The organism is Pseudomonas sp. FSL W5-0203 (genome assembly GCF_001896155.1).
GTDB lineage: Bacteria > Pseudomonadota > Gammaproteobacteria > Pseudomonadales > Pseudomonadaceae > Aquipseudomonas > Aquipseudomonas paracarnis.
The window spans coordinates 115,344-196,689 of record NZ_MPOR01000006.1; the positions used below are offsets into that span (position 1 = coordinate 115,344).

Genomic DNA, 81,346 nt, shown 5'->3' on the forward strand with positions numbered 1-81,346 from the left:
ATGTCGATACGGACATGATCGCCATTGACCCATCCAGTTTTCGCACGTTGATAGAAGACCTGGCAGAGCTCTATGAACATCCAGAGGCCGCTCTGCCACACACGCCATCGTTCTTCGACTGGTATGACAAAGCGCGCACCGATAGCGCACTTAAAACGGCCCGCGACCGGGACCGTCGCTGGTGGCGCGAGCGTCTGCCTGATATCGCGCCGGCGCCGACGTTACCTTTTCTTGAAACCCCGCCTGACCAGCCGCACAGCGATCGACTCAGCACATGGCTGGGTCCAGAAGAGCGCCAGGCGTTACAGCGTCTCGCCCGCGAACGCAGAATAACGCTGTCTACCTTGATGATGGGGGTGTTTGCAGCGGCCCTCGGCGCCCAAACGGGAGACAAGCGATTTCGCCTCAATGTCCCTACGTTCTGGCGACCTGCGCTGGTGGGCGAGGTTGAGCGGATCGTCGGCGATTTTGCCAACATGCTGATTCTGGATATCGATCTGGAGGCGGCCCGGAGCCTGGCCGAGCTGTGCAGGCAACTGGCAGGCAATATGGTGGATTTGCTCGAGCATTGCGCTTATCCCGGGGTGAACCTGATGCGCGACCTGTCGCGTCATCATGGCGCTGCGCAACTGGCCCCTGTTGTGTTTACCGCCGGGCTGGATCTGTCTGGCGCAGACCTTCTTTCTGAGCGGGTGCGGCGAGTGTTGGGCCCCATGAGCTGGGTGGTTTCCCAAGGGCCTCAGGTTGCGCTAGACGCGCAGGTTGTCTGCGCCGACGGCGGCATCTTGATCAATTGGGATATCCGTCTGGATGCGTTACCACCCGCCTGGGTGTCGGAGTTTTTCGACCGTTTCGTGCTGATGGTGCGCGAGGTGGCCGCTTGCTCCGCTGTTCTGGACCAGCCACTCTCCCAGCCAGCGGTTGTCGCAAAACCACTGACCGCTTTACAGCAGGCTTATTTGCTTGGGCGCAGCGCGCAGATGCCGCTGGGTGGTGTGGCCATGCAAGAGTTTCGCGAGTACCGCGGCGCTATGGATCCGGCACTGCTGCGGAGCCGGCTGGTCGAGATGGTCCAGCGCCACGAAAGCCTGAGAGTACGCATCGACGCGCAGAAACTCGTGCAGTTCGTCAGCGATGAGGTGCAGTTGAACCTGGACGAAGTCGACCTTACGACCTTATCGCCAGAAGAGGCGCTCAACTACGTCGAGGCGCGCCGCGAGGCGTATGCGCATGCGTTGTTCGAGCTGGACCGTTCGCCCTGGAACGTCACGATCTTCAAGCTTCCGGAGGGCCAGTTGAGCGTCTTCGTACGCCTCGACGCCTTGATTCTCGATGGGCGCTCAATCGCCACCCTCATGGTCGAGCTGTTCGACGGCACAACTGGCGAGGAGTCGTTCCCGCAGACGGCATCCGAGCCAGAGGATTTGGACAGTAAGCGCAAGGCAGATTCCGTTTATTGGAAAGCCAAGCTTGCTGCGGTCAGCGGGGCACCGCGGCTGCCGTGGATCACTGCGCTGGATCGGGTGGGCGCTTCACGCTACGAGCGACAGAGCCTGCTGATCCCCAAGCCTACGTTCGGCGCCTATTGCAAGTTGGGCGCGCGGCAGCGGCTGTTTAAAAACACCACGCTAATGGCACTGGTGCTGGAAGTGCTCTCGCACTGGCTCGATGAGGGTGGTTTGTGTGTTGCGGTGCCTGTTGCCCCGCAAACGGTCGGTGCCTTTGCGAATCGCTCAAGCTTTATCGCGATCAATTGGAGCGCCGAGCCAGATGGTTTTGCCGAACGCGCTGCCAAGCTGCAAGTAGATGTGCTGGAAGGGTTGCAGCACCTGAGCTTTTCAGGGGTGGACCTTGCTCGTTTGCTGTTCGAGTCCCATGGTCCCGGCCCGGTGCTTCCGGTGGTGATCACCAACGGGTTTTCCTGGCCAGTCTCGGCGCAGGGCAGCCCGATGAGCCTGCACGGCGGTCTGACCCAGACGCCACAGGTGGCGATGGATATTCGCTTCTCGGCCAATGCCGACGGCGAATTGGTGTTCGATATCGACTATGCACGCGCAGTGCTGGAGCCGGAGCTTGTCAGCGCCGTTTTGAACGCAATCGAAAAAGCGGTCGACCAAGCCACCACAAGCGGGGTTTTGGCCGTTGATGCCAAGGCGATAATCGAAAAAGGCCACTACCGTTTCAATAGTCGGGTCACTGAAGCGTGCCGCGAAGGGTTTCTCGACAGGATCGCGACCAACATCTTTGATCGGAGCAATACCAAAACTGCTCTTATCAGTGGTGATCGGCTAATCAGCTATGCCGAACTCGGCCACAGCGTGTGCTGCATCATCGGGGCATTGAAAGCGCGCGGATTATCACGTGGGCAAGTCGTCGCCATCTGCCTGCCTCGCAGCCCGGAACATACGATGGTGACGTTGGCGTGTGCTCTGACAGGCGTAATCTGGGTTCCCATCGACGTTTCAGCGCCGGCCGAGCGGTTGCGTTACCTGCTGGAAAACTGTCAGCCCGATCTTGTGGTGATTGCCCAGCATGAGTCTGTCGGCTCAGTCACGGCTACACCGGCGGAACTCTTGGCTGTGCAGACCCAGGCGATGCCCGTGCTGGATGACCTGTCGTTAAGCGACGCCCCGGCCTATTACCTTTATACCTCGGGCACCACTGGTAAACCCAAATGCGTGGCTCTGAACAACCGAGCCACCGCCAATGTCGTCGGCAGCACCCTTGAACGTTGGGCTGTCACCGAGCGCGATGTGTTCATGTCCGTGACTCCACTTCACCATGACATGTCGGTGTTTGACGTTTTCGGATGCCTGACGGCAGGGGCAACACTGGTGCTTACCGGGGGGGGCGAGGAAAAGGACGCCGTACGCTGGAACCAGTTGATCGCCCAACATCAGGTGACGTTGTGGTGCTCTGTGCCCGCTATTTTGGAAATGCTCCTTTCATGCCGCACCAGCCATGATTTGAAGAGCCTGCGTTTGATTGCTCAGGGCGGTGATTACATCAAGCCGGCCGTGATCGCCGAGTTGCGTGAACTGCTGCCGTCATCTCGGTTGATTTCCCTGGGGGGGCCGACGGAGACCACCATCTGGAGTATCTGGCATGAAATTACGGACGATGACCGTGCGCTGATTCCTTATGGAAAGCCCTTGCCCGGAAATAGCTACTTCGTCCTAGACCCACGAGGCGAGCATTGCCCGGCGGGCGTAGTTGGCCGACTTCACACCGCCGGCGTCAATCTCGCGCTGGGGTACCTCGAAAACGGCGAGTTGGCTCAAAGCGAGTTCGTGACCGTCACTGATGAACATGGCCAAGCCGTTCGGGCGTTCCGGACCGGTGACTGCGGGCGTTACCGCCGCGACGGTACCTTGATCTTCGACAGTCGGGTAAATGGCTACGTGAAAGTTCGCGGTGTGCGGGTATCGCTTCCGGATATCGAGATAGCGCTGATCAATCATCCGTCGCTCAGGCACGTGTTGGTCGTGGATTACGGCGAGCAGCGCCAAGGCGAGGTCTGCATTGGCGCTTTGTATGTCTGTCAGCAGGGCGGCGAAGAGCCGACCACCACCGAACTCCGCAACTTCGCCCGTCAGCACCTGCCGCACTCCCATGTGCCCACGCGTTTGCTCAGGGTGGACGCGTTGCCGCTGTCGCAGAACGGCAAGCCTGATCGTCAACGGGCCCGCAGCCTGCTTACGGCTTCGGTAAATGACGCAAGTGAGCCCGCTGCGATGAGGCGCTCGACCCCACGCAACAAGGTATTGGATATCTACTTGAGCGTACTGGGGCGACCGCTGGCGGATGGGGCGAATGCCAGCGTGGACTTTATTAGCCTTGGGCTACGGCCCCAGCATTTGAAGGCGATTTCGGCGCGGGTCCAAGAGGATTTCTCGGTGCGCCTTTCGCCAGGGCAGCTCCTGCGCTGTCGCAATGCACAAGACGTTGAACGCCTGCTCATGGCTGAGGGTTCCTGAGCGTGTAACGGATGTTGATATAAGCGCGGTGGCGCGCCTGCGCGCACGTCAACTGCAATAACCAAACAGTTGGGCCTAGGGAGATGGATTGGATGATGGATGTACAAAGTGTTGATATTACCGGCGTTGGCATTGGCCCCTTTAATCTGGGTTTGGCCGCGTTACTGTCCAAGCATCCTGGCGTGACCGGTGTATTCCTTGACCGGAAAGCGGAATTTCGCTGGCATGAAGGGCTTTTGTTACCAGGCACAACGCTTCAGGTTCCGTTTCTGGCCGACCTGGTGACGATGGCGGATCCCACCCATCAGCTCAGTTATCTGAACTACCTGCATCAGCACGATCGCCTGTACCCGTTCTACTATTACGAAAACTTTCAGGTGCCTCGCCGTGAATACGATCACTACTGCCGCTGGGCGTCGCAGCAGCTGCCAGCCTGCCATTTCGGCGAGGAGATCTGTGATGTGACGTATGACGCCAACGCTGGCCAGTTTCTGGTAGAGAGCCAATCAGTGTCAGGCTTCAAGCGCTATTATCACAGTCGGGACCTGGCGATTGGTGTCGGTACGGCGCCTGTATTGCCCCAGTGGGCACAGGTCAAGAGCACCGCGCCGGTGATGCACTCGGCGGAGTTCGGCAAGCGTCAGCAACAGTTGTCGAAATGCCAGCGGGTCACGGTCATTGGCTCCGGCCAAAGTGCGGCCGAATGTGTGTTGGCCTTGTTCAGCGAGTTGACACCCGAGCGGATTGCAGCAGGGGCGTCGATTCGCTGGATCACACGCTCAGCGGGTTTTCATCCCATGGAGTATTCGAAACTGGGGCAGGAGTGTTTTACGCCGTCCTACATGGAGTACTTCCACAGCATTCCGAGGGAGCGACGCCGTGCCATCGTTGCAGGGCAAGGGCTGCTGTACAAAGGCATTAGCTTCTCGACCATCGCTGATATCTACGACCTGATCTATGAACGCTCGATTGGCGGCAGTGATCCGGGCCTGACGTTGCTATCCAATTGCGAGGTGCAGGCCGTGGAAGAGATTGATGGCATGCTGAAAATCGCTTACCGGCACCGTGAATTGAACCAGACCGGCACTCTTGAAGCTGATGCCATTGTGGCGGCGACAGGCTACGGGCATACATGGCCGCAGTGGTTTGAAAGGCTCAAGGGCGTGGTGCTTGAAACCGATGAGTATGGTGACTGTATCGTCCAGGACGATTTCACCGCACGCCGCTGCGATGCAGGCACGGGCCGTGTCTTCGTGCAGAATGCGGAGATCTTCCAGCATGGTGTTGGTTCGCCGGACTTGGGGATTGCGGCGATTCGCAATGCAACGATTATCAACCAGTTGCTTGGCCAGCCTTACTACCGCTTGCCCAAACGGTCATCGTTCCAGCGCTACGGGATGCATGAAGCGTAGAGCCGAGGGTTGAGGGTCTTGGTAGCATTACCAAGACCCTGATCAGGTTATAGGTGGATTTGGTTAAGGGCGGTGCGGGCTGCGTCGGGCGTCGTAAACAGCGCGAACACCTGATCTATGGTCGTGCTCAGGCGCGCCATCTGTGCTGCGCTGTAGCGGTCCGAACGGTAAGTAATGACCAGGCGCAGTGAGCGTTTGCCGTCGATCGTGTTCTCCATGATTTCGAACTGAATACCGAACATCGATTGGTTCTTGTCCGGGTCAATCTGCCGGTAGCGGATCGTCCCGGCGTCCGGTGTGCTCAGGGTGCCATTCAAGGCGTTGTTGGCGTGTATTTGAATGTACACGTCGAACAGCAGGCCGTCTGCGGGCGTCATGCCGAGGGCCTGTTGGATCTGCTCCATCGGAATATCGGCATAAGCCATGGAATCATTGATCAGGCGAGTGGTGTTTTCAATCAGTGCGCCAACGGCCTGCTGGGGATCGAACTGCACCCGATGCGCCACCATCGTGGTGAAGTAACCGACCGTTTCATAAAACCCTGGGTCGGTGCGGCCGGAGGCGGACGTGCCGATCACAAGGTCTTTCAAATTACCGACCTTATGCAGGGATAACGCAATCGCCGTATAGACCACACCGAACAGCGAAGCGTTATTCCGTCTGGCGAAGGCATACAGGTTATCGGTGAGCGCCTGGTCGGGTTTGATTTCGAACCATTGCGCGTTCGTCGACACTTCGCTGGCCGGCACGCTGGCCTGATAGTCAGGGGAGGGCAGTGCCAGGCCCTGGGTTGCGCCGCGCAACATGTTCGTCCAGTAGTCGAGATGCTGTTGATTGATGCCAGTGGCCTGTTGTCGTAGGGCGAACTCATGGAATGACGGTGCAGGCGCTGACCAGGTGGGTGCTTTGTCTGCTGCACGGGCGAGGTAGGCCTGAGCCAGTTCCTCCATCATCACGTTGAGTGACCATTCATCAATGGCCATGTGGTGGATCAGCAATGACAGGGTTTGGCGTTGGCGTTGCGGGTCGTAAATGAAACGAACCCGTAGGGGTAGCTCGCGGGTCAGGTCGAACTGATAGGTGGCTTCGCTTTTGAGCGTTGCACCCCGGCTTTCCTGGCTTGGCCAGAACCACTTGTATTCGGACAGCTGCTCGAACGGCACGATCTGCTGGTACGCCTCAGAGCCCTCGAAGTGGAAGGTTGAACGCAGGCTGGCGTGACGCTTGAGCAGGTCACGGAAAGCTTGCTCGAACAGTGCTTCATCCACCTGGTCGAGGAAGTCCAGGGCAAAGGGCAGGTTGAAAATTGTCCCGAACTCAAAGGCTGCGTAAGCCCGCCCAAGGGAGGCTTGGGCCAGCGCGAAAGGTGCCCTCTGTACGTCTTGCTGGCGGTCCATGGCAACAGCAGTTGCATCGTTTTGCTCGATGATATGGGCGTGTGCAGCCAAGGCGGCGGCCGACGGCGCGCTGAAAAAATCATTGAACTGGACTTCAATGCCATGGCCGCTCAGCAGCTTGCCAATGATGCGTGTGGCCAGTAGCGAATGACCGCCGAAATCAAAGAAATCATCAGTGAGTTGCATGTCAGGCTCTACCAGGGCCGCTCGAAACTCATCAAGAATAATCGACGCAACGTCGTCGTTGGCCGCAGGCTGGGCGGTGGGCGCACTGATGGGTGACGATAGCGCTTCACCATTCGCCAAGCCGTGCAACCAAGGCGTATTGCTGGCCGAGTGGCCTATATAGGCGCTCAATACCTGGTGATACAAATGGTCTTCCTGGCAACTCTGGTCGAGGACCTGATGGAGTATGAAGCCAAGGATAGTGTCTTGCCCGGTTTGGATAATCAACGCCTTGAATGGCGGCTGGCTTTGCGCGTCCCAGGGTGCCATTTGCTGCGCGCGCAAATGCTCGGTGGCCTCTACGTCCGAGTGTAGATGCATGAGTTCAAAGCAGGACTGCCAGTCAGCGGCGTGCACTTTGTGCACTTCGCCATCGTCGTTGAACAGGTAGCGCGCATTCAGATCGGGGAGTGTTTCGATAACGCTCCTGATCGCTGACGTGAGTCGTGAAAGGTCAATGTCGGCGTCGAATCGCCAGGCGCTGAAGTGCTTGAGCACGCGTTCGGGGTATTGCTGCTGCAAGAGCCAGAAATGCTCTTCGTTATCAGTGACAGACAGTTTCGGTAACGAGTCTGGATTGAGTTCCATCATGGAAATTTCCCGCCTTATCAAACTGAACAGTAAGAAGTAGAGAGGGCACCGCAGTGCCGACAGGCCGATCCTCGGTCTGCTGCAACGCTCAGAAATCCAGGCGCAAGAGAAGGTGCAAGCAACTCACATTTGCAGGGGGTCAATGAACGCCGTATGATGTTAAATAATAATCATACCTATTCGCATTAGTCAAAAGCTGATCGCGAATTGACCGTCTCAGGAGAGGTGTTGTGAACAACGGAGCGTTCGCGTCCACGCAGCAATTTGAAAAGCTCTATGTCGACCATCACGGTTGGCTATGCAGCCTGTTGCGCCGCAAGTTGGGCAGCTCGGTCGATGCCGCTGATCTCGCTCACGATGTCTATCTCAATCTCATCAAGAAAGGCCGGGTTCCTTCCACCGAGGATTCTCGCGCCCACCTGACCCAAATCGCCAAAGGCATGGTGATCGATCTTTATCGCCGACGTCATCTTGAGGCCCGCCATCTGGAGGCGCTCAAGTTGCAGGCCGAACTGTTGGTCCCGTCAGAGGAGCGACGTGCCCTCGTGAGTGAAGCGCTGGCTCAGATCGATGACGCATTGCGCCGCAAGCCAGCCAAAACCCGCCAAGCGCTGCTGCTGTGCAAGTTGCATGGTATGGGCCACCGCGACATTGCCTGCGAGTTGAAAGTGTCGGTGTCTTCCGTCGAGAAGTACATCGCGTCTGGCCTGCGAGCCTGCTACCCATTCGTGCCCGGGCTGGTGCCTGGCACCGCCTCATCGATTAATGAACGTCTCGATTGAGGATTTTGCGTTGCCGTTCGGAATACAAAGTACGCAGCGCATACCACTCAAACCTAAAGGAAGCCAGGTGGCCTTCAGGCTACCTGCAGTGGTTATTCAGGAGAACTCATGAGTGCTACAGATGAACCCGGCGTTGCCGGCACGGTATCTCAGATACTCAGACCCATACGTGGGCAACTAATAGTCGCGGCGGTATTGGCCGCCATCGGTACCATGCTGACGCTGGTGCCCCTGGCCGGTATCGCCCATATCGCACAGCTTGCAATGGCCCAAGATGAGGTGGCGACAGCCTGGAGCCAGATGCAGGATCAAGTCTGGCGGGTTGTCATCATCAGTCTGGCCTGCCTGTTTCTCGGGATGACCTTGATTTCGCTGGGCGAAATGGCTGCGCACCTGGCCGACAACCGCATCACTGGCCATTTGCGCCGGGCGATTACCCGCCGTCTGGCCAAGGTGCCATTGGGATGGTTTACCAGTCGGGCTTCCGGCGAGGTCAAGCAAGCGATGCAAGACGACATTGGCACGTTGCACAGCCTGACCGCGCACTTCTTTACCACCTTGGGTCGTACCATCGGCGCAATTCTTGTTTCGGTTCTCTACCTATTCGTCATGGACTGGCGCATGGCGATTGTTTCGCTGTTGCCGTTCCCGCTGTTCTTCCTGTTTTTCTCCAGGGCCACGAAGGCCAGTGGGGCGAACATGCAGTCATTTGGCGCCGGCATGGCACGCATCAATAATGCTGTGGTTGAGTTCGTCAATGGCATTCCTGTGGTCAAGGCTTTCGGGGTCGAGGGCAAGGCCCATGGCAGCTACCGCAAGGCGGTTGATGGCTTCGCTGAGGCCTTTACCGACTTCACCCGCCCGCTGGTCAGCGCGATGGCCAACGCTCACGCGATGATTGCCCCGGTGGCGGTGCTCGGCGTAGTGCTGACGTTTGGGACGCTTTGGGTGAGCCTGGGCTGGATCACACCGGTAGACGTGTTGCCCTTTGCCTTGGTGGCGCCGGGAATCTGTGCGCCGCTGTTGCTGCTGAGCTACGTTACTCATGACTTGAACAATGCTACGGGCGCAGCGCAGCGCGTTCATACGCTGTTGCAAACGCCCGTGCTGGAAACCTTGGCAGCTGCCGCGCCAGCGTTGCCGGAAAATGCCGAAATACGTATCGAGCAGCTCGGCTACAGCTACGACGGCCAGACCCCGGTGCTCAAGGACGTCAACTTCATTCTCAAGCCGGGCACGGTGACCGCGATTGTCGGTGCTTCGGGCTCCGGCAAGTCGACCCTGGCCCGTCTGTTGCTGCGCTTCTTCGACCCGAGTGAAGGGCGCATCACCTTGGGCGGCGTCGACCTCAGGCACATCGAGAGCGCGCAGTTGTACCGGCGCATCGGTTTTGTGTTGCAGGAGGTACGCCTTATCCATGCCAGCCTGCGCGACAACATCGCCCTGGGCCGCCCCTCGGCCAGTCAGCAGGAAATCGAAGACGCAGCCCGCACTGCCAATATCCATGAGCGCATCTGCGCCTTGCCGCGAGGTTACGACTCGGTGATCGGGGAGGATGTACAGCTTTCCGGCGGCGAGTTGCAGCGCGTGAGTATTGCCCGCGCCATATTGTTGGACCCACCACTGCTGGTGCTCGACGAAGCCACGGCGGCGGCCGATGCCGAGAACGAGGTGAAGCTTCAACAAGCACTGTCGCGCTTCGCCCGGGGCCGAACCTTGATGGTGATCGCGCACCGCCTCGATACGGTGATGCATGCTGACCAAATCATCCTGATCGACAACGGCACGATCTGCGAGCAGGGACGCCACCACGAACTGCTCGCCCGCAACGGCCGCTACGCTCGAATGTGGGCGCTGGGCGGCTACGAACAGGCCAAGGAACAGGCGGTATCGTCATGCTGAAAACCTTTAATCAACTGCTGGGCGAAGATGCCCGCGTATTGCGCCGCTACCTTTGGATGACGCTCGTCTACGGCCTGCTCTGCGGGCTGACGATTGTCACTCTGGTACCGGTGCTCACTCGTCTGCTGAACGGTGATGTGCGCTCAGCAGGGCAATGGCTGACTGCGCTCGTGATCGGGGTGCTGGTTTGCTGGGCCTTGCGACGGACGGTGGAGAAGGCGGGTATCCGCGTCGGTATCGCTGTTCTGCAGCGCGGTCGTCATCGGCTCGGCGACCATGTGGCGCGTTTGCCGGTCGGTTGGTTCAGCGCACAAAATACCGCACGACTGAGCCATTTGGCCTCCCAGGGCATGATGGAATTGGCTCAGCTTCCGGCCCACGTTTTCACGCCGCTGATCACAGGGGTGGTCACACCGGTTGTAATCGTTGCCGCGTTGTTCAACTTACATTGGCAAATGGGATTGATCGCGCTACTGGCTTTACCCCTCTTGTTGGGTATCTTTGCGCTGACCGCTCATCTGGGGCAGCGCGCCGACCAACGCTTTCAGCACAGCGCCGCGCAGACCAGCCAGCGCATGGTCGAGTTTGCCCAGGCACAATCGGTGCTCCGCGCCTTTAATGGCGAGGACGGCGGCACCCAGTTTCTCGAGCAGGCCATCGGGCGCCAGCAGCAGTCTGCAAAGCGGCTGATCCACGTCTCGGCGATGTCGGTGGTGTTCAATGCCTGGGCGGTGCAGGCCGGCTTCGCCGTCTTGCTGGTGGCTGCCACGCTATGGCTGGGTGATCAGTTGAGCGCAAGCCTGGCACCGTCTTCGGTCATAGCCGTGATCGTGTCGTTGCTGTTGGTCAGCCGCTTTATCGACCCGCTTCTGGAGGTCGCAGGTTATAGCGAAGTGCTACGTGGCGCGCGCGGTCAGCTTGATGCCGTGCGCGAAATCTTCGAGGTCGACCCTTTGCCGGAGCCGCAGGCCCCGCAAGCGCCGGTCGATGGATCGGTCGTATTGGAAAACGTGAGCTTTTGCTATGCCGAGGATCAGGCCGATGTGTTGCGCGATGTCAGCCTGCGTATCGAGCCCGGCAGCATGACGGCGCTGGTCGGTGCTTCTGGCTCGGGCAAGACCACCCTGGTGCGGCTGATTGCGCGCTTTTTCGATGTGACGCAAGGCCGCGTGATGGTGGGCGGTGTAGATGTTCGGCAGATGTCCAGTGGGCAGCTGGCCGGTCAGATCAGCCAGATCTTTCAGGATGCTTACCTGTTCCAGGGCAGCATCGCCGACAACATTCGCATCGGTAAACCCGATGCCACTGATGCCCAAGTGATGCAAGCAGCAACACAGGCTGGCGTCCTGGAGATCATCGAACGCTTGCCCCAAGGCCTGGACACGCCAGTAGGCGAGGGCGGTGCACGCCTGTCCGGGGGAGAGCGACAGCGAATCTCCATCGCCCGTGCGCTGATCAAAGAGGCGCCGATTTTGTTGGTCGATGAGGCCACCGCCGCTCTCGACGCCGAGAACCAAGCGGCGATCGCGCAAGCGTTGGCGCGTTTACGCGGCACGCGCACGCTGATTGTCATCGCGCACCAGCTGTCGACAGTGGTCATGGCCGACCAGATTCTAGTGCTCGATCACGGCCAGATCAGCGAGCAGGGCTCCCATGCGCAGTTGAATGCCAAGCCAGGGCTCTACGCGCACTTTCTCGCCCAACGCCAAGCCGCGAAAGGCTGGCGGATTGCTGGAGAATCAGACGGTGAGGGCGGTTCTTGAGCCGTTTAATCTTACTCTGCGTGTTTGCCGTGCTTTGTTGCCTTTCGTTGATGGTGGGGGTCAAAGAGGTTTCCTGGACGGCACTGTTCACGTTATCCGATGACGCTTGGCTGACACTGACTGCCAGCCGCCTTCCGCGCCTGGCCGCCCTGATTCTCACGGGGGTGGGGCTGGCCGTGTGCGGCGTGATTCTGCAGCAGATCGTGCGCAACCGCTTCGTCGAACCGGCAACTTCCGGCGGGCTGGATGCAGCAAAGCTGGGCATTCTGATTTCATTGACGGTGGCCCCCGCTGCCGGTGCGGCCGGCCGTATGCTGTTTGCCTTGGCGTTTTGCTTTGCGGCGAGCCTGCTTTATGTCGCGATCATCCGCCGCATCAAGTTCAAGAACACCGTGATGGTTCCGGTCATCGGCCTGATGTACGGCAGCGTATTGAGCGCCATCGCCGAGTTCTACGCCTATCGTCACAATATCTTGCAGAGCATGCAGGGCTGGATGCTCGGAGACTTCTCGAAGATCGTCCAGGGCAATTACGAGATCATCTACCTGATCTTGCCGATAGTCGTGCTCACTTATCTGTTCGCGCACCGCTTTACTGTACTCGGCATGGGCGAGGGCATGGCCGGCAGCTTGGGCCTGAACTACACGGCAAATGCGGCGTTGGGGTTGATGCTGGTGGCGGTCACCGTTTCCGCCACGGTCATTACCGTAGGGGCCATTCCCTTTGTCGGGCTGGTTATTCCCAACCTGGTGGCGTTGCACTACGGCGAGAACCTGGAGCGAACATTGCCCATCGTCGCGTTGTGCGGCGCGTCGCTGTTGCTGGCGTGCGACATTCTCGGCCGCTTGTTGATCTATCCCTTCGAAGTGCCCATCGGTCTCACCGCGGGAAGCGTAGGCGGTATGTTGTTCCTGGTGTTGCTGATCAGGAAATACGCATGAGGCGTGTGGCTACCCGCTATGGTCTATGGGCACTGGTGCTGGTCCTGGCGATAGCGTTCCTGTTGTTGGGCTCAGGCTTTGACTTCGAGTACGTCATTCCCAAGCGAATGACCCGTTTGGCCGCGATGGTTATTGCCGGAGTATGCGTTGCTTATTCTTCGGTGATTTTCCAGACCCTTGCCGGCAACCGAATACTGACGCCGGCGATCATGGGGTATGAGGCAATCTACCTGTTGTTCCAGGCCTTGCTGATCCTGGTGCTGGGTACCCAGAGCCTGGTGCTGTTGGGGCGTAACGGTAACGTATTGTTGTCGATCCTGTTGATGCTCGCTTATTCAGGGCTCATTCACCGTTGGCTGTTCCATGACGGACGCAACAACGTGTACCTGCTGCTCCTGCTTGGGCTGGTACTGAGCATGGTGATGGGCACCTTTACCCAGTTTATCCAACTGAAGATCAGCCCTGGTGAGTTCTCGATCTTCCAGGGTTTCAACTACGCCTCCTTTAATAAGGCGCAACCCACGCAAGTGATCTATTCGGGGCTGCTGGTGGCGGCGGCGTGCTTTATCGCGCAAAGAAGCCTGCCGGTGCTCGATGTGTTGTCGCTGGGGCGTGACCAGGCGATTTCCCTGGGTGTCGATTTTCAACGCAGCGTGCGCCTGCAACTTGCGCTGATCGCGATTCTGGTGGCTGTCTCAACCAGTCTTGTCGGGCCGACGGCTTTCATGGGCGTGTTTGTGGCAAACATCACCTATGCGCTTGCCCGCACCGCCCGGCACCGGATTACATTGCCCATGAGTTGCGCCATTGCCATTGGCATTTTCATCGTCGCCCAGTACGTGGTCGAGCAGATGTTCAACTACAACACCTCCGTCAGCATTCTCATCAACCTGGTGTGCGGCGGGTATTTCCTCGCGCTGATGATTCGAACCCGAGGCGCTTCATGATTTCCCTTCGTCACGTCTATAAGACCTACAGCACCAAGCACGTCCTGAGTGACGTCAGCGTTCAGTTCCCGCCAGGGCAGGTGACTTCGCTGATTGGGCCCAACGGGGCAGGCAAGACTACCTTGCTGATGTTGATCGCACGTCTGCTGGCGCCGACCCGCGGCGAACTGCTGATTGGCGGGCGTAGCATTGCGGATGTGCCCATCCGCGAATATGCCAGGCGTGTCGCCACCTTACGCCAGACACCCGATTTCAACCTGCGGCTGACCGTTGAAGAATTGGTGGCTTTCGGGCGTTTCCCTTATAGCCGAGGGGCGCTCACCGTCCAGGATCGCCAGGTCATTGACGAAGCCATCGAGTTTCTGTCGTTGCAACCATTACGCCTTTCTTACATCGACGAGCTGAGCGGCGGGCAGCGGCAAATGGCGTTCCTGGCAATGACCATTGCCCAGCAAACCGATTACCTGCTGTTGGACGAGCCGCTCAATAACCTGGACATGAAGCATGCCGTACAAATCATGCGTGCGCTGCGCCGCTTATGTGACGAACAAGGTCGCACCGTGATTCTGGTGGTGCATGACATCAACTTTGCGGCCAACTACTCCGATCATATCGTGGCCATGAAAAACGGCGCGGTGCACTTGCGTGGCCCGGTAGCGGAGGTTGTCACCGAGGCGCACCTGCGCGATCTCTTTGATTTGGATTTCGAGATTCTGCAGAGCGAGCAGGGGTTCGTCTGCAACTACTTCAACCCATCATTATCAAGGGAGCAGATATGAGTATTGGTAAGGCAAAAACAATCCGTGGGGCACTGCTGGCGGTCGCGGTGGCGGCCGGCCTGCAGGGCTGTGACAAACCCTCGGCACAGGCGTCCGCGCCAGTCGCTGCGCATACGCACTACGAGCCGATCAAGATCGAGCATCCACTGGGTAGCACGATGATCACCCAGCTCCCCCAACGTGTGGTGGCGTTCGATATGAGTGAACTCGATACACTCGACCAGCTGGACGCGCCGGTGGTGGGTATCGCCAAGGACTATGTCGCGAGTTTCCTTATCCAGTACCGTGACAATCCGAACATCATGGACGTGGGGTCGACCATCCAACCCAACCTTGAGCGGTTGCATGCCCTCAAGCCCGACCTGATCCTGATCTCGCCGCTGCAGGCGCAAAGTTACCCAGAACTGAGCCAGATCGCACCGACGCTCTATGACGATGTGGACCTGACCAACCAACACGGCAATCTCTTCGCCACCGCCAAGGATCACCTCATGACCCTGGGGCGCATTCTAGGCAAAGAAGCGTTGGCTCGTCAGAAGGTTGCGCAAATGGACGCCAAGGTTGAACAGACTCGGCGCGTCACCGATGGGCGCCCGGAGAAAGCGCTGATCGTTTTGCATAACAACGGCGCATTCACCTCCTATGGCGTGAAGTCGCGCTACGGTTTCATCTTCGACACCCTGGGCGTAAAACCCGCCAGCACCGACATCGAGGCTGGCTTACATGGCCAGCCCATCTCCAATGAATTCATCCAGCAGGCCGATCCCGACATTCTCTACGTGATCGACCGTACCGCAGTGATGGAACGGCGGCCCGCGCTGGACATGAAGAGCCTGGATAACCCGCTGCTGCGCAAGACCAAGGCCTGGACCAACGGACGTGTGATCTTTGTCGACGCCCAGACCTGGTACCTGTGTACCGTCAGTGCAACGTGCCTCGGTCGCATGGCCGACGAGGTGGTTCAAGGCTACAAGGGCTGACCCGCTGTGCTTGGGGGCGCAAGGGCGGGTGCCGTGCAGGCACTCGCCTTTATTTTCAAAAAAACACAAATGCTAATGATTGTTATTGAGGGTTTTGCCTTCTGGTTCGGAAAGCCTAGTGAGCACATACACATTCTCCGAATCAAAAGGAATTCAGCATGTCGGAACGCTGTCGCCAACATCGCGCTACCCCTGATTCACCGCAGGCTGCGCAACGCTTTACTTTAAGTCATATGTTCACGGCTGTGCAGATGGCGCTGGTACTGGGGCTGACGGCGGCGCCCACCGCCGCGAGCGCTGCCCCGCAAGCAGGCACAAGCAGCGCCAGCCTGGAGTTGTCGGAAACGGTGGTGGAGGGCGTCATGGACCCCGCTACAGGTCTGCCGCCGGTTTATGCTGGCGGGCAGGTTGCCTCCGGCAGCCGCGTTGGGCTGTTGGGCAACAAGGATTTCATGGAGACGCCTTTCAATACCATCAGCTATACCGATGAATACATACAGAACCGTCAGGCGCAGGATATCGGCTCGGTGATCGGTGCGACCGACCCCTCGGTGTACGTGCCCACCAAACGAAGCAACTTTGAAACCTTTTTCATCCGCGGCTTCTACAGCAACGCCGATGACATCACCTTTAACGGCCTAGTCGGCATGGCGCCGAATATGCGCGGCTCTACCGAATTGGCGGAGCGCATCGAAGTGCTCAAGGGCCCTTCGGCGCTGCTCAACGGCATGCCGCCAAGCGGCAGTGTAGGTGGCAGCATCAATCTGGTACCCAAGCGCGCCGGCGACGAACCGTTGGCACGCTTGACCACCACTTATGAGTCCCGGGGCCTAGGGGGTGTGCACGCGGACCTGGGGCAACGTTTTGGTGATCAGAAGCAGTTTGGTGTGCGCTTCAACGGCGTTTACCGTGACGGCGATACCCCCGTGGATAATCAGCAACACAAAATGGCACTGTCTTCCCTCGGGCTGGATTGGCGTGGCGAGCGGGCTCGGATATCGCTCGATTTCTACAAACAGCGTGAACGCATTGATGGTCTCAACTACTTCGGGATCAACACAATTGCCCCCAACGTCACCCACTTGCCAAGCCCCAAGAAGGGCGATTATGCGTTGGCACCCAAGTGGGCCTACACCATCAACAACACCACTACCACGATGGTGCGGGGCGAATACGACCTGACGGATTCGCTTACTGCCTACGCGGCGTGGGGGCAGCGCGATGGTGGTTACAACGCGATGATCAACTCAAGCACCCTGGTGAACAATGTGGGTGGCATCAGCTCTTCGGCCATTCGTTCGATTCGCAGTGGCACCCAGCAATCGGGTGAGGTCGGGTTGAAGGGCAAATTCCAGACGGGCCCCGTGGATCATGCCTGGACCATCGCCGCGACCCGTTTTACCTCCGACAACAGTTTCAAGGACGCGAGAGCCGCCATCCCCGGCACCACAAATTACGACAACCTCGACTTTGGCAACGCGCCGACCTTCCCGGGCTATGGTGCAACCACCTCGCAAACCAGGGCCAACCTGGGCAGCTATGCGATTGCCGATACGCTGTCCTTCGCCGAAGGCCGTGTGCAATGGACCGTAGGCGCCCGTCGTCAGCGCGTGCAAAACACCACCGACGCTTTCGGCCCCAGGGCTTCGAAAACCAGCTATGACGAAAGCCGTGTCTCGCCCGCCACCGCACTTCTGGTCAAGGTGACGGATGAGGTGTCGCTCTATGCCAACTACATCGAGGGCCTCAGCCAAGGCGCGTCGGCCCCTGACTCGGCAGAGAACGCAGGTGCGGTCATGCAGCCGTACCAGACCAAGCAATACGAACTGGGGACCAAGGTAGACCTGGGCTCTTTCGCCCATACCGTCAGCCTGTTCCAGATTGAGAAGCCCAGTGCCTTTACCGATCCGCTCACCAATGTCTTCGGCGTCTACGGCGAGCAACAAAACCGTGGCGTGGAATGGTCGTTCTTTGGCGAGTTGCAACCAAGATTGCGCCTGATGGGCGGTGCGACCTATACCCAGGCAGAAATGACCAAGGTGGTCACCGGTGGTGTCAAAGACAAGCAAGTGACAGGCGTGCCCAAGGTGATTGCCAAGCTAGGCACGGAGTATGACCTCCTCGACGTCCCTGGGTTGACCCTGACCGGCAACATCAACCACACGGGCAAACAATACGCGACCAACGATCATCGGGTGTCGCTGGACTCGTACACCACCTACGATGTGGGGGCTCGCTATGCCTTCAAGGTCGAGACCAAGCCTGTGACCTTGCGCGCCACCGTGCAGAACGTCACCAATAAGGCGTACTGGCTTGGTTCGTGGAACGGGGGGGATGGCAGCGGCCTTTCTGGCGGCTTGGGCGCGCCGCGCACGGTATTGCTCTCGGGTACGGTAGATTTCTGAGGGTTTGCAAGTCCAAAAGCACTGGACCCTGGCGAGGAATGCCAAGCCAGCGTTCATACAGGCTGAGCGCTTCCTCGCTGGCAGAGTTCGGAAACACGAAAGTCTGCAAACATACGGAAACCGACGAAACGCCATAAACGAAAAAACCCGCCAAACGGCGGGTTTTCAAGGGTTCCACAAACAGTGCTGACCGTCAGTGGAACAGGAGATGGTGCCCGAACCCGGAATCGAACCGGGACGCCCTTACGAGCGGGGGATTTTAAGTCCCATGCGTCTACCAGTTTCGCCATTCGGGCGGTAGCGCGGTGTAACAGGGTTGGGAATATATAGATCCAGCCGCTTCAGCGCAACCTCCAAGCCGGTTTTCCCGCATAAAGATGCGCAGGAAAAAGCGTGGCAGATCAGTGATCTACAGGGCCTTTGTGTCAAGTCCCGATGAACGCAAGCCACCCAGGAACAAGCCCCATAAATGACAGTCATAGCGATAGGCCATTTCGGCATTTTCGCAGGGAGTCGTTTGATGCTCAGTATCCGTAAGCAGGCTTGGATCATGGCCGCAGGTGTCGCGGGGTTGTTGGGCACTGGCGCGTTCAGCTCGGCGCAGGCGGGGAGTGCGGTGCAGTGGGGCGAATTTAGTGCGTCGTCTTCAGACAAGTTGACGGCCGGCTCGATGGACGTGGGCGGTGCCTATGTGTTGAAGCCGTCGGGTGTTTCCGTGGGGGATGTCGAGGCGCTGCAAGCTGGGCAAAAACAGAGTCAAAGCGAACTGCAAAGCTTGAAAAGCAAAGTGGAGGGCCAGGAGCGGGCGTTTGATGAGTTCAAGCGCAAGGACGGCTCGAGTGCCAGTAGCAGTGACAGCCAGCTGTCGAGTCTTAAGCGTACGGTGGATGAGCAGAAGAGCACGATAGAGCGGCAGAAAAGCGAGATCGACGGTCTCAAGCGCAGCCTGGATGATTTGAAGCGCAGCGTGGAGATCTTGAGCAGCAAGATGAAGTGACAGCACTGATGCTTTGGGCAATATAGGGCAACTGTGGGAGCTGGCTTGCCTGCGATAGCGATGTGTCAGTCACAGGTATTGAACCTGTTACACCGCCATCGCAGGCAAGCCAGCTCCCACATTGACCGTGTCGGCCTTCAGTCAATCAGCGCCAGCAAGTCGGTGACCCCTACGTCCACACCCGCCTGGCTCAGCAGTGTCGTCACCTGGCCGCGGTGATGAGTCTGGTGGTTGAAAAAGTGCACCAGCAAACCGAAGAAGGGTTTCTCGGCGGCCACGCCGCGCATGTTGTGATAGCGCAGGCGTTGGTCGAGGTGGGGCTCGTGCAGGCTGTGGGCCCAATCGATGATGAGTTGATCCAGCCAGGCGCGATGGGCCGCTAGTTCGGCAAGGCTGGCGAAGGCCAGTTGCGTGAGGTCGCCGGGCGTGGCAACCCCGTTCAGCGGCGCCAAGGCCGCAAAGTTGGCCGGGTGTTCGGCGAAGCGCTTGAGCCAGACGGTGTCACCCAGCATCAGGTGGTTCAAGGTGCCGAAGATCGAACCGAAAAACGCTTGGCGGTCCAGGGTCAACTGCGCGTGCGTCAGGGCGGCGGCGGCGTCGTAGACCTTGCGGTTCATCCATTGGTTATAGGTGGCCATCAGCGCAATGTGCTCGATGCGGTTCACCGCGGTTCTCCCTTCTTGGCGTGATCGCGCCATCATAAAGCTTGCCCGCCCGACGGTCATGGTGTTCCATCAGGGGAGGACTATGTTTGATCAAGCCACTATTGCGCCCCGGGAGGGCGACACCATGAATACCAGCGATCTACTGGAACAACTGTTGCGTGCAGGGCAGCAAGGCGGCGGAGCTGCGGGCGGCGGCCTGGGCGGGTTGCTTGGAGGGTTGTTGAAGGGCGCCGGCACCGGCAATGCGTCTGCGGCGGGCGGCGGTTTGGGTGGTTTATTAGGTGGCCTGGGTGGCTTGTTGGGCGGCGCGCCGGCAGGTGGGGCCACCCAAACGCGTAGCGGCGGTGGGATGAACTACGCGGCGCTGGCGTCCCTGGGCATGGCGGCGTTCCAAGCGTACCAAGCGTGGCAACGCCAGCAGGCTTCGGCCCCGCAGCAAGCTATCCAGACCGTTGACCAGCTTGAAGGGCCTGAAGCCGAAGCCCATAGCCACGGCGTACTGCGTGCGTTGATCGCGGCGGCCAAGGCCGATGGCAAAATCGATGCGCAAGAGCAGCAAATGATTTCTGCCGAGATTGGCCGTCACACCGACGACCCACAATTACAGCAGTGGCTCGACGCCGAAGTCGCCAAGCCCCTGGATGCCGCCGATTTTGCCGAGTATGCCAATGACCCGGCACTCGCTGCGGAGATTTACCTGGCCAGCGTGATGCTGGTCAATGATCAGCAGGACGCCGAGCGCAATTACCTCGACGACCTGGCCGGTCAGTTGCACATCGATCCGCAATTGCAGGTGCATCTGGAGCAGCAGGCCAACGCCTAGAACCTCAGCGTCGCCCCAGTGGTCAGCCACTGGGCGCGATCGCCAATCAGGCTGCGCCCGACCAGCAGGTCCACGTCGACACATTCGCCAATGTGCAAGCGCGGCCCAGCCTGCCAGGCCTGTTCGCCGCCTTCCTGGCCATAACGCTCGCCAATCAGCGTGAGCTTCTCTGCCAACTGATATCCGAACCCCGTGCCCCAAGTCAGGCGATGCTGTTGATCACCGTCGTTGTAGGCGTGGCTCCAGCCGGCGTTAAGGTTCAGGCGCAAGGGTGCCAGGGGTTGCCATGTGAGTGGGATGTTCAGATCTGCGCCGTCGAACCCGTGATGGCGATCCAGCGCGACATGCGCCCCGACCGCAATCGCCAGTTCCAAGCCCAACTCTTGTCGTGACAGCACCTGCACCTTGGCTTGCGGGCTGATCTGCGTCTCGCCTTTGCCTGCATCCACGGCCCGTGACAACGCGGCGCCCCATTGCACGGCAGGCATAGCGCTGAACGTGCACGCGGGCGACAAGCTGCTGTTGTGGGTGCTGCCCGCGTGCCGATGGGCGCTGTACCATGCGTCGACGTTGCATTCCCCCGGCGCGTTGATCGCACCGTCATCAACCACATAAGCGCCGCCTGCGGCTTGGGCTTTTGAAATCAACGCGACGACAAAGACCAGGCCCAGGGTCATGCCGATAAAGATCAAGTTGCGCTGCAATGCACGGCGCTTTGCTGGCGGCAGTAACAGCAGGGTGTGACGAGAGTGGCGCGCGCGATATTTGGTAAATCCGTCGCGGCGTGCCGGCGTGTATTTTTTGTGCATGATGCACCTCGCTTGAATTCAGCTTTCTACGGTCAGCACCGAAATGCCGCTGGCTTTGGCCTGGCAAACCAGCTCCGAGGTATCGTCACCACCCGGCAGGGCAATGATCAGGTCGGGGCGGCTGTCGGCCAGCATGAAGTGGTTGCGCTGGCGTTCCGCCTGTTTGCCATGGCGCTGCCAATTGGGTGGATAACGCACCACGTCGATACCGATTTCCCGCGCCCATTCCTCGATCTCACTGCCCAGGAACTGGTTGCCGCCGTGAATCAGTACCTGCACCGGGCGCAGGCGGTGGTAAGCGTCCAGCACATGGCGGGACTTTTTGGTGTCGGCGTAATGACGACCTGCACAGATCAACACGCGCATGAGCAAATCCTTGTATGCACGCAGGCGACCAGGCAGCCGCCTGCGTTTTAACGGCGAGGAGGGTCAGTACCACTGCTTGAAGCGGCGGATGTAGATGGTCTTCATCAGTTGGGCGACGCAGCAGTAAGCCAGCAAGGTGCCCACCAGCCATGGGAAGTACGCCAGCGGCAGCGGTTGCAGGCCCACCAGGGTGCCCAGCGGTGAGAACGGTACGTAGATGCCCAGGGCGATCACGATGCAGGTCATCATCAACACCGGCCAGGCGGCCGTGCTCTGGAAGAACGGGATTTTGCGGGTGCGCAGCATATGCACCACCAGGGTTTGCGAAAGCAGCCCCTCGATAAACCAGCCGGACTGGAACAGGGTCTGCATTTCCACGCTGTTGGCCGAGAACACGTACCACATCAGCGCAAAGGTGGTGATGTCGAAGATCGACGAGGTCGGTCCGATCCAGATCATGAAGCGGCCGATGTTTTTCGCATCCCACTTGCGTGGCTTGGCCAGGTATTCCTTGTCCATCTTGTCCCACGGCAGGGCCAGTTGGGAGATGTCATACATCAGGTTCTGCAGCAGCAGATGGATCGCCAGCATCGGCATGAACGGGATGAACGCACTGGCCACCAGCACCGAGAACACGTTGCCGAAGTTGGAGCTGGCGGTCATGTTCAGGTACTTCATGATATTGCCGAAGGTTTCGCGGCCCTTGAGCACGCCTTCTTCCAGCACCATCAGGCTCTTTTCCAGCAGGATGATGTCGGCCGATTCCTTGGCGATGTCGGTACCGCTGTCCACCGAAATACCCACATCGGCATCCCGCAGCGCCGGTGCATCGTTGATGCCGTCGCCGAGGAAGCCGACGGTGTGCCCGTTAGCTTGCAGGGCCTTGAGCACGCGGGATTTTTGCAGCGGCGTGAGCTTGGCGAATACCGTGCGCTCTTCTACGCGGCGCAGCAGGGTGGCGTCGTCCATGGCTTCGATTTCCACGCCCAGCAGCGGCTGGCCGGGTTCCAGGCCAACCTGGCGGCAGATCTTGCTGGTGACCACGGCGTTGTCGCCGGTCAACACCTTGATTGCCACGCCAATCTGTTGCAGTGCCGCAATGGCCGGGCCTGCGGTTTCCTTCGGTGGGTCCAAGAAGGTCAGAAAGCCTTGGATCACCAGGTTGCGTTCGTCGCTGGTGGTGTACTGCTGGCGTGCCAGCGCTTTAGGAATATTGCGGGTCGCTACCACCAGCACGCGGAAACCGTCTTCGTTGTAGTCATTGGCGAGCGCGAGCAGGGCGTCACGACGGCCGTCATCCAGAGGCAAGGCTTCGCCGGCCTCCATGACATGGGTAGAAATGCTCAGCATCTCTTCCACCGCGCCCTTGCACACCAGCAACTGGTCATCGGCGGCATCCTTGACCACGATCGACAGGCGACGACGGACAAAGTCGAACGGCAATTCATCGACCTTGCTGTAGGCAAACGGCACCTGGAACTTGGGGTTTTGTTCCGAGAACTGCACCACTGCCTGGTCCATCAGGTTTTTCATGCCGCTCTGATGAAAGCTGTTGAGCCAGGCCAGGGACAGCACGGCGTCATCGCGCTGGCCGAAGGCATTGACGTGATGTTCGAGGATGATCTTGTCCTGGGTGAGGGTGCCGGTCTTGTCGGTGCACAGCACGTCCATCGAACCGAAGTTCTGGATCGCATTGAGGCGCTTGACCACTACTTTGCGCTTGGCCATGGCCGTGGCGCCCTTGGCCAGGTTGGCGCTGACGATCATCGGCAGCATTTCCGGGGTAAGGCCGACGGCGACCGCCAGGGCAAACAGGAAGGCATCACCCCAATCGCCCTTGGAGAAGCCATTGAGGAGGAACACGATGGGCACCATCACCAGCATGAAGCGGATCAGCAGCCAACTGACACTGTTCACGCCCCGGTCGAAGGCGGTTTGCACCCGCGAGCCGACAATCGCCTTGGCCAGGGAGCCAAAGTAGGTGCGCGGCCCCGTTGCCACCACCACTGCTTTAGCGCGGCCGCTGACCACGTTGGTGCCCATGAAGCAGATGTTCGGCAAGTCCAGCAAGTTGCCCTGGTCGGCGGCCAGGGTAGAGGCGGATTTTTGCGTGACATCGCCCAGGGTGTCGTACTTCTCCACCGGCAGGGCTTCGCCGGTCAGCACGGCCTGGCTGATAAACAGGTCGCGGGACTCGATCAGGCGGATATCGGCGGGGATCATGTCGCCGGCGGACAATTGCACGATATCGCCGGCCACCAGGTCACGCATCGGCACTTCGCGCAAGGTGGGCTGAGCACCAACCTGCTCGCGGCGCAGTACGGTGGCGGTGGTGCGTACCATGGCCTTGAGGGCCTCGGCGGATTTGGCCGAACGGTGTTCCTGCCAGAAACGCAGCAGGCTGCTGAGCAACACCATGGTCATGATGATGACGACCTTGGTCGGGTCGGCTTCTTCGCCTTCCTGCATCGGCAGCCAGCAGTCAGTCACAAAGCTGATGCCACCCAGGGTCAGCAGCACGTAGATGAACGGGTTGTTCAGAGCCTGCAGGAACTGGACGATAGCGTGTGGCGGCTTGTCGTGGGCGACTTCGTTATAGCCTTCTCGTTGCAGACGCGCCGAAGCGTCCAGTTCGGTCAGGCCGTCCTGGGTGGCCCGTACATTGGCGAGGGTGGCCGCCAGGCCATTTTGGGCTTCACGGGCGGCACGCATCGACAGCTTGGTGTCGGCAGCGGTGCCTTTTTTTTTGTTCAGAGGCGTGTTTTTTACGGCGCTCATTGTCTGTACTCCTGTCGCCAATTCTCGACAAAACATACCCGGTACTTACCTGAATACAGGCGAGCGAAAGCATGCCGAGCCGCAAACTTTGCGATCGGTTTAAATAAGGTGTTCACATAACTTCTGAAGGGCCCGCTAACAGCGCGTTAGTTAACGAGCGTGCAGCGGGCTACTACTGGATTTGTTCATAAAGAACTCCAGGGTCATCAATAAGAAAGTTGCTGTTTCCAGCTAGCTCAGGCGGCGCGAGTGCTCAGGTAAAGACCGAGCATCAGGCGCGCTTGCGCCAGGCGGGAAACCTTGGGTCTCTGCGGGTCTTGAGGGTCAGCATGATCCCAATGCTGCACCAGGTGGCCGCTTTCAGGGCAGATGCGCCAGTGCGCCAGCGGCGGTGCCGGGCGCACTTGAGGGGAGGGTGTGACAAAGGTCGAGCGGGTTGGCGAAAAGCCCGCCGGCGCTCGGCACAGCTTGGCGCGCAGGGCGGCGACCAGTGTGCGTGTATCAGGCAAAACAAGGAGTTGGAAGGTCATAACACACCTCGGGACCGGACGGGCGACCGGTGAGGCAGTTACGATGGAGCATCAAGCTCTAGCGCAGCTTACCGGACCTGGAACGCGAGTCCTGTCATATTCTGGGTTTGGCGCCCGATGCCCGCAGAGGCGGTGCTCGGACAGCGACTAGATACTGTGTCCATTGGCTTCTTTTGTGAGGTTTAAAAAAGGCCCCAGTTGCGGGCACGGGCAATCTACTCAGGGCGTCACAGAATGTCAACGCATGATTAATTAAATTAGCCCGTGTTCAGAGTTTGTTCAGACAAGAGGCATGCAAGTTATTGGCTGGATAACTTTATATACCGTGCGCGGCGAGTATCGCCAGATAAATCAATACTAAACCGCACGCCGCATAACTCACGCGTTGCCAGCTAGGTGATGCGTTCTTGCGTAGCAGGTTCACCAAGGCGGCGGTAAGAAAACACGAGAGTACCGACGCCAGCATGAAGCCGGCAAAAAACATCAGGGTCTGCCCGTGACTGGGGGTGGTGCCGACAATCCCCGACAGTGCGCTGCCCAAGGCGCCCCAGTAGACGATGTTTTTCGGATTAGCCAAGGAAATCGCCGCGCCCACCGCCAACGCATTTTTGCCTGAGCTGGCAGGGGCGTTGTCGGTTGCGGGTAACTGCCAGGCATCAATCAGGCTGCGGATGCCGAGCCAGGCCAGGTAGAGCGCACAGACGATTGTAAGTGGAACCCGCACTGCATCATGCTGAATCAGCAGTGCGATACCGGTGAGGCCAATCACGGCCCAGACGGCGTCGCCCACCAGTGAGCCGAACTGCACCAGCAACGCCGGCGTGAAGCCATGGAGCAAGCCGCGGCGCAGAGTCTCTGCCAGCACGGCGCCGGGAGAAAGGCAAAATACAAAACCGAATACCAGCGCATAGACAAAGATCGACAGCATGCTCAGTTCCTTTCGAGAAAGTGCCAGAGCATACGTCAGTCCGAGAGAGGGATACCACGTCCTCTGTAGGAACGTTCGCGATGGCGGTATGTCAGCCACTCAATCTTCAACTGAGCCACCGCCATCGCAGGCAAGCCAGCTCCCACATTGGTTATGTACTGCCCACAGAATCAACGCCCGGCGCAGATCTCCTGTGGGAGCGGGCTTGCTCGCGAAGGCGGTGTGTCAGCCACTGAATCTTTTACTGAACCAACGCTTTCGCAGGCAAGCCAGCTCCCACATTGGTTATGTACTGCCCACAGAATCAGCGCCTGTCACAGGACCCTGTAGGAGTGAGCAAGCTCGCTCCTAAAAAGGCTGCGGTGTTGAGGCAATGCGGTCGACTGCAGCCTTCAATTCATCTGGCGATAAACTCGCAAAGGGGAGCGCAAAAAACGCTTCGCAGCGTGCGGCGATGATGTTGAGGGTGGCCTTGAATGCAGCCTCTACTTGCGCCTCATCACCCTGCATCTCGGAGGGGTCTTCCAAGCCCCAATGGGCCTTCACCGCCGGGCCAAAATACACCGGGCACGCTTCACCGGCTGCTTTATCGCACACGGTGATGACCACATCCGGCGGGCAGCCTTGAAAGGCGTCATTGCCCTTGCTGTACAAACCTTCGATGCTGATGCCCGCCGCCTGCAGCGTGCTCAGGCTACGGGGCAACACCTGGCCCTTGGGAAAACTGCCCGAGCTGACCGCCTCGAAACCCTCTGGCGCCAAGTGATTGAACATCGCTTCGGACAAGATGCTGCGGCAACTGTTGGCGGTACACATGAACAGGACTTTCATGGCGCGTTCCTTTAGAAACTCAAGCGCAAGGCGAGGGCGGCCAGGGTGATCAGCAGCACGGGCAAGGTCAGCACGATCCCGACCTTGAAGTAGTAACCCCAGGTGATAGTGATGCCTTTGCGCGCCAGGATATGCAGCCACAGCAAAGTGGCCAAACTGCCTATGGGGGTGATTTTCGGGCCCAGGTCGCTGCCAATCACGTTGGCGTAGATCATCGCGTCCTTGACCACGCCCACAGCATGGCTGGACTCGATGGACAATGCGCCAATCAGTACCGTCGGCAGGTTATTCATCGCCGATGAGAGCAGCGCCGTCAGCAACCCGGTGCCCATGGCCGCGCCCCACACACCATAGGTGGCGAAGGTGTCGAGCCAGGTGGCCAGATAGTCGGTCAGGCCGGCGTTACGCAGGCCGTACACCACCAGGTACATGCCCAAGGAAAAAATCACGATCTGCCAAGGCGCTTCCTTGAGGACTTTGCGCGTGGAAATCTTATGGCCCTTGGCGGCAATCACCAGCAGCAGCACGGCGCAGACGGCGGAAATCGCACTGATGGGAATACCCAGAGGCTCCAAGGCGAAACAGCCGATGAGCAGAATACCCAGTACCCACCAACCGGCGCGGAACGTCGCAGGGTCATGGATGGCACTGTTGGGGTCTTCCAGGTCAGCCGGGTCGTAGGTTTGAGGAATGTCCCGGCGAAAAAACCACAGCAGCACTGCCAGGGTCGCGGCCACGCTGACCAGGTTCACCGGCACCATCACGGCAGCATATTCGTTGAAGCCGATCTTGAAATAGTCCGCCGAAACGATATTCACCAGGTTCGACACCACCAATGGCAGGCTCGCCGTATCGGCGATAAACCCGGCGCCCATGACGAAGGCCAGGGTCGCCGCCGGGGAAAAACGCAAGGCCAACAGCATCGACATCACGATAGGCGTCAGGATCAACGCCGCACCGTCATTGGCAAACAGTGCCGATACCAGCGCACCCAGCAGCACCATATAAGCAAACAACCGCCGGCCGCGGCCACGGCCCCAGCGCGCCACATGCAGGGCCGTCCAGGCGAAGAAGCCGGCTTCGTCCAGCAACAGGCTGATGATGATCAGCGCGACAAAAGTACCGGTGGCGTTCCAGATGATGTGCCACACCACTGGGATGTCCGCCAGGCTGATCACCCCACAGGCCAGCGCCAGGATCGCGCCCAGTGTGGCACTCCAGCCGACGCCCAGACCCTTGGGTTGCCAGATGACCAGCACGATGGTGACGAGGAAAATCGCAATTGCGACAAGCATGAATAAAAGCTCCGATGGCTCAGCAGCAGGTGCTGGCCCGTTGTGGTCTGTCGCCCATTGCGTTCAGACGCAGTGCGTCTATACGTATTTCTCTATGTCCCGGTCAAATCTTGTTTCAATTGATATGGATCAAAGGCCTTTGAAACCGCCACAACTGTTTGAAATTAAAATGAAACACAAATGTCCTAACGTGCCTGCCCATTGCTGATGAAGGAAGACCCCGCGTGACCCGAGCCACCCGCAACCTGCGCAAGACCCTGGATTCCGTCGCGGAAAATAACGAAACCGCGGCCTTTGACCTGATGCGCGCCGTGGAAAAACTCGGCGATGAAGTGCTGCGCCAGCGCCTGCTCAATACCATCCACCGGCTGAACCAGGATGCGTATGAATTGCGCGAAGCGCGGGATTCGGTGGAGCAGGTATCAGTCAAGCTCGCCTGAGCAAGATCGTTCAAGACAAGCCTTCGTTCGTGCTGGCATGCTTGTCGACTGTCTGTCGATGAGCCGTTTTCCATGCCCACTGCATTGCCTCATTACGCCTTCACCCGCGGCGCCATCGCCGTTATTCCCTTATCCCTGGCCTGTGCGCCCTGGGGGTTGCTGGCCGGCTCCATGGCCATCGACGCGCAATTTACCCCGCTGCAAGCCCAAGGCTTGTCTGCCATTGTGTTTGCCGGTGCCGCACAACTGGTGGCCATCGGCATGGTCAAGAGCGGTGCCAGCCTGATTTCCATCGTGCTGACCACCTTGCTACTGACCTCCCAGCACCTGCTCTATGGCATGCATATGCGTCCTACGTTGTCTTCGCTCAACACCCGTTGGCGCATGAGCCTGGGTTTTTTGTTGACCGATGAATTCTTTGCCCTGGTCAACCACTATGACCGCCAGACCTTCAATCGCTGGTACGCCCTGGGCGTCGGCCTGACGTTTTACCTGATCTGGAACCTCTTCACCCTTGCCGGCATTGTGCTGGGCAAGAGCATTCCCGGCCTTGATCAATTGGGGCTGGAGTTTTCGATTGCCGCCACCTTTATCGCCTTGATCACCCCCGTGGTGCGCGACGTGCCCACGGTGGTATGCGTTGCCGTGGCACTGCTGAGCTCGGTCTGGTTGAGTTATCTGCACTGGGAGTCGGCGGTGGTGGTCTCGGGTGTGTTGGGGATGAGCGCGGGGTTTGCTTGTAAACGGCTGGGAGTGGGGCAACGATGATTTACCTGATGATTGTGGCCATGGGCCTGGTGGTGTTCTTCAACCGTTACCTGTTTATCGAGCCACGCTTGCCGGTACGGCTCAATCGCGGCGCGCGTGAATTTTTGGGCTTCGCCGTGCCGGGCATGCTCACGGCGATCTGCGGGCCGATTATTTTTCTGGCTGACCATCGGCTTAACCTGAGCCCGAGCAACCCTTACCTGCTGGCCGGCATCTGCGCCGTGGCGTTGATGTATTGGACGCGCAGCGTATTGACCACCGTGCTATTGAGCATGGCGCTGTTCTATCTGTTCCGTTGGTGGTTTTGATACCCAGGCAAAAAAAAGCCCGCGGGGTAGCGGGCAGAAGGGAGACTTCCAAAAAATGAGCCTGGCCACTATAGGCGGCGTGTTTGCCTTTCACAGTGAAACAAAGTTCATGGGCGCGTCAGTTGGCTTTCGCACAGTGGTAGAGTCACGGTTTTTCCAAGGAAGCAATGGCATGCACAAAGTGGTAATAGGCGCATTGATACTGGCGGCACTGGCCGGTTGTGCAGGTTCCAAGATGAAAGAGGCGCGCGCAGGCAGCCCCTACAAGACCCTGGCATCGGACAAGGCCACTCTGGTGGTTGCCCAATGCATCCAGTTCGGTTGGCAGGATGAAAGCGTGTTCGGCATCGATGCCGGCGGCTTCAAGGAAGCGACCGAGGCGGGTGGTTTTACGGTGTACACCACCGGTGGCGATTACTTTGTCGATGTACTCAGCACCGGCGCGGGTTCTACGGTCAACTACTACGCCGCTCAGGACACGATGCCAGCCAAACGTCGCCTGGCAGCACTGGCCACTTGTCTGTAAGTCGGTTGCCTTAGTCATATTCCGAAACGCCTGGCGGGACAGCCGCCGGGCATTGGCTTATGATTCACTCGCTCGTTCGACGTGATGGCTCTTTACCGGTACACGGATGTCGAGGCTTAAACGTCGAACGAGCTCCTCCACCCCACCTCAACGGGGCATGAAACCCAAGTGCCAGCGTCGCGGAATCAACAGTGTCGCCACCCCCAAGGCCCCAGCCAACGCACCACTGACCCACAATGCGCGCAGGCCCATCTGCTGTTCCAGCAGTGCACCGATCACAGCGCCAATGAACATCCCGCCCCACGGAATCAATTGCACGCGCCAGCCATTGCGGCGCTCGCCCAATAACCAACGGCCCAGCCCGCGACCAAAGCGTGACAGCGCTCCGGTGACGTAGGTCAGCCCCACCGGTAACCCGTTCACCTCCTCGACGGCCGCGTTGAGCATGCCCATGGCAATGATCGCTGCGAGCAACGCGGGCAAGGTGTCGGTCGATGGCCACAACGCCGCAGCACAGAGCAAGGCGCCGATGCACAGCAATAAGGGCAACGCATGGCGCTTGCTGAAACGGCTGACCAGCACGCCCAAGGCATTACCGACCACGAAGGTGGCGACCAGGAGCACCAGCCGCCCGGTGAGCCCCAGGTCGCCCGCACTGATGGCCACCGCCAGGCGCGTGGTGTTACCGCTCATGAACGAGACGAAATCGCCGCTGGCCATAAAACCGATGGCATCGGTCATACCCGCCACCACCGACAGACAAGCCACCAGCATCAAGCCCACCCGCCCGCGCCAGCGCTGTCGATGGGCGAGCGTGGCATTGGTGTAAGGCTTGCGAGACGAAGGCAGCATGGGGCCGGTTTCCTCGGGGAGATTATCCGGCCATTACCGTAGGACGCTTTGCCTGTCTGCGCAATGACCTCAGACACGCTCAAGTTGCCAGCCGGTGGCGTGCCATGTCAGATGGTGAGTCGGCTCGATCGCCTGCAAGAATGCCTCATCGTGTGATACGGCCAGCAGCGCGCCGGCAAACCCCTTCAATGCCTGCTCAAACGCCAGCACCGACTCCAGGTCCAGGTGATTGGTGGGTTCATCCAATAACAGTAATTGCGCCGGTGTCTCACGCCACAAGGCTACGGCCATCGCGGCTTTCAAGCGCTCGCCGCCGCTGAGTTGCCCTGCCGGCTGCGTAACCCGCAGCGCGTCCAACTGCAACAACGCCAGACGTGTGCGCAGTTCGGCTTCGGCCAGGGGCGTGTCGAGCAGGTTGAGTTGCTCGACAAGGCTGCGACGGTCGTCCAGCAGCGCCAGGTGCTGATCGATGTACGCGCTGGGCACCGCTACGCTGCACTCGCCACTGACCGCCTGCCAGTGGCCGGCTAGCACTTTGAGCAAGGTCGATTTGCCGCAACCGTTCGGCCCACGTACGGCAACGCGAGCCGGGCCTGTCAGGTTGGCCGTCAGGTAGCTGGCGGGTGCCAAGGGATCAAGCCAGGGCAATTGCGCCTGCTCCAGCACCAGTACCTGGCGGCCATTCGGGACGGTCGAGCCTGATAATGCGAGCAGTGTGGGCGTCTCATCCACCACGCGCTCGTACGCCTGGCGTACCTGGGCGTCGAGTTGGTTTTTGCACGCATGATGGGCGCTGCGCACGCTGCTGACGACCTCCGTTGCTGCGCTTTTCCAGCGCGCCTTGGTAAAACGGTCGACGTTGGCGGTCTCGGCCTGTTTACGTGCGCGTGCGGCGTGGCGCTGCAGGTCGTCGTGATCTTTTTGCACGCGCCGACGCTCGCGGCTGCGGGCCAGACGCGCCTGTTCCCACGCAGCAATCGCGGCCTGCTGGTGAGTGTCGCGTTGCTGGCGATAGGCATCGTAGTTGCCGCCATACACTTGAATGCCCAGGGGCGACAGCTCGATGATGCGGCCCATGGCATTGAGCAACTGTCGATCATGGCTGACCACCACCAGGCCACCGCGCCAATCGCGCAACACACGCAACAGCCAGTCGCGCCCGTCAGCATCAAGATGGTTGCTGGGCTCATCCAGAATCAGCAACTGCGGCGCCGCCAACAACGCCCCGATCAGCGCGACCCTGGCAAGTTGGCCGCCGCTGAGTTGATCGGCCGGGGTACTGCCACTGAGAGTCTGCAAACCCGCTGCATCCAGTGCCTGACGCAGGCGCTCTGCGAGGTCCCAGCGATCGTCGATCAGTTCCAGGTCACCGAGGCGTGCATCGCCCTGGCCCATTCGCTCAAGGGCAGCCAAGGCCGCGGCAGTTGCGGTGATATCGGCGATGGTTTGCCCTGGTTGAGCCGTGATGGCCTGGGGCACATAGGCAACGTGGGCCGGTTTTTTCAACGTGCCGGAGGAGGGCAGCAGCACGCCGGCCATCAACTTGGCCAGGATACTTTTGCCCCGTCCATTGCGCCCGACGATACCGGTAGGCGTTTGATCAATGGACAGGTTCACGTCGGCCAGCAAGGTTTCGCCATTGGCGAACTGGAAAGACAGGTGTTGCAGGGAAACAAGTGCGGGCAGCCGTTTGACGTCAGTCATCAGCACCTCCAAAAAAATGTCGAACAGGCCAACAAGCGCGCCAGGCGGCTCGTTGCAGATACATTTTGGAAGGCTTAGTTGTTCACGTCGGCGGTCATCCCGTGAGTCAGAAGGGAGGCAGAGCCTAACCCACCTAAACTTTGTGCGGCAAGTCTTCGGCCAGTTTTTCCAGGAACATTGCCAGCGCGACTTCTTCGGCTTTCAGGCCTTTGCGCACTCGCGGCTTGGGCAGCTTCGACAATTCACCGAGGCTGAAATGCTCAAGCACCGCCGGGTGGATATAGCACTTGCGACACACCGCCGGCGTATTGCCCAACTGCCGGGCGACATCCTTGACCATCGCCACCACATGCCGCTTAGCGTCGGATTCGGGCTGCCACGCCAACTCGCGCAACACCGCCAGCGCCATTGCTGTGCCGGCCCAGGTGCGGTAGTCCTTGGCGGTAAAGTCTTCGCCGGTCAGGCGGTGCAGGTAGTCGTTGACGTCCTGGGAGCTGACGGTATGCCGCTCACCGTCTTCGTCCAGGTACTGGAACAGGTTTTGCCCTGGCAATTCCATGCAACGCTTGACCACCCGGGCCAGGCGCCGATCCTTGACGCTGACTTGGTGCTCCACGCCACTCTTGCCACGAAACTGGAACTGGATCTCGCTGCCCTTGATGTCCACATGGCGGTTGCGCAGGGTGGTCAGGCCGTAGGATTTGTTTTCGCGGGCATATTGGGTATTGCCGACGCGGATCAGCGTGGCGTCCAGCAACATCACCACCGTGGCCAACACCTTTTCGCGGGTAAACCCCGGCTCGGCGATTTGTGCTTCGAGCTGTTTGCGCAATCTGGGCAAAGCGGCGCCAAAAGCCTGTAAGCGCGAGTACTTGTCGCTGTCGCGCACCTCGCGCCAGCGTGGGTGGTAACGGTACTGCTTACGGCCACGGGCGTCGCGGCCGGTGGCTTGCAGGTGGCCGCGAGGGTCGGCGCAGATCCACACATCGGTGTAGGCGGGTGGCACCGCCAAGGCGTTCAGGCGTTTGATTTCGTCCGCGTCGGTAATGCGCTCGCCTTTGGCGTTCAGATACTGGAACTTGCCTCGCACTTTTTTACGGCGGATGCCGGGCTGGGTGTCATCCACATAGTGCAGGTCGCGAGGCAGGTCGGCGGGTAACGAAGAGTCAGGCATGGGGCGGGTTCCTTGGCAACAAATCAGGCCGGTATGTCTGATTGACCGCAGCGCCCTGCGGTCGTGCCAAATGCTTAAGCCAGTACGGCCACCGCCTTGATTTGCGCCCACAACGTCTGGCCCGGATGCAGTTGCAATTGGTCGCGGGAGAAGCGCGTGATGCGCGCCAGTAACGGCGTGCCGCCGGCGTCCAGGCGCACCAGCACATGGGCGCTGTTGTCCGCGCCGATAGTCTGGGTGACGGTCACCGGCAAGCGGTTGAGGATGCTGCTGTGTTCTTGGGCCTGCAGGCTCAGGCTTACATCCCGCGCCTGGACCTTGACCCGCAGCGGGTTGCCCACCACCAGCGGGACATGGGCCACGCGCATCTGCAACGGGCAATCGGGCAACTGCAGAGTGAGCAACTGATAGTGCGCGTCGTAGGCAACGACGCTGCCGGCGATCACCACGCCGGCATCGTCGCCCAGCGCCAAGGGCAGGTCGAGGCGCGCCAGGGTCTCGCCGATCGGGCCACTGGCCAGGGCCTTGCCGTCGCTGAGCAGGACGATATGGTCGGCCAGTCGCGCCACTTCGTCCTGGGCATGGCTGACGTAGAGCACCGGGATATCCAGCTCGTCGTGCAGGCGTTCCAGGTAAGGCAATATCTCGCTTTTGCGCTGGCTGTCCAGGGCCGCCAGCGGTTCATCCATCAACAACAACTTGGGGCTGGTGAGCAAGGCGCGGGCGATGCCGACGCGCTGGCGCTCGCCGCCGGACAGGTGTTGCGGATGACGCTCAAGCAAGTGCCCGATACCCAACAGTTCGGTGGCCTGGGCCATGTCCACGCGCCGTTGCGGGCGTGGGATACGTTTGAGGCCGAACTCCAGATTGGCGAGCACCGACAGGTGAGGAAACAGGCTCGCCTCTTGGAACACATAGCCCAGGGCGCGTTTATGCGGCGGCACAAACAGCCCTTTGCGGCTGTCTTGCCACACCTCGTCGTTGATTTGCACAAAACCGTGTTCGGCGCGTTCCAGACCGGCGATGCAGCGCAGGCAGGTGGTCTTGCCTGAACCGGAATGTCCGTACAGCGCGCTCACGCCACGGCCGGGCAATTGCAGGTCCACATCCAGTGCGAAGGCGGAGTATTTCAGGTGCAGGCGTATATCCATCATCGCGATCAACTCCAGCCCATCTTGGTTTTACGGCTGGAATAGAGCACCAGCAACACGAGGAAGGCGAATACCACCATGGCCCCAGCCAGCCAATGGGCCTGGGCATATTCCATGGCTTCGACGTGGTCGTAGATTTGCACCGAGACGACACGGGTCTTGTCCGGGATATTGCCGCCGATCATCAGCACCACGCCGAACTCACCAACGGTATGGGCGAAGCCCAGAATCGAGGCGGTGATAAACCCAGGGCGTGCCAGCGGCAGGATCACCGTGAAAAACGTGTCCCACGGGTTGGCGCGCAAGGTCGCGGCCACTTCCAGCGCGCGCGTGCCGATGGCAGAAAACGCATTCTGCAACGGCTGCACCACGAAGGGCATGGAGTAGATCACCGAGCCAATCACCAGCCCGGCGAAACTGAAGGTGAGGGTGCCCAGGCCCAGCCACTGCGTGAATTGGCCGACGTACCCATTGGGCCCCATGGCCAACAGCAAGTAAAAGCCGATGACCGTTGGCGGCAACACCAACGGCAGTGCGACCACTGCGCCGATGGGGCCGCGCCACTTGGAACGGGTGCGCGACAGCCACAGGGCGATCGGTGTGCCGATGATCAACAGGATCAGGGTGGTCAGCGAGGCCAGTTTGAGGGTCAACCAGATCGCAGAAACATCAGCACTTGTCAGGGGCATTTACAGCTCGTAACCGTAGGATTTGATAACGGCAGCCGCTTTCGGGCCTTTGAGGTAGTCCACCAGGGCCTTGGCGGCGGCGCTGTCCTTGCCCTTGTTGAGGATTACGGCGTCCTGTTTGATCGGGTCATGCAGGGAGGCCGGAACAATCCACGCCGAACCGCCGGTGACTTTGCCGTCTTTGTAGATTTGCGACAAGGCCACAAAACCCAGCTCGGCGTTGCCGGTAGACACAAACTGATAAGCCTGGGTGATGTTCTGGCCCTCGACGAGCTTGTCCTTGACCTTGTCAGTCAAGCCTTCCCTGGCCAGTACCTGGGTGGCGGCCAGGCCGTAGGGCGCTGTTTTGGGGTTGGCGATGGACAAGTGCTTGAACTGGTTTTTCTTCAGCACATCACCGTTGGCATCCACATAGCCTTCTTTGGCCGACCACAGCGCCAGGGTGCCGACCGCGTAGGTGAAGCGTGAACCCTTGACGGTAGCGCCTTCGCTTTCGAGTTTTTGCGCGGTGGTGTCATCGGCGCTGAGGAACACTTCAAACGGCGCGCCATTCTTGATCTGGGTGTAGAACTGCCCGGTGGCACCGTAGGCCGCGACCAGTTTATGGCCGGTGTCTTTCTCGAAGTCGGCGGCAATCGCCTGTATCGGGGCAGTGAAGTTGGCGGCCACGGCCACCTGCACTTCGTCGGCATGGGCCGTACCCAAGGCAAAGGCGGCAAGCAGGGGGGCCAGGCGCGAAACGCGGGTCATCATGAAGCAACTCCTTGAAGGTGTACGGCAGGTTGTAGGTAAAAAGGCTTACCGCTATGTATGGGAATATATAGCGGTAGGCTATTGCCGGTACAGCACCAAGTTGTTGCGCAGGTCAGTGGCGGGTGAATCTGGCTATCGCGTGCTCGGCCAATTCGCGGGTCAGGTCATAGGTGGACAGGTCTTTGCCCAGCCTCAGGGCCTGGCCCGCCCACAGGTTGCTGAAACCGGCTTCATCCTTGGCCTTGAGTGGCATTAATGCGCCTCCCGCTTTGGGGAACGCCGGCGCCGCTGGGTTGATTGCGCCGAGTTCACGCATCACCCGGTTGACGATGCCCCGCGCCGGGCGGCCGGTGAACAGGTTGGTCAGCGCGGTTTCGCTGGCCTGGGCATGGCGCAGCGCATGGTGATGGGCGGCGCTTACAGTGGCTTCGGGCGTGAACAGGTACGCCGTGCCGATCTGCACCGCCGAAGCGCCGAGGGCAAAGGCCGCAACGATGCCGCGTGCATCGGCGATTCCGCCCGCAGCAATCACCGGCACGCTGACCGCGTCGACGATCTGTGGCAGCAGCGCCATCAAGCCGATCTGGCTATTGAGGTCATCGCTGAGAAACAGGCCACGGTGCCCACCCGCTTCGATGCCCATGGCGATGATCGCGTCGCAGCCGTGCTGTTCCAGCCACACGGCTTCCTCGACGGTGGTGGCCGATGACAGCACCTTGGCACCGGTGGCTTTTACCCGGTCCAGCAAAGACTTCTCTGGCAGGCCAAAATGAAAGCTCACCACTTCTGGCCGAAACGCTTCCACCACCTGGCAGGCTGCGTCATTGAACGGCGCACGGTTGGACACCGGGGTTGGCGCATCAAAGTCGGCGCCCAGCTCATGGTAGTAAGGTTGCAGCAAGGCCTTCCAAGCCTGATCCCGCGCTTCATCGGCATCGGACGGTTGATGGCAGAAGAAGTTGACGTTCAGCGGCGCATGATTGGCCTGGCGAATGAGGGCCAAGGCCTCGCGCAGTTGCTCCAGGCTCAGCGCCGCCGCAGGCATGGAGCCCAGGGCACCGGCTTGCTGAGCGGCGATGACCATGGCGGTGGTCGTCGCGCCAGCCATCGGCGCCTGGATGATCGGCACCTCAATGCCCAACAGGTCAAGAATGCGGGTGTCTGGCCAGGTGCTCATGGGTTGCTTCTCCAGCGTTAGTAGGGCTTTTCGCTGTTTTAGCAGGGCAATCAGCACCCGGCCAGTCTGTTTTATTCACTGGACGGGAGCGGCGTTTTGTGGGGCTGGGTTTCGCGCTCAAGTAACTGGCGCTTGCGCTCTACGCCCCAGCGGTAGCCCGACAGCTCGCCATTGCTGCGCACCACGCGATGACAGGGAATCGCCACCGCCAGGTGGTTGGCACCACACGCCTGGGCCACGGCGCGAAAGGAGGAGGGTGCGCCGATACGCTCGGCAATCTGCGCATAGCTGGCGGTGCTGCCCGCAGGGATTTCGCGCAACGCCTGCCACACCCGCTCCTGAAAGGCCGTGCCGCGCAGGTCCAAGGGCAAATCCAGGCCCACGGCAGGGGCCTCGACAAAGCCAACGACCTGGGCCACCAGTTGTTCGAACCCCTGATCCGCGCCGATCAACTCAGCCTTGGGAAACTGGTCTTGCAGGTCGCGCACCAGTTTGTCCGGATCATCACCCAATAAAATCGCACACACGCCACGTTGGCTTTGCGCCACCAGAATCGCCCCCAGCGAGCACTGGCCAACGGCAAAGCGGATGGTGTTATTGGCGCCGCCGCCTTTGTAATCTCGCGGTTTCATGCCGAGCACTTGGTCGGCGGCTTCATAAAAGCGGCTATTGGAATTAAAGCCCGCGTCGTACAGGGTGTCTGTCACCGAATGCTGGCCCTTGAGGCCGTCGCGCACTCTGCGCGAACGCAGGGCGCTGGCGTAACCCTTGGGGGTCAACCCGGTGTTGGCTTTGAATACGCGGTGGAAGTGAAACGGACTCAGCCCGGCGGATCGGGCGAGCGCGTCCAGGCTAGGCGGGGTTTCGGCTTGTTCGATTTGCCGGCAGGCTTCGGCCACTAACTGCCCATGGTGTGCAGCCAACTGCGTCTGGTCGCCGGCAGCGCGTTTACTGGGACGATAACCGGCGGCTTCGGCCTGCGCCGGCGTGTCGAAAAATTCGACATTCTCCGGGCGCGGCAAACGCGAAGCGCTGCTGGGGCGGCAATACACGCCGGTGGTTTTCACGCCGTAGACAAACAAGGCGTCAGCCTTGGCATCACGGGCAATAATGGCAGCCCAGCGCGGATCGTGTTCGTTGTTCATGGCCTGCACTCTTGACGGTTCAGGAGCAGATTAAGCCTGCCGCTCGTCATCGACACTCCGAAGCTTGCGGTCAAATTAGCCCGCGGTGCGAAAGGTCAGGTTGATGCGCTGCGGGCCCATGATCGAATGCAGGCCGTCTTTGATCGGCATCACGCCATGAAAGCGCAGGCGATCAACGCCGCCCCACACGACCACATCACCATGAAACAGCGAGACCTTTTGGGTGTTGTCGCTGCGCGCATGCCCACCGAACAGGAAAATCGCCGGCAGCCCCAGGGACACCGAGACCACGGGCGCGCTGTAGTTGCGCTCGTTCTTGTCCTGGTGCAGGGACATCTTCGCCCCCGGTACGTAACGGTTGATCAGGCAGGCATCGGGTAGAAAACCGCTGAAACCGGCCTCGATTGCCGCTGTCACGGCCAGTTGGCGCAACGTCTCGGGCATGGCGGGCCAGGGCTGCTGGTTGCGCGGGTCGAATGGGCTGTAGCGATAGCCACGGGCGTCGGTGGTCCAGCCCAGCTCGCCGCAACTGCTCAGCGCCGCCGACATGGTAAAGCCGCCGGGGGTGACCATCTGCCGAAACGGTGATTGAGCCAGGACACGCCGCAGTTCAGGCAATAACCGCTCGATCCAGGGCAAGGCATAGCCCCTCAGTACATACGACTCTTCGCCAATTTGCTCGCGCCCGGCAGGCTGTTGCAGGGCCTCATCGGCAAACAAATCGGCGGTAGGGCCTGGCATGGCTTACAGCGCCTTGCTCACGTTGATGTCGGTGATTTCGTCGCTGGCATCATGAATTTTTGCCAAGGCTTGCTTGGCTTCTTCGACGCTGTTGTTTTGCAACTGGGCAAATTCAAAGCGGCGTTCGCCGTTGAGCTTGTACTTGATGACGTATTTGGTTGTGGTGGTCACAGCTTTTTTCCTGTCAGGTGTTCGGGTCAGCTCAGCTTGCTGCTGGTACGACGAACGATACGAATCTTGTGGGACAACGCAGGCTTGCGGGTCACGCTGATGGCGCGACGGGTCACCACATCCAGGGTGATGTTCCAGAAGCCGGTGCTGGGCGCGGTGATCTTGGCCGGGAATTTATCAAATGCGCCGCCGTGGTAGGTATGGCGGCCGCCATTTTTGAAGCTGCGAAAGTTCGCATCGCTCATCAGGCGAATATTGCAGGTCTGCGAGCATTCGATGACGACAATGTCTCCCTCGTTGAGGTGCTCACGCTGGTGGATGAATTTCATGGGGTGTCTCCAGAAGGGCTTTTTCTGAAAAATCAGAACGATACGTAGGTTAAGATGGAGTTTATCAGCCCCAGCGCGTTTATTATCGGGCCGTCGTCGACGACTTCGACAATTTAAAACAGTTATTTACCGAGTTATCACAGATAAATCCTACGTTGGTGGGAGAAAATTACCATCCCCGCTGTCGTAGGGTCTTTATCGGAGGTTTTTGTATGAAGTGGAGTGTGTTGGTGCTGGCCTTGGCAATAGGTGGGTGTGCTTCGGTTGCAGATATCAAGCAGACCCCGCCAACATTGGTGGTCATCTCAGGGAAGAAGCCGCAGGAATATGCGGCGTGCGTGGTGCGCAAATTGGAGGCGACCCGTCGGCCGCCGCAGATCGAGCCCCATAAAGACGGCATTCAGGTGATCGTGCCGCAGAAGTTCTCGGCAGACCCGTCGGCGATCTTTGAAATTGAAGACCGCTCCAGCGGTAGCAGCATCAAGCTTTATGAAAGCATGTCCAATGTGCCCATCCGCCCGGGCGACGTGAAGAAGGCAGGGGAAGAGTGCATTTCCGGTTGAGCCACAGGCCTACCCCTCAAACCCGATAAAAAAAGCCATCACCCTGCAGGGACGGCCTGCATCCGTTAAACTGTCGGGCATTCACTACAAAGATGCCGCTCAAACCCTGGGTTTGAGCGGCATTTGTTTTTCTGGAAAGCCCGTTATGAAACGAGAACACGTCAAAGCCCGCCATGCCGAAGGGCAGATCTCGGCCACCCATGTCATCCAGAACCCCGCCGATCTGGGCGAGTGGATCGTGTTTTTCAAGAAGAGCGGCGGGCGCAGCTACTTCCTGGTGGACGAACAGGATGAGGTCGAGTCATTTGCTCGTCTGGATGACCTGATCGAAACCCTGCGTGGCCTGGGGGTCAAATTCGCTGAAGTGCACCTGTAGCAGCGTTACTTGCAGACCACCACCACGCTACGGCCTTTGAAGTTGCCCACGTCCTGGCCCAGGGTCTTGTCGCTTTCCTTGAGTGCCGGCGTGCCATTGGTGCCAACGATGCGGTAACCGGTGCCGGCGCAGGATGCGTCCGCTTTCTCGTAGCAACTGGCCCATGAATTGGCCTCGCCCGAGCAGTCGATGGTCAAGCCTTGTTCACCATTTTTCAGCACGGTGTCGGAAGCGGTGGTGCAGCCGGCGAGTGCCAGTACCGCGGTCAGTGCCAGGATTTTTTTCATAGAGGTTCGTCATCGAGGGTATTGGAAGGGCGCGCTGACACTGTCGTGGCGTTGTTGAAGGTTATAGCGAACTGCCATCTAGGTACAGACAAACAAAAAAGCCCCGCTTAACGGGGCTTTAAAAGCGGTGCAACGAGGCTTACTTGGTTTTCGGCCGCTTGCTCGATGCATGGCCTGCCTCATCTACAAACACTTCGGCGACGGCGATCGCCATGCTTTCGGTCTCGAATACGCCGGCAACGCTGTCACCGTGAAAATTGATCAAGTGCCAGCCGTCCGCTCGCTTCGTGATCAGGTAGCCGTTTACACCTTTGGGTTCTGACATCTGTTGGCAATCTCGTGGTCTTGGTTCAAGGCGCCCATGATAGCGCCAAATGCCGGGGCGGGGCGCAAGTTGTTGCGGGTCAGTGCCAGGGGCGCCAAAGCGTGCTAAAACCAATGCAGCCCTTCTAAACAAGGGGCCAAGTCGGATTCTGGCCGACCGTTGGTGATGCGCTATGCAGCATCAGCGGAACTTACGCCGACATTTTTTCTCTATGATGACATTGCAACGCCAGCAGGACCCCATTGTAAGGTGACTGCGGCCTGATTAGACTGCGCCGAATTCCGTACGCACAGCCCTTTGTAAGGACTCATATGATCAAGAAATGCTTGTTCCCAGCAGCCGGTTACGGCACTCGCTTCTTGCCAGCGACCAAAGCCATGCCCAAAGAAATGCTGCCAGTGGTGAACAAGCCACTGATTCAGTACGGTGTGGAAGAGGCACTGGATGCCGGTTTGAACGAGATCTCCATCGTCACGGGTCGTGGTAAGCGCGCGCTGGAAGACCACTTCGACATCAGCTATGAGCTGGAAAACCAGATCAAGGGCACCGACAAGGAAAAATACCTGGTCGGTATCCGTAAACTGCTCGACGAGTGCTCGTTCTCCTACACCCGTCAGACCCAGATGAAAGGCCTCGGCCACGCCATCCTTACCGGCCGCCCGCTGATCGGTGATGAACCCTTCGCCGTGGTCCTGGCGGACGACCTGTGCGTCAACCTGGAAGGCGACGGTGTGCTGACCCAGATGGTCAAGCTCTACCAGAAATACCGTTGCACCATCGTTGCGGTAATGGAAGTCAACCCAACCGAAACCAATAAGTACGGTGTTATCGCCGGCGACGATATTGGCGATGGCCTGATCCGCGTACGCGACATGGTCGAGAAACCAGCACCGGAAGACGCGCCATCGAACCTGGCGATTATCGGTCGTTACATCCTCACGCCGGACATCTTCAAGCTGATCGAAGAAACCGAGCCAGGCAAGGGCGGCGAGATCCAGATCACCGACGCTCTGCTCAAGCAAGCCAAAGACGGCTGCGTGATTGCCTACAAGTTCAAGGGCCAGCGTTTCGACTGCGGCGGCGCTGAGGGCTACATCGAAGCGACCAACTTCTGCTACGAGCATTTCTACAAGACGGGCAAGGCTTACTGATTCACGCTTGCCGGTACGTTTTAAGCGAAAGCCACCTTCGGATGGCTTTTTCGTTTTTCAGCCCCATGTAAGTCGGTATGCTGGTGTCCTGCCGAGGAGAGTGAAATGGCCTACGATTTTGACCTGTATGTAATTGGCGCCGGTTCCGGCGGTGTTCGCGCGGCGCGTTTTGCCGCAGGCTTTGGCGCCAAGGTGGCGGTGGCCGAGAGCCGCTACCTGGGTGGCACCTGTGTGAACGTCGGCTGCGTGCCAAAGAAGCTGTTGGTGTACGGCGCGCATTTTGCCGAAGACTTTGAACAGGCCAGCGGCTTTGGCTGGTCCCTGGGTGAGGCGAACTTTGATTGGGCGACCCTGATCGCCAACAAGGATCGTGAGATCAACCGCCTCAACGGTATCTATCGCAACCTGTTGGTCAACAGCGGCGTGACCCTGCATGAAGGGCATGCACGCCTGGTCGATGCCCATCAGGTGGAGATCAACGGTGAGCGCTTCACTGCCAAGCACATCCTGATTGCCACCGGCGGCTGGCCGCAGATCCCTGAGATTCCAGGGCGCGAGCACGCCATTGGCTCCAATGAGGCATTCTTTCTTAAAGAGCTGCCCAAGCGCGTGCTGGTAGTGGGTGGTGGTTATATCGCCGTTGAGTTCGCCGGCATCTTCCACGGCTTGGGCGCCCAAACGTCATTGCTGTATCGCGGCGATCTGTTCTTGCGCGGCTTTGACGGTTCGGTGCGCAAACACCTGCAAGAAGAGCTGACCAAGCGCGGCCTGGACTTGCAGTTCAATGCCGACATCGAGCGCATCGACAAGCAGGCCGACGGCAGCCTCAAGGCCACTTTGAAGGATGGCCGCGTGCTGGAAGCCGATTGCGTGTTCTACGCCACTGGCCGCCGTCCGATGCTGGATAACCTGGGCCTGGAAAATACCGGGGTCAAACTGGACGAGCGCGGTTTCGTCGCGGTGGATGATCTCTACCAGACCGCCGAGCCGTCGATCCTGGCGATTGGCGATGTGATTGGTCGTGTGCAACTGACGCCGGTGGCCCTGGCTGAAGGCATGGCCGTGGCGCGGCGGTTGTTCAAGCCCGAGCAATACCGCCCGGTGGATTACGCCAATATCGCGACGGCGGTGTTCAGCCTGCCGAATATCGGCACAGTCGGCCTGACTGAAGAGGATGCACGCCAAAATGGCCACAACGTGCAGATCTTTGAAAGCCGGTTCCGGCCGATGAAGCTGACCCTGACCGATTGCCAGGAAAAGACCTTGATGAAGTTGGTGGTCGACGCCGACACCGACAAAGTGTTGGGTTGCCACATGGTCGGCCCGGATGCGGGTGAGATCGTGCAAGGGCTGGCGATCGCGCTCAAGGCGGGCGCGACCAAGCAGCATTTCGATGAAACCATCGGCGTGCATCCTACGGCGGCGGAAGAATTCGTCACCATGCGCACGCCTGTGGCGCCCTGATCAGCTTGGCTCTGCTGCCTCTGGCACCGTTGCAACGACGGTCGCCAGGCGCAGGGCTTCGATGCTTGCCTGGGCCTTGATCAGGTCCAGCTCAAGCGCCTTGTTGTGCTGCTGATATTCAAGCAGTGACGCTTGGCGCGATTGGCTGTCCAGCACGGCAACCCGTAGGCGCTCCTGGAGCAGGGTGCGCTCGCTGTCGATCTGGCTGAGCTGTTCCTTGAGTTTCAACTGTAGCGCCTGGTCCTGGCGAGCGTGCTCCTGCAGCGTATTCAATTCCTTGGTTGTCACTCGCTGCTCACTCAGCAGGCGCTCGTTGTCGCGATGCAGTTGCGTGATTTCGTCCTGGCGCACCAGAGCGCTTTGCTGGGCCTGACGCAATTCGGCCTGTACCTGTTGCAACTGGCCCTCATGGCGACGCTGTTCCTGTTCACGCTGCTCCTTGATGGCAGTGCGGTAATGCTCAAGCGCATCGCGGGCGTGCAGGTGCTTTTCTTCCAGTGAGCGAATCTGCTCGTCTTTGTCGTTGAGCCTTAGCTCGTAGTCGCTGCACGCCTGGCTCAGCCCGGCGTTACGGGTTTGCTCGGCCTGCAGGCTGGTGCTGGCGGTTTGCAGCGCCGCGCTTTCTTCAGCGAGGGCAGCGGCCTGGATATCAAATTGCTGTTTGAGCTGGGTGTGCGCTTCTTCCAGGGTTTCTAACTGGGCGAGCAGGGCGGCTTTTTGTTGCTCGAATTGCGCCAGGGCCAGGTCGATCGGCTCTTGGGCCTTCTCTTTCAGGCGTTGGGACAGGCGTGCGACCAGTTCACCAAGCTCATCGTCGATCGGCGCTTGGGTGATGGTCTGGCGCGTCTCACTTTCGTCCAGCTCTTTCAAATAGCGATGAATGGTGGTTTTCGAGCCGGTATTACCCATTTCGATACGCACCGCATCGATGCTGGGGTTTTCGCCACGGGCGAGGATCGCCAGGCGTGCCGTTTGCACTACTGCTTTGTTTATGCCGCCGCGAGCCATGGGGTCTCCGTCGATTTAGTACTGTGGTACATGGTATGTATATACATACTATAACATGATTAAAAACTCGTTGAAATTCATGATTTAACAGATGGGATATTAGCGTATTATCCCGTGTCATAAGCATTTTCATCAGCCATTCACCCGTCAGCGGTACGAAAAGACGCCTATGAGCGACCTGGACCGATATCTCAACGCTGCCACCCGCGACAACACGCGCCGCAGCTACCGCGCGGCCATCGAGCATTTCGAAGTCAGTTGGGGAGGGTTCCTGCCGGCCACCAGCGACAGCGTGGCGCGCTACCTCGTGGCGCATGCCGGGGTGTTGGCAGTCAACACCTTGAAACTGCGGCTCTCGGCCTTGGCGCAATGGCATACCAGCCAAGGGTTTGCCGACCCGACGAAGGCGCCGGTGGTACGCAAGGTGCTCAAGGGCATCCGCGCCGTGCACCCGGCGCGGGAGCGGCAGGCCGAGCCTCTGCAGCTCACGCAGTTGGAGCAAGTAATCGCCGCCCTGGACATTGAAGCTAAACAGGCCAGCGAGCATCACGACCCGCCGCGCTTGCTACGGGCCAAGCGCGACGCTGCGCTGATTCTGCTGGGCTTCTGGCGCGGCTTTCGCAGTGATGAGCTGTGCCGATTAAGCATCGAGCACGTGCAGGCCGTGCCAGGCGCAGGCATTAGCCTGTACTTGCCACGCAGCAAAAGTGACCGTGACAACCTCGGCAAAACCTACCAGACCCCAGCGTTGCTCCGGCTGTGCCCGGTGCAGGCTTATAGCGAGTGGCTCAGCGCCTCGGCTTTGGTGCGCGGCCCGGTGTTTCGCGGCATCGACCGCTGGGGCAACCTGGGTGAGGAGGGCTTGCATCCCAACAGTGTGATCCCGTTATTGCGCCAGGCCCTTGAGCGCGCAGGCATCCCCGCCGATCAATACACCAGCCACTCCCTGCGTCGGGGCTTTGCCACTTGGGCGCATCGCAGTGGTTGGGATTTGAAGTCCCTGATGAGTTACGTCGGCTGGAACGACATGAAATCTGCGATGCGCTATGTTGAAGCGACGCCGTTTCTGGGCATGACCCTGGCAACCCAACCGCTGATTTGAGATTTTTTCTATTAATAGCGTCACCTGATAGAGAAACCCAATCGTCAGCATCAGGTTTGCCAATGAGCCATCGACCGAGAGAGCCGGTAGGATTCAACTCATCAACTTCTTAACCCCTGACGGAGAGTCAACGATGCCTATCATCAACAGCCAAGTAAAACCGTTTAAAGCCACCGCTTTCAAAAACGGCAGCTTCGTCGATGTGACCGACGCTGACCTGAAAGGCAAGTGGTCGGTTGTCTTCTTCTACCCAGCCGACTTCACCTTCGTTTGCCCAACCGAACTGGAAGACCTGGCTGACAACTATGCCGAATTCCAGAAGCTGGGCGTCGAAATCTACAGCGTTTCTACCGACACCCACTTTGCCCACGCTGCCTGGCACAACACGTCGCCAGCCATCGGCAAAATCCAGTACACCATGATTGGCGACCCAACCCTGACCATCTCCCGTAACTTCGACGTGCTGATCGAAGAGGCTGGCCTGGCAGACCGCGGCACCTTCGTGATCAACCCGGAAGGTCAGATCAAGATCGTTGAGCTGAACGACGGCGGTGTAGGTCGTGACGCTTCCGAGCTGCTGCGCAAGATCAAGGCCGCTCAGTACGTCGCTGCCCACCCGGGTGAAGTCTGCCCAGCCAAATGGAAAGAAGGCGAGGCCACTCTGGCGCCGTCTCTGGACCTGGTCGGCAAGATCTAAGTCTGTGAACGCGTATCAAGGGCGGGTATCCGCACTTAAGTAAGCTGCATCCGCCCTCAAAACGCCCGGGCGAGAGTCGCTCGGGCGTTTTTTTGTCTGCAATAAACCGAATGAACAGGAAATCGCCCGTATGTTGGACGCCAATCTTAAAGCTCAGTTGAAGTCATACCTGGAACGGGTCACCCAGCCGATCGAGATCATCGCCTCCCTCGACGACGGTGCGAAATCCCAGGAAATGCTTGCTCTTTTGCAGGACGTAACCAGCCTCTCAACGCTGATTACCCTGAACACCGATGGCAATGATGCGCGCAAGCCATCGTTCTCCATCAACCGCCCGGGTGCTGAGATCAGCTTGCGTTTCGCCGGCATCCCTATGGGCCATGAATTCACTTCGTTGGTGCTGGCCCTGTTGCAAGTGGGTGGCCACCCGTCGAAAGCCAGTGTCGAAGTAATTGAACAGATCCGCGCTCTCAAAGGCGAGTTCAGCTTCGAGACGTACTTCTCGCTGTCGTGCCAGAACTGCCCGGACGTGGTCCAGGCGCTGAATCTGATGGCCGTGCTGAACCCGAACATCCGCCACGTTGCGATTGATGGCGCGCTGTTCCAGGCTGAAGTCGATGAGCGCCAGATCATGGCGGTCCCGAGTGTCTACTTGAACGGAGTCAACTTTGGCCAGGGCCGCATGGGCCTCGAAGAAATCCTCGCCAAGCTCGACACCAGCGGTATCGAGAAAGCCGCGGAAAAAATCAGCGCCAAGGACGCCTTCGACGTCCTGGTGGTTGGCGGTGGCCCCGCCGGGTCCTCGGCTGCCATTTACGCGGCACGTAAAGGTATTCGTACCGGTGTGGCGGCTGAACGCTTTGGTGGCCAGGTACTGGACACCATGTCCATCGAGAATTTTATCTCGGTACAGGAAACCGAAGGGCCGAAACTGGCTAGTGCGCTGGAAGCCCATGTGCGTCAGTACGATGTGGACATCATGAACCTGCAACGCGCTAGCAGCCTGGTACCGGCGAAAAATGCCGGGGAGCTGCACGAAATTCGCTTCGAAAGCGGTGCGACCCTCAAGTCCAAGACCGTGATCCTGGCCACAGGCGCCCGCTGGAGAGAGATGGGTGTGCCCGGTGAGCAGGAATACAAAGCCCGCGGCGTGTGCTTCTGCCCGCACTGCGATGGCCCGCTGTTCAAAGGCAAGCGTGTGGCGGTGATCGGCGGCGGTAACTCCGGCGTGGAAGCGGCCATTGACCTGGCCGGTATCGTCAGCCATGTCACCTTGCTTGAGTTCGACAGCAAGCTGCGCGCCGACGCCGTGTTGCAACGCAAGCTCTACAGCCTGCCGAACGTGGATGTGATTACCAGTGCATTGACCAGTGAGGTCAAAGGCGATGGCCAGAAAGTCACCGGCCTTGCCTACAAGGACCGCGACAGCGGTGAGTTCAAGACCATCGACCTGGAAGGCATCTTCGTGCAGATTGGCTTGCTGCCCAACACCGACTGGCTCAAAGGCACGGTAGAGCTGTCGCCGCGCGGCGAGATCATTGTCGATGCCCGTGGCGAGACTTCACTGCCTGGCGTGTTCGCCGCCGGTGACGTAACCACCGTGCCGTACAAGCAGATCGTGATTGCAGTAGGCGAGGGCGCCAAGGCTTCGTTGAGCGCGTTCGATCACTTGATCCGCACCTCTGCTCCGGCGTAATCCTGGGCTGAAAATGAAAAACCCCATGAGCGATCATGGGGTTTTTCTCGTTCCCACGCCCGGCGCGGGATTCTCGTTCCCACGCTCCGCGGGGGAATGCATCCGGTGACGCTCCGCGTCACGCAGTGCTTATTACATCGGCGCCGGCTGGATGATCTCAACCCAATAGGCATCCGGGTCCTTGATGAACGCGAGGCTCTTCATGCGGCCATCCGTCAGGCGTTTCTGGAAATCACAGCCCAAGGCTTCGAAACGTTCGCACGCCGCCACAATGTCCGGCACCGAGATGCAGATATGGCCAAAGCCGCGTGGGTCGGTGTTGCCGTTGTGGTAGGCAAAGTCGGCATCGTTTTCGGTGCCGTGGTTGTGGGTCAGTTCGAGGATGCCCGGAATCGATTTCATCCATTGGGTACGCTCGGCGGCGTCGGCCGGGATCTGGGCCTTGTCCACCAGGGCCAGGAAGTACAGGCTGAATTCGGCTTCCGGGAAGTCACGTTTCTCGACCAGGGAGAAACCCAGGATGCGCGTGTAGAAGTCCAGCGACTTGGTGATGTCCTTGACCCGCAACATGGTGTGGTTGAACACGAAGTTTGCCGTAGCGTTGTCGGGTTGGGCAGTGACGCCCGGGAAGGTGTTCAATTCGTGCAGGCTCATGGGCCCTCCAGAAAAAATGTGAGATGAGCGGTCCATTGGCTTGCGGCCTGCCTCCATGCAGGCGGGCCATGATACGCAAGGCGCACCGGCTGCGCCAAATGAAAAAGCGCGCTAAACCCTTGCGGTCACCGCGCGCCGGGCCGCACACTTTGCGGCTGGAACCTTGGGTGTTTTTTGCAATGATCGAGTTTCGTAGGCCGCTGTTGAGTGCTGTGTGCGTGTTGTTGGGCAGCCCGTTTGTGCTGGCAGCTGACCCGCAGGTCCATTGGCCCAGCGGTTGGCAGGTCGAAGAAGTCGTGCCTGACGACGAACTCCCTGCCAAACCCCAAGCAGTGTCCCGGCAGCGAGCGATCAAGAATGATGAAAATGGCGCCACGTTGATGGTGATGGAGTTGACCGGGACGCCGATTGAAACCGGCCATAAAGTTAATCTTCCCGGCGTGTTGCTGGAGATGCGCAAGTCGATCCAGAAAGACTTTGCCCGTGGCGGTTATCAAAGCGTGTGCAGCAAAATGCACCCCACGACATTGAGTCGGCTTGACGCGCTGGAAACTACCTGTGTGATTACCGAGAACGGTCGACACGTATTGTCGCAAACATTAGTCGGTGCGCTGGATGTCGATAAGGCCTATGTATTTTCATACGCGGGCCAAGCGCAAGCGTACGAGGCGAGCAAGGAGGAAATCAGTTCGGTGCGTAACAGTCTGAAACTTTGACCCGCTCAAGCTGAGCGAATGTGAACAATGTGAACGCTAAGTTAAATTCGATTCCGAACCGCTAGAGCAAAAAAAGCCCCGCGTATGCGGGGCTTTTTTTTAGTACATGTTTCAGCCGCGAAGCCAGGAATCTACAGTGGCAGCGCCGTACTGTTCTTTCCAGGCTTTAAGGCCGCGGTGGTTGCCACCTTTGGTCTCGATCAGCTCGCCGGTATGCGGGTTGTGGTAAACCTTGACCACCCGTGCGCGGCGCTGTTTTGGCGCGGCGGCGGCCGGTGCGCCGCCTTTGCGTGGCGCTGGGTCGAGGATAGCGATCACGTCGCGCAGGCTTTTGTCGTATTTGCCCATCAGCGTCTTGAGCTTTTCTTCGAATTCGATTTCTTTCTTCAAGCCAGCGTCATTCTTCAAAGATTCCAGCTGTGCAAGCTGCTCTTGAAGGGCTTTTTCTGCTGCGCGAAATTCGGCGAGTCTGGACAAAATCTGTACTCCAATAATGTAGTTGCGGATATCAACTGCAGACAAAGCTATAAGCCAAGAACGTTAAGCCACGTCAACGAAAAAGACCCTTCTGCGAGTTCTGCACAGGCAGAAAAAATTGTAGTAGTTAATTCATTCCGAGTAAATCATGTCTTTTAAAGAAAGACCAATCTTTCATCGTAGACCGCGCAAGGCTATTCAACGATCCCCAAGGATTTAATGAATTCATCGCAGGGTAATGGTCGGCCAAACAGGTAACCCTGTAGGAAATCCACGCCTTGGGCCACGAGGTATTCACACTGTTGGGCTGTTTCTACACCTTCGGCAACAATGCCTAGATCCAGCTTGACCGACAACTCTATGATGCTGTCGAGAATATGCCGCGACAGCGCATCTGCACCGATCATGGCGACAAAGCTTTGATCGATCTTCAAGTAGTCGACATTGAAATTGCGCAAATAGCCCAAGCTGGAGTGGCCGGTGCCGAAGTCATCAATGGCGATCATGACGCCCAGTTGATGCAGGGCCTCGAACAGCCGGCGGGTGGTCTCGGTGGGTTCGATCAGCTCCCGCTCAGTCAGCTCCAGCACCAGGGTGACCTGGCCGGGTGGGAACGCGGCCAGAAATTCCTGGCAGTCCTGCACCAGCGCCATGTCCTGGCAATGGCGTGCAGTGATGTTCACGCCGATATGAAAGCCGGGGCTGAAACGTGCGGCATGGGGCGCCAGTTGCGCGGCGGTCTGGCGCAGCAGGGCGCGGGTCATCGGCACGATCAGGCCAGAGTCTTCGGCCAGGGGAATAAACAGGTCCGGGCGCACCAGGCCTTCTTTGGGATGCCTCCAGCGCATCAGCACCTCACAGCCGGCCCATTGGCGTGTGTCACCCCGTACCACCGGTTGGAAATACGGGATGAACTCATTGGCGCCCAAGGCGCGTTGTAACTCGTGGGTTGGCGCGGACGAGCGTTTTTGCAGCCAGTGAGCGAGCAGCCCCGCCAATATGCCGAAAAACACCACCAGGCTGAACAGCGCCGGATACCGCGCCTGCATGTAGCGCCAGACTTCACCCTCGGGCATCCCGGCTTCGACACTGTAGCGATAGCGCTCGGAAGCTAGGCGTTGTGGGGCCACGGCAAATACCGGCAACGCGCCTTGATGCACCTTGCCGTCGGCCCCCAGCCAGTTCGGGCCGACTTGCAATACCAAGTACGCGTAACGGCTGATCAAGCGCAAGGCGTTGGTGAGGTGGTAACCGTCAACCGAGGCAAACGCGCCTTGATCGCCTTCCACCAGGCGGTACACCAGCAGGGCGGTATCGGGTGTAACGGGGTTACCTTTCATCAACCACAGGCGCCCATCCACATAGTCGTCCGGGTTGACGGGCGATTGGTAGCGACCGCCAAACAACGAGCTGCAATAGATGTTTTTCTGCCAGGACAGCGTCGTGGCCCGCACAAACGGCCGGCGCGTGACTTGTTCACGTAGCGCCAACTTGGCGCTGCTGTCACAAGGTTTACCGGCCAGCGGCAGCAAAGCCTGGGCAGCGATGGCGGTATTGTCGAGCATCAGGTCAAACTGGCGGACCGCTTCTTGAGCGGTTTGCGCCGTGCTTTGCTCAAGGGTGCGCTCGGCTTGCCAGTACAGAATCACAACCCCCAGCAATATGGGCAACACGCCGCTGGTTGCACTGATGAAATAGCGTGCGGCTCGGCTTCGTGGGCCTTTGACAGTCAGGGGCATAGGGGCAGTCAGTCGCGAGAAAAAGAGTGAGATAAGCCGATGATAGATGGCATTACGCAGGCCTGCTCACTTGTTTCAAGCGGGTTGACCTCGCCGTTCGGTCAGTGGTGGCGGGGATCAGGCACCGCCCCCGCCCGAACCCGCAAAGTCCGTTGAAGTACAGAGTGTGGAGGGTGTCGCCGACGCTGCGTTTCACTACATTGGGTGACTATGTAGGGTGCGACGCATGAGAGGACGCTGCGCATAGCCAGGTCACTAAGTGAGCGAGGGGTACAACCCTTGCGCCAGCTCGATGAATGCCAGGGTAGCCGGGGAGGACTGTCGTCGATCCAGCACCGCCAGTCCGATCCGGCGTGGGACCTGCGGCGCCAATGGCAACGCCACATAACGCCAGTCGCTATGTTCCGGCAAGGAGGCCTGCGCAACCACACTCAAACCATCGCCCCGACTGACCGCCTCCAACGTACTGAGCAACTGCGCACAGCGGTACCGGACTTTGGGCTGCAATCGGGCTTGACTGAACAAGCGCATCACCAGCTCCGACGAGCCGGCTTCAGTCAGAATAAAGGGTTCATCGCAGAGCGCTTGCAGGGGCACGGCCTCAAGGGCGGCCAACCGGTGCCCGGCCGGTAGCAGCGCCACCAGTTGATCTTCCAGCAACGCGACCGTATCGAAGCGTTCCTGCTCCAGCACCACAAAACCGATATCCACCCGGCGCTCATCCAGCCACTGAATGACCTGGCGATCAGGCCCTTCATCCACATGCACTTCAATACCCGGATAAACCTGGCGAAAGCGCCTGAGGATAGGCGGCAACAACCGAACCGACGCCGTCGGCCCGAACGAGCCGATACGCAGCGTGCCACGCTTCATGCCGCGTGCATCCGCCGCTTCCTGCTGCAAGGTGTTGGCCAGCCCCAGCATGGCCCGGGCGCGTCCCAGCAATTGTGCGCCGATTTCGCTCAGTTCCACCGCCGTCTGATGGCGCCGAAACAACTCCACCCCCAGTTCCTGCTCCAAGGCCTTGATCGCGTGGGACACCGCCGACTGGCTGATACCCAGGCGATGCGCCGCACTGGTAAAACCTTGCAGTTCGGCCACCAGAGAAAAGATTTCCAGTTGGGTCAGGGTCATGAGTAAAGGCTCATTTTACGATGAGGAGTGATTAGCCAAAGAATACGCCCATTCGTCCCTCACCTGAGCACCGCCTTATGCGTCACGTCGCCGATGGCCTCACTTATCTGAAGCTTGCCGCTGTCACCATGATCTGGGGCGGCACCTTTGTCGCAGGGCGCTACCTGGCTGATCAGGTCCACCCGCTGCTGGCCGCCACTCTGCGTTTCACCTTGGCCAGCGCAGCATTGCTGCTGTTCATGGCCGCTTCGCGCACGGCCCTGGTGCGCCCCAGCACGCGCCAATGGGGCCAATTGGCGGTGTTGGGGTTCTTTGGGATTTTCTTTTACAACCTGTGCTTCTTTTATGGGCTGCAGTACACCAATGCGTCACGCGCCTCGTTGATTGTCGCGTTGAACCCGGCGGTGATCGGCCTGGCGTCCTGGTGGTTGTTCAAGGAGCGCCTGGGCCGCATCAAATGTATCGGTATCGCGTTGTGCCTGGCAGGCGCGGCGACCGTCATCATCAGTCGCAATCCCCAGGCATTGCAGGGCGCGACCATGGCCTGGGCCGGTGACCTGCTGATCCTCGGTTGCGTGGCGGGGTGGGGCGTTTACACGCTGTTCTCCCGTGGGCTCAATCAGAGCCTGGGGCCGTTGCAGACCGTGACCTGGTCGGTGCTGCTGGGCACGCTGATGCTAAGCGTTACGGCGCTGGTTTCACCCAGCGTGACCATGGCAGGGCTGCACGCTATTGATCTGCCGCAACTGCTCAGCCTGATGTACCTGGGCGTGATGGGGTCGGCGCTGGCGTATATCGGCTATTACGATGGCATTCGTCGCATAGGCGCCACACGGTCCGGGGTGTTCATCGCGCTCAACCCATTGACGGCGGTCATTTGCGGCGCGGTGCTGCTGGACGAACCGCTGACGATGGCGATGTTGGTGGGGGGGGCGGTCATCCTGCTGGGCATCTACCTGTGTAACAAACCCCTTGCGCAGGGCAGGGTAATGGGGATTTGATAAGACTACGGACAAACCCGGTTACGCTGTGTAGAATCAGTTTACGCATACAAGAATATGGACTTGCGCTCACGCAAGCCTCGGCCGTCAGAGACTGATGACACCATGAAGCTACTTGGCTCGCCCCTCATCTTTGGTGACTTCCTCGCCCGCAGCGTGCGAGGCCTTTCTTGTGCGCCACCCTCCAGCCTCATCCTTGCTCGCAACTAAACAATTGCTACCTACAAGAATGATGAGGCACCGAACATGACCGACCAACATGCAAACCCAATGGGCCTGATGGGCTTTGAATTCATCGAATTCGCCTCGCCGACCCCGGGCACACTGGAGCCGATCTTCGAGATCATGGGCTTCACCAAAGTGGCCACCCACCGTTCCAAGAACGTGCACCTGTATCGCCAGGGCGAGATCAACCTGATCCTCAACAACGAACCCGACAGCCTCGCTTCCTACTTCGCGGCCGAGCACGGCCCGTCGGTATGCGGCATGGCGTTCCGGGTCAAGGACTCGCAGCAGGCTTACAAGCGCGCCCTGGAACTGGGTGCCCAGCCGATCCACATCGACACCGGCCCGATGGAATTGAACCTGCCGGCGATCAAAGGCATTGGCGGTTCGCCGTTGTACCTGATCGACCGTTTCGGCGAAGGCAACTCGATCTACGACATCGACTTCGTCTACCTTGAAGGCGTTGACCGCCATCCGGTAGGCGCTGGCCTGAAGGTCATCGACCACCTGACCCACAACGTCTATCGCGGGCGCATGATCTATTGGGCCAATTTCTACGAGAAGCTGTTCAACTTCCGTGAAGCGCGTTATTTCGATATCAAGGGCGAGTACACCGGCCTGACCTCCAAGGCCATGAGCGCGCCGGACGGCCAGATCCGGATCCCGTTGAACGAAGAGTCGTCCAAGGGCGCCGGGCAGATCGAAGAGTTCCTGATGCAGTTCAATGGCGAGGGGATCCAGCACGTAGCGTTCCTCACCGACGACCTGATCAAGACCTGGGACGCGCTGAAGAAGATCGGCATGCGCTTTATGACCGCGCCGCCAGACACTTACTACGAAATGCTCGAAGGTCGCCTGCCGAACCATGGCGAGCCAGTGGATCAATTGCAATCGCGCGGCATCCTGCTGGACGGCTCGTCGGTTGCCGGTGACAAGCGCCTGCTGCTGCAGATCTTCTCGGAAACCCTGATGGGCCCGGTGTTCTTCGAATTCATCCAGCGTAAAGGCGACGATGGGTTTGGAGAGGGCAACTTCAAGGCGCTGTTCGAGTCGATCGAGCGCGACCAGGTGCGTCGTGGTGTGCTGACCGCCGATTGATCGACAGGCTAAAGCAAAACAGCCCGGTTTTTACCGGGCTGTTTTGTGCCTGATGCAGCGTGTTGCAAATGGCCTGTGGTTTATTGGGAACAGACGCTTCTTGAAATATCACTCAGAGGGTAGGGCGCAGACAATTTCTGCGTGTCCAATATCAAGAGGCCCTCTTATGAATGTGAATTCTCCTCCCCTTCAACGCCCGATTGGCCCATCTACATCAACCGAGCAGATAGGGCCTGTGCGCAATGTTCGCTCAGCCGGTAATGCAGACCCAGTCGATCAGGCGCGTAAAAAGTTTCTCGATGACAGTGAAACCGAGTATTTGGGCAACACACTCACCGCCAAAGCGCATCAACTGACGGAGGCCGCGCTGTCACCCAACAAACCGGGAAGTCCAGGGGTGCAGGTCTCGACATTTGCCGTTGATGGTGTTCAGTCCAACGACCTGATAATGATCAAGCGGGTGCCGCTTACAGAAGAGGGGCCTAATTTCGTCCTGTACATGCCGGAAGACGACGTGACCTCGTTCCATGAGTTCGATAATGCGCAGCAGATGACGGACTGGCTCAAAGACGTGGCCAATGATCCGATTGAGCGCAAGCGATTTACGAAGCATTTTGCCAATGATCAAGCGCCCAAGCAGGAGGAGCGGGTCAACCAGAAATTTGGCATGTTCGCTGATGGCGATAGCAATGCAGTGGTAGGAAATTTTGGTTATGAAAAGGGGGATATCTTCGAGCGTTTAAACAAGGGCACTTCGATCCCTCCGGTTCAGGTCGACGGGCTGGTGCGAACACAGCTCTATAAACTGGAACCTGATGGCAAGGCGTTTTATGTCGGATATCGGCCAGATGGTGAAGCCATCGTCTATAGCTACGACGCTTATGGAAACTTGTACGGCGAGGGACAAAAAAAGGACGCCAAGAAGCGCAGATTTTATTTCGTTCAAAATGGGTTGAACGAAAACAAACCGCTTGAACCCATGACGTTCAATGCGTTCCGCAAAAAAATAGCCAGTGTTTCCTTGGACAATGTGGATGCCAATAATCTAAACGGTCTTTACGACGAATTCCTGAAGCAACTCAGAAGTCCTGGGCATGGCCTCGCCACCGCGTTGAAAGCGCTGGGTGTTCCTGAAGACATATCCCACTCCATCGAAACCATCGCGAAAGACCCCGTCAAAGGAACGTTGCTTGAATTGAACCGCGACAACCGTATCGGCAAGCTGTTTGGTGTCGATCAGCAAGAGATGGATGCCAAGCTGGAAAGCGCAGGCAACCAAGCTCAACACAACATCCCCTATTACGGTAAGTGGCGAGAGAGGTTGGAAGATACCGCCAACGTCATTGAACAAGTTGCCGGCACACCTGATGTGCCGACAACCGAAGTCAGGACCTGACTCAATTGACAGAGGGGTACGGACGCCCCCACAGCCGACATCCACTCTCAGCCTCCCATCAAGCCCGGCGCTGACGCACCAAATGCTTGAATCCCTCATACACCAGCACCATCACCGCCAGCCAGATCGGAATATAGGTCAGCCACTGTCCGCCCTCGATCCCTTCGCCCAACAGCAACGCCACCGCGAGCAGCAATACCGGCTCCACATAGCTCAGCAGCCCGAACAGGCTGAACGCCAACAAGCGACTGGCAATGATGTAACTCACCAGCGCCGAGGCACTGATAAGGCCCAGCATGGGAATCAATGCATAGAGCTTTGGATGCCCATCCAGTACGGCAAAGCCTTGTTCGCCGCTTTGTACAAACCACCAGGCCACCGGCAGCATCAACGCCATATCCAGCCACAGCCCTCCCAGATGATCAGTGGTCAGGTATTTACGCACCACGAAGTACACCGGGTAGCCGATGATCACTACCAGTGTTGCCCAGGAAAAACCACCGGCCTGATACAGCTCATTCAGCACACCCAGCGCGGCAAACACCACAGCAATCTGTTGCAGCCGCGACAGGCGCTCGCCGTAGACCAGGCGCCCGGTGAGCACCATGGTCAACGGCAGCAGAAAATACCCCACGGACACGTCCAGGCTGCGCCCATTGAGCGGCGCCCACATGAACAACCACAACTGCACGCCGAGCAAGGCCGACGACACCAGTACGCCGCCGACCAGCCGTGGCTTGGCCGCCAGCATGCGCAGCAGTTCCCAGACCCTGCGCCACTCGCCGCTGACGAGCATGAACACCGTCATGCAGGGCACGGTGAGCAGCATGCGCCAGCCGAAAATCTCCAGGCCACTCAGGGGCGTAAGCAGTGATGTGAAGTAATACATCACGGCAAACAACACCGAGGCCAAGACCGATAACACAACACCTTTAGACACGCTGCCCTCGCGAAAGCCAATTATTGCGCGGGTAGTCTACAGGCGTGCCAATCGACCGGATACAAAATGCCCGACATCGTTGAACCCCGGCGAGGACGAATGCCCTGGCGTAACCAACGAATCAATGAACGCCTCGTCCTCAGCGCTGATCTTCACCGCCAGCGCTCCGGTGTAGGCGTCCCACTGCGCCTCGGTTCGCGGCCCGACAATCGCCGAGCTCACCGCCGCATTGTTCAGCACCCAGGCGATTGCGAACTCGACGATCCCCACGCCACGCCCTTGAGTGTATTGCTGGATCTGCTGGGCAATGCGCAGTGATTCAACCCGCCACTCGGTTTCCAGGATGCGCTTGTCCTGGCGCGCGGCACGGCTGCCGGGCTCGGGCGTGACGTCCGGGGCGTACTTGCCGCTAAGGACCCCTCGGGCCAGCGGGCTGTAAGGCACCACACCCAGGCCGTAGGCCGCTGCAGCGGTGATCTGTTCGACCTCGGCCTGACGGTTGACGATGTTGTACAGCGGCTGGCTGATAATGGGTTTATCCACGCCCAGGCGTTCAGCCACGCGAATCACTTCAGCGATGCGCCAGCCTCGGTAGTTGGACAGGCCCCAGTAGCGGACTTTGCCCTGGCGGATCAGGTCACCGATGGCGGACACGGTCACTTCCAACGGCGTGTGGTGGTCTTCGCGGTGCAGGTAGTAGATGTCCAGGTAGTCGGTATCCAGGCGTGCCAGGCTGGCGTCCAGCGCGTTGAACAGACGCTTGCGGCTCAAACCGCTGCGGTTGGGCACGCCGTCGGTAGGGCCGAAGCCGACCTTGGAGGCCACCACCCAATCCTGGCGGTTGCGTGCAATCGCCTCGCCGACGATTTCCTCGGAGCGTCCGCCTGTATACACGTCAGCTGTATCGATGAAGTTGATGCCCTGGTCCCAGGCCTTGTCGATGATGCGCAGCGAGTCTTCGGTATTGGTCTGCTCGCCAAACATCATGGTGCCGAGGGTCAGAGCGCTGACCTTTAACCCGGACTGACCCAATGTACGGTAAATCATGCAAAGCTCCTCATGGCAGGTAAACGTGAGTCATGCAATACCAGACCCGAGCGCTCTGGAACAAGCCCTGAGCGGATTTGTTCATGCGCGTAGCAAAGTCTCGCAACGGGCCTGTAAAAAACGATGCAGCACTTTCACGCGTTCTGACACTTGCAGGCGGTGAGGGCACATCAGGTTGAATGGCGTGGGTTCGCCTTGCCAGTCGAGTAGCAGGGGCACCAGCCGCCCAGCCTGGATATCACGGGCCACGTCCAGGTTGGCTTTATAGGCAATGCCATGCCCCGCCAACGCCCAGCGGCGGACAATCTCGCCATCGTCGCTGAGATAGTCACCGCTCACTTCAACCTCCTGGAGCAAGGTCCCCTGGCGGAAATACCAGGTGCTATTGGCCTGGCCCCGGCGCATGTAGCGCAGCGTGCTGTGGTGGGCCAAGTCTTCGGGCGTATGCGGGGTGCCGTGGCGCGCCAAGTAGTCGGGGCTGGCGCAGGCAATGCGATGGTGATCGGGTACCACCGGCAGGGCCACCAGGCTGGAGTCTCTCGGCACGCCAAAGCGCAAGGCGATGTCGACAGTGTCGCGAAACAAATCGGCATTGCTGTCGTTGAGCAACAGTTGCAGACGGATAGTGGGGTGCTCCAGCTTGAACTCATCCAACCAGCCCAACAGCACATTGCGACCGAAGTCCGAGGGAGCGGCCAATTGCAATAAACCACTGAGGCTTTGGCCTTGTTGCTTGATGGCATGTTCGCCTTCGGACAGGGCTTCCAGCGCTACCCGCACGCTGTCCAGATAACGCCGGCCTTCTTCGGTCAGGCGCATGCTGCGGGTGGAGCGGGCAAGCAGGCGGATGCCGAGACGGGTTTCAAGGCGCTTGAGGGCGATACTCGCGGCCGCTGGCGTGAGGCCCAGGCCACGGGCGGCGGCCGTCAGGCTACCGGTGTCGGCGCTGCGCACGAAGACTTCAAGGTCGAGAATCGAGCTCATTGATAAAAATCCTTTAAAGATCTTGTCGTTTTACCCGGATTTTTCATCGATTACCAAGCTGGGAAGATGAACGTTCACTTTCTGACCCAGGTAGTTTTCTCATGACCTCTTCTCTGAGCGGTAAAACCATCATCGTCATCGGTGGCAGCAGCGGTATCGGCGCGGCAGTTGCCCAGGCAGCCTTGGCGCGAGGCGCGCATGTGATCGTGGCCGGGCGCCGCTTGGCGCCAGGTTCCGACAGCGGGCTGCGCAACGAGCCGGTGGACGTCACCGACAGCGCCTCGTTAAAGCAGTTGTTCGAAACCGTGGGGCGCTTTGACCATCTGGTCTACACCTCGGGGCCTTCGGTGCGGGCCAAGCCTTTGATCGAAACAGACCTGGATGAAGCCCGGGACAACTTCGATGTAAAGCTCTGGGGCGCACTACGCGCCATTCAACACGCGCTGCCGTTTTTGCACGAGCAGGGCAGCATCACCCTGACCTCGGGCCAGTTGGGGCGCAAGTTGGCGGCAGGGCAGTTCATCAAGACGGGCATTAACGCTGCGACCGAGGCCTTGGGCAAGCAACTGGCCAAAGAACTGGCGCCGCGTCGAGTCAATGTGATCAGCCCAGGGGTGATAGACACACCGGCCTATGCAGGGCTTGGCCAAGAGCAACGTTTGGCAATGTTTGCCAAGGCGGGCCAAGGGTTGCCGGTTGGGCGGGTGGGGCAGGCTGAAGAAGTGGCGGCGGGGTATGTACTGGCCATGGAAAATGGCTTTATGACCGGTGCGGTGGTTGATATCGACGGTGGCGGCCTGTTGTAAATACATGGCCCAAGTGGGAGGGAGCAGATCCCTCCCACGTTGAAGGCGTCAGGCCTTGAGCGTGCGCGTCATCCGCAATGCCAGAACACTGCCGCTCACAATCACCGCCGCCAGCAGGTACAACGCCACATCCGTAGAGCCGGTAGCATCCTTCACAAAACCCACGATATACGGGCTGAGAAACCCCGCCATCTGCCCCATGGAGTTGATCAACGCCAAGCCACCCGCCGCCGCACCCGCGCTGAGCATCGCGGTGGGCACCGGCCAGAACATCGGCAGGCCGGTGAGGGCGCCCATGGTGGCGATGGTCAGGCCGAGAATGGCGATAGCGGGGGTGGTGGCGAAGTTAACGGCGATCACCAGGCCAATGGCGCCCATCAACATCGGTACCACCAAATGCCAGCGGCGCTCCTTGCGCAAATCGGCAGAGCGGCCCACCAGCAGCATGAACACTGCCGCCAACAGATACGGAATCGCGCTGAGCCAGCCAATCACCAGGTTGTCGCTGAAACCCATGTTCTTGATGATCGACGGCAGCCAGAAGTTGATCGCATACACGCCACTCTGGATGCAGAAGTAGATCAGGCCGAATGCCCAGATCGCCGGGTTCTTGAACACTTGGGCCAGGGAGTCGCTGGTGGTTTTCGGCTTGTTTGCCAGGTCTGTGGCCTGGTCAGCTTCCAGTACCGCACGCTCATGGGGCTTGAGCCACTTGGCGTTGGCGAAACTGTCACTGAGCAGGAAATAGGCGAGGGCGCCGAGGATCACGGTCGGGATGCCTTGCAGCAGGAACATCCACTGCCAGCCCGCCAAGCCACCTTGGCCTGCGGCAAAGTGATTGAGAATCCAGCCGGAAAACGGGCTGCCGAGCAAACCGGACACCGGGATCGCCGACATGAACAGTGCCATGATTCGCCCACGGCGGAAGGTCGGGAACCACTGCGAAAGGTACAACACCACACCGGGGAAGAAGCCGGCTTCAGCGGCACCGGTGAGCAGGCGCAGGGCGTAGAAATGCGTGGGTGTGGTCACAAACAGCAGGCATGTGGAGAGCGTACCCCACACGATCATCATCAATGCGATCCAGCGCCGCGGGCCAAACCGGGTCAGCGCCAGGTTACTCGGCACGCCGCACAGCACGTAGCCGATAAAGAAAATCCCGGCCCCCAGGCCGTACACGGTTTCACTGAATTTCAACGCATCGAGCATCTGCAGCTTGGCAAAGCCAACGTTTACCCGGTCGAGGTAATTGAACAGATAGCAGATAAAGATGAAGGGGATCAGGCGCAGGGTGATGCGCTTGTAGATGGCGTTCTTATCGTCATCGCTGGCCAGTGCGGCAGTGGCGCTCTGTGACATGGGATTCTCTCTTTATTATGATTTTTCGCGGTGCGAGGGTAACGTTGACCGCCCTGACAGTCTCGGTGACGTGACGGGCAGCTGTCTTTGTGCTGGCGCACAGTCAAGCTGCCTTTGCGCTGTGCCGGTGAACAACCTTTTTTAGGAAATTAGCCCCATGTTCGAGCTGGATCATGCCCTGGCGCAGGAGATTGTCGATCGCACCATGGCAATCCTGCCCTATAACGTCAATGTCATGGACAGCCAGGGCTTGATCCTGGGCAGCGGCGAGCCGGAGCGTATCAACACACGCCATGAAGGTGCGCAATTGGTGTTGGCCAATGGGCGTGTGGTGGAAATCGACGGGCAGACCGCCAAGCATCTCAAGGGTGTGCAACCCGGCATCAACCTCCCGCTGTTGCATGATCAGCGCCTGATTGGCGTGCTGGGTATCACCGGAGAACCAGATGGGTTACGCACCTACGCCGAACTGGTGCGTATGACCGCCGAAATGCTGGTCAGCCAACGCCACCAGCAAGCCGAGCAACAATGGCGGCGCCAGCGTTGCGATGATCTGCTGGCCCTGCTGTTGGCCGACAGCGGCGACTCCCCGCGCTTGGTGGACGAAGCCCAGCAATTGGGGCTCAAGCCACAACTGGCGCGCACGCCGTACCTGTTTGAACTGGGCCCGGGCCAAACGGCGGAGGCCCTGAGCACCTGGCTTGCCAGCCGCTACCCGGACAGTTGGTGCGTCAGCTCCGCGCAGTTTTCCTTGCTGTGGTGCCGACCTGCTGCGGTGCAGGTCGATAACCCCCGCTTGCTGGAAAAGCTCGAGGGCCTGGGTTGGAACATCCAGCGCATTGCCATCGGCGGGCAAGCGGAGGGCTTGGCGGGGCTGCGCCGCTGTTACCGCCGGGTAGGAGATCTGCTGGCTTATGGCCGCGATATCCTGCCGCAATCACGCCTGTTGACCCTCAACCGTTATCGCCTGCCGGTCATGCTTTGGCGTCATCGCAACGACGACGCCCTGGACGAATTGCTCAACCCGTTGCGCAAGGTGTTGGCCAAGGACAGCAACGGGCAACTGCTCGCCACGTTGCGCAGTTGGTGCGAGCACGACGGGCAAAGCCAGGCGTGTGCCGACGCCTTGGGCATTCACCGCAACAGCCTGCGCTACCGCATGGAACGCATAGCCGAACTCAGCGGCGTAGACCCGCTGACGCTAGATGGGATGCTTGCCTTGTACCTGGGCGTACAACTGCTGCCCCACCCCCTGTAGGCGCGAGCAAGCTCGCTCCTACAGGGGGCATTGTAGAAATGAACAACAAACCCGCCCCACACTTGTGCATCGGCCCCGCGTCATTGCCCCTGCCAACTGGCAGCATGGGCGTTATAAAAACCGGAGAACGTCCATGAAAATCGTGATCGCCCCTGACTCGTTCAAAGACAGCCTGAGTGCCGCAGGCGTCGCCCAGGCGATTGCCGAGGGGTGGGCCGAGGTCTGGCCGGATGCGCACGTGCTTCAATGCCCGATGGCCGATGGCGGTGAAGGCACGGTGGATGCGGTGCTCGCCGCGTGTAAGGGGCAATTACGTCGGCAAACAGTCCGAGGCCCGCTGGGCGACAGCGTCGAAGCACGTTGGGGCTGGTTGGCCGACAGCCATACCGCGATGATCGAGATGGCCGAGGCCAGCGGCCTGCAACTCGTCGCGCCGGGGCAGCGCGACGCCTGTTCCAGTAACACCTATGGCACCGGCGAGTTGATCCGCGCCGCGCTGGATGCCGGGGCGCAGCGCATCATCCTGGCGATTGGCGGCAGTGCCACCAACGATGGCGGGGCGGGAGCGATGCAGGCCCTTGGCGTGCAGCTATTGGATAGCGAACGTCAGCCACTGCCGGCGGGTGGGTTGGCATTGGCACGCCTGGCCCATATCAGCCTTGAACAACTCGACCCGCGCCTGGCGCAGGTGCGTTTTGAAATCGCCGCCGACGTCAACAATCCCCTGTGCGGCCCCCACGGTGCCTCGTCGATTTTCGGCCCGCAAAAAGGCGCGAGTCCCGAGCAAGTGGCACACCTGGACGCGGCCCTTGGGCACTTCGCTGACCATTGCGCTCAGGTGCTGCCCAAGGATGTGCGCGACGAACCTGGCAGCGGCGCCGCCGGTGGCCTGGGCTTTGCTGCCAAGGCGTTTCTCGCTGCCCAGTTTCGTCCAGGGGTTGAGGTAGTCGCTGAACTGGTTGGCCTCGATGAAGCGGTGCGTGGCGCCGACCTGGTAATCACCGGTGAAGGTCGCTTCGACGCCCAGACGCTGCGGGGAAAAACTCCGTTTGGCGTGGCGCGCATTGCCCGGCGACACGGCGTGCCGGTGGTCGTGATCGCGGGCACCTTGGGCGACGGCTACGAGCAGATGTACGCCCACGGTGTGGATGCAGCGTTCGCCTTGCCGTCGGGGCCGATGTCTCTGGAGCAAGCCTGTCACGAGGCGCCGCGCCTGTTGCGTGAGCGGGCCTCGGACGTTGCACGGGTATGGCGCCTGGCAGCTACTCGCTGACCCCGCGCGCCAGCCGCTCCACCCACTGCGCTTGAAACCCCTGTAGCTGCACACCGGGTTGCTGCAACTGCACAAATTCAAGCATCGGGTCTTGCACCGCCGTGCGCACTCCGCTCAGTTCCTCCAGGGTCGCCAAGCCGCAGAACGGCACATAGGCTTCGCTGTAGCCGCCTTCATGTACCAGCACCAGGCGGCCCTGGCACAGACGCTCGGCGGCCAGGCGCAGGGCGCGGGTCAGCAGCCGGAACGATTCACTGTGCAACAGCATGCGCGCCAACGGGTCGACGGCGTTGGCGTCATAACCACAGGCGACGATGATCAACTCCGGCTCGAAGCGCTCCAGCGCGGGCACTACGATGCGTTCCATGGCGTGTAGATAGGTGGCGTGGCCACTGCCTGGCGGCAAGGGGATATTGATGTTGGCCCCCACGCCCGCCCCGCGGCCGCGATCCTGCTCGCCGCTGTAACCGGGCGGGTAGCAGCCGTCCTGGTGCAAGGATACCGTCAACACATCGGCCCGTTCTTCGAAGATCGACTGCGTGCCGTTACCGTGGTGCACATCCCAGTCGATCACCGCGACTTTGCCCAGACCGTTGCGGGCCTTGGCGGCCTCGATGGCAATGGCAATGTTGGCCAGAAAACAAAAGCCCATAGCACTGTCTGCCAGGCAGTGATGACCCGGTGGCCGCGACAGCGAATAGGCGTTGTGCGCCTGGCCCTTGAGCACCATGTCCACGGCGGCCAGGGTCAGTCCGGCGGACAGTTGCGCAATTTCGAAGCTGCCCGGCCCAATCGGTGCCTGGGGGCCAAGCTCACCGCCACCCGCATCGCTCAAGGCCTTGAAACGCTGCAGGTAAGCGCGGCTGTGGACCCGCAGCAGATCCTCTTCACTGGCGGGCGGCGCGCTATGCAGTTGTAGTTGGCGGCTCAGTCCGGAGACATCCAACAGGCTTTTCAGGCGGCGCTTGGTCTCCGGTGACTCGGCATGCCCGCTGCCGGCCGGCGGCTGCACCCAGCCGCCCACGGGCAGGGTCAGCGCATGGGCGCCGGCGCTGTGCCACAGGCTCATTTCGTCGAAAAAAAATGCGGTGGTTGGGTTCATACCGGTTCCAGTTCAGTGGGGGAATGGGGACGGCTGGCGACGATCATCACCAGAGACAGCAAGGTGATAGCGGCTGCACCAAGCAGCAACAGGCTGAAACCGCCGCTGGCCTCGATCAGGCGGCCAGCGAGCGCCGGGCCGATGGCCAGGCCGCCGCCGATGACCAAGTTGGAGGCGTTCATCAGCTTGCCGCTGTGATCAAGGTCGGCCAGGCAGGCCAGGATCAGCGGCAGAATGAAGGTCCAGGTGAATTTGAACAGCAGCGCCGCCAAAGCAAATCGCAGCAATGCGGGCTGGCCGAACAACAGAAGCACCGCTGCCGCCATCAACAGGTAGCCCAGCAACAACAGCACTCCACGCGGCAAGCGGGTCCCGATCAGTGAAGCGCTCGCGGCCCCGGCAATGCCCATCACGGTGGCGATGGCGAGGATGTCGCCGCTGTGCTGCGCCGAAATCCCGGCACTGGCGCCCAAGGCACCGATAAAGGTCCAGACGCCTCCCAAGCTGATATAAAAGGCCAGGACCGCGCCAACCCCCAGGGCGGCTTTCCAGCGTGAACCGGGCAAGACCGGGGTGCGGCTGGCGGGCAACGCACGGCTACCGGCGGGAAAAGCCCGCGCCAATGGCAGCAGCAGAGCCATCAACCCTGCCAGGATCAGGTAGCAGGCATTCAAGCCAAACCGTTCGAACAAACCAGGCAGCACCACCAGGCCGACGGCACCGACGATCAACTGTCCCATCACCCACAAACCATAGACTCGGCTGGGATTGGCGGTGGTGGCGGCACTGGCCAGGCAGAGGATCATCAACGAACCGCCGGCCAGGGCGCTGGCCCCGCGCAACACCAGCAGCACGGCGTAGGTGTCGGCGAGCATCGACAGCAGGTTGGCCGCAATGAACAACAGCGCGGCGACCCGGGCGGCAGTGCGCCAGTCGACCCGCTTGAGCCACCACCAGGCGGGCAAGGTCGCCAGGCTCATGGCGCCCAGTTCCACGGAAAACAAGTCGCCAATCCGCGCCGGGCTCAGTTGCCATTGGCTGGCCAACTGCGCGGCCACGGCGGGAGCAGTCATCAGGAGGGTCGGAGTGATGGCGGCAAACAGTACGATCGCCGCCAGCCGTGCCGTTATCGCAGGGTTGGAAATGGGCATTTTCAAGCTCCAGGGAAAGGGGTCAGAACACATGCACGAGGCGCAACAGCGCTTCGGTGCCGGCATAACCATTGGAAGCCGCAACGTGTTGCGAAAGGCTGACCATCAGTTGGTTCTGCCGGTCGAGCCAGTGCCCGAGTTCGAAGCCGACTTGGGTGTAGCGCTTGTGGGTATCGTCGAGGCGACGGTTGTTGAGGCGCAGGGCGCCACCGTCGGCCTGGATCAGGCGCAATGCGCCGTAAGTGGCGGCGCTGAAGTCATACGAGGCAAAAGCCTGCAGGCGATACAGCGGGGCTTGCTTGAGTTCGCTGCCGAAGTAATCGTCATTGCGGCCATAGAGCTGGGCTTCCAGGTTGGCTTCCAGCACCCATTTCTCACCGATACCGTGGGTGTAGTTGTAGACAAAGGTGGCGCCCCAGCAATTGGCACCGGGGGACACGTCCGGGTTTTGGCTGTGGTACTCACCTATCGGCACAGTGATCAGGCTCAACAAGCCGCTGTAAGTGCGCGTCACCGGGTCGTTGACGAAAAACAGCGTGCCGCCCACCTGTGGATCGCCCAGGCCGCGCTCGCGGCTGCGCTGGTTGGCGCCGGGAAGGCGTGCGCTGATGTCGGCAAAGGGCAGGATGAATTGCGGCGTGCACAACGTGCCGCAGGCGTCGGTGAAATACACCTGACGGTAGGCCACGGCGTTGACCCTGAGGTCGGCCTTGCCGGTGCTGTCGGCGGGGCCATGGAAATCGCTGGCACGGGTGGCGGGCAGGTACAGCACACCCAGGCGGGTGCCCGGTGGGGCGGCGAAAAAATCGCGGGCGTTGAGGTCGGCAGCCTGGCTGTCGAGGCTGAACAGGCTGGCGCACAGCACTGTCAGGTTACGTAGGCGCGTTGAAGTCATGGCGAAGCGTCTCGTGTTAGAGGAGGCCGGAAAATGGGCAACAGCAGCCCGTGACCGTAAAAAACGACCTTGGCAAAAACGTGGGAGAAGCGGGCAGGGTCAGTCGGGCGGGGCGTGCACCAGGTGCGCTATGCGCGCCTTGTCCTTGACGCCGAGCTTGGCGTAGATGGCGCGAATATGGTGGCGCACGGTATTGGGCGAAAGGCCAAGGTCGCGGGCCACTTCCTTGTAGGTCTTGCCCTCGCCGAAGCCTTGGGCCACGTCGTTTTCCCGTGGGCTGAGCTGGGGCAGGGCACGGTTGAGGCGCGCGGCCAACAGCAATTGGTCGCCCACTGGGGACGCCTGGATGTGGATGCGCTTGCCGTCATACCCGCGCTCATCAAGCGGCACCGGCAGAGTGGGGCCACACCATTGCGGCCATTCGCTGAGCAGCAGGTCGACAAAACCGCGCTCGGCGCATTGCAACACACCCCGGGGGTCGCACACCGCCAGGGCCAGATTGCGCGGGCTGGCCAGGGTTTCACGCATGGCCACCAAGGTGCGGATCTGGTTTGCCGAGACCGCCGCCACCAGATGCAGCATCAGGTTATTGAGCAACTGGCAATCCTGCACGTTGAACGTGGGCGCAGTGGGCTGGCGGTAGAGCGTCAGGTGGTGGCTGAGGTGGGTTTGCGGGTCGATATGGATGACACACAGCAATTCACCTAGGCCGTGGCGTTGCGCTAGCCAGTTCAAGGCGCTGCCGCTGGCGGGGTCGCGCATATCGATAATTACTGCCTCGCCAGGCGAGGCATGCACCCGTGCAACGGTCACGTCCAGATGGCGGATTGACTGCCAGTCCGCCAGGTAGTCGGGCGGCAACTGGTAGAGGTAGCTGTTGTGCTCTTGCGGCAGACCGTTGATGACAGCCGAGCGCCCCCACCAGGCACTGTCGAAGGCCAGCAATTGGCTGACGCGTGCCAGGGCATGGCACTGGAAGTGTTCGATGTCCTGGTGTTGGGCCAAGCGTTGCAGGTCCAGGGTCAGGGTGCTGAAGGCCTGCAACAGGCCCGAGTAATCAAGACGGCTCATGGGTATTCCTCTGTGGGACTTTTTTTGTTGTTCTCGTCACAGGGTGAAGGCCGAAGTGTCGGGTTGACGGGGCAGGGCCTGAGCTGAGTATCGGCGCTGCGCATAGGGATCGCCATCGTTCAGATGCAGGATGGTGCTGGTTGGCTGGTAAGAAAACGCCCGACTCGTCAGCCAGGCGCTTAGCCTCTAAACTGGTCCGCCACTTGTCTTTCAAAGGATGAAATGCAATGCACCCACCTGAACCGTCTATCGTGATCCAGCGTTTTACCGAGGCCCACCTGGAGGGCGTCGCCTCGCTATACAACGAACCGGCTGTTTGCCGTCAGGTGCTGCAAATGCCTTTTCAGTCGGTTGAGATGTGGCGCAAGCGCCTGGTGATGGATAACGAGCGGCGCCTGCAACTGGTGGCGTTGCATGGCAGTGAGGTGATTGGCCAATTAGGGCTTGAGCAGTACCTGCGCGTACGCCAGAGCCACGTTGGTTCGTTGGGTATGGGCGTGGCGCCCGCCTGGCAGGGCAAGGGTGTCGGTTCGCGGCTGTTGGCGGCCGCGCTGGAGGTGGCCGACAACTGGATGAACCTGCGCCGTGTGGAGCTGACGGTCTACGCCGACAACGAGCCTGCGCACAACCTGTACCGCAAGTTCGGCTTCGAAGTGGAAGGGCGGCTGCGCGATTACGCCCTGCGCGACGGTATGTTTGTCGACACCCTGAGCATGGCGCGCCTGCGCACGTCGGCTTGATCCTGTAAAACTGTGGGAGCGGGCTTGCCCGCGAAGGCGGAGTGTCAGTCACTGAATCTTCAACTGAACCACCGCTATCGCAGGCAAGCCAGCTCCCACACGGCTCATGCATTGCCCACAGAGTCAGCGCCCGGTACAGATGCCCTGCAAGGCAAACCCCACCGCGGCCTGCGCGTGCAACGCGGTGGTGTCCAGCAGCGGCAGGGCGCTGTGTTCGGGCTGGATCAGCAGGCAGATTTCCGTGCAGCCAAGAATAATCGCCTGAGCGCCGCGTGCGGCGAGTGTCTGGATCGCCTGCTGATACACCTGGCGCGAGGCGTCGCTGATGACGCCCACGCACAACTCTTCATAGATGATTCGGTGCACCGCCTTGCGTTCATCCGCGTCTGGCACCAGCACGGTGAGCCCCTGGCCGGCGAGGCGCGATTTAAGGAAATCCTGCTCCATGGTGAACGCGGTACCCAACAAGCCCACCGTCAAGGTCCCGGCCTCCAGGGCCGCAGCCGCCGTGGCATCGGCAATATGCAGGAAGGGAATCGACACTGCCGCCTCAATGCGCGGTGCCACTAAATGCATGGTGTTGGTACACAGCACCACACAATCAGCCCCCCCGGCCTGCAAGCGTCGCGCGGCATCTTCCAGGATCAGCGCGGTATCGTCCCAACGCCCGGCATGCTGAGCCTGTTCCACCGGGCCGAAATCCACGCTGTACATCAACACTTGCGCCGACCGCAGCGGGCCGAGCTGGTCGCGCACACGCTGGTTGATAAGGCGGTAATACTCGGCGCTGGACTCCCAGCTCATGCCGCCGATAAGGCCGATGGTGCGCATGTGGTGCTCCGGACAAAAAGTGTGGCTTCACCTTACCCATTGAAGGCGGATGAGTCATACGCAGTTGCCAGCCAATTCACCGGAGCAGTTCAAATAACCTTGATCAACGATCACTTCTGATCAATACCCGGCGCTAAATTAAGGTGCGATGCCTCAACATTGGCTATACCTACCACTCGTTCTTACGATGATGCTCGCCAGGGAGTTCAATAATGAAATTAAGGCTAATGATCGGCACACTGTGCGTCGCTTCGCTCGGTATGGCCGGTTGCGCCAGCAAGGTGGTGCAACCGAATGAGTATTCAGGGTTTCTTTCCAACTACAGCCAGCTCAAGGAGGCCAAGTCACCCTCGGGGGCTGAGGTGATGCGCTGGGTTGATCCACAACTGGATTTGAACCGTTACACGGCGGTGTACATCGAGCCCACCCAGTTTTACCCCAAGCCCCAGGCCACTTCCCGCATTCCAGAGAGCACGTTGCGGGGAATCAACGACTATTACAACCAGGCGCTCAAGCGCGAGCTGGCTCAGTCATTGCCCGTGGCCAATGCCCCTGGCCCTGGAGTGATCGTGGTAAGGGCGGCGATTACCGCCGTGAGCAGCAAGACCGAGAGCCTCAAGCCTTATGAATTTATTCCCGTCGCCCTGGTGGCTGCGGCAGTGAGCACCGGCACCGGCATTCGCGACCAGGAGACCACCCTGGGCACCGAGGCGCAGTTTCTCGACGGCGCCACTCATAAAGTGCTGGCCCAAGTGGTGCGCAAAGGCACCGGCAAGCCGCTGGCTAATGACTCCCAAGTGATGAAGGCCGACGATGTGAAAAGCGTCATCGATGGTTGGGCGTCGGACCTGCACCAGTCCTACGTGAAGCTGAAAAAACACTGAGTCAAAAAAAGCACGGCGGGTCATCACCCGCCGTGCCTTTTTTTTCGCCGAGCTTATTTAAGCGGCGTCAACGCTGGTAGCTTCCACTGGCCGCCAGCGACTTCAGGCTTGGGCAGGTAAATGCGCAACACCGCGTAGAACGGGCCGGGCGGGGCCGGCAACCAGTTGCTCTGCTCAGCCTTGGGAGGTTCGTGGTGCTGCAGCGCCAGGGTCAAGCCACCATCGGCATCGAGCTTGAGGGTCGGCAGCATCTGCGAATTGATCAGGTAGCGCTTCTTGTGATTCGGCACCAGCAATTTGGTCTTTGCGTCATACATCGTCAGTGACCAGAACGCATCGGCCGGCGGCAGCTGGTCCTTGGCAAAATGCACGGTGTAGCTGTGGCGTGCACCATTAGCCGGCTTGCCCTCGCTGTCGATGACGTAGCTCAAGTGCGCGGCTTCATCACTGGAGTTGCCGAACATCCCCAGCTCGGCACCGGCGTAGCGGTACAGGTAGTTGTTTTGCAGGTGGTCGCGGCTGCCGTACAGGTCTGCGTCGGTCACTTGGTGGGTATCCACCTTGGCCTTCTTGAACGCGGCGAATTCGGCGCGGCCATCGGCGATGCCGTCCTCCAGGGCCTTGCGCTGCTCGGTAGTCAACTGCTTGACCTTGAACGGCGCGCCTGGGGCGATACCGATCTTGGCAAAGCGTGCCAGCAGATCTTTTTCGCTGTCCTGGGGCGCGGCGAAGGCCAGCATGAAGTTCAGGTAGTGAAACAGCTGCGGGCCTTCGGTCATGGTTGCCATCGGCTTGGGCCATTGGATCTTCGGCACAGTGGCAGGCGCGGGTTGCTTCACATAACTGCTCAGCGCCTGCACCTTGTAGCCGCTCTGGATCTGCTTGACCTTGCCCAGGTCTTTGTCATCAAACAGCTGCGTGCGGTAAAGGGCGTAGGCGATGTTGCTTTCGCTGTAGACCACACGGTCGATGTCCACCGGCTGCTGACCTTTCCAGTCTGGCCCGGCGATCATGTAGTGGCCGCCGTTATTGCCGGTACTGCGGGTACCCAGGTAGGCAAAATTCTGCGTATAGAGGTCGATCAACTGCACCGAGTAATAGCGCTTGTCTTCAATCTTGGGCAGGGTCAGCACCAGCGGCTCTCTACGCAGGTCCATCCACACGAACGAGTAGGGCGTGTCGACGTTGGGGGTGGTAACCGCGTTGTCCTTGGGGGTGAGCACCTGGGCGCCGTTGTCGATACGGTTAAACGGCGCTTTGAAGTGGGCACCGCCTTTATCAACGGCCTGGGTGTAGAGCGTCTTGTACATCTGCACCACCGGGAAGCCGTACAAGTAGGCTTCCTTGGCAATGGCCCTGGCTTCGCTGGGGCTTGCGGTAAAGTCAGCCCAGGCGCCGGAGCTCATGAGTATCGAGAGGCTCGCCAACAGCAGGCGCGTCGGTTTTCCAATCATGTTGTTGCGTCCTTCCTGAGTGCTATCTGAGAGCGTGGCGTGAAGGCGCTGAGTTTCCTGTTTTATTGGCCGGTCGTCACGTTAATCTCTGAAAAGGACGATGAGGAAGGGGCGTTAGAGCATGGATTTGACTTTGTCACGCAATTGATCAATGGAGAACGGCTTGCCAATCACCTGCATACCGGCGGGCACATCAATGTTTTCGGCATAGCCGCTGGCAAACAGGATAGGCAGGGTAGCGCGCAGTTCGCGGACTTTGGTTGCCAGTTGCTTGCCGTCCATGTCGGGCAGGCCGACGTCGGTCATCATCAGGTCGATGATCTGGTCGGTATTTTGCACCTGCGCCAGTGCTTCCCCAGCATCCGCGGCTTCGAGCACCGTGAACTCCAACTCTTCGAGGACATCGACGATCAGCATGCGCACGATGGCGTCGTCTTCGACTACAAGGATGGTGGAGGTGTGGGACATAGTGAACTTTCCTGAACAGTGAGAGCGCTGGGCTTAAAGGCAACTAGATTGTGAGTAATAACAATGCCAGCAAGTTCCGAAGCAATTGCTGGCATTGTGACCTTAGCGGCGCAAAAAGTCCCGTCCGCTTGCGTGCCGACTCACCAAGGTACCGGCGCCATGCGCTTGACCGCATCCGCTGCCAATCAACGCACAAACATAGCGTTGAGCGATGTTATTCGGGCAAACTTGCGGTTTTCCCGCATTTGGCCAAGGCATGCCCATGACACCCGCGTCGTCCGTCGATGAAAAAAGCTTTCGTACCCTGCTGAGCCGGAACGTGGCCCTGCCCTTGGGCGTGGGCGTGCTCAGCGCGGTGTTTTTCGTCTGCCTGATTACCTATTTGCTCTCGGTGATCCAGTGGGTGGAGCACACCGACCGCGTCATTAACAACCTCAATGAGACGTCCAAACTGACGGTTGACCTGGAAACAGGGATGCGCGGGTTCCTGATCACCGGTGACGAGCACTTCCTTGATCCGTACGAAGTGGCCAAGCCGCGGATCATTGCCGACCTGCGCAATCTGCAAGACCTGGTAGCCGACAATCCGCAGCAGGTTGACCGGCTCAAGCGCTTGGAAACCTTGCAGACCGAATGGAACACCTACGCGCAGTCGATGATTGAGCTGCAGCGCAACAGCGGTGATTACCGTGGCGCGGTCAAGGCGGGCCGGGGCAAGCGGCTCACTGATGAAATTCGCAAGGAATACGAAGACGCGGTGGCGATGGAGCAGCAGTTCCGTATCACCCGTAACGCAGAGGTCACCCGCACGACGGTGATCAGTGTCACGCTGTACTTGGTGTTTGTACTGGGGTTGAGTGGTTTTCTGGCCTACATCGGCAGGAAGAATTTAATCTCACTTTCAAAGAGTTACAGCGCAAACCTCGCGTCACAACAGAAGATTGCACGGCGCCTCGAGCAAACCGCCTGGCTGCGCAATGGCCAGACCGAGCTGGCCGAGCAAGTACTCGGCCAACTGACCCTGAACATGCTGGGACGCAATATCCTGCAATTCTTCGCCCAGTACATGGGCTCTGCGGTCGCCGCGCTGTACGTGCGTGAAGAACACGGCGGCCTCAAGCGCGTGGCCACGTATGGTTTCTCCCGCGAGCAGGAACAGCAAGAACAGTCGATCTACAGCGACGAAGGCATCGTCGGGCAGGCCGCTCAGCTCAATCGTCTGATTCGCCTGGACGATGTGCCGGTGGATTACTTCAAGGTCAGTTCCGGTCTTGGCGAAGGGGCCACTCGCAGCATCCTGGTGATGCCGACCAGCGATGATGACCGTGTCAACGGCGTAGTCGAGCTGGGCTTCCTGCGCCCTCTGGATGAGCGTGATATCGAACTGCTGGAACTGATCGCCGGCAATATCGGCACCTCCATCGAAGCCGCGCGCTATCGCCAGCGCTTGCAGGAAGTGCTGGCCGAGACCCAGCAACTCAACGAAGAGCTGCAAGTGCAGCAGGAAGAGCTCAAGACCGCCAACGAAGAGCTCGAAGAGCAATCGCGCATCCTCAAGGAGTCCCAGGCTCACCTGGAAACCCAACAGGCTGAGCTTGAACAGACCAACGAGCAACTCGCCGAACAGACCCAGACCCTGGCCGAACAGCGCGACGCCATGGACCGCAAGAACATCGAGCTGAACCAGGCCCAGCTTGAGCTGGAAGACCGCGCCGATGAGTTGCAGCGCTCCAGCAAGTACAAATCCGAATTTCTTGCCAACATGTCCCATGAGCTGCGCACACCGCTCAACAGTTCGCTGATCCTGGCCAAACTGCTGGCGGATAACCCGCAGGAAAACCTCAACGCCGAGCAGGTCAAGTTTGCCGAGTCGATCTATTCGGCCGGCAATGACTTGCTCAACCTGATCAACGACATCCTGGATATTTCCAAGGTCGAAGCCGGCAAGCTGGAAGTGCGCCCGGAAAACGCCAGCGTCGAGCGCCTGGTGGATGGCCTGCGTGGCATGTTCGAGCCGCTGGCAATGGACCGCAAACTGGGCTTCCAGGTGGACGTGCAACAAGGCTCGCCAACCCTGCTGTTTACTGATCGCCAACGCCTGGAGCAGATCCTCAAGAACCTGTTGTCCAACGCCATCAAGTTCACTGAACAGGGCGAGGTCAGCCTGTCGGTGTCCCGCGCGCCGGGGGAGGGCATTGCCTTTACCGTGCGCGATTCCGGCATTGGTATCGCCCCGGATCAACAGGAAAGCATCTTCGAAGCTTTCCGCCAGGCCGACGGCACCACCAATCGCCGTTACGGCGGTACAGGCCTGGGCTTGTCGATTTCCCGTGACCTGGCCACCTTGCTGGGCGGCTATATCAGTGTGACCAGCGAACCGGGCAAAGGCAGTATTTTCACGCTCGTATTGCCTGAACAGTATGTAGAACGCGACGAGGCCGCGGCGCCGATCGAGCCACCGCGCCAAGTGGTGGTCGCGCCGGCACCAACGCCCGTCAAGGTATCGCCGCTGCCGGTGGCTGACGCCGAGTTGATCCCGCGCTTTGCCGATGACCGCGAAAAAGCGCCGTTCAGCACTCGCTGCATCCTGGTAGTGGAAGACGAGCCGAATTTTGCGCGCATTCTGTTCGATCTTGCCCACGAGCTGGGTTACCACTGCCTGGTCGCCCACGGTGCCGACGAGGGCTACAGCCTCGCCGAGCAATACATCCCCGACGCGATTCTGCTGGACATGCGCTTGCCCGACCACTCAGGACTGACTGTGCTGCAACGCCTCAAGGAACACGCCAACACGCGCCACATCCCGGTGCACGTGATCTCTGTGGAAGACCGTGTCGAAGCCGCCATGCACATGGGTGCCATCGGTTATGCGGTCAAGCCCACCACCCGCGAAGAGCTCAAGGACGTGTTCGCGCGCCTGGAAGCCAAGTTGACCCAGAAGGTCAAGCGCATCCTGCTGGTGGAAGACGATGACCTGCAGCGCGACAGCATTGCCCGCCTGATCGGCGACGATGACATCGAGATCACTGCCGTAGGCTTCGCCCAAGAGGCCCTCGACCTGTTGCGCACCACCATCTACGACTGCATGATCATCGATCTCAAGCTGCCGGACATGCTCGGCAACGAGCTGCTCAAGCGCATGGCCACCGAGGACATCTGCTCGTTCCCGCCAGTAATCGTCTACACCGGGCGTAACCTGACCCGGGATGAAGAGGCCGAACTGCGCAAGTATTCACGCTCGATCATCATCAAGGGCGCGCGCTCGCCCGAGCGTCTGCTGGATGAAGTCACGCTGTTTCTGCACAAAGTCGAATCCCAGTTGTCCCATGACCGCCAGAAGATGCTCAAGACCGCCCGCAGCCGCGACAAGGTGTTCGAGGGGCGCAAAATCCTCTTGGTGGACGACGACGTGCGCAATATCTTCGCCCTGACCAGCGCCCTGGAGCACAAAGGTGCTGTGGTGGTGATCGGGCGTAATGGCCAGGAGGCTATCGATAAACTCAATGAAGTCGAAGATATCGACCTGGTGCTGATGGACGTGATGATGCCGGAGATGGACGGTTACGAGGCCACCGCCTTGATCCGCCAGGACCCACGCTGGAAAAAACTGCCAATCATTGCCGTGACGGCCAAGGCCATGAAGGACGATCAGGAGCGTTGCCTGGCAGCAGGCTCAAACGATTACCTGGCCAAGCCGATTGACCTGGACCGCCTGTTCTCACTGATTCGCGTATGGCTACCGAAGATGGAACGCATTTAAGTGGAGCAGTGTTTCTTGGATAAGAGCAGCGATATTGAGCTGCGCCTGTTGATCGAGGCGATTTACCTCAAGTACAGCTACGACTTTCGCGACTATTCGGGCGCGTCGGTCAAACGCCGTGTGGCCCATGCCTTGCGTCAGTTCGACTGCGCGACCATTTCCGCACTGCAAGAGCGCGTGTTGCACGACCCTGCAGCGTTCATGCAGTTGCTGCAATTCTTGACCATCCCGGTGAGCGAGATGTTTCGCGACCCGTCGCACTTCCTCGCGATTCGCCAGGAAGTCGTGCCGCTGCTCAAGACCTACCCGTCGATCAAGATCTGGATCGCCGGCTGCAGCACAGGCGAGGAGGTGTACTCCATGGCCATCCTGCTGCGTGAAGAAGGCTTGCTGGAACGCACCATCATCTACGCCACGGACATCAACCCGGCGTCGCTGGATAAAGCCAAGCAGGGCATCTTTTCCCTGGAGAACGTGCGCGCCTATACCGCCAATTATCAGCAGGCCGGCGGGCAACGTTCATTTGCCGACTACTACACAGCAGCTTACGATTACGCGATCTTTGACAAGACATTGCGCGAGAACGTGACCTTTGCCGATCACAGCCTGGCGACCGACAGCGTATTTTCAGAAACGCAATTAATTTCATGCCGTAACGTATTGATTTATTTCAATAAAAAATTGCAAGATCGAGCGTTTGGCTTGTTTCATGAGTCGCTGTGTCATCGCGGCTTTTTGGTGCTGGGCAGCAAGGAAACCCTGGATTTTTCCGCCTACAGCAAGCAATTCGAACCCTTGGTCAAGCAGGAACGGATCTACCGAAAATCATGAGCGACGCGCCGGACACCCCGATTTCGGGGATCGAAGCCATCGTCGTCGGCGCGTCCGCCGGCGGCGTCGAGGCGTTGCTGAGTATTTTCGGCCAGTTGCCCAGTACCTTCGGCCTGCCGATCATTGCCGTGCTGCACCTGCCGGACGAGCGCCGCAGCCAATTGGCGGAAGTCTTTGCCCGGCGCCTGAACATCCCGATCAAGGAGGCAAGGGACAAAGAAGCGCTGGAGGCGGGCACCTTGTACTTTGCCGGGCCCGGTTATCACCTGTCGGTAGAGCAGGACCGCAGCCTGTCCCTGAGTCAGGAAGACCGGGTGCACCATTCCAGACCCGCCATCGACTACCTGTTTTCCTCGGCGGCCGATGTGTATGGGCCTCGCCTGCTCGCCATTTTGTTGACTGGCGCCAACCAGGACGGCGCAAGTGGGCTGGCCCACGTCAAGCAATCGGGTGGCATTACCATCGTGCAGGACCCACAAGAGGCACGCATTGCCGTCATGCCCCTGGCGGCCCTGGCCTTGCACACACCTGACCATATTCTTTCCTTGAGCCGAATCGGCTCATTGCTGGCTTCCCTGGAACCCTTCCCATGTTAAGTACTGTCCAGGCCAAACTGCTGATCGTCGACGATCTGCCGGAAAACCTGCTGGCCCTAGAGGCGCTGATCAAGCGTGAGGATCGCCAGGTCTTCAAGGCATTGAGTGCCGATGAGGCGTTGTCCCTGTTGCTGGAACATGAATTCGCCATGGCGATCCTCGACGTGCAGATGCCTGGCATGAACGGGTTCGAGCTGGCCGAACTGATGCGCGGCACCGAAAAGACCAAGAACATCCCCATCGTGTTCGTCAGCGCCGCCGGGCGCGAACTCAACTACGCCTTCAAGGGTTATGAGAGCGGCGCGGTGGACTTCCTGCATAAGCCCTTGGATATCCATGCGGTCAAGAGCAAGGTCAATGTGTTCGTCGACCTGTATCGCCAGAGCAAGGCGATGAAGCTGCAAGTCGAAGAGCTGGAGCGTAGCCGCCGCGAGCAGGAACTGTTGCTCACGCGCCTGCAGGCCACTCAGGCCGAACTGGAACAAGCGGTGCGCATGCGTGACGATTTCATGTCGATTGTCGCCCACGAAGTGCGTACACCCCTGAACGGGCTGATTCTGGAGACCCAGTTGCGCAAGATGCACCTGGCCCGGGACAACGCCGCCGCGTTCACTCTGGACAAGATGCACGCCATGGTTGACCGCGATGAGCGCCAGATCAAAAGCCTGATCCGTCTGATCGAAGACATGCTTGACGTGTCACGCATCCGTACCGGCAAGCTGTCCATACGCCCGGCGCGTTTTGACCTGGCGCAGTTGGTGCGCAACCTCGTGCACAACTTCGAGCCACAGGTCGCCGCGGCTGAATCGTCGATGCAGTTGGTGGCAGACGAGCCTGTAGAGGGCCACTGGGATGAATTCCGTATCGAGCAGGTGATCACCAACCTGCTGACCAATGCCCTGCGCTACGGGGCTAAAAGCCCGGTGGATGTACGGGTGTATACCGAGCATGGCGAGGCGCGCGTGGAAGTGCGCGACCGTGGCATTGGTATCAGTGAAGACAACCAGAAGCGTATTTTCCAGCAGTTCGAACGGGTTTCCGCCAATCATGCCGCCGCCGGCCTGGGCCTGGGATTGTTTATTTCCGAGCAGATAGTAGCGGCCCATGGCGGCACCATCGAGGTGGAGAGCCAGATAGGCGAGGGCGCCTTGTTTCGTGTGTGCTTGCCCCTTGAGGCGACCGCGTGAAATCAATCGTCAGCTCGACGCAACCTCTGCGTGACCCCATGGTCGTAACTGCAGCAATTGACCGGACAAAGGCTTCCCATGAGTGAAGATGCACAAGATGTCGTACTGATCGTCGAGGACGACGAATCCATTATGTTTGTGCTGGGTGAGTACCTGGCAGGCTTGGGCTACCGGGTCTTGAAGGCGATCGACGGGGAGCAGGCCTTCGAAATCCTTGCGACCAAACCGCACCTGGACTTGATGGTCACCGATTACCGCCTGCCGGGTGGAATTTCCGGGGTGCAGATCGCTGAGCCGGCGCTCAAGCTGCGACCGGAACTGAAAGTGATCTTTATCAGCGGCTATCCGCAGGAAATTCTCGACTGCAACAGCCCGATCACGCGCAACGCGCCGATTTTGGCCAAGCCGTTTGATCTGGATACGCTGCAGGAGCATATCCAGCGTTTATTGGCGTGATGATTCAAACGAGACGCGCAAGTTTTGTGCGATAGCAAAAGTTCTTCTCGAACCACCGAGAAGAACCTTTTTGAGGTATTGCGCGTTTTCCCCGCTTGACGACATCCTTTATGCCGAAGGCACGAAATCCTTCAAGGGAAGACCAAACGGCTGTTTACTGACAGGGTCAAGGGCATACCATTTGCCGTTTTTCTGGGTGGCAGCGATTGCTGTTGTTGTCCCTTGCATGTTGGCGTTGCCTATTGTGGCGTTCTCAACGTTCCTGAAGATCTTTACAGGGTCATACTTGATTTTAAACGAAGGTTGATTATTCCGTCCGGGACCACTGTTCGCCAAGTAAGTTATACCTTCTTGCACGAAGCCTTGCGCAATACCCTTTGGATCGATAGGGTTGAGTGCGCCTATGGCGCCACGCACCAATCTTTTTGCGGTACTTCCAAACGCAGACGAGCCCGCTCTGGCACCAGCGCCAGCGGCCCGCACCGCCCCACCGGCGCCGGCAAGAAGAAAGCCAAAAACATCAAACGCCACATCGATGAGGCCCTCGCGCCAGTTTCCTGCGATAAAGTTTTTGACGGCGTTATAACCCGGAATAAGCCCTACTACAAAATCTTCGATTTTTTGCCAGAAAGGGACTTCACCATCGAATGCAGTGGTGCCCCGCAGTGACTCTGCGTTATCCCGAATACTGATTTTTTTTACCATGGCATCAGCGATGTACTGGGTCTTTTCGCTGGCGAAGCTGTTGGGAGCATCGTTGACCGCGTCGGTGGACCCGGCCGTAAGAACGTTATCGCTGTAATTGCCATCAGGGGCGAGGGGGACAAGGCGCTTGGAGTTAATCTTATCGTCCGAAATGGCACCTGGGATTTTGTCGTTCAAATCGATACGTTTTCGAATGGTATTTTTTGCGCTGTCTATTTCATAGGTATGGGTGCCTTTATTGCCTTGTGCATCCACAAACTCGCTTTGTAAAAATATACTGGTCGGTGAAGAGTGGCGGCGGCAAAAACTGAGTGCAACACCTGACCTTTCCGGTACGGTGCTGCCCCTATGTCTTATACCGAACTCAGCGTTGAAGAGCGCGCCACCA

Annotated in this window: 75 protein-coding genes, 1 tRNA gene and 1 pseudogene (1 of these 77 running past the window's edge); 37 read left to right on the forward strand and 40 right to left on the reverse strand. The window is 59.5% G+C overall.

Translation table 11 applies throughout. The features are described 5' to 3' along the window. Positions 1–3,977, forward strand: the 3' portion of a protein-coding gene (locus BOP96_RS08290; RefSeq protein ID WP_073452419.1) for an amino acid adenylation domain-containing protein. It extends 385 nt beyond the left edge of the window; only the last 3,977 of its 4,362 coding nucleotides appear in the window; its start codon lies off the left edge, out of view; its stop codon occupies positions 3,975–3,977. Positions 3,978–4,069: 92 nt separating this feature from the next. Beyond that, positions 4,070–5,389: a putative histamine N-monooxygenase gene (basC, locus tag BOP96_RS08295; protein ID WP_014718549.1), complete on the forward strand. Its 1,320-nt coding sequence runs from the start codon at positions 4,070–4,072 to the stop codon at positions 5,387–5,389. 47 nt (positions 5,390–5,436) lie between these two features. Here basC and BOP96_RS08300 read toward each other — a convergent pair whose 3' ends face one another. Then, positions 5,437–7,602: a condensation domain-containing protein gene (locus tag BOP96_RS08300; protein WP_073452421.1), complete on the reverse strand. Its 2,166-nt coding sequence runs from the start codon at positions 7,600–7,602 to the stop codon at positions 5,437–5,439. Positions 7,603–7,832: 230 nt separating this feature from the next. Between BOP96_RS08300 and BOP96_RS08305 the strand changes: the two genes are divergently transcribed. The 8 genes from BOP96_RS08305 (at position 7,833) to BOP96_RS08340 (ending at position 18,101) form a co-directional block, all read left to right on the forward strand. Further along, positions 7,833–8,384 (forward strand): sigma-70 family RNA polymerase sigma factor, encoded by a 552-nt coding sequence (locus BOP96_RS08305; protein ID WP_014718547.1) that lies wholly within the window; start codon positions 7,833–7,835, stop codon positions 8,382–8,384. Between the two features lie 108 nt (positions 8,385–8,492). Next, positions 8,493–10,286: an ABC transporter ATP-binding protein gene (locus tag BOP96_RS08310; protein ID WP_073452423.1), complete on the forward strand. Its 1,794-nt coding sequence runs from the start codon at positions 8,493–8,495 to the stop codon at positions 10,284–10,286. Further along, the gene (locus tag BOP96_RS08315; protein ID WP_019817094.1) at positions 10,280–12,049 is read left to right on the forward strand and encodes an ABC transporter ATP-binding protein; all 1,770 of its coding nucleotides are present in this window, start codon (positions 10,280–10,282) and stop codon (positions 12,047–12,049) included. Before BOP96_RS08310 ends, BOP96_RS08315 begins: the two co-directional genes overlap by 7 nt. After that, positions 12,046–12,990, forward strand: a complete 945-nt coding sequence (locus BOP96_RS08320; RefSeq protein ID WP_073452425.1) for an ABC transporter permease — start codon at positions 12,046–12,048, stop codon at positions 12,988–12,990. Before BOP96_RS08315 ends, BOP96_RS08320 begins: the two co-directional genes overlap by 4 nt. Further along, positions 12,987–13,937: an iron chelate uptake ABC transporter family permease subunit gene (locus BOP96_RS08325; protein WP_020302741.1), complete on the forward strand. Its 951-nt coding sequence runs from the start codon at positions 12,987–12,989 to the stop codon at positions 13,935–13,937. Before BOP96_RS08320 ends, BOP96_RS08325 begins: the two co-directional genes overlap by 4 nt. After that, the gene (locus BOP96_RS08330; RefSeq protein WP_073452427.1) at positions 13,934–14,716 is read left to right on the forward strand and encodes an iron ABC transporter ATP-binding protein; all 783 of its coding nucleotides are present in this window, start codon (positions 13,934–13,936) and stop codon (positions 14,714–14,716) included. The genes BOP96_RS08325 and BOP96_RS08330 overlap by 4 nt, the downstream gene beginning before the upstream one ends. Then, positions 14,713–15,696 (forward strand): siderophore ABC transporter substrate-binding protein, encoded by a 984-nt coding sequence (locus tag BOP96_RS08335; RefSeq protein ID WP_069868512.1) that lies wholly within the window; start codon positions 14,713–14,715, stop codon positions 15,694–15,696. Before BOP96_RS08330 ends, BOP96_RS08335 begins: the two co-directional genes overlap by 4 nt. A gap of 158 nt (positions 15,697–15,854) precedes the next feature. Then, positions 15,855–18,101, forward strand: a complete 2,247-nt coding sequence (locus tag BOP96_RS08340) for a TonB-dependent receptor (RefSeq protein ID WP_073452430.1) — start codon at positions 15,855–15,857, stop codon at positions 18,099–18,101. Between the two features lie 209 nt (positions 18,102–18,310). On the opposite strand, the gene BOP96_RS08345 is transcribed toward BOP96_RS08340, so the two are convergent. After that, positions 18,311–18,397, reverse strand: a tRNA-Leu gene (locus tag BOP96_RS08345). Between the two features lie 224 nt (positions 18,398–18,621). Between BOP96_RS08345 and BOP96_RS08350 the strand changes: the two genes are divergently transcribed. Next, positions 18,622–19,098, forward strand: a complete 477-nt coding sequence (locus tag BOP96_RS08350) for a hypothetical protein (protein WP_073452466.1) — start codon at positions 18,622–18,624, stop codon at positions 19,096–19,098. Between the two features lie 137 nt (positions 19,099–19,235). Here BOP96_RS08350 and BOP96_RS08355 read toward each other — a convergent pair whose 3' ends face one another. Then, complete coding sequence (locus BOP96_RS08355; RefSeq protein WP_032903022.1) at positions 19,236–19,763, reverse strand: DinB family protein; 528 nt, start codon at positions 19,761–19,763, stop codon at positions 19,236–19,238. Between the two features lie 124 nt (positions 19,764–19,887). On the opposite strand from BOP96_RS08355, the gene BOP96_RS08360 reads away from it, so the two are divergent. Beyond that, positions 19,888–20,586, forward strand: a complete 699-nt coding sequence (locus BOP96_RS08360; RefSeq protein ID WP_073452470.1) for a tellurite resistance TerB family protein — start codon at positions 19,888–19,890, stop codon at positions 20,584–20,586. Here BOP96_RS08360 and BOP96_RS08365 read toward each other — a convergent pair. The 7 genes from BOP96_RS08365 to BOP96_RS08395 all read right to left on the reverse strand — a co-directional run bounded on the left by BOP96_RS08365 (position 20,583) and on the right by BOP96_RS08395 (position 28,123). Beyond that, on the reverse strand, positions 20,583–21,395 hold the full coding sequence (locus BOP96_RS08365) for a hypothetical protein (protein WP_073452432.1): 813 nt from the start codon (positions 21,393–21,395) through the stop codon (positions 20,583–20,585). The genes BOP96_RS08360 and BOP96_RS08365 overlap by 4 nt on opposite strands. An 18-nt stretch (positions 21,396–21,413) precedes the next feature. Further along, positions 21,414–21,761, reverse strand: coding sequence for a DUF2493 domain-containing protein (locus BOP96_RS08370; protein WP_003191350.1), 348 nt, complete (start codon positions 21,759–21,761; stop codon positions 21,414–21,416). Positions 21,762–21,824: 63 nt separating this feature from the next. Then, positions 21,825–24,539, reverse strand: coding sequence for a magnesium-translocating P-type ATPase (mgtA, locus tag BOP96_RS08375; RefSeq protein WP_073452434.1), 2,715 nt, complete (start codon positions 24,537–24,539; stop codon positions 21,825–21,827). A gap of 236 nt (positions 24,540–24,775) precedes the next feature. Further along, the gene (locus BOP96_RS08380) at positions 24,776–25,069 is read right to left on the reverse strand and encodes a hypothetical protein (RefSeq protein ID WP_014718533.1); all 294 of its coding nucleotides are present in this window, start codon (positions 25,067–25,069) and stop codon (positions 24,776–24,778) included. 316 nt (positions 25,070–25,385) lie between these two features. Beyond that, a complete protein-coding gene (locus BOP96_RS08385) occupies positions 25,386–25,997 on the reverse strand; it encodes a LysE family transporter (RefSeq protein WP_014718532.1) in 612 nt (203 codons plus the stop codon). A gap of 348 nt (positions 25,998–26,345) precedes the next feature. Then, complete coding sequence (locus tag BOP96_RS08390; RefSeq protein ID WP_014718531.1) at positions 26,346–26,828, reverse strand: arsenate reductase ArsC; 483 nt, start codon at positions 26,826–26,828, stop codon at positions 26,346–26,348. Between the two features lie 11 nt (positions 26,829–26,839). Then, entirely contained in the window at positions 26,840–28,123 is a 1,284-nt protein-coding gene (locus BOP96_RS08395) for an arsenic transporter (RefSeq protein ID WP_073452436.1), read from the reverse strand. A gap of 224 nt (positions 28,124–28,347) precedes the next feature. On the opposite strand from BOP96_RS08395, the gene BOP96_RS08400 reads away from it, so the two are divergent. The 4 genes from BOP96_RS08400 to BOP96_RS08415 all read left to right on the forward strand — a co-directional run bounded on the left by BOP96_RS08400 (position 28,348) and on the right by BOP96_RS08415 (position 30,165). Then, positions 28,348–28,563 (forward strand): hypothetical protein, encoded by a 216-nt coding sequence (locus BOP96_RS08400; RefSeq protein WP_003191339.1) that lies wholly within the window; start codon positions 28,348–28,350, stop codon positions 28,561–28,563. Between the two features lie 72 nt (positions 28,564–28,635). Further along, positions 28,636–29,331: an AzlC family ABC transporter permease gene (locus BOP96_RS08405; RefSeq protein WP_014718528.1), complete on the forward strand. Its 696-nt coding sequence runs from the start codon at positions 28,636–28,638 to the stop codon at positions 29,329–29,331. Further along, positions 29,328–29,639, forward strand: coding sequence for an AzlD domain-containing protein (locus tag BOP96_RS08410; protein ID WP_014718527.1), 312 nt, complete (start codon positions 29,328–29,330; stop codon positions 29,637–29,639). Before BOP96_RS08405 ends, BOP96_RS08410 begins: the two co-directional genes overlap by 4 nt. 172 nt (positions 29,640–29,811) lie before the next feature. Continuing rightward, on the forward strand, positions 29,812–30,165 hold the full coding sequence (locus BOP96_RS08415) for a hypothetical protein (RefSeq protein WP_032903026.1): 354 nt from the start codon (positions 29,812–29,814) through the stop codon (positions 30,163–30,165). Between the two features lie 147 nt (positions 30,166–30,312). On the opposite strand, the gene BOP96_RS08420 is transcribed toward BOP96_RS08415, so the two are convergent. The 11 genes from BOP96_RS08420 to BOP96_RS08465 all read right to left on the reverse strand — a co-directional run bounded on the left by BOP96_RS08420 (position 30,313) and on the right by BOP96_RS08465 (position 40,051). Then, entirely contained in the window at positions 30,313–31,017 is a 705-nt protein-coding gene (locus tag BOP96_RS08420; RefSeq protein WP_020302749.1) for a YoaK family protein, read from the reverse strand. 69 nt (positions 31,018–31,086) lie between these two features. After that, positions 31,087–32,721 (reverse strand): ABC-F family ATP-binding cassette domain-containing protein, encoded by a 1,635-nt coding sequence (locus BOP96_RS08425; RefSeq protein ID WP_073452438.1) that lies wholly within the window; start codon positions 32,719–32,721, stop codon positions 31,087–31,089. 133 nt (positions 32,722–32,854) lie between these two features. Next, the gene (locus BOP96_RS08430; RefSeq protein ID WP_072434596.1) at positions 32,855–33,895 is read right to left on the reverse strand and encodes a DNA topoisomerase IB; all 1,041 of its coding nucleotides are present in this window, start codon (positions 33,893–33,895) and stop codon (positions 32,855–32,857) included. 74 nt (positions 33,896–33,969) lie between these two features. Then, positions 33,970–35,049: a molybdenum ABC transporter ATP-binding protein gene (modC, locus tag BOP96_RS08435; protein ID WP_073452440.1), complete on the reverse strand. Its 1,080-nt coding sequence runs from the start codon at positions 35,047–35,049 to the stop codon at positions 33,970–33,972. A 5-nt stretch (positions 35,050–35,054) separates the two neighbouring features. Continuing rightward, entirely contained in the window at positions 35,055–35,735 is a 681-nt protein-coding gene (gene modB / locus BOP96_RS08440; protein WP_073452442.1) for a molybdate ABC transporter permease subunit, read from the reverse strand. Then, on the reverse strand, positions 35,736–36,488 hold the full coding sequence (gene modA, locus BOP96_RS08445) for a molybdate ABC transporter substrate-binding protein (RefSeq protein WP_032903034.1): 753 nt from the start codon (positions 36,486–36,488) through the stop codon (positions 35,736–35,738). Positions 36,489–36,600: 112 nt separating this feature from the next. After that, positions 36,601–37,665, reverse strand: a complete 1,065-nt coding sequence (locus tag BOP96_RS08450) for an NAD(P)H-dependent flavin oxidoreductase (protein WP_073452443.1) — start codon at positions 37,663–37,665, stop codon at positions 36,601–36,603. 71 nt (positions 37,666–37,736) lie between these two features. Next, positions 37,737–38,810: a bifunctional DNA-binding transcriptional regulator/O6-methylguanine-DNA methyltransferase Ada gene (gene ada / locus BOP96_RS08455; RefSeq protein ID WP_014718518.1), complete on the reverse strand. Its 1,074-nt coding sequence runs from the start codon at positions 38,808–38,810 to the stop codon at positions 37,737–37,739. A 75-nt stretch (positions 38,811–38,885) separates the two neighbouring features. Further along, the gene (gene alkB, locus BOP96_RS08460; protein ID WP_020302754.1) at positions 38,886–39,551 is read right to left on the reverse strand and encodes a DNA oxidative demethylase AlkB; all 666 of its coding nucleotides are present in this window, start codon (positions 39,549–39,551) and stop codon (positions 38,886–38,888) included. Between the two features lie 3 nt (positions 39,552–39,554). Next, entirely contained in the window at positions 39,555–39,722 is a 168-nt protein-coding gene (locus BOP96_RS30050; RefSeq protein WP_014718516.1) for a hypothetical protein, read from the reverse strand. Between the two features lie 26 nt (positions 39,723–39,748). Beyond that, positions 39,749–40,051 carry a DUF1883 domain-containing protein gene (locus BOP96_RS08465; RefSeq protein WP_003191319.1) on the reverse strand — a complete coding sequence of 101 codons (303 nt, stop codon included), beginning with the start codon at positions 40,049–40,051 and terminating at the stop codon, positions 39,749–39,751. Between the two features lie 212 nt (positions 40,052–40,263). On the opposite strand from BOP96_RS08465, the gene BOP96_RS08470 reads away from it, so the two are divergent. Both BOP96_RS08470 and BOP96_RS08475 read left to right on the forward strand, forming a co-directional pair. Then, positions 40,264–40,614, forward strand: a complete 351-nt coding sequence (locus BOP96_RS08470; RefSeq protein WP_003191317.1) for a hypothetical protein — start codon at positions 40,264–40,266, stop codon at positions 40,612–40,614. A 145-nt stretch (positions 40,615–40,759) separates the two neighbouring features. Next, positions 40,760–40,990: a hypothetical protein gene (locus tag BOP96_RS08475; RefSeq protein ID WP_014718515.1), complete on the forward strand. Its 231-nt coding sequence runs from the start codon at positions 40,760–40,762 to the stop codon at positions 40,988–40,990. Between the two features lie 5 nt (positions 40,991–40,995). On the opposite strand, the gene BOP96_RS08480 is transcribed toward BOP96_RS08475, so the two are convergent. Continuing rightward, on the reverse strand, positions 40,996–41,277 hold the full coding sequence (locus BOP96_RS08480) for a hypothetical protein (protein WP_014718514.1): 282 nt from the start codon (positions 41,275–41,277) through the stop codon (positions 40,996–40,998). Between the two features lie 139 nt (positions 41,278–41,416). Then, positions 41,417–41,602, reverse strand: a complete 186-nt coding sequence (locus tag BOP96_RS08485; protein WP_003191311.1) for a hypothetical protein — start codon at positions 41,600–41,602, stop codon at positions 41,417–41,419. Between the two features lie 311 nt (positions 41,603–41,913). On the opposite strand from BOP96_RS08485, the gene galU reads away from it, so the two are divergent. Further along, complete coding sequence (gene galU / locus BOP96_RS08490) at positions 41,914–42,753, forward strand: UTP--glucose-1-phosphate uridylyltransferase GalU (RefSeq protein ID WP_003173830.1); 840 nt, start codon at positions 41,914–41,916, stop codon at positions 42,751–42,753. 105 nt (positions 42,754–42,858) lie between these two features. Next, on the forward strand, positions 42,859–44,217 hold the full coding sequence (gene gorA / locus BOP96_RS08495) for a glutathione-disulfide reductase (protein ID WP_072434591.1): 1,359 nt from the start codon (positions 42,859–42,861) through the stop codon (positions 44,215–44,217). Here gorA and BOP96_RS08500 read toward each other — a convergent pair whose 3' ends face one another. Continuing rightward, complete coding sequence (locus tag BOP96_RS08500; RefSeq protein ID WP_020302756.1) at positions 44,218–45,225, reverse strand: DNA-binding protein; 1,008 nt, start codon at positions 45,223–45,225, stop codon at positions 44,218–44,220. A gap of 169 nt (positions 45,226–45,394) precedes the next feature. Here BOP96_RS08500 and BOP96_RS08505 point away from each other — a divergent pair, with 169 nt between their 5' ends. The 3 genes from BOP96_RS08505 (at position 45,395) to ahpF (ending at position 48,720) form a co-directional block, all read left to right on the forward strand. Next, positions 45,395–46,327, forward strand: coding sequence for a site-specific integrase (locus tag BOP96_RS08505; RefSeq protein WP_020302757.1), 933 nt, complete (start codon positions 45,395–45,397; stop codon positions 46,325–46,327). Positions 46,328–46,460: 133 nt separating this feature from the next. After that, positions 46,461–47,024, forward strand: a complete 564-nt coding sequence (ahpC, locus tag BOP96_RS08510) for an alkyl hydroperoxide reductase subunit C (RefSeq protein ID WP_003191303.1) — start codon at positions 46,461–46,463, stop codon at positions 47,022–47,024. 130 nt (positions 47,025–47,154) lie between these two features. After that, complete coding sequence (gene ahpF / locus BOP96_RS08515; protein WP_020302758.1) at positions 47,155–48,720, forward strand: alkyl hydroperoxide reductase subunit F; 1,566 nt, start codon at positions 47,155–47,157, stop codon at positions 48,718–48,720. Between the two features lie 132 nt (positions 48,721–48,852). Here ahpF and gloA read toward each other — a convergent pair whose 3' ends face one another. Further along, positions 48,853–49,374: a lactoylglutathione lyase gene (gloA, locus tag BOP96_RS08520; protein WP_003191301.1), complete on the reverse strand. Its 522-nt coding sequence runs from the start codon at positions 49,372–49,374 to the stop codon at positions 48,853–48,855. A 179-nt stretch (positions 49,375–49,553) separates the two neighbouring features. Here gloA and BOP96_RS08525 point away from each other — a divergent pair, with 179 nt between their 5' ends. After that, positions 49,554–50,090 carry a DUF4946 domain-containing protein gene (locus BOP96_RS08525; protein WP_014718509.1) on the forward strand — a complete coding sequence of 179 codons (537 nt, stop codon included), beginning with the start codon at positions 49,554–49,556 and terminating at the stop codon, positions 50,088–50,090. Between the two features lie 111 nt (positions 50,091–50,201). Here the strand turns inward: BOP96_RS08525 and BOP96_RS08530 are convergent, their stop codons facing one another. The 3 genes from BOP96_RS08530 to BOP96_RS08540 form a co-directional block, all read right to left on the reverse strand. Then, on the reverse strand, positions 50,202–50,567 hold the full coding sequence (locus BOP96_RS08530) for a histone-like nucleoid-structuring protein, MvaT/MvaU family (RefSeq protein ID WP_014718508.1): 366 nt from the start codon (positions 50,565–50,567) through the stop codon (positions 50,202–50,204). A gap of 194 nt (positions 50,568–50,761) precedes the next feature. After that, positions 50,762–52,306, reverse strand: coding sequence for an EAL domain-containing protein (locus BOP96_RS08535; RefSeq protein WP_072434588.1), 1,545 nt, complete (start codon positions 52,304–52,306; stop codon positions 50,762–50,764). Between the two features lie 255 nt (positions 52,307–52,561). Further along, on the reverse strand, positions 52,562–53,440 hold the full coding sequence (locus BOP96_RS08540; RefSeq protein WP_014718506.1) for a LysR family transcriptional regulator: 879 nt from the start codon (positions 53,438–53,440) through the stop codon (positions 52,562–52,564). 77 nt (positions 53,441–53,517) lie between these two features. Between BOP96_RS08540 and BOP96_RS08545 the strand changes: the two genes are divergently transcribed. From BOP96_RS08545 to BOP96_RS08555, 3 genes are all read left to right on the forward strand, one after another. Then, entirely contained in the window at positions 53,518–54,441 is a 924-nt protein-coding gene (locus tag BOP96_RS08545; RefSeq protein ID WP_060767795.1) for a DMT family transporter, read from the forward strand. 246 nt (positions 54,442–54,687) lie between these two features. Further along, a complete protein-coding gene (gene hppD / locus BOP96_RS08550; RefSeq protein WP_014718504.1) occupies positions 54,688–55,764 on the forward strand; it encodes a 4-hydroxyphenylpyruvate dioxygenase in 1,077 nt (358 codons plus the stop codon). 235 nt (positions 55,765–55,999) lie between these two features. Continuing rightward, positions 56,000–57,160, forward strand: coding sequence for a dermonecrotic toxin domain-containing protein (locus tag BOP96_RS08555; protein ID WP_073452472.1), 1,161 nt, complete (start codon positions 56,000–56,002; stop codon positions 57,158–57,160). Between the two features lie 58 nt (positions 57,161–57,218). Here BOP96_RS08555 and rarD read toward each other — a convergent pair whose 3' ends face one another. From rarD to BOP96_RS08570, 3 genes are all read right to left on the reverse strand, one after another. Further along, positions 57,219–58,100 (reverse strand): EamA family transporter RarD, encoded by an 882-nt coding sequence (gene rarD / locus BOP96_RS08560; RefSeq protein WP_014718502.1) that lies wholly within the window; start codon positions 58,098–58,100, stop codon positions 57,219–57,221. 36 nt (positions 58,101–58,136) lie between these two features. Further along, complete coding sequence (locus tag BOP96_RS08565) at positions 58,137–59,147, reverse strand: aldo/keto reductase (protein ID WP_073452445.1); 1,011 nt, start codon at positions 59,145–59,147, stop codon at positions 58,137–58,139. Between the two features lie 81 nt (positions 59,148–59,228). Further along, a complete protein-coding gene (locus tag BOP96_RS08570) occupies positions 59,229–60,131 on the reverse strand; it encodes a LysR family transcriptional regulator (RefSeq protein ID WP_014718500.1) in 903 nt (300 codons plus the stop codon). A gap of 101 nt (positions 60,132–60,232) precedes the next feature. Here BOP96_RS08570 and BOP96_RS08575 point away from each other — a divergent pair, with 101 nt between their 5' ends. After that, positions 60,233–60,937 (forward strand): SDR family oxidoreductase, encoded by a 705-nt coding sequence (locus BOP96_RS08575; RefSeq protein WP_014718499.1) that lies wholly within the window; start codon positions 60,233–60,235, stop codon positions 60,935–60,937. A 48-nt stretch (positions 60,938–60,985) separates the two neighbouring features. Here the strand turns inward: BOP96_RS08575 and BOP96_RS08580 are convergent, their stop codons facing one another. Then, entirely contained in the window at positions 60,986–62,296 is a 1,311-nt protein-coding gene (locus tag BOP96_RS08580) for an MFS transporter (RefSeq protein WP_032903042.1), read from the reverse strand. A gap of 157 nt (positions 62,297–62,453) precedes the next feature. Between BOP96_RS08580 and BOP96_RS08585 the strand changes: the two genes are divergently transcribed. Continuing rightward, positions 62,454–63,554: a sugar diacid recognition domain-containing protein gene (locus BOP96_RS08585; protein WP_014718497.1), complete on the forward strand. Its 1,101-nt coding sequence runs from the start codon at positions 62,454–62,456 to the stop codon at positions 63,552–63,554. Positions 63,555–63,687: 133 nt separating this feature from the next. Then, positions 63,688–64,827, forward strand: coding sequence for a glycerate kinase (locus BOP96_RS08590; protein ID WP_073452447.1), 1,140 nt, complete (start codon positions 63,688–63,690; stop codon positions 64,825–64,827). Here BOP96_RS08590 and BOP96_RS08595 read toward each other — a convergent pair. The 4 genes from BOP96_RS08595 to BOP96_RS08610 form a co-directional block, all read right to left on the reverse strand. Then, a complete protein-coding gene (locus BOP96_RS08595) occupies positions 64,817–65,929 on the reverse strand; it encodes a class II histone deacetylase (protein WP_073452450.1) in 1,113 nt (370 codons plus the stop codon). The genes BOP96_RS08590 and BOP96_RS08595 overlap by 11 nt on opposite strands. Beyond that, positions 65,926–67,080, reverse strand: coding sequence for an MFS transporter (locus BOP96_RS08600; protein ID WP_038450181.1), 1,155 nt, complete (start codon positions 67,078–67,080; stop codon positions 65,926–65,928). The genes BOP96_RS08595 and BOP96_RS08600 overlap by 4 nt, the downstream gene beginning before the upstream one ends. Positions 67,081–67,102: 22 nt before the next feature. After that, on the reverse strand, positions 67,103–67,975 hold the full coding sequence (locus BOP96_RS08605; protein WP_073452452.1) for a transporter: 873 nt from the start codon (positions 67,973–67,975) through the stop codon (positions 67,103–67,105). 99 nt (positions 67,976–68,074) lie between these two features. Next, entirely contained in the window at positions 68,075–69,046 is a 972-nt protein-coding gene (locus BOP96_RS08610; protein ID WP_073452454.1) for a helix-turn-helix transcriptional regulator, read from the reverse strand. A 227-nt stretch (positions 69,047–69,273) separates the two neighbouring features. Here BOP96_RS08610 and BOP96_RS08615 point away from each other — a divergent pair, with 227 nt between their 5' ends. Then, positions 69,274–69,786: a GNAT family N-acetyltransferase gene (locus BOP96_RS08615; RefSeq protein WP_014718491.1), complete on the forward strand. Its 513-nt coding sequence runs from the start codon at positions 69,274–69,276 to the stop codon at positions 69,784–69,786. 123 nt (positions 69,787–69,909) lie between these two features. On the opposite strand, the gene BOP96_RS08620 is transcribed toward BOP96_RS08615, so the two are convergent. Beyond that, positions 69,910–70,617, reverse strand: coding sequence for an aspartate/glutamate racemase family protein (locus tag BOP96_RS08620; protein ID WP_032903051.1), 708 nt, complete (start codon positions 70,615–70,617; stop codon positions 69,910–69,912). 212 nt (positions 70,618–70,829) lie between these two features. Here BOP96_RS08620 and BOP96_RS08625 point away from each other — a divergent pair, with 212 nt between their 5' ends. Beyond that, positions 70,830–71,501 (forward strand): DUF3313 domain-containing protein, encoded by a 672-nt coding sequence (locus BOP96_RS08625; protein ID WP_014718489.1) that lies wholly within the window; start codon positions 70,830–70,832, stop codon positions 71,499–71,501. Between the two features lie 53 nt (positions 71,502–71,554). Here the strand turns inward: BOP96_RS08625 and BOP96_RS08630 are convergent, their stop codons facing one another. Further along, complete coding sequence (locus BOP96_RS08630) at positions 71,555–72,955, reverse strand: DUF1254 domain-containing protein (protein WP_073452455.1); 1,401 nt, start codon at positions 72,953–72,955, stop codon at positions 71,555–71,557. A gap of 114 nt (positions 72,956–73,069) precedes the next feature. Next, entirely contained in the window at positions 73,070–73,423 is a 354-nt protein-coding gene (locus BOP96_RS08635) for a response regulator (RefSeq protein WP_014718487.1), read from the reverse strand. Between the two features lie 262 nt (positions 73,424–73,685). Here BOP96_RS08635 and BOP96_RS08640 point away from each other — a divergent pair, with 262 nt between their 5' ends. From BOP96_RS08640 to BOP96_RS08660, 5 genes are all read left to right on the forward strand, one after another. Next, entirely contained in the window at positions 73,686–77,183 is a 3,498-nt protein-coding gene (locus tag BOP96_RS08640; RefSeq protein ID WP_073452456.1) for a response regulator, read from the forward strand. Continuing rightward, entirely contained in the window at positions 77,184–78,014 is an 831-nt protein-coding gene (locus tag BOP96_RS08645) for a CheR family methyltransferase (RefSeq protein WP_019817062.1), read from the forward strand. Beyond that, complete coding sequence (locus BOP96_RS08650; protein WP_073452458.1) at positions 78,011–78,610, forward strand: chemotaxis protein CheB; 600 nt, start codon at positions 78,011–78,013, stop codon at positions 78,608–78,610. The genes BOP96_RS08645 and BOP96_RS08650 overlap by 4 nt, the downstream gene beginning before the upstream one ends. Continuing rightward, complete coding sequence (locus tag BOP96_RS08655) at positions 78,604–79,797, forward strand: hybrid sensor histidine kinase/response regulator (RefSeq protein WP_020302773.1); 1,194 nt, start codon at positions 78,604–78,606, stop codon at positions 79,795–79,797. The genes BOP96_RS08650 and BOP96_RS08655 overlap by 7 nt, the downstream gene beginning before the upstream one ends. A gap of 78 nt (positions 79,798–79,875) precedes the next feature. Beyond that, positions 79,876–80,253: a response regulator gene (locus tag BOP96_RS08660; RefSeq protein WP_005788286.1), complete on the forward strand. Its 378-nt coding sequence runs from the start codon at positions 79,876–79,878 to the stop codon at positions 80,251–80,253. Positions 80,254–80,361: 108 nt separating this feature from the next. Here the strand turns inward: BOP96_RS08660 and BOP96_RS08665 are convergent. Next, a pseudogene (locus BOP96_RS08665) lies at positions 80,362–81,346 on the reverse strand (hypothetical protein); the annotation flags it as partial.

Excerpts from the sequence above, each read along its gene's own strand:
- BOP96_RS08620 (WP_032903051.1), bottom strand. The coding sequence starts at position 70,617 with ATGCGCACCATCGGCCTTATCGGCGGCATGAGCTGGGAGTCCAGCGCC.
- BOP96_RS08330 (WP_073452427.1), top strand. The coding sequence starts at position 13,934 with ATGATTTCCCTTCGTCACGTCTATAAGACCTACAGCACCAAGCACGTC.
- gorA (WP_072434591.1), top strand. The coding sequence starts at position 42,859 with ATGGCCTACGATTTTGACCTGTATGTAATTGGCGCCGGTTCCGGCGGT.
- BOP96_RS08535 (WP_072434588.1), bottom strand. The coding sequence starts at position 52,306 with ATGCCCCTGACTGTCAAAGGCCCACGAAGCCGAGCCGCACGCTATTTC.
- BOP96_RS08505 (WP_020302757.1), top strand. The coding sequence starts at position 45,395 with ATGAGCGACCTGGACCGATATCTCAACGCTGCCACCCGCGACAACACG.
- modC (WP_073452440.1), bottom strand. The coding sequence starts at position 35,049 with ATGATGGATATACGCCTGCACCTGAAATACTCCGCCTTCGCACTGGAT.
- BOP96_RS08350 (WP_073452466.1), top strand. The coding sequence starts at position 18,622 with ATGCTCAGTATCCGTAAGCAGGCTTGGATCATGGCCGCAGGTGTCGCG.
- BOP96_RS08525 (WP_014718509.1), top strand. The coding sequence starts at position 49,554 with ATGATCGAGTTTCGTAGGCCGCTGTTGAGTGCTGTGTGCGTGTTGTTG.
- BOP96_RS08565 (WP_073452445.1), bottom strand. The coding sequence starts at position 59,147 with ATGATTTACCGTACATTGGGTCAGTCCGGGTTAAAGGTCAGCGCTCTG.
- BOP96_RS08365 (WP_073452432.1), bottom strand. The coding sequence starts at position 21,395 with ATGCACAAAAAATACACGCCGGCACGCCGCGACGGATTTACCAAATAT.
- BOP96_RS08315 (WP_019817094.1), top strand. The coding sequence starts at position 10,280 with ATGCTGAAAACCTTTAATCAACTGCTGGGCGAAGATGCCCGCGTATTG.
- galU (WP_003173830.1), top strand. The coding sequence starts at position 41,914 with ATGATCAAGAAATGCTTGTTCCCAGCAGCCGGTTACGGCACTCGCTTC.
- BOP96_RS08450 (WP_073452443.1), bottom strand. The coding sequence starts at position 37,665 with ATGAGCACCTGGCCAGACACCCGCATTCTTGACCTGTTGGGCATTGAG.
- BOP96_RS08545 (WP_060767795.1), top strand. The coding sequence starts at position 53,518 with ATGCGTCACGTCGCCGATGGCCTCACTTATCTGAAGCTTGCCGCTGTC.
- BOP96_RS08430 (WP_072434596.1), bottom strand. The coding sequence starts at position 33,895 with ATGCCTGACTCTTCGTTACCCGCCGACCTGCCTCGCGACCTGCACTAT.
- BOP96_RS08415 (WP_032903026.1), top strand. The coding sequence starts at position 29,812 with ATGCACAAAGTGGTAATAGGCGCATTGATACTGGCGGCACTGGCCGGT.
- ahpF (WP_020302758.1), top strand. The coding sequence starts at position 47,155 with ATGTTGGACGCCAATCTTAAAGCTCAGTTGAAGTCATACCTGGAACGG.
- BOP96_RS08470 (WP_003191317.1), top strand. The coding sequence starts at position 40,264 with ATGAAGTGGAGTGTGTTGGTGCTGGCCTTGGCAATAGGTGGGTGTGCT.
- BOP96_RS08300 (WP_073452421.1), bottom strand. The coding sequence starts at position 7,602 with ATGATGGAACTCAATCCAGACTCGTTACCGAAACTGTCTGTCACTGAT.
- BOP96_RS08340 (WP_073452430.1), top strand. The coding sequence starts at position 15,855 with ATGTCGGAACGCTGTCGCCAACATCGCGCTACCCCTGATTCACCGCAG.
- BOP96_RS08390 (WP_014718531.1), bottom strand. The coding sequence starts at position 26,828 with ATGAAAGTCCTGTTCATGTGTACCGCCAACAGTTGCCGCAGCATCTTG.
- BOP96_RS08420 (WP_020302749.1), bottom strand. The coding sequence starts at position 31,017 with ATGCTGCCTTCGTCTCGCAAGCCTTACACCAATGCCACGCTCGCCCAT.
- BOP96_RS08570 (WP_014718500.1), bottom strand. The coding sequence starts at position 60,131 with ATGAGCTCGATTCTCGACCTTGAAGTCTTCGTGCGCAGCGCCGACACC.
- basC (WP_014718549.1), top strand. The coding sequence starts at position 4,070 with ATGATGGATGTACAAAGTGTTGATATTACCGGCGTTGGCATTGGCCCC.
- BOP96_RS08625 (WP_014718489.1), top strand. The coding sequence starts at position 70,830 with ATGAAATTAAGGCTAATGATCGGCACACTGTGCGTCGCTTCGCTCGGT.
- BOP96_RS08335 (WP_069868512.1), top strand. The coding sequence starts at position 14,713 with ATGAGTATTGGTAAGGCAAAAACAATCCGTGGGGCACTGCTGGCGGTC.
- modA (WP_032903034.1), bottom strand. The coding sequence starts at position 36,488 with ATGATGACCCGCGTTTCGCGCCTGGCCCCCCTGCTTGCCGCCTTTGCC.
- ada (WP_014718518.1), bottom strand. The coding sequence starts at position 38,810 with ATGAACAACGAACACGATCCGCGCTGGGCTGCCATTATTGCCCGTGAT.
- hppD (WP_014718504.1), top strand. The coding sequence starts at position 54,688 with ATGACCGACCAACATGCAAACCCAATGGGCCTGATGGGCTTTGAATTC.
- BOP96_RS08405 (WP_014718528.1), top strand. The coding sequence starts at position 28,636 with ATGCCCACTGCATTGCCTCATTACGCCTTCACCCGCGGCGCCATCGCC.
- BOP96_RS08370 (WP_003191350.1), bottom strand. The coding sequence starts at position 21,761 with ATGCGCGTGTTGATCTGTGCAGGTCGTCATTACGCCGACACCAAAAAG.
- BOP96_RS08660 (WP_005788286.1), top strand. The coding sequence starts at position 79,876 with ATGAGTGAAGATGCACAAGATGTCGTACTGATCGTCGAGGACGACGAA.
- BOP96_RS08655 (WP_020302773.1), top strand. The coding sequence starts at position 78,604 with ATGTTAAGTACTGTCCAGGCCAAACTGCTGATCGTCGACGATCTGCCG.
- BOP96_RS08575 (WP_014718499.1), top strand. The coding sequence starts at position 60,233 with ATGACCTCTTCTCTGAGCGGTAAAACCATCATCGTCATCGGTGGCAGC.
- BOP96_RS08410 (WP_014718527.1), top strand. The coding sequence starts at position 29,328 with ATGATTTACCTGATGATTGTGGCCATGGGCCTGGTGGTGTTCTTCAAC.
- BOP96_RS08480 (WP_014718514.1), bottom strand. The coding sequence starts at position 41,277 with ATGAAAAAAATCCTGGCACTGACCGCGGTACTGGCACTCGCCGGCTGC.
- BOP96_RS08500 (WP_020302756.1), bottom strand. The coding sequence starts at position 45,225 with ATGGCTCGCGGCGGCATAAACAAAGCAGTAGTGCAAACGGCACGCCTG.
- BOP96_RS08610 (WP_073452454.1), bottom strand. The coding sequence starts at position 69,046 with ATGAGCCGTCTTGATTACTCGGGCCTGTTGCAGGCCTTCAGCACCCTG.
- BOP96_RS08485 (WP_003191311.1), bottom strand. The coding sequence starts at position 41,602 with ATGTCAGAACCCAAAGGTGTAAACGGCTACCTGATCACGAAGCGAGCG.
- alkB (WP_020302754.1), bottom strand. The coding sequence starts at position 39,551 with ATGCCAGGCCCTACCGCCGATTTGTTTGCCGATGAGGCCCTGCAACAG.
- BOP96_RS08310 (WP_073452423.1), top strand. The coding sequence starts at position 8,493 with ATGAGTGCTACAGATGAACCCGGCGTTGCCGGCACGGTATCTCAGATA.
- BOP96_RS08325 (WP_020302741.1), top strand. The coding sequence starts at position 12,987 with ATGAGGCGTGTGGCTACCCGCTATGGTCTATGGGCACTGGTGCTGGTC.
- BOP96_RS08635 (WP_014718487.1), bottom strand. The coding sequence starts at position 73,423 with ATGTCCCACACCTCCACCATCCTTGTAGTCGAAGACGACGCCATCGTG.
- BOP96_RS08595 (WP_073452450.1), bottom strand. The coding sequence starts at position 65,929 with ATGAACCCAACCACCGCATTTTTTTTCGACGAAATGAGCCTGTGGCAC.
- BOP96_RS08360 (WP_073452470.1), top strand. The coding sequence starts at position 19,888 with ATGAATACCAGCGATCTACTGGAACAACTGTTGCGTGCAGGGCAGCAA.
- BOP96_RS08475 (WP_014718515.1), top strand. The coding sequence starts at position 40,760 with ATGAAACGAGAACACGTCAAAGCCCGCCATGCCGAAGGGCAGATCTCG.
- BOP96_RS08465 (WP_003191319.1), bottom strand. The coding sequence starts at position 40,051 with ATGAAATTCATCCACCAGCGTGAGCACCTCAACGAGGGAGACATTGTC.
- BOP96_RS08395 (WP_073452436.1), bottom strand. The coding sequence starts at position 28,123 with ATGCTTGTCGCAATTGCGATTTTCCTCGTCACCATCGTGCTGGTCATC.
- ahpC (WP_003191303.1), top strand. The coding sequence starts at position 46,461 with ATGCCTATCATCAACAGCCAAGTAAAACCGTTTAAAGCCACCGCTTTC.
- BOP96_RS08540 (WP_014718506.1), bottom strand. The coding sequence starts at position 53,440 with ATGACCCTGACCCAACTGGAAATCTTTTCTCTGGTGGCCGAACTGCAA.
- BOP96_RS08640 (WP_073452456.1), top strand. The coding sequence starts at position 73,686 with ATGACACCCGCGTCGTCCGTCGATGAAAAAAGCTTTCGTACCCTGCTG.
- BOP96_RS08380 (WP_014718533.1), bottom strand. The coding sequence starts at position 25,069 with ATGACCTTCCAACTCCTTGTTTTGCCTGATACACGCACACTGGTCGCC.
- BOP96_RS08605 (WP_073452452.1), bottom strand. The coding sequence starts at position 67,975 with ATGACTTCAACGCGCCTACGTAACCTGACAGTGCTGTGCGCCAGCCTG.
- BOP96_RS08385 (WP_014718532.1), bottom strand. The coding sequence starts at position 25,997 with ATGCTGTCGATCTTTGTCTATGCGCTGGTATTCGGTTTTGTATTTTGC.
- BOP96_RS08615 (WP_014718491.1), top strand. The coding sequence starts at position 69,274 with ATGCACCCACCTGAACCGTCTATCGTGATCCAGCGTTTTACCGAGGCC.
- BOP96_RS08590 (WP_073452447.1), top strand. The coding sequence starts at position 63,688 with ATGAAAATCGTGATCGCCCCTGACTCGTTCAAAGACAGCCTGAGTGCC.
- mgtA (WP_073452434.1), bottom strand. The coding sequence starts at position 24,539 with ATGAGCGCCGTAAAAAACACGCCTCTGAACAAAAAAAAAGGCACCGCT.
- BOP96_RS08630 (WP_073452455.1), bottom strand. The coding sequence starts at position 72,955 with ATGATTGGAAAACCGACGCGCCTGCTGTTGGCGAGCCTCTCGATACTC.
- BOP96_RS08600 (WP_038450181.1), bottom strand. The coding sequence starts at position 67,080 with ATGCCCATTTCCAACCCTGCGATAACGGCACGGCTGGCGGCGATCGTA.
- gloA (WP_003191301.1), bottom strand. The coding sequence starts at position 49,374 with ATGAGCCTGCACGAATTGAACACCTTCCCGGGCGTCACTGCCCAACCC.
- modB (WP_073452442.1), bottom strand. The coding sequence starts at position 35,735 with ATGCCCCTGACAAGTGCTGATGTTTCTGCGATCTGGTTGACCCTCAAA.
- BOP96_RS08650 (WP_073452458.1), top strand. The coding sequence starts at position 78,011 with ATGAGCGACGCGCCGGACACCCCGATTTCGGGGATCGAAGCCATCGTC.
- BOP96_RS08580 (WP_032903042.1), bottom strand. The coding sequence starts at position 62,296 with ATGTCACAGAGCGCCACTGCCGCACTGGCCAGCGATGACGATAAGAAC.
- BOP96_RS08585 (WP_014718497.1), top strand. The coding sequence starts at position 62,454 with ATGTTCGAGCTGGATCATGCCCTGGCGCAGGAGATTGTCGATCGCACC.
- BOP96_RS08425 (WP_073452438.1), bottom strand. The coding sequence starts at position 32,721 with ATGACTGACGTCAAACGGCTGCCCGCACTTGTTTCCCTGCAACACCTG.